Annotated in this window: 95 protein-coding genes (2 of these 95 cut by a window edge); 53 read left to right on the top strand and 42 right to left on the bottom strand. The window is 34.3% G+C overall.

Going from position 1 to position 115,343, the window contains the following annotated elements; genetic code table 11:
• The 10 genes from truA to K5V07_RS05395 all read left to right on the top strand — a co-directional run.
• On the top strand, positions 1-398 hold the 3' portion of the coding sequence (truA, locus tag K5V07_RS05440) for a tRNA pseudouridine(38-40) synthase TruA (protein ID WP_221916692.1). 352 nt of this gene lie to the left of the window's left edge; 398 of the gene's 750 nt are visible here — the last part of the coding sequence; its start codon lies beyond the left edge, outside the window; its stop codon occupies positions 396-398.
• A gap of 82 nt (positions 399-480) precedes the next feature.
• A complete protein-coding gene (locus K5V07_RS05435; RefSeq protein WP_221918145.1) occupies positions 481-2,235 on the top strand; it encodes an ABC transporter ATP-binding protein in 1,755 nt (584 codons plus the stop codon).
• A 58-nt stretch (positions 2,236-2,293) separates the two neighbouring features.
• Positions 2,294-2,836, top strand: a complete 543-nt coding sequence (locus tag K5V07_RS05430; RefSeq protein WP_221916691.1) for a hypothetical protein — start codon at positions 2,294-2,296, stop codon at positions 2,834-2,836.
• A gap of 162 nt (positions 2,837-2,998) precedes the next feature.
• Positions 2,999-4,387: a dihydrolipoyl dehydrogenase gene (lpdA, locus tag K5V07_RS05425; RefSeq protein ID WP_221916690.1), complete on the top strand. Its 1,389-nt coding sequence runs from the start codon at positions 2,999-3,001 to the stop codon at positions 4,385-4,387.
• A gap of 206 nt (positions 4,388-4,593) precedes the next feature.
• On the top strand, positions 4,594-5,430 hold the full coding sequence (locus tag K5V07_RS05420; RefSeq protein WP_221916689.1) for a serine O-acetyltransferase: 837 nt from the start codon (positions 4,594-4,596) through the stop codon (positions 5,428-5,430).
• Positions 5,431-5,433: 3 nt separating this feature from the next.
• Positions 5,434-6,351, top strand: a complete 918-nt coding sequence (cysK, locus tag K5V07_RS05415; RefSeq protein WP_221916688.1) for a cysteine synthase A — start codon at positions 5,434-5,436, stop codon at positions 6,349-6,351.
• Positions 6,352-6,542: 191 nt separating this feature from the next.
• Entirely contained in the window at positions 6,543-7,610 is a 1,068-nt protein-coding gene (locus tag K5V07_RS05410) for a serine hydrolase (RefSeq protein WP_221916687.1), read from the top strand.
• Positions 7,611-7,804: 194 nt separating this feature from the next.
• On the top strand, positions 7,805-8,389 hold the full coding sequence (locus tag K5V07_RS05405; protein WP_182651071.1) for a fasciclin domain-containing protein: 585 nt from the start codon (positions 7,805-7,807) through the stop codon (positions 8,387-8,389).
• Positions 8,390-8,580: 191 nt separating this feature from the next.
• A complete protein-coding gene (locus K5V07_RS05400; RefSeq protein ID WP_221916686.1) occupies positions 8,581-11,616 on the top strand; it encodes a PAS domain S-box protein in 3,036 nt (1,011 codons plus the stop codon).
• The gene (locus tag K5V07_RS05395) at positions 11,609-11,995 is read left to right on the top strand and encodes a response regulator (RefSeq protein ID WP_182651073.1); all 387 of its coding nucleotides are present in this window, start codon (positions 11,609-11,611) and stop codon (positions 11,993-11,995) included. The genes K5V07_RS05400 and K5V07_RS05395 overlap by 8 nt, the downstream gene beginning before the upstream one ends.
• Before the next feature lie 17 nt (positions 11,996-12,012).
• Here the strand turns inward: K5V07_RS05395 and K5V07_RS05390 are convergent, their stop codons facing one another.
• Positions 12,013-13,146 carry a cysteine desulfurase family protein gene (locus tag K5V07_RS05390; RefSeq protein WP_221916685.1) on the bottom strand — a complete coding sequence of 378 codons (1,134 nt, stop codon included), beginning with the start codon at positions 13,144-13,146 and terminating at the stop codon, positions 12,013-12,015.
• 22 nt (positions 13,147-13,168) lie between these two features.
• Entirely contained in the window at positions 13,169-14,086 is a 918-nt protein-coding gene (locus K5V07_RS05385; RefSeq protein ID WP_221916684.1) for an EamA family transporter, read from the bottom strand.
• Positions 14,087-14,277: 191 nt separating this feature from the next.
• On the opposite strand from K5V07_RS05385, the gene K5V07_RS05380 reads away from it, so the two are divergent.
• Complete coding sequence (locus K5V07_RS05380; protein ID WP_221916683.1) at positions 14,278-15,222, top strand: hypothetical protein; 945 nt, start codon at positions 14,278-14,280, stop codon at positions 15,220-15,222.
• A gap of 105 nt (positions 15,223-15,327) precedes the next feature.
• Here the strand turns inward: K5V07_RS05380 and K5V07_RS05375 are convergent, their stop codons facing one another.
• Both K5V07_RS05375 and K5V07_RS05370 read right to left on the bottom strand, forming a co-directional pair.
• A complete protein-coding gene (locus K5V07_RS05375; protein ID WP_144892359.1) occupies positions 15,328-15,879 on the bottom strand; it encodes a Smr/MutS family protein in 552 nt (183 codons plus the stop codon).
• A complete protein-coding gene (locus K5V07_RS05370; protein WP_317133640.1) occupies positions 15,869-16,030 on the bottom strand; it encodes a hypothetical protein in 162 nt (53 codons plus the stop codon). Before K5V07_RS05370 ends, K5V07_RS05375 begins: the two co-directional genes overlap by 11 nt.
• 122 nt (positions 16,031-16,152) lie before the next feature.
• On the opposite strand from K5V07_RS05370, the gene K5V07_RS05365 reads away from it, so the two are divergent.
• The 3 genes from K5V07_RS05365 to K5V07_RS05355 all read left to right on the top strand — a co-directional run bounded on the left by K5V07_RS05365 (position 16,153) and on the right by K5V07_RS05355 (position 18,305).
• A complete protein-coding gene (locus tag K5V07_RS05365; RefSeq protein ID WP_221916682.1) occupies positions 16,153-16,449 on the top strand; it encodes a DUF2752 domain-containing protein in 297 nt (98 codons plus the stop codon).
• Between the two features lie 224 nt (positions 16,450-16,673).
• Positions 16,674-17,561 (top strand): cysteine synthase CysM, encoded by an 888-nt coding sequence (gene cysM / locus K5V07_RS05360; RefSeq protein WP_221916681.1) that lies wholly within the window; start codon positions 16,674-16,676, stop codon positions 17,559-17,561.
• Positions 17,562-17,663: 102 nt separating this feature from the next.
• Entirely contained in the window at positions 17,664-18,305 is a 642-nt protein-coding gene (locus K5V07_RS05355; protein WP_221916680.1) for an SGNH/GDSL hydrolase family protein, read from the top strand.
• A gap of 54 nt (positions 18,306-18,359) precedes the next feature.
• Here the strand turns inward: K5V07_RS05355 and K5V07_RS05350 are convergent, their stop codons facing one another.
• Positions 18,360-18,770, bottom strand: a complete 411-nt coding sequence (locus K5V07_RS05350; RefSeq protein WP_221916679.1) for an OsmC family peroxiredoxin — start codon at positions 18,768-18,770, stop codon at positions 18,360-18,362.
• A gap of 240 nt (positions 18,771-19,010) precedes the next feature.
• Between K5V07_RS05350 and K5V07_RS05345 the strand changes: the two genes are divergently transcribed.
• Positions 19,011-20,324: a CPBP family intramembrane glutamic endopeptidase gene (locus K5V07_RS05345; protein ID WP_221916678.1), complete on the top strand. Its 1,314-nt coding sequence runs from the start codon at positions 19,011-19,013 to the stop codon at positions 20,322-20,324.
• A 55-nt stretch (positions 20,325-20,379) separates the two neighbouring features.
• Here the strand turns inward: K5V07_RS05345 and K5V07_RS05340 are convergent, their stop codons facing one another.
• Positions 20,380-21,432, bottom strand: coding sequence for a sensor histidine kinase KdpD (locus K5V07_RS05340; RefSeq protein ID WP_221916677.1), 1,053 nt, complete (start codon positions 21,430-21,432; stop codon positions 20,380-20,382).
• Positions 21,433-21,662: 230 nt separating this feature from the next.
• Between K5V07_RS05340 and rlmD the strand changes: the two genes are divergently transcribed.
• From rlmD to K5V07_RS05325, 3 genes are read left to right on the top strand one after another with little or no spacing between them, the layout of a single operon-like run.
• Positions 21,663-23,075, top strand: a complete 1,413-nt coding sequence (gene rlmD, locus K5V07_RS05335; protein WP_221916676.1) for a 23S rRNA (uracil(1939)-C(5))-methyltransferase RlmD — start codon at positions 21,663-21,665, stop codon at positions 23,073-23,075.
• A gap of 36 nt (positions 23,076-23,111) precedes the next feature.
• Positions 23,112-23,633, top strand: a complete 522-nt coding sequence (locus tag K5V07_RS05330) for a DUF6452 family protein (RefSeq protein ID WP_221916675.1) — start codon at positions 23,112-23,114, stop codon at positions 23,631-23,633.
• On the top strand, positions 23,605-24,441 hold the full coding sequence (locus K5V07_RS05325; protein ID WP_221916674.1) for a DUF6048 family protein: 837 nt from the start codon (positions 23,605-23,607) through the stop codon (positions 24,439-24,441). The genes K5V07_RS05330 and K5V07_RS05325 overlap by 29 nt, the downstream gene beginning before the upstream one ends.
• A 92-nt stretch (positions 24,442-24,533) precedes the next feature.
• Here the strand turns inward: K5V07_RS05325 and K5V07_RS05320 are convergent, their stop codons facing one another.
• Both K5V07_RS05320 and K5V07_RS05315 read right to left on the bottom strand, forming a co-directional pair.
• The gene (locus tag K5V07_RS05320; RefSeq protein WP_144892381.1) at positions 24,534-24,770 is read right to left on the bottom strand and encodes a hypothetical protein; all 237 of its coding nucleotides are present in this window, start codon (positions 24,768-24,770) and stop codon (positions 24,534-24,536) included.
• Positions 24,771-24,814: 44 nt separating this feature from the next.
• Positions 24,815-26,017 carry a class I SAM-dependent RNA methyltransferase gene (locus tag K5V07_RS05315; protein ID WP_144892383.1) on the bottom strand — a complete coding sequence of 401 codons (1,203 nt, stop codon included), beginning with the start codon at positions 26,015-26,017 and terminating at the stop codon, positions 24,815-24,817.
• Positions 26,018-26,086: 69 nt separating this feature from the next.
• Here K5V07_RS05315 and K5V07_RS05310 point away from each other — a divergent pair, with 69 nt between their 5' ends.
• Both K5V07_RS05310 and K5V07_RS05305 read left to right on the top strand, forming a co-directional pair.
• On the top strand, positions 26,087-26,851 hold the full coding sequence (locus tag K5V07_RS05310; RefSeq protein WP_182651087.1) for a bifunctional 2-polyprenyl-6-hydroxyphenol methylase/3-demethylubiquinol 3-O-methyltransferase UbiG: 765 nt from the start codon (positions 26,087-26,089) through the stop codon (positions 26,849-26,851).
• A gap of 2 nt (positions 26,852-26,853) precedes the next feature.
• Positions 26,854-27,525: a ZIP family metal transporter gene (locus K5V07_RS05305; RefSeq protein ID WP_144892387.1), complete on the top strand. Its 672-nt coding sequence runs from the start codon at positions 26,854-26,856 to the stop codon at positions 27,523-27,525.
• Between the two features lie 56 nt (positions 27,526-27,581).
• On the opposite strand, the gene K5V07_RS05300 is transcribed toward K5V07_RS05305, so the two are convergent.
• Both K5V07_RS05300 and K5V07_RS05295 read right to left on the bottom strand, forming a co-directional pair.
• The gene (locus K5V07_RS05300) at positions 27,582-29,972 is read right to left on the bottom strand and encodes an outer membrane beta-barrel family protein (protein ID WP_221916673.1); all 2,391 of its coding nucleotides are present in this window, start codon (positions 29,970-29,972) and stop codon (positions 27,582-27,584) included.
• Between the two features lie 158 nt (positions 29,973-30,130).
• On the bottom strand, positions 30,131-31,273 hold the full coding sequence (locus K5V07_RS05295; protein WP_221916672.1) for an AraC family transcriptional regulator: 1,143 nt from the start codon (positions 31,271-31,273) through the stop codon (positions 30,131-30,133).
• A gap of 212 nt (positions 31,274-31,485) precedes the next feature.
• Here K5V07_RS05295 and murQ point away from each other — a divergent pair, with 212 nt between their 5' ends.
• From murQ to K5V07_RS05265, 6 genes are all read left to right on the top strand, one after another.
• The gene (murQ, locus tag K5V07_RS05290; protein ID WP_221916671.1) at positions 31,486-32,301 is read left to right on the top strand and encodes an N-acetylmuramic acid 6-phosphate etherase; all 816 of its coding nucleotides are present in this window, start codon (positions 31,486-31,488) and stop codon (positions 32,299-32,301) included.
• Positions 32,302-32,364: 63 nt separating this feature from the next.
• The gene (locus K5V07_RS05285) at positions 32,365-32,586 is read left to right on the top strand and encodes a DUF6095 family protein (protein WP_144892395.1); all 222 of its coding nucleotides are present in this window, start codon (positions 32,365-32,367) and stop codon (positions 32,584-32,586) included.
• Positions 32,586-33,158 (top strand): pentapeptide repeat-containing protein, encoded by a 573-nt coding sequence (locus K5V07_RS05280; protein ID WP_221916670.1) that lies wholly within the window; start codon positions 32,586-32,588, stop codon positions 33,156-33,158. Before K5V07_RS05285 ends, K5V07_RS05280 begins: the two co-directional genes overlap by 1 nt.
• A gap of 11 nt (positions 33,159-33,169) precedes the next feature.
• On the top strand, positions 33,170-33,319 hold the full coding sequence (locus tag K5V07_RS05275; protein WP_221916669.1) for a hypothetical protein: 150 nt from the start codon (positions 33,170-33,172) through the stop codon (positions 33,317-33,319).
• A gap of 10 nt (positions 33,320-33,329) precedes the next feature.
• Positions 33,330-33,704: a DNA topoisomerase IV gene (locus K5V07_RS05270; RefSeq protein ID WP_221916668.1), complete on the top strand. Its 375-nt coding sequence runs from the start codon at positions 33,330-33,332 to the stop codon at positions 33,702-33,704.
• A gap of 25 nt (positions 33,705-33,729) precedes the next feature.
• Complete coding sequence (locus tag K5V07_RS05265) at positions 33,730-34,503, top strand: TerC family protein (RefSeq protein WP_182651092.1); 774 nt, start codon at positions 33,730-33,732, stop codon at positions 34,501-34,503.
• 56 nt (positions 34,504-34,559) lie between these two features.
• Here K5V07_RS05265 and K5V07_RS05260 read toward each other — a convergent pair whose 3' ends face one another.
• From K5V07_RS05260 to K5V07_RS05250, 3 genes are all read right to left on the bottom strand, one after another.
• A complete protein-coding gene (locus K5V07_RS05260; RefSeq protein WP_221916667.1) occupies positions 34,560-37,247 on the bottom strand; it encodes a DNA gyrase/topoisomerase IV subunit A in 2,688 nt (895 codons plus the stop codon).
• Positions 37,248-37,411: 164 nt separating this feature from the next.
• Positions 37,412-39,280, bottom strand: a complete 1,869-nt coding sequence (locus K5V07_RS05255) for a DNA topoisomerase IV subunit B (RefSeq protein WP_221916666.1) — start codon at positions 39,278-39,280, stop codon at positions 37,412-37,414.
• Between the two features lie 147 nt (positions 39,281-39,427).
• Positions 39,428-39,955, bottom strand: a complete 528-nt coding sequence (locus tag K5V07_RS05250) for an NADPH-dependent FMN reductase (protein WP_221916665.1) — start codon at positions 39,953-39,955, stop codon at positions 39,428-39,430.
• Between the two features lie 36 nt (positions 39,956-39,991).
• On the opposite strand from K5V07_RS05250, the gene K5V07_RS14990 reads away from it, so the two are divergent.
• The gene (locus K5V07_RS14990; RefSeq protein WP_255577704.1) at positions 39,992-40,114 is read left to right on the top strand and encodes a hypothetical protein; all 123 of its coding nucleotides are present in this window, start codon (positions 39,992-39,994) and stop codon (positions 40,112-40,114) included.
• Positions 40,115-40,257: 143 nt separating this feature from the next.
• On the opposite strand, the gene ychF is transcribed toward K5V07_RS14990, so the two are convergent.
• Positions 40,258-41,352, bottom strand: a complete 1,095-nt coding sequence (gene ychF / locus K5V07_RS05245; protein WP_221916664.1) for a redox-regulated ATPase YchF — start codon at positions 41,350-41,352, stop codon at positions 40,258-40,260.
• A 294-nt stretch (positions 41,353-41,646) separates the two neighbouring features.
• Here ychF and K5V07_RS05240 point away from each other — a divergent pair, with 294 nt between their 5' ends.
• Together K5V07_RS05240 and K5V07_RS05235 are read left to right on the top strand one after the other, a co-directional pair.
• Entirely contained in the window at positions 41,647-44,352 is a 2,706-nt protein-coding gene (locus tag K5V07_RS05240) for a TonB-dependent receptor (RefSeq protein WP_221916663.1), read from the top strand.
• Positions 44,353-44,634: 282 nt separating this feature from the next.
• The gene (locus K5V07_RS05235; protein ID WP_221916662.1) at positions 44,635-45,171 is read left to right on the top strand and encodes a hypothetical protein; all 537 of its coding nucleotides are present in this window, start codon (positions 44,635-44,637) and stop codon (positions 45,169-45,171) included.
• 63 nt (positions 45,172-45,234) lie between these two features.
• Here the strand turns inward: K5V07_RS05235 and K5V07_RS05230 are convergent, their stop codons facing one another.
• Positions 45,235-45,585, bottom strand: a complete 351-nt coding sequence (locus tag K5V07_RS05230; protein WP_086453198.1) for a 4Fe-4S dicluster domain-containing protein — start codon at positions 45,583-45,585, stop codon at positions 45,235-45,237.
• Between the two features lie 139 nt (positions 45,586-45,724).
• Here K5V07_RS05230 and K5V07_RS05225 point away from each other — a divergent pair, with 139 nt between their 5' ends.
• The 6 genes from K5V07_RS05225 to K5V07_RS05200 all read left to right on the top strand — a co-directional run bounded on the left by K5V07_RS05225 (position 45,725) and on the right by K5V07_RS05200 (position 50,544).
• Positions 45,725-46,786, top strand: coding sequence for an acyl-CoA reductase (locus tag K5V07_RS05225; RefSeq protein WP_221916661.1), 1,062 nt, complete (start codon positions 45,725-45,727; stop codon positions 46,784-46,786).
• A 91-nt stretch (positions 46,787-46,877) separates the two neighbouring features.
• On the top strand, positions 46,878-47,948 hold the full coding sequence (serC, locus tag K5V07_RS05220; protein WP_221916660.1) for a 3-phosphoserine/phosphohydroxythreonine transaminase: 1,071 nt from the start codon (positions 46,878-46,880) through the stop codon (positions 47,946-47,948).
• 122 nt (positions 47,949-48,070) lie between these two features.
• Complete coding sequence (locus K5V07_RS05215; protein ID WP_221916659.1) at positions 48,071-49,021, top strand: D-2-hydroxyacid dehydrogenase; 951 nt, start codon at positions 48,071-48,073, stop codon at positions 49,019-49,021.
• A 93-nt stretch (positions 49,022-49,114) separates the two neighbouring features.
• Positions 49,115-49,678 carry a DUF937 domain-containing protein gene (locus tag K5V07_RS05210; RefSeq protein WP_182650358.1) on the top strand — a complete coding sequence of 188 codons (564 nt, stop codon included), beginning with the start codon at positions 49,115-49,117 and terminating at the stop codon, positions 49,676-49,678.
• A 96-nt stretch (positions 49,679-49,774) separates the two neighbouring features.
• A complete protein-coding gene (locus K5V07_RS05205) occupies positions 49,775-50,209 on the top strand; it encodes a DUF6146 family protein (protein ID WP_221916658.1) in 435 nt (144 codons plus the stop codon).
• Positions 50,210-50,241: 32 nt separating this feature from the next.
• Positions 50,242-50,544 (top strand): DUF6787 family protein, encoded by a 303-nt coding sequence (locus K5V07_RS05200; RefSeq protein ID WP_086453193.1) that lies wholly within the window; start codon positions 50,242-50,244, stop codon positions 50,542-50,544.
• Positions 50,545-50,555: 11 nt separating this feature from the next.
• Here K5V07_RS05200 and K5V07_RS05195 read toward each other — a convergent pair whose 3' ends face one another.
• Together K5V07_RS05195 and msrA are read right to left on the bottom strand one after the other, a co-directional pair.
• The gene (locus tag K5V07_RS05195) at positions 50,556-50,855 is read right to left on the bottom strand and encodes a hypothetical protein (RefSeq protein WP_221916657.1); all 300 of its coding nucleotides are present in this window, start codon (positions 50,853-50,855) and stop codon (positions 50,556-50,558) included.
• Between the two features lie 47 nt (positions 50,856-50,902).
• Entirely contained in the window at positions 50,903-51,550 is a 648-nt protein-coding gene (gene msrA, locus K5V07_RS05190) for a peptide-methionine (S)-S-oxide reductase MsrA (RefSeq protein WP_221916656.1), read from the bottom strand.
• 144 nt (positions 51,551-51,694) lie between these two features.
• Here msrA and K5V07_RS05185 point away from each other — a divergent pair, with 144 nt between their 5' ends.
• From K5V07_RS05185 to K5V07_RS05175, 3 genes are all read left to right on the top strand, one after another.
• Positions 51,695-52,378, top strand: a complete 684-nt coding sequence (locus K5V07_RS05185) for an ABC transporter ATP-binding protein (protein WP_221916655.1) — start codon at positions 51,695-51,697, stop codon at positions 52,376-52,378.
• Between the two features lie 151 nt (positions 52,379-52,529).
• Positions 52,530-53,294 carry a TIGR02757 family protein gene (locus K5V07_RS05180; RefSeq protein ID WP_221916654.1) on the top strand — a complete coding sequence of 255 codons (765 nt, stop codon included), beginning with the start codon at positions 52,530-52,532 and terminating at the stop codon, positions 53,292-53,294.
• Between the two features lie 109 nt (positions 53,295-53,403).
• Positions 53,404-54,753 (top strand): DEAD/DEAH box helicase, encoded by a 1,350-nt coding sequence (locus K5V07_RS05175; protein WP_221916653.1) that lies wholly within the window; start codon positions 53,404-53,406, stop codon positions 54,751-54,753.
• A 47-nt stretch (positions 54,754-54,800) separates the two neighbouring features.
• Here the strand turns inward: K5V07_RS05175 and K5V07_RS05170 are convergent, their stop codons facing one another.
• Positions 54,801-55,916 carry a lactonase family protein gene (locus K5V07_RS05170; protein ID WP_144892439.1) on the bottom strand — a complete coding sequence of 372 codons (1,116 nt, stop codon included), beginning with the start codon at positions 55,914-55,916 and terminating at the stop codon, positions 54,801-54,803.
• 180 nt (positions 55,917-56,096) lie between these two features.
• Between K5V07_RS05170 and K5V07_RS05165 the strand changes: the two genes are divergently transcribed.
• The 4 genes from K5V07_RS05165 to K5V07_RS05150 are packed head-to-tail and all read left to right on the top strand — an operon-like array spanning position 56,097 to position 60,285.
• Complete coding sequence (locus K5V07_RS05165; RefSeq protein ID WP_221918144.1) at positions 56,097-58,028, top strand: BatA and WFA domain-containing protein; 1,932 nt, start codon at positions 56,097-56,099, stop codon at positions 58,026-58,028.
• A 16-nt stretch (positions 58,029-58,044) separates the two neighbouring features.
• Positions 58,045-59,298 carry a dihydroorotase family protein gene (locus tag K5V07_RS05160; RefSeq protein WP_221916652.1) on the top strand — a complete coding sequence of 418 codons (1,254 nt, stop codon included), beginning with the start codon at positions 58,045-58,047 and terminating at the stop codon, positions 59,296-59,298.
• Between the two features lie 4 nt (positions 59,299-59,302).
• Positions 59,303-59,632, top strand: a complete 330-nt coding sequence (locus tag K5V07_RS05155; protein ID WP_144892445.1) for a hypothetical protein — start codon at positions 59,303-59,305, stop codon at positions 59,630-59,632.
• A gap of 5 nt (positions 59,633-59,637) precedes the next feature.
• Positions 59,638-60,285, top strand: a complete 648-nt coding sequence (locus K5V07_RS05150) for an alpha/beta hydrolase (RefSeq protein ID WP_221916651.1) — start codon at positions 59,638-59,640, stop codon at positions 60,283-60,285.
• A gap of 44 nt (positions 60,286-60,329) precedes the next feature.
• Here K5V07_RS05150 and K5V07_RS05145 read toward each other — a convergent pair whose 3' ends face one another.
• Together K5V07_RS05145 and K5V07_RS05140 are read right to left on the bottom strand one after the other, a co-directional pair.
• Positions 60,330-60,830 carry a hypothetical protein gene (locus K5V07_RS05145; protein WP_221916650.1) on the bottom strand — a complete coding sequence of 167 codons (501 nt, stop codon included), beginning with the start codon at positions 60,828-60,830 and terminating at the stop codon, positions 60,330-60,332.
• An 11-nt stretch (positions 60,831-60,841) separates the two neighbouring features.
• The gene (locus K5V07_RS05140) at positions 60,842-61,606 is read right to left on the bottom strand and encodes an MBL fold metallo-hydrolase (RefSeq protein WP_221916649.1); all 765 of its coding nucleotides are present in this window, start codon (positions 61,604-61,606) and stop codon (positions 60,842-60,844) included.
• Positions 61,607-61,696: 90 nt separating this feature from the next.
• On the opposite strand from K5V07_RS05140, the gene K5V07_RS05135 reads away from it, so the two are divergent.
• Complete coding sequence (locus tag K5V07_RS05135) at positions 61,697-63,157, top strand: TonB-dependent receptor (RefSeq protein WP_221916648.1); 1,461 nt, start codon at positions 61,697-61,699, stop codon at positions 63,155-63,157.
• Positions 63,158-63,250: 93 nt separating this feature from the next.
• On the opposite strand, the gene bcp is transcribed toward K5V07_RS05135, so the two are convergent.
• The gene (gene bcp, locus K5V07_RS05130) at positions 63,251-63,703 is read right to left on the bottom strand and encodes a thioredoxin-dependent thiol peroxidase (RefSeq protein WP_221916647.1); all 453 of its coding nucleotides are present in this window, start codon (positions 63,701-63,703) and stop codon (positions 63,251-63,253) included.
• 84 nt (positions 63,704-63,787) lie between these two features.
• Between bcp and nth the strand changes: the two genes are divergently transcribed.
• Positions 63,788-64,450, top strand: coding sequence for an endonuclease III (gene nth, locus K5V07_RS05125; RefSeq protein ID WP_144892452.1), 663 nt, complete (start codon positions 63,788-63,790; stop codon positions 64,448-64,450).
• A 236-nt stretch (positions 64,451-64,686) separates the two neighbouring features.
• Here the strand turns inward: nth and K5V07_RS05120 are convergent, their stop codons facing one another.
• From K5V07_RS05120 to K5V07_RS05085, 8 genes are all read right to left on the bottom strand, one after another.
• On the bottom strand, positions 64,687-65,271 hold the full coding sequence (locus tag K5V07_RS05120; RefSeq protein WP_221916646.1) for an RNA polymerase sigma factor: 585 nt from the start codon (positions 65,269-65,271) through the stop codon (positions 64,687-64,689).
• A gap of 263 nt (positions 65,272-65,534) precedes the next feature.
• The gene (locus K5V07_RS05115; protein WP_221916645.1) at positions 65,535-66,293 is read right to left on the bottom strand and encodes a family 16 glycosylhydrolase; all 759 of its coding nucleotides are present in this window, start codon (positions 66,291-66,293) and stop codon (positions 65,535-65,537) included.
• A gap of 6 nt (positions 66,294-66,299) precedes the next feature.
• Positions 66,300-68,594 carry a beta-glucosidase BglX gene (bglX, locus tag K5V07_RS05110; RefSeq protein WP_221916644.1) on the bottom strand — a complete coding sequence of 765 codons (2,295 nt, stop codon included), beginning with the start codon at positions 68,592-68,594 and terminating at the stop codon, positions 66,300-66,302.
• Between the two features lie 74 nt (positions 68,595-68,668).
• The gene (locus K5V07_RS05105) at positions 68,669-70,309 is read right to left on the bottom strand and encodes a family 16 glycosylhydrolase (RefSeq protein ID WP_221916643.1); all 1,641 of its coding nucleotides are present in this window, start codon (positions 70,307-70,309) and stop codon (positions 68,669-68,671) included.
• Between the two features lie 77 nt (positions 70,310-70,386).
• Positions 70,387-71,982 (bottom strand): PKD domain-containing protein, encoded by a 1,596-nt coding sequence (locus K5V07_RS05100; protein WP_221916642.1) that lies wholly within the window; start codon positions 71,980-71,982, stop codon positions 70,387-70,389.
• A gap of 20 nt (positions 71,983-72,002) precedes the next feature.
• A complete protein-coding gene (locus K5V07_RS05095; protein ID WP_221916641.1) occupies positions 72,003-73,478 on the bottom strand; it encodes a RagB/SusD family nutrient uptake outer membrane protein in 1,476 nt (491 codons plus the stop codon).
• Between the two features lie 11 nt (positions 73,479-73,489).
• Entirely contained in the window at positions 73,490-76,531 is a 3,042-nt protein-coding gene (locus tag K5V07_RS05090) for a TonB-dependent receptor (protein WP_221916640.1), read from the bottom strand.
• A gap of 238 nt (positions 76,532-76,769) precedes the next feature.
• A complete protein-coding gene (locus K5V07_RS05085; protein WP_221916639.1) occupies positions 76,770-79,580 on the bottom strand; it encodes a triple tyrosine motif-containing protein in 2,811 nt (936 codons plus the stop codon).
• A gap of 176 nt (positions 79,581-79,756) precedes the next feature.
• Here K5V07_RS05085 and uvrA point away from each other — a divergent pair, with 176 nt between their 5' ends.
• Complete coding sequence (gene uvrA, locus K5V07_RS05080) at positions 79,757-82,555, top strand: excinuclease ABC subunit UvrA (RefSeq protein ID WP_221916638.1); 2,799 nt, start codon at positions 79,757-79,759, stop codon at positions 82,553-82,555.
• 58 nt (positions 82,556-82,613) lie between these two features.
• Here the strand turns inward: uvrA and K5V07_RS05075 are convergent, their stop codons facing one another.
• The 6 genes from K5V07_RS05075 to K5V07_RS05050 all read right to left on the bottom strand — a co-directional run bounded on the left by K5V07_RS05075 (position 82,614) and on the right by K5V07_RS05050 (position 89,581).
• Positions 82,614-83,411 (bottom strand): DUF3575 domain-containing protein, encoded by a 798-nt coding sequence (locus K5V07_RS05075; protein WP_144892471.1) that lies wholly within the window; start codon positions 83,409-83,411, stop codon positions 82,614-82,616.
• A 48-nt stretch (positions 83,412-83,459) separates the two neighbouring features.
• Positions 83,460-83,768 carry a hypothetical protein gene (locus tag K5V07_RS05070; protein WP_167496939.1) on the bottom strand — a complete coding sequence of 103 codons (309 nt, stop codon included), beginning with the start codon at positions 83,766-83,768 and terminating at the stop codon, positions 83,460-83,462.
• A gap of 201 nt (positions 83,769-83,969) precedes the next feature.
• Positions 83,970-85,436 carry a lipopolysaccharide biosynthesis protein gene (locus K5V07_RS05065; RefSeq protein WP_221916637.1) on the bottom strand — a complete coding sequence of 489 codons (1,467 nt, stop codon included), beginning with the start codon at positions 85,434-85,436 and terminating at the stop codon, positions 83,970-83,972.
• Between the two features lie 38 nt (positions 85,437-85,474).
• Positions 85,475-86,764 carry a glycosyltransferase family 4 protein gene (locus K5V07_RS05060; protein WP_221916636.1) on the bottom strand — a complete coding sequence of 430 codons (1,290 nt, stop codon included), beginning with the start codon at positions 86,762-86,764 and terminating at the stop codon, positions 85,475-85,477.
• Between the two features lie 61 nt (positions 86,765-86,825).
• Positions 86,826-89,243, bottom strand: coding sequence for a YfhO family protein (locus K5V07_RS05055; protein ID WP_221916635.1), 2,418 nt, complete (start codon positions 89,241-89,243; stop codon positions 86,826-86,828).
• A gap of 53 nt (positions 89,244-89,296) precedes the next feature.
• Positions 89,297-89,581, bottom strand: a complete 285-nt coding sequence (locus tag K5V07_RS05050; protein WP_086455067.1) for a DUF4834 family protein — start codon at positions 89,579-89,581, stop codon at positions 89,297-89,299.
• Between the two features lie 131 nt (positions 89,582-89,712).
• Here K5V07_RS05050 and K5V07_RS05045 point away from each other — a divergent pair, with 131 nt between their 5' ends.
• Together K5V07_RS05045 and K5V07_RS05040 are read left to right on the top strand one after the other, a co-directional pair.
• Positions 89,713-90,672 (top strand): transporter, encoded by a 960-nt coding sequence (locus K5V07_RS05045; protein WP_221916634.1) that lies wholly within the window; start codon positions 89,713-89,715, stop codon positions 90,670-90,672.
• A gap of 22 nt (positions 90,673-90,694) precedes the next feature.
• Positions 90,695-91,813 carry a GTP cyclohydrolase gene (locus K5V07_RS05040; RefSeq protein ID WP_221916633.1) on the top strand — a complete coding sequence of 373 codons (1,119 nt, stop codon included), beginning with the start codon at positions 90,695-90,697 and terminating at the stop codon, positions 91,811-91,813.
• Positions 91,814-91,881: 68 nt separating this feature from the next.
• Here K5V07_RS05040 and K5V07_RS05035 read toward each other — a convergent pair whose 3' ends face one another.
• A complete protein-coding gene (locus K5V07_RS05035) occupies positions 91,882-93,144 on the bottom strand; it encodes a pyridoxal phosphate-dependent aminotransferase family protein (protein ID WP_144892541.1) in 1,263 nt (420 codons plus the stop codon).
• Between the two features lie 264 nt (positions 93,145-93,408).
• Here K5V07_RS05035 and K5V07_RS05030 point away from each other — a divergent pair, with 264 nt between their 5' ends.
• Positions 93,409-94,173 carry an NYN domain-containing protein gene (locus K5V07_RS05030; protein ID WP_221916632.1) on the top strand — a complete coding sequence of 255 codons (765 nt, stop codon included), beginning with the start codon at positions 93,409-93,411 and terminating at the stop codon, positions 94,171-94,173.
• Between the two features lie 39 nt (positions 94,174-94,212).
• Here the strand turns inward: K5V07_RS05030 and K5V07_RS15060 are convergent, their stop codons facing one another.
• Complete coding sequence (locus K5V07_RS15060; protein ID WP_370632451.1) at positions 94,213-94,341, bottom strand: hypothetical protein; 129 nt, start codon at positions 94,339-94,341, stop codon at positions 94,213-94,215.
• Here K5V07_RS15060 and K5V07_RS05025 point away from each other — a divergent pair.
• From K5V07_RS05025 to K5V07_RS05010, 4 genes are all read left to right on the top strand, one after another.
• Positions 94,318-95,775 carry an FMN-binding glutamate synthase family protein gene (locus K5V07_RS05025; protein WP_370632450.1) on the top strand — a complete coding sequence of 486 codons (1,458 nt, stop codon included), beginning with the start codon at positions 94,318-94,320 and terminating at the stop codon, positions 95,773-95,775. The two genes, K5V07_RS15060 and K5V07_RS05025, sit on opposite strands and share 24 nt — an antisense overlap.
• Positions 95,776-95,811: 36 nt before the next feature.
• The gene (locus K5V07_RS05020) at positions 95,812-96,390 is read left to right on the top strand and encodes a non-canonical purine NTP diphosphatase (protein ID WP_221916630.1); all 579 of its coding nucleotides are present in this window, start codon (positions 95,812-95,814) and stop codon (positions 96,388-96,390) included.
• 191 nt (positions 96,391-96,581) lie between these two features.
• Complete coding sequence (locus tag K5V07_RS05015) at positions 96,582-98,507, top strand: DEAD/DEAH box helicase (protein WP_221916629.1); 1,926 nt, start codon at positions 96,582-96,584, stop codon at positions 98,505-98,507.
• Between the two features lie 84 nt (positions 98,508-98,591).
• A complete protein-coding gene (locus K5V07_RS05010; RefSeq protein WP_144892491.1) occupies positions 98,592-99,359 on the top strand; it encodes a carboxypeptidase-like regulatory domain-containing protein in 768 nt (255 codons plus the stop codon).
• 313 nt (positions 99,360-99,672) lie between these two features.
• On the opposite strand, the gene K5V07_RS05005 is transcribed toward K5V07_RS05010, so the two are convergent.
• The gene (locus K5V07_RS05005) at positions 99,673-101,136 is read right to left on the bottom strand and encodes an aminoacyl-histidine dipeptidase (protein ID WP_221916628.1); all 1,464 of its coding nucleotides are present in this window, start codon (positions 101,134-101,136) and stop codon (positions 99,673-99,675) included.
• A 209-nt stretch (positions 101,137-101,345) separates the two neighbouring features.
• Between K5V07_RS05005 and K5V07_RS05000 the strand changes: the two genes are divergently transcribed.
• Positions 101,346-102,302, top strand: a complete 957-nt coding sequence (locus tag K5V07_RS05000) for a DUF3810 domain-containing protein (protein ID WP_370632513.1) — start codon at positions 101,346-101,348, stop codon at positions 102,300-102,302.
• A 133-nt stretch (positions 102,303-102,435) separates the two neighbouring features.
• Here K5V07_RS05000 and K5V07_RS04995 read toward each other — a convergent pair whose 3' ends face one another.
• From K5V07_RS04995 to K5V07_RS04980, 4 genes are all read right to left on the bottom strand, one after another.
• On the bottom strand, positions 102,436-104,394 hold the full coding sequence (locus tag K5V07_RS04995) for an OmpA family protein (RefSeq protein ID WP_221916626.1): 1,959 nt from the start codon (positions 104,392-104,394) through the stop codon (positions 102,436-102,438).
• Positions 104,395-104,408: 14 nt separating this feature from the next.
• Positions 104,409-105,338, bottom strand: a complete 930-nt coding sequence (locus K5V07_RS04990) for a type IX secretion system membrane protein PorP/SprF (RefSeq protein ID WP_221916042.1) — start codon at positions 105,336-105,338, stop codon at positions 104,409-104,411.
• 35 nt (positions 105,339-105,373) lie between these two features.
• The gene (locus K5V07_RS04985; RefSeq protein ID WP_221916625.1) at positions 105,374-114,271 is read right to left on the bottom strand and encodes a choice-of-anchor L domain-containing protein; all 8,898 of its coding nucleotides are present in this window, start codon (positions 114,269-114,271) and stop codon (positions 105,374-105,376) included.
• 948 nt (positions 114,272-115,219) lie between these two features.
• Positions 115,220-115,343, bottom strand: partial view of an NAD(P)/FAD-dependent oxidoreductase gene (locus K5V07_RS04980; RefSeq protein WP_221916624.1) — the 3' end only. It continues 1,181 nt past the right edge of the window; the window shows 124 of its 1,305 coding nt (coding positions 1,182-1,305); its start codon lies off the right edge, out of view; its stop codon occupies positions 115,220-115,222.

Genomic DNA, 115,343 nt, shown 5'->3' with positions numbered 1-115,343 from the left:
ATGTATTTTTACAAGATAAGAGTTGGTACTTTCATCAAACGTTGGATATTGAACTCATGAATCAAGCAGCACAAATACTGTTTGAACACACTGATTTTCAATGTTTTTCTAAAGTAAACACTGATGTAAACACATTTGATTGTACGATTTATGAAGCGCAGTGGACACATAGAGACAACAATTCGTTGGTTTTTACCGTTTCGGCAAATAGGTTTTTACGCAATATGGTGCGTGCCATTGTAGGAACGTTGATCAATGTGGGGTTGCATAAAATTACACTCGAGGATTTTACAGCAATTATTGCTAGTAAAAACAGAGATAAGGCCGGAATTTCGGTTCCAGCACATGGTTTGTATTTAACCAAAATAGATTACGATTATATCACGCAATGGCCCTGATAGTAGAGGAAATCCTTTTATGTTTTTCCTTTAAAAACATAAAAGATTGCAACGAATAGCAGGAAAAGCTCCAAAAAATAATATGAAAGCAAAAGCATTTGATACTAGATTATTCAAGCGTATATTAAAATTTACAAAACCTTACAAATGGCGTTTTAATGGAGTAGTTATTTTTGCTATTTCATTGTCAATATTTGCAGCGTTACGCCCGTATTTATTGAAACAAACCGTTGATGGTTACATTGCTACACAAGATCAAAAAGGATTATTGATGTATGTAATCTTAATGGGGATTGTACTTTTATTAGAGGTGTTTTCACAATTTTACTTTGTCTTTTGGGCCAACTGGTTGGGTCAAGACATTGTAAAAGACATTCGTACCAAACTGTTTCAGCACATTTTGAGTTTTAGAATGAAATATTTTGACCACGTTCCTGTGGGGCAATTGGTGACTCGTTCGGTTTCTGATATCGAATCTATTGCTAGAATTTTTAGTCAAGGTTTGTTCATGATAATTAGTGACTTGATGAAAATGGTTGTGGTGCTCGGTTTTATGTTTTACATGAACTGGACCCTAACTTGGATTGTTATTGTCGCCATGCCTATCCTGGTTTTTGTTACGAGGATATTCCAAAAGAAAATGCAAGTTGCTTTTGAGGAAGTGCGTACTCAAATTGCCAATATGAATTCCTTTGTACAAGAGCGTGTCACGGGCATGAAGATTGTTCAACTCTTTAATAGGGAAAATATTGAGTCAGAAAAGTTCAAAGAGATAAATGACAAGCACAAGAAAGCGTGGATAAAAACCATTTTATACAACTCCATCTTCTTCCCTATTGCTGATATTATTTCGTCATTAACTTTAGGTTTTATTGTATTGTATGGAGGAATTAAAATATTAAACGGAGACAATTTCACTACTTTTGGAGATTTATTTTCATACACCATGTTTATTGGAATGTTGTTCAATCCACTAAGACAAATAGCCGATAAATTCAATGAGATGCAACTGGGAATGATTGCGGCTAATCGTGTTTTTGATATTTTAGACACCCAAGATCAAATACAAGATACAGGTATTCTTGAGGCGCCAATTTTTAAAGGAAATATTGAATTTAATAAAGTTCGTTTTGGTTATATTCCTGATGAAGAAGTAATAAAAGGAATTGATTTAGAAGTAAACGCTGGACAAACTATTGCCATTGTAGGTTCTACAGGTGCAGGAAAATCTACTATTATCAATTTACTGAATCGTTTTTACGAAATCAATAGCGGCTCCATATATATTGATAATCAAAATATTGAAAATTATACTTTAGGTTCTTTACGAAAGCAAATTGCGGTAGTATTACAGGATGTTTTCCTTTTTGCTGATACTATTTTTAATAATATAACCTTAAATAATCCTGAAATTGATCGCGACCAAGTATTGGCTGCAGCCAAAAAAATTGGAGTGCATGAATTTATCATGAGTTTGCCTGATAATTATGACTTTGATGTAAAAGAACGCGGAGTAATGCTATCCTCTGGTCAGCGCCAATTAATTGCATTCTTGAGAGCTTATGTGAGTAACCCAAGTATTTTAATTCTTGACGAAGCCACATCTTCTATAGATACCTACTCTGAAGAATTGATTCAGCGTGCTACCGAAACCATTACTAAAGGCCGAACCTCTATTGTTATTGCACATCGTTTAGCAACGATTGTAAACGCTGACAAAATTGTAGTGATGGATAAAGGACTAATTGTTGAACAAGGTACACATCAAGAACTAATTAATCGTGAAAGTGGTTTTTACAAGAATTTGTACGATTCGCAGTTTTCGGTGGCGAATTGATTAAAATAAAATGTTTAAATTCACCTCCTTTAATAGTTACATTTAAACCTGCAAGCAATTGAAGAAAATAGGAATTGGTTTCTTGATACTACTTTTATATTCGTGCATCCCATTGCGAATTGCGCCAAATATTGAGGGTGATAAAATTGTACAAGCCAAAAAATTCAAAAAAGACCTTCCAAATTGCTACGGATTTGTCTTTGAAGACAAAAAAAAGGCTGATGAATTTTACAACTTTATCAATACCAAATACAATTTAAAACACAGCAATGTAGATTCAAACGTTCCCATTATTATTGACAACAAGACTTTTTATATGTCTTTTTTTGAAAGAGAAAGAGTGACAAAAACGCTGAATTTAATTCCAATTGCCGTTGATACCGGTTTACAAAGCAAAAGGAATGATCCGATCTTCGAGGACAATTATACTTCTAGAAATGGTTTTTGGTACATCATTATTTCGGTTAGGGATAAAGAAATCAAGGACTGTCTCGACCCAAATTATCCCGAACTAGCAATTGTTACCAACCATTTAAAAAAGCTTAGAGATGAGTATTTTTCGACCACAAATTATGTTGAAGCCTATTTAAATATGAAATGATTGATCTGGTGCAAACACCATTGCTAATAAACTTATAAAACGGTTAATTTTTTTTAAAATAAATCCTTAATTTTGCTATCCGAAAAGCGATTCAAACAAGTCTTAAATGAAAATAGTAGAAGTACTACTTTCTCATCAATAAAAAAACAAAAAAACTTTACAATGAAATACGATATTATAGTTTTAGGAAGTGGTCCTGGTGGTTATGTTACTGCAATTAGAGCATCTCAATTGGGCTTTAAAGTAGCCGTAATAGAAAAAGAAAACTTAGGTGGTGTATGTTTGAACTGGGGATGTATCCCAACAAAAGCCTTACTTAAATCGGCTCAAGTTTTTGATTATTTAAAACATGCTTCGGATTACGGATTAACAGTATCCTCATTTGATAAAGATTTCCCAGCTGTTGTACAACGCAGCCGATCAGTAGCAGATGGAATGAGCAAAGGTGTTCAATTCTTAATGAAGAAAAATAAAATTGACGTTATTGATGGTTTTGGAAAACTAAAACCAGGCAAAAAAGTTGATGTTACTGACAAAGACAATAAAGTTACAGAATACAGTGCAGATCATATTATTATAGCTACCGGAGCTCGCTCTCGTGAGTTACCAAACTTACCACAAGATGGTGTAAAAGTAATTGGTTACAGACAAGCCATGACATTGCCAACACAACCTAAATCGATGATCATTGTTGGTTCTGGAGCAATTGGGGTTGAGTTTGCGCATTTTTACAACGCAATGGGAACAGAGGTGACTATTGTTGAATTTATGCCAAACATTGTTCCTGTTGAAGACGAAGACATTTCTAAACAAATGGAACGTTCTATGAAAAAAGCAGGTGTAAAAATCATGACAAACTCTTCTGTAGAACGCATTGATACCACTGGTAGTGGTGTAAAAGCATTTGTAAAAACAGCTAAAGGAGAAGAAGCTCTTGAAGCTGATATTTTACTTTCAGCAGTTGGAATCAAAACCAACATTGAAAACATTGGACTAGAAGAAGTAGGAATTGCTACTGATAGAGATAAAATTTTAGTTGACGCTTTCAATGCAACCAATATTCCAGGTTACTACGCAATTGGTGATGTTACTCCTGGGCAAGCATTGGCTCACGTAGCATCTGCGGAAGGTATTAACTGTGTAGAAAAAATTGCTGGTCTTCACGTAGAACCTATTGATTACGGAAACGTTCCAGGTTGTACGTATGCTACTCCTGAAATTGCATCAGTTGGATTAACAGAAAAACAAGCTAAAGAAAAAGGATACGAATTAAAAATTGGTAAATTCCCATTCTCAGCATCAGGTAAAGCAAAAGCTTCTGGAACACCAGATGGTTTTGTAAAAGTAATTTTTGATGCTAAATACGGCGAATGGTTAGGATGTCACATGATTGGTGCTGGTGTTACTGATATGATTGCTGAGGCAGTTGTAGCTCGCAAACTAGAAACTACTGGACATGAAATATTAAAAGCTATTCACCCACACCCAACTATGAGTGAGGCAGTAATGGAAGCTGTTGCTGATGCTTATGGCGAAGTAATTCACTTGTAAGATAAAACTCTTTGAATTCATAAAATCCGATTGGCTCGTTTGCCAATCGGATTTTTTTTGCTTCAATGCTCACAGAAATACGCTAATTTGTATATTTTTTGTACATTAACAATTATTTACAAAACGTACCCTACTTTCTAAACAAATCTCCTATATCTTTGTAAAACGTGGGCAGGACCACATTATTTAGAACTTATTTTATAAAAATGACACCTGAAAACAAACGATTTTCTACACTTTTAAGCGAAAACCAAAATAATAATTGGGTACGAGCAATTGATTCCTCTAAAATTGTCAATTGGATTGATGACTTATTCAAAATTTTATTCCCTGAAAAAGCCTTAGAGACCATTCAAATAGAAGTACTTTTAAATCAAAACAAAGCCGATTTTATTAGTATTTTATCCGAAATTGTAAAGAACAAACCAACAGAGGTGATACTTGATGATGCCGAAGCGTTTTATACTTCTTTACCACATTTATACGCTAACATGCAGCAAGATGCTCAAGCCATTCTTGACACAGATCCAGCTGCTGATTGCATTCAGGAAATCATTAATTCCTACCCAGGTTTTTTTGCAATTGAAGTATATCGTATAGCCAATGCCATTGCAACAAGAACCCCTTGCCTACTGCCCCGAATTTTAACGGAGTATGCACACAGTAAAACAGGAGTAGATATCCATCCCAATGCTACAATTGGAGTTCCGTTTATAATTGATCATGGAACAGGAATTGTAATTGGTGAAACCACAGTGATAGGAAAACATGTGAGTGTTTACCAAGGTGTAACTCTAGGAGCTTTGCAAGTAGAAAAAAGTATGCAAGAAAAAAAACGACACCCTACCGTTGAAGATCATGTTATCATTTATGCTAATGCCACCATCTTAGGTGGTAGTACAATAATTGGTAATCACAGTATTATTGGTGGAAATACGTTTATAACCAAAAGTGTTAATCCGTATTCATTTGTCATGCAGTCTAATAAAAACACAGTTTTAAATCAACTAGAAACAAAAGATATTAATTTTTTCTCCATATAAATTATGACAAAGTTCAACAACATACTCGACACAATAGGCAATACACCACATGTAAAAATCAATCGTTTGTTTCGCAACAACCATAATATTTACATTAAACTAGAACGCGCTAATCCTGGTGCAAGCATCAAGGATAGAATTGCACTTGCCATGATTGAAGATGCCGAAGAAAAAGGGTTACTCAAAGCAGGTGGAACCATTATTGAAGCTACATCTGGTAATACTGGTATTGGTCTTGCCATGGTTGCAGCTGTAAAAGGGTACAAATTAGTATTGGTAATGCCAGAATCGATGTCAATTGAAAGACGCAGACTCATGAGCTTGTACGGTGCTGAGTTTGTACTTACACCCCGAGAAAAAGGAATGAAAGGAGCACTAGAAAAAGCACTAGAATTAGTTGCTGAATCGGCTAATGCTTGGTCTCCACTTCAGTTTGAAAACCCTGCAAATATTGAAATTCATAAAAAAACTACTGCACAAGAAATCATAAAAGCATTCCCTGAAGGCTTGGATTACTTGATTACTGGTGTAGGAACGGGAGGACATATTACAGGTTGTGCCGAAGTACTAAAACAACATTTCCCAAACCTTAAAGTTTATGCAGTTGAGCCAGAAGCTTCTCCAGTAATAAGTGGTGGTGCTCCTGCTCCACACCCTATTCAAGGCATAGGTGCTGGATTTATTCCTAAAAATCTTCATACTGATTTATTGGATGGAACAATTCAAGTTAGTAAAGACGAAGCATTTTTATATGCACAAAGAGCCGCAAAAGAAGAAGGAATGTTCATAGGAATATCATCAGGGGCATCACTTGCAGCTGTGGCTAAAAAACTTCCTGAAATTCCTGAAAATGCAAAAGTGCTAACTTTTTGTTACGACACAGGTGAACATTATTTAAGTATTGAAGGCTTATTTGTTTAAATAAAATTCTAAAAACCGATTTACGTTTGTAAATCGGTTTTTTTATTATAATTTATAAATTTCAATCGTTAAAATTAACATTAAATATACTTATTTCATACTTAAAGACGAATTTTTAAAGATTTATAACCAAGAAAATAATAAATAGTTAAACCTTTTTAAAAATCTGAAGTCATAGAAAAAAAACTATTATGAAAAATTTTATTTTAATACTATGTATTGTACTAGTAAGCAGCTGTAGCAATAATAATGAAGTAGTTGATCCAATTCCTTCAACTGAAATGTATTTTCCGTTAAATACAAGTTCCAACTGGGAAACAACTTCAAGCGCTAGTTTAAATTGGAATCAAAGTGCAATCCAGCCATTAAAAGATTTTTTAATCCAAAAAAACACAAAATCTTTTCTAATTCTTGTAAACGGAAGAATAGTAATGGAGGAATATTTCAACGGACACACAGCAACAGATACATGGGAATGGAATAGCGCAGGTAAAACACTTGTAGCAACTACAACCGGAATAGCAGTGCAAGAAGGAATAGTAAACTTGAACACAAAAGTATCTAATTACCTAGGTACAGAATGGACTAGTATGCCATTACCTAAAGAAGATCTTATCCAAGTTCGTAATTTATTGACCATGACAGCTGGAAATGATGACAGTAAACAATTCATGATAAAATCAAATATAACTTACATTGCTGATGCCAATACTCGATGGGCTTATAGTAATGTTTTTCAGAAATTAACCGATGTGATTGCAAAAGCTAGCAATAAACCATTTGAAACTTATTTTAATGAAAAATTAAAAAATAAAATTGGTATGGATGGCTTTTGGAATTTTGGAACTATTTTCACAATATACCATAGTACAACAAAAAGCATGGCGCGATTTGGACTATTAGCATTAAATAAAGGAAAATGGAATAATGAAACAATTGTAAACGAATCCTTTTTTAACGAGAGTGTAAATACGTCTCAAAATATTAATCCATCTTACGGCTACCTATGGTGGTTGAACGGTAAATCGAGTGCAATGATACCAGGTGAACAAACCGTATTTCAAGGTTCACTTGTGCCTAATGCACCTGCTGATATGTATGCAGCAATGGGAGCCAGCGATCAAAGAATTTATGTTATCCCGAGTAAGAAAATGGTAATTGTTAGAATGGGAAATGCTTCTGACCCATCAAACCCTAACTTTGCAGTTTCTGGTTTTGACAATGCCCTTTGGAGCAAAATAAATGCTGTTATCAAATAAATAGAATTATTATTACAGAAAATAAAAGTGTTTTACAATTTCAAAAAGTATTACTTTAAATTCAAAACTGATTGGCTAAACTCTTGAAAACCATCTGCTTTTAATTTTGTTTAATTTTTTGTTAAATATATTAAACAAATGCATTAAATGCCTATATTTGAATATCTTAATTTAATTAAACTAAAATATTTAAAATGAAATTAGTAAAAGTAATCGGTGCTATGGCACTATTAGGAGTTATTACAACTTCATGTGGAGAAAAGAAAACTGCTGAAACAGCAGAAACCGCTGACACAACAACAGTTGCAGTTGACTCTGCAGCAGTTGTTGAAACACCAAACATTGTAGGTGTAGCAGCTGGAAATGCTGATTTTTCTACATTAGTAACTGCTGTAAAAGCGGCAGGATTAGTAGAAACATTAAGTAGCGAAGGACCATTTACAGTTTTTGCACCAAACAATGCAGCCTTTGATAAATTGCCTGCTGGTACAGTTGATGGGCTATTGAAACCAGAAAGTCTTGACAAACTGAAAGCAGTTTTAACGTATCATGTAGTTTCGGGAAAATTTGACGCAGCAGCAGTAACTGAGGCAATCAACAAAAATAATGGTAAATTTACCGTTACAACTGTTCAAGGTGGTAAAATCGAATTGAGCTTAAAAGATGGAAAAGTAATTTTGACGGATGCTAATGGAGCAACTTCTACTGTTGTTCTTGCTGATGTGGCTGCTTCAAATGGTGTAATTCACGCTATTGACTCAGTGGTTATGCCTAAATAATTATTGATTCAAATCAGATTTAAAACCGTTGCAATGTTAAAATTGCAACGGTTTTTTTAATTTTTAATGAATGATCATAACAATTATAATTTTTATTCGTTATGAATTTGTAATTAAAACAAAATTTTAGCATTTAAACATGTAGTAAATAAAAAAATAAATTATTTTTGGTTCTAAATTTTATGTAACCCATGAGTTATCTGAAAACCGAATTGTACGAATTAATCAAACAAGACAACTCCATATTTGATTTTATTCAAGAAACTGCATTAGATGGCCTTTCGTATTGGGATATAGAAAATCCCGAAAATAGTTATATGAATCCTAAGTTTTGGTCAAAACTAGGTTACAATTACAACGACTTACCAAGCCATTACAATTCGTGGAAAATCATCGTAAACAAAGATGATGCAAAATTACTGCAAGAAGTAATTCGAAAAAATATAAGCACCGTTGATTTTGTTTACGAACAAATTTTCAGATTTACCCATCAAAACGGTACAACAATATGGATGAAATGTTATGGCAAAATCATCCAAAATCCAAATGGTAATGGTTTACGGTTACTGGGAGCTCATATTGACATTACATACCAAAAAGAACAAGAGCTTTTACTTGAAAACTGCAATTCAGCAGCGAGAATTGGGTATTGGGAATTTGACATTTTAGCTCAACAAATCCATTGGAGTAAAATCACAAAGGAAATCCATGAAGTTTGTGAAAACTATATCCCTAATCTAGAAACGGCAATTCATTTTTATAAAGAGGGTGATAACAGAGATATAATTAACATAGCAATATCTAATGCGATAAAAAATAACGAACCATTTGATTATCGCTTACAAATAATTACTGCAAAAGGAAATCACCGCTGGATTAGAACTATTGGCCAAACAGTATTTATAAAAGGTAGATGTACCAAAGTCTATGGAACTTTTCAAGATATAACTATTGAAAAGAATGCCAAAATTGAATTAATAAAAGAGAAAGAAAAGCTACAAAGTGTACTTGAAGGAACCAACTTAGGGACATGGGAATGGAATATTCAAACTGGGGAAGCAATTTTTAATAATCGTTGGGCAGAAATTATAGGTTACACACTTGAGGAATTACAACCCATTAGTATCCAAACTTGGATTGACTTCGCACATCCTGATGATTTACTCCAATCACAAAAAATTCTTGAAGAATGCTATAATAAAGAGCGCGATTTTTATCATTGTGAATGTAGAATGAAACATAAAAATGGGGAATGGGTTTGGGTTTTAGATCACGGAAGAATAATAAACTGGACTGATGAAGGACTTCCATTAATGATGTATGGTACTCATACTGATATTACCGAAACTAAAAAAACATTTGAGAGAAATAAATTATTTATAGAACAAACCCCTACAGCTATTGCAATGTTTGACACACGGGTGAAATACATTGCTTCGTCTGAAAAGTGGATTACTGATTATCGTTTACAAGGTCAAAACATAATTGGCCTATCACATTATGATGTTTTCCCCGAAATAGGTGAGGAATGGAAAAAAATACACCAACAATGTTTAACTGGTGAAACTCACAAAAGGGATGAAGAAAAATTTGTTCGGCTAGATGGTTCATCACAGTGGATAAGATGGGTAGTTAAACCTTGGTACACCGATTCAGAAAAGATAGGTGGATTAATTATGCTCACAGAAGACATCACTGAAAGAAAAAAAATTCAAGAACAACTGTTAGTAAGTGAAGAGGCTTTTCGAGGGAATTTTGAGAGTGCCGCTATAGGTATGGCATTACTCAATGTACACGGGCAATGGCTAAAAGTGAATAAAAACTTATGCGAAATTACAGGATACACTAATGAAGAGTTAATGCAACTCACTTTTCAAGACATTACTCATCCAGATGATTTAGATGAAGATCTTGCTTTACTAAAAGAACTTGTAGAGGGTAAAATAAATTTTTATCACCTTGAAAAAAAATATATTTGTAAAGACGAAACAATTGTTTATGTTATTCTAGCAGCATCTATTGTTAGGGATTCTGATAATAACCCTTTGTACATCATATCCCAAATAATAGATATTACATCCCAAAAAAATGCTGAAAATAAACTTGAACAAGCTGTATCAAAACTTCAAGGAATTCTAGATGCTAGTACACAAGTTGCTATAATAGAAACTAATCTTGATGGCATTATTACAACATTTAATACAGGTGCCGAGAATCTTTTGGGTTTCAAAAAAGAGGAGATTATAAATTTAAAAACTCCTGAAACCATTCATTTACAAGAAGAAATTGAAGCACAAGAAGAAAAAATATTAATTGAAAAAAATATTAAATGCAAAGGTTTTGAAGTCTTTACTCATGTGCTACATAAAGGAAAATTTGAAACCAGCGAATGGACGTATGTAAAAAAAGACGGAACTCAATTTCCGGTACAGCTTACAGTTACAGCAGTAAAAAGGAATAATGAAATTACAGGTTATTTAATGATAGCTGTAGATATTAGTAGCATTAAAAAGGTAGAAAATGAAATTCAATCATTACTGTTTGTCACAAAAGATCAAAACGAACGGTTGAAAAATTTTGCACATATAGTTTCTCATAACCTAAGATCCCACTCCGGCAATATTGCCATGATGTTAGAATTACTTTTATATGAAAATCCTGCATATGCCGATAACGAAATCATACAACTACTAGATTTAGCCTCAAAAAACTTAAAAGATACTATAGGCCACCTCAATGAAGTGGTAATTATGAATACCACCATAACCGAGAATATTGCTCCCGTAAATTTAAATAATGCAATTGAAAACAGTATCCATAATATACAAATCCTAGCTAAAAATGCTCAGGTAAAGATATTAAATGAAGTAAAAAAAGATGTATATATTTTAGGAATACCTGCTTATGTAGAAAGTATTTTATTGAATTTTTTATCGAATTCTATAAAATATAAATCAGACAAAAGGAAGGCCTATATTAAGTTGAATGCTACTGTTGAAAATGATAAAATTGTATTAAGTATTGAAGACAATGGTCTAGGGATAGATTTAAAACAAAACGGAGATAAACTTTTTGGAATGTATAAAACTTTTCACATGAATGATGATGCTCGAGGGATTGGGTTATTTATTACAAAAAACCAAATAGAAGCTATAGGCGGCAAAATTACCGTAACTAGTGAAGTTGATAAAGGAACCACTTTTAAATTATATTTTCAAAATGCCTAAGATAGATATTGCTTGTATTATTGATAACGACCCAATCTTTGTTTTTGGTGCTAAAAGAATTATGGAAATTGCAGATTTTTGCAATAGTTTTATGATTTTTAGAGACGGCAAAGAAGCATTTGATAAACTAAAAACAATAATAAATACGGATGGGAAACTCCCTGATTTAATTTTATTAGATATAAACATGCCTATTTGGAATGGTTGGCAATTTCTGGATGAGTTTATCAAAATTCCAATCAAAAAATCAATAACTATCTATATCATGACTAGTTCAATTGATCCCATTGATGTTGAAAAAGCAAAAAAATATAACGAAATCTCAAATTATATTGTTAAGCCTATATCTCTTGACGAACTAAAACAACTGATTGTGTAAGTTAATTTTTAATGCGATTAACTATTTTGAATGGCTACAAGAGCCGCAATAAAAGTATCAACATCTTGTGTAGTGTTAAAATGACTAAAAGAAACTCTCAAGCTTGGTAATACTAAATCCGATTCACTTAAAAGTTCTGCCAAAACATGTGATGGTTTAATACTTCCTGATTGACAAGCACTTCCTCTTGAAACTGCAATACCTTTCATATCTAAATGAAACAAAATCATTGCTGTTTTTTCTTTATCAAAAGGTAAAAGAATATTTATAACATTATAAAAACCCGAAAGATCACCGTTACATTTTACACCTGGAATATAAACTTGTAATTGATCCCACAAATATTTTTTTAAAGCTTCAATGTCCTTTTGCTCTTTTTCTAAATTTAAATACGAAAGTTCTAAAGCCTTTGCAATACCCGCTATTTGATGTAAGGCTTCGGTTCCTGCGCGCAATCCCTTTTCTTGTTCTCCACCAAAGAATAAAGGTTGTAATCCTGAATTTTTTCGAATAAAAGCAAATCCTACTCCTTTTGGACCGTGAAATTTATGTGCACTAGCCACAATAAAATCAACCGGGATATTTTGTAAATCAAGATTCATTTTTCCAATGGATTGTACGGTATCAGAGTGAAACAACACATTATGCTCTTTACAAATGATACCCACACGGTTCAAATCTAGTACAGTTCCTATTTCATTATTCACATGCATTAAACTAACTAAAGTCTTTTTATCATCTGCTAAAAGAGTAACTAAATGGGTTAAATCTATAGCGCCATCTGGTTTTAAAGCTACATAATCTACTTGAATTCCGTACTGTTGCTGTAGCGCTAATACTGTATATAAAACCGCGTGATGCTCAATTTTACTGGTAATAATTCGTTCTACCTTTAAATCTTTTACTGCTGATTGTAAAATCCAATTGTTAGCCTCGGTACCACAAGATGTAAAGATGATTTCTTGTGCAGTAGCATTCAAATTTTTAGCAATAACTTTTCGAGACAATTCTAAAACATTTTTGGAACTTCTTCCAAAGCTGTGCGTAGAAGACGGATTACCGTATTCTTGTTCTAGAACGTGTGTCATTTCCTGAATCACCTCGGGACGAAGTGCAGTAGTAGAGGCATTGTCAAGATATACTTTTTGCATTGTAGTTGTTATATTTGAAAGGTTACTTGGCGCCTTTGGTAGTTGAAAATAATTTTTTGTTTTTCTTAAATAATACTTCTTTGTTGAATACTACGATAGACAATAAAATTAAGAAATAGGAAAATAATTGAATATTCCGTACTTGTTCCTGGTAGTAAAAAACAGCTAATAAAAAATTAATTATCGGATTAATATAAATCATAATTCCCACCGCTGAAGAATTTATTCCTTTTAAGGCATATAGATTTAAGAAAAGTGGAATGATTGTAAAAAAAACTACAATCATAAACATGCATGTATAAAAAATAGGCTCTGTAGGAACTGGACCGCTGTATGCTGGATAAAAAGGCAGTAAAATAACCGCTGTAAAAATCAACTGAATGGTTAATCCTAAAAACTTATCTATTTCGTTATTTTTTCGCTGGCTTACTAAATACAAGGCATACGTTGCAGCAGTAACTAAACTAAAAAAGATGTCTTGGAAATGATCAAACGATAACAAAATACAACTCAAAAAACTAATTCCAACTGCAACCCATTGCCAATAACTTAGTTTTTCTTTGAGCATAAAAAAGGCTAAAACTGTGGTCACAATAGGACATATTAAATAGGCCAAAGAAGCAGCATTTACGCTTACATGATTCATTACAAAAATATAAACAAACCAGTTTGACGATAAAAAAAAGCCTCCGCCTAGAGTAAGACAAACTACTTTTTTTTGCTCCTTAGGTGCTAATTGCTTAAAACGATTCCAATTTTCAGAGATTATTTTTTTTCGAAAAAAAACATTAATTAACACCATCGTAATTACACTAAAAAAAACACGATAAAACAAGATATCTAGTGATGGATAAAGATGTAACGGTTTAAGTGCGAAACTGAAAAAACCCCACATAAAAAAAGCAAGGAAGGCCGCCGAATAATATTTATTTAATCTCATTGATAAAAAAATGAGGTACAAAGATACTCATTTCTCAAAGTAATACAGCCTTAAAAACCAATCAAGTTGGGTAATCAAAGTGTCACCTTTCAAAAAAAACTCCCTTAATATCATGTTAAAAATGTGTTTTTTAAATTACAATACAACAAGAACCCATTAAAAAATTCTATTTTTGTTTCAAATTCTTGATGATGAAAAAAATTTTAAGCATATTCTTTTTAGCGGTTATTTTAAACAGTTGTGATGATGGTGATTTAACACAAGAGAACATCAACTTTGAGTCGGTAACAGCTCAAAAATGTACTAACACCAACATTATCTATAAAGTAAAAGAAAACGAAGCCTTACTTATTGATGCATCAGGAATTCAATTTCCTACTGAGGAAAGCACTCAAGAAATAGATATTAATACTACAAATCGTGTAATTTATCGTTTTTATAACGGAACGGTAACCTCTGCAACGTTATGTGAAACAATACCGCCTGCAAATCCTATTGTTGTAGATGAATGGATAGCAACAGGTGGAAAAATAGTGATTACAACTAAAGCCGTTAAACCATTAAACCAAACTGATAACAGTACCAGAATAACTGGATACAGCCACAACATTACATTTAAAAATATAACGTTTGATAAAGGAAATGGTACTCAGGTATATGATACCTTTACTTTTGGTGATTATATTTTAAACACTACACCTCTCCCTTTTTCATTTACTAAAGTGTTGAAACAATGTCCAAACACCAAGCAATTACATGATAAAAACAGTAGTGAAGCTTTGATACTTGATATTGATCCAGCTTTGATTAAAAATGAAAGTACAGCGTTAAATGCTCCTCGCGTAGCACTCATTGGCAATACTGTAAACAAACTCACTTACAGACTGTTTGGAGGGTTGTTAACTGACAGTTATTTTTGCAACACCACTTATCCTGCCACTCCTAGTGTAACCGAAGAATGGATAGGAATTCCTGGCGTTGCTAATACAAGCGGTACCATTGAGGTTACTACAACAACTTTCGGAACGGGGTTTAAGCATACAATTGTTCTAAAAAAGGTAAAACTAAAAAAAGGAACAAATGATTTTAGTCTAGGTGACAATTACATTTACGGCGAGTTACAGACTACAAATTAGTTTTCAAAATAAGGCAGATATTATTTGATACAAAAAACCCAATTCTAGCAGTATATAAAATTACTTTTAGAATTGGGTTTTACTTTTTATGACCAACTTATCATTTTACATGGCACTTTGCTTGATATACACTTCGGTGGCGCCCAAACCATATTTTTGATAATTACCATCCTGAAAAGCAATATTATCGTAACGACCAAGTAGAAAATCAAGTTCTGCTTTTAAGATTCCCTCTCCTACTCCATGAATAAAAACTATTTTTGGAATTCTGTTTTTAATGGCAAATTCAATGTGTCTTTTGGCTGTTTCGGTTTGTAAGGTCAAAATATCATAATTAGACATTCCTCTTTTATTAGGCACTAATTTTTCAATATGTAAATCAAACTCTGGTGCAGAAATTTCATGTTTAGATTTTTTTTCTTTTACAAAACTACGTGGCTTAGGAATCTCTTTTTCTTTTTTAATTTCAGCAACATCTATCCTTCTAATAGAATCCAATAAATTACTACTGTCACTTACTTTAATCAATTCATTGGCAAGAAATGCCATTGTAAAACCATCTTCTGTTTCTATTGTAACACGATTCTCTTGTACAGAAAGAACGACACCATTTATGGCGTCATCAAGAACCGAAACTTTATCTCCTTTATTCAACATTATCATCCTTATTTTCCTGATTCTTACTTGGTGTTTTAGCGCTCAACTGCATCATTCCCATCATAAAAATAACTATAGCAACAGCCATAATGTAAATATTTTTATCAGCACTTACTTGCTCGTACAGAGCCACTACAATGGCTACTATCATAATAGGAATTATAAATTTTTTCATTTTCTAATATTAATATTCAAAAGTAATCATTTTTAAATTGCTCTTTTTAATTTGTAAAAAGTTTATTGTTTATTTGTAAAGTTGTAAAAAGAAAAAAATTGAATTTAGAAAAATACATGCTCCCTTGTTTAAGTAAAACAATCTTTGGAATTGAATGCTTGGGCTGTGGCTTTCAGCGGGCTTTACTTTTATTGATTCAAGGTGATCTTACAGAAGCTTTTAAAATGTATCCCGCAGTGTATTCCTCCATACTTTTTATTGCCTGCTGTACCCTAGGTTTTTTGGACAAAAAAAGAAAATATAGTAACCTAATTATAACAACGGGAATTATAAATGGTGTTTTTATGATTGTAGGTTATTATTTCAAACATTTTGAAAGTATCTTTTTGATGTAAAATAGAATTGAAGTAAAATTTAATATTACTAAATTTCTCCGTCAAAAAACATTACTTCTATAACAAAGTTTCCTAATTGCAACAATAGGTTTACTTGAATCCAATGCATAATTTTAATTTAGTTCAATATCTTTGCACCACTTTTTTGAACAAAAGAAATAAATTTTATCGAAGGCTCCTCTTTTGGTGCAGGAACTTTCTTTTTTAATAATCGCAAACAGCTCATGAAATCATACAAAATACTAGATTTAATAGGTAACACGCCATTAGTTGAATCTACAAACTTAATTGCCAACAAAAATGTAAAATTATTATTGAAACTTGAGGGTAACAATCCTGGTGGAAGTGTAAAAGATAGAGCGGCATACAACATGATCAAATCGGCATTAGAACGAGGAGACATAAAAAAAGGAGACAAACTAATAGAAGCAACTAGCGGCAATACTGGAATAGCGCTAGCCATGATTGCACAGTTATTCAATATTGAAATAGAGCTCATATTGCCCGAAGATTCTACAATAGAGCGTACACAAACCATGCGTGCTTATGGAGCAACGGTAATATTGACTCCGGCGGCAACCGGAATTATAGGATCAAGAGATTATGCTGATAAAAAAGTTGCTGAAGGTGGCTATATCATGCTCAATCAGTTTGCAAATGATGACAACTGGAAAGCTCATTACAATACTACAGGTCCCGAAGTATGGAATGATACTGATGGAACGGTGACCCACTTTGTATCAGCAATGGGTACAACGGGCACTATTATTGGCACATCTACCTATTTAAAAGAAAAAAATCCTGCCATTCAAATTGTGGGGGCGCAACCAAGTGACGGTTCTCAAATACCTGGCATTAGAAAATGGCCACAGGAATATTTGCCTAAAATTTTTGATGCCAAAAAAGTAGACACAGTTATTGAAGTTTCAGAGCAAGAAGCCAGAGCAATGACCAAACGTTTAGCGCTTGAAGAAGGAATTTTTGCAGGAATGAGTAGTGGCGGATCAGTGGCCGCTGCGATAAAAATTGCCGAAAAGATAGAATCTGGTGTTATTGTAGCAATCATTTGCGATCGTGGTGACCGTTATTTATCTTCAGATTTATTTGATTAATTCTAAAGATCAATGCAGTACTATGAAAAAAATTTAGTCTTAAAATTATTATTTTAAATCACACATAATTTTTCATTTGGCTTAATAGTAGAAAAATACACCATGGTGCAAAAAACACTAGTTCAAGACTGGGCCAATTTAAAAAAGTACCAAGAACAAAATTTACAACTTAAACCAACTCCTGCTGGAGAAAAAAGAGTTGTATTTATGGGTGACTCCATTACTGAATTTTGGAGCAGAATAAATCCGAGTTTTTTTGAATTAAAACCGTACATCAACCGCGGAATTAGTGGCCAAACAACACCTCAAATGCTCAAAAGGTTTAAAGCTGATGTTTTAGATTTAAACCCTGCTGTTGTTGTCATACTGGGTGGTGTAAATGATATTGCTGGAAATACTGGCCCAACTACGATCCAAAGGATTGCTTCAACTATTTTTGAAATGGAAGCTTTGGCTCAAGCCAATAAAATAAAAGTCATTTTATGTTCTATTTTACCTGCTTATGATTTTTCTTGGAGACCCAATCAATTTCCTGCTGAAAAAATTATAGCCTTGAATCTTTTGATAAAAAAGTACGCATTAGAGAACGGTATATATTATCTTGATTATTTTGACGAAATGAAAGATGAGAAAAATGGACTCAAAAAAGAATATGGCCCAGACGGAGTACATCCCAACTTAGCAGGATATCAAGTAATGGGTCCTTTAGTTGAAGAAGCAATTCAAAAAGTTTTAGAAATTTAATCCATAAAAAAACTCGAGTTGCAAACTCGAGTTTTTTGTGAAACTATTTTCAGTTTACAATAGTGTTGCAGTACTTGATATTCTTGCATTTAGAACCTTAGAAACAGGACAATTTTTTTCAGCTTTTTGAACTAATTCTTGAAAAGCATCTGCTGTTATGTCTGCAATTTTTGCATTAACCGTAAGATGAGATGTGGCAATGACACCATCTACAAAATCAATGTCACATTTTGTTTCAATATTTTCAATAGCAAATCCTTCCTCGCCTATGTAAGCCGATAATTGCATCGTAAAACAACCTGCATGTGCGGCTGCTATCAATTCTTCAGGATTTGTGCCCACACCTTCTTCAAAACGTGATTTAAAAGAATACTGCGTTTTATCAAGCGTAGTTGTTTGAGTAGTTAGTGTACCATTTCCTTCTTTAAGTGAACCTTCCCAGTGTGCTGTTGCGTATCTTTTCATAAAGCTTTTTTTTAGTGTTTTACCAAATTTACAAAACCAAAACAAACGTACCTGCTAATAAAATATTAATTAACGTAACTTTAGGCATGTATCTAAAGTGTAAAAAAACTTCCTGAAAAATGTCTTGGATAAAATTTGTGAAAGACACCCTAAAATAAATATTATTTGAGTATGTTTGTTTACTAAATATCTTACGATTTGTTTAAAATCGATCAGGTATTACCCGTTAACCAAAAAACTATGAGCCACTCTTTCTCCGAGAACATTAATGAAAATTTAAAAAATTTTATTTCTTTTTTAAAAAATCCAACAGATCAAAAAGGAGCCGAACTAACTTTTTTAGAACGACTTAAAAACGTACTTGCTTTTATTATACTTGAGATGCCTGTTCTGCTACTGATGATAGGCATAATTAGCGGACTAGAGAAGCTTGAATGGATTGATACTGAAAATCATTCGATTCAAGAAATGATGAAAACAATACCAATTCCATTGTTTTTTATTTTAGCTGTATTTATAATTCCACTTTTTGAAGAATTAATTTTTAGGTTGTATTTACGATATCAGTTCAATAGTGTTATTCAAATTATCCTAGGATTTGCCTCTTTTGGTGGTACAGCAGCGCGACAAAAAACAAACGACAAACTGCAAACCATTTGGACAAAATACTATGCTACAGTTTTCTTTTTCTCGGCCTTGTTGTTTGGTTTTATTCACATTTTCAATTTCGAAATAACCGTAAATGTATTATTGTTATCACCACTTTTAGTAGCTCCACAAATTATGATGGGACTTATAACCGGTTTCTTGCGAGTAAAACAAGGTTTTTTAGCAGGATACATGATGCATGCCATTCATAATGCTATTTTTATAGGAATTTCAATCCTTGGAATGAATAGTATGATGATTAATGTTGATGAAAACACCCCTAAATACAGCATTAAAATAGAGCAAAACAAGGATGCTTTTTCTGACGCATCTTATAAAAACTATGTAGACAGTTTAGCATACACTAATACAACAATCAAACCTTTGCTAGCATATATGTTACAAACTAGTGAACAATTAATAGATGAGAACGACTCACTAGAAACAAAAAAAAGTTACAATTTTCATTTTAAAAATAAAACAAAAGACACGCTACAAACAAAAAAACTAGCCCTTGAGCAACTTAAAAAACATTTAGGCTTCACTATTATCAAAAAAAATATTGAAAAAGGAAGTTGGAATATGAGCATTGTAAATCCAGCTTTGTTAGCAAAAAGTTTGGCAACTGAATCAAAAATTACAAATGCTACAACAATCTCTTCTAAAGAAATTCGTATCGAAAATGGAACCTTAGCAACTTTAGCATATGCCATTAGCAACCACAAAAACATATTATTTAACGATCAAACTCCTAACACAAAAAACAAGTACAACATTACTCTAAAAACACAGAGTTTAGATAAGATGATCCAGCAGCTAGAATCTCAATACGGTTTAAAAGTCGTAAAAACTAAGGAGAAAAAAGAAGTCTATTTGATTGAATTCAAAGAAAATAAAGAGTCATAAACAATATGTTTTTTTAGAACTTGAACAACTTAAAATTGCCTTTTTCTAAAAAAAATCATTTGAGATCTAACCTCACAGAAAAAGTAGAACCTTGATTCATGCCATTGCTTTCTGCATAAATGTGACCTTTATATTTCTCTATGATTTTTTTACACAAATACAACCCTATTCCTGTTGAGGCTTCATTATTTGTCCCTAAACGGCTTTTTGATGTGAACTTATCAAATAAATGCTCAATATCTTGGCTTTTAAATCCCAAACCAGTATCTGTGACTTGAATAAGAATAGTTTTATCGTCTTGTATCAAATTGATTCTGATAATACTGTCTGGAAACGAAAACTTAATAGCATTATCAGTAAGGTTAATTAAAACACGCACTAATAAATCCTCATCTAAATGAATTAAGGCAGTAGGCAACTGTGTTGCATATTCTAAAGTACAATTTTTAGAAATCAATTTTGCGGCTAACTGGCCTGAAACTTTACTTAAAACGGTATTGAAATCTATTTGGTTTACAAAATATTCTTTTTTTGATATTTCGTCTTCATCACGTATCAGTGTAATTAAAGTTTCAATGAATGCAAGTTGCTGATTAGTCGAATATGTGATTAAATTGGAATACTCTGCTATTAATTCAGAGGGATTTTCATTTAAAATTAATGTAGAAAGCCCTTGAGAATTAGCAGCAAAACCCCGTAAGTCATGTGATAACAAATAGATTAAATCTTGTTTATCATTAATATAAGCTTCATAATCTGCTATAGAGGATTGAATATTGGCCAATAACAATCCTGTTTCATCTTGAAATTGAGTAGGTAAATTAGGTATGATTCTATTATTTCTATAATTTACTAATGCGCTAGAGGCAAGCTCAATTGGCTTTATTAATTTTTTCAGCACCAATAAAGTTATCAATGTTGCAAGTAATGTGAATACTAAAGTAACTACAAGAACCATAGTAGATTGCAATTCTTGGTTTCCAAAAAGAAGAAAAATAGAAACTCCTATTAATGGAATGTGAATTCCTAAAAAAGCAACAAAAAGAAATTTACTCGCATATCTTTTTCTCAAAAAAGGAATCGCATTCAATTTTTCATAAAGCTTCATAGGCGTCTATTTTAAGTAATCGATAGTGCAAAATTCGGTAAATAAATTAAAAACTGAGCTGTTCTTTTCTATAAATATTTATAAAAACTTGTATCATTTTTAAAAAAAATATTAAAAAAAAACCACAACAGTGGCATCTCTTTTCTTATTCATTGGCTTTAATTGACTAAAATTGAAAAATATTTGTAAAATTGAATTTATAAAACCTTTCAATCACTTATTTTTGCGCTATGGCTAAGAAAAATACAGACAAAGTTGTCTTTCATCAAATAAAAGTCCTTGATGCTGGTGCAAAAGGCGTTTCGGTAGCAAAAGCACCGGATGGTAAAGTAGTTTTTATCCCGAATGTAGTTCCGGGAGATGTAGTTGATGTGCAAACTTTCAAGAAACGCAAAGCGTATTATGAGGGTAAAGCAGTTCATTTTCATGAGTTTTCAGAGCATCGTGTAGATCCTATCTGTGAGCACTTTGGTGTTTGTGGAGGGTGTAAATGGCAAAACATGAACTACAATCAACAATTGGTTTTCAAACAAAACGAAGTCAAAAACCACTTGCAACGCATTGGAAAAATAGAACTTCCGGAATTTGAATCAATTTTGGGTTCAGAAAAAAAGTTTTTTTACAGAAATAAAATGGAATTTTCGTTTTCAAATAGCCGTTGGTTAACCGAAGCTGAAATTGAAAGCACCGAAGATTTGGGTAACCGAAATGCTCTAGGTTTTCACATCCCTAAAATGTGGGACAAAATTCTTGACATCAATAAATGTCATTTACAAGAAGATCCTTCAAACGCCATTCGTAATGAAGTTAGAGATTTTGCAAATGCAAATGGATTAACTTTTTTTAACCCCAGAGCACACGAAGGTTTGCTACGTACCTTAATGTTACGAACTGCCTCAACGGGTGAGATTATGGTATTGATTCAATTTTTCGAAAATGATAAAGCCAACAGAGAGTTGATTTTAGATCATCTTTATGAAAAGTTTCCGCAAATTACATCGTTGCAATACGTAGTTAATAATAAAGCAAACGATACGTTGTATGATACGGATATCAAGCTATACAAAGGAAGAGATTACATTCTAGAAGAAATGGAAGGGTTGAAATTTAGCATTAATGCCAAATCTTTTTACCAAACCAACTCAGACCAAGCTTACGAATTGTACAAAATCACAAGAGATTTTGCAGGTTTAACAGGAAATGAAGTAGTGTATGACTTGTATACTGGAACAGGAACTATCGCCCAGTTTGTTTCTAAAAAAGCTAAAAAAGTAATTGGTGTAGAAAGTGTTCCTGATGCTATAAAAGATGCAAAAGCTAATGCCGTTCGAAATGAGATCACGAATTGTGAGTTCTTTGTTGGAGACATGAAAGTGGTGTTTAATGATGCGTTTATAGCACAACATGGTCACCCAGATGTCATTATTACCGATCCACCCCGAGATGGTATGCACAAAGATGTTATTGAACAAATCTTAAAAATTGCTCCAGAAAAAGTGGTTTATGTAAGTTGTAACTCGGCTACCCAAGCACGCGATTTAGCCTTAATGGATGAGAAATACAAGGTAACTCGTGTACGTCCTGTGGATATGTTTCCACAAACGCATCACGTAGAAAATGTGGTTTTATTAGAAAGAAGATAGACACCTTACCCGGTAAGGGGAAACATTACAATGTAAATGAAAAAAATAATTTTATTCGTATTTGCTCTAGCACTCTCTTTCTCAAGCTGTGAAAAAGACGATATCTGCGATCCAAAAACCCCTACAACCCCAAGATTAATAATTGAATTTTTCGATTTTGAAAACCCATCAATTAAGAAAAATGTAACTAATTTGAAAGTGGTAGGTGAAGGCAAGACTGATGGAATTTTATTTAACGGTACCCAAACCACAAACGGTACTAGTATTGCAATTCCACTAAAAACGGTAGGAAATTCAACGAGTTTTAGTTTTACACTAAACTCGGGAAATCCAAATCTAGCATTAGTTGATGAAGATATTATCCGTTTCAATTATAAAACACAGGAACTTTTTGTTTCAAGAGCATGCGGGTACAAAAGCATTTTTACATTAGACTCAACAACACCCTATACCCATACTGATGCATCAGCTGCAAATCAAAAATGGATCAAGTTCATATCAGTTGAAAAAAATAACATCGAAAACGAAAATGAAACACATATTAAGATCTTTTTTTAGTTTTTTTCTCGTTTTATCGTTTGCTGTAATGCAAGCTCAAGAAACAACACCCAAAGGAGCAGTACCAAAACCTATTGCCCCGCAAAAAACTACACTCGAAAAACAGACAAAAAAGGAGCCTTTACAACTAGTCCCGACTGATGTTAAGACCGAAAAAAAAGATTCAGTTGCAGCTAAAACTGATCGATATGGAATTCGTGTAGGTTTAGATTTGTATAAAGTAACTCGTGCACTTTATGACAAAGATTATAAGGGATTAGAACTTGTGGGTGATTACAGACTGACAAAAAGGTACTTTTTAGCTGCAGAGCTTGGAAACGAAAATAAAACCACAGCTGATGACCGAGTAAATTTCACCACAAAAGGAAGTTACATAAAAGCAGGTTTTGATTACAATGCATATGAAAACTGGCTGGATATGGAAAACATCATTTCAATTGGTCTTCGTTATGGTTTTAGCACGTTCAATCAGCAGTTAAACAATTACCGCATATATAATGCCAATCCGTACTTTCAGGAAACACCGATTATAAACTCAGGACAAAAATTTAATGGTTTGTCTGCAAGTTGGATTGAAGTTGTTGCGGGTATAAAAGCAAAAGTATTTAACAATGTTTTTATGGGCTTCAGCCTTCGTTTGAATCGATTGGTAACTAATAAAGAGCCCGAGAATTTCTCTAACTTATACATTCCGGGATTTAATAGAACGTACGATGGGAGTTTTGGAGTAGGATTCAATTATACGGTAACGTACTTTGTTCCTATTTATAAAAAGAAAATAAAGCCAGCTGTAATTCCAAAAAAGTAGTATAAAAAAACGCATATTCACTATTAGAACTTAACAAAGTAATTAGTGAATATGCGTTTTATATTTAAAAATAAAACTTATAGGATTTTATACTACCCTATTTCCTTGAATCCTTTAATGAAAATCCATTTCATATATAATTTTTCACCATCTTTGGTTTGTACGGCTTGAAACTTTGGAGCTACTAAAGTTCCTATTACAAATGCTGTTATTGGAATCCAAAAACCAGTTAAATTAGTGTACATAGCAATAGCATATCTTGCAGCGATAAATAAAACCGCAAAGCTTGCTAGTTGATATACAAATGCTTGTATTTGCTTTTTTGTCATTTTTTATAAGTCTTAAAGTTTTAAAGTAAAAAATTCGATATTACTTATTCAGCACCAGTTGTGTCTTGATCTGAATCCTCTGATCTAACGGACGAAGCAAATTTTGTTCTTTTACTGCCTTCATACATCTCATATTTTACTAATCGCGCCTCAAGACCTGCATTAAAAAGTTTAATTTTTCTTGAAGGCTTTAAACCTACATGTTTTAATGCTTCTAAGTTTGCAGTGATCATCCAAGCGTTTGTACCTGGATAATTTTTCTTTAAAGTATCGCCAACATTCTTATAAAATTCCTCCATGTGAATATCCAAACGCTCGTCATAAGGTGGATTAAATACGATATGCAATTTGCCTTCAGAAGTTTTTTCTGAATCAAAAAAGTTTTGATCTTCTATTGAAATGTATTCGTCAAGATTGGCATTTTTAATATTGTCTTTCGCTTTTTGAACCGCACTTGGAGCTTTGTCATATCCTTTTATGGTATAATGAAACTCGCGAACACGTTTTAATAAACTATCCGTAATAGCATCAAACAAATCATTATCCCAATCATTCCATTTTTCGAAAGCAAATTCTTTTCGGTTGATATTAGCTGGAATATTACACGCAATCATGGCTGCTTCGGCTAAAAAAGTACCTGATCCACACATTGGATCTAAAAAATCTGTTTGACCATCCCAACCTGAAAGTAATAAAATTCCAGCGGCCAAAACCTCGTTTATAGGTGCAATATTTGTTGCAGTTCTATACCCACGCTGGTTCAATGCATTCCCAGATGTATCTAGCGCTACCGAAACTTGGTCTTTATCAATATGAATATTAATTCTTAAATCAGGGTGAACCTTATCAATACTAGGTCGTTGACCTGTTCTTTCTCTAAACTGATCTACAATGGCATCTTTACATTTTTGAGAAACAAATTCAGAGTGATTAAAATATTCTGAATGTACTGTGGTATCTATAACAAAAGTCTGGTTCGCATTCAATAATTTAGACCAGTTTACTCCCGCAATACCTTTGTATAATCCTTGTTCATTATTGGCCTTAAAAAAATAAATGGGTTTTAAAATTTTTAAAGCGGTACGCAACGATAAATTAGCCTTGTACATAAACCCTTTATCACCTTTAAAACTAACCATTCGTACCCCTTGCTCTACATTTTGTGCGCCTAGGTTTTGCAATTCTTTTGCTAGTATTTCTTCAAAACCAAAAAAGGTTTTGGCAATCATTTTATAATTATTTTCCATTGTAAAATCAAGTATTCGTTGCAAAAATACACTAAATTTGCATCAATCGAATTAATTGAAAAAGAATAAATGTCTGCATCTCAAAATACATCCCTTGAAAATCAACCCAAATCAACAGAAAACTGGTACACCTCTTGGTTTGATACTCCTTATTATCACATTTTATATAAGGATAGAAATTACAGGGAAGCTCAAGTTTTTATGGACAATCTTACCCATTATCTGAATTTACCAGAAAATGCTAAAGTCCTTGATTTAGCGTGTGGCAAAGGCCGTCATTCTATATATTTAAATCAATTGGGTTTTACCGTACTTGGTGCCGATTTATCTGAAAATAGTATCGCCGAAGCGAATAAAAATGCTAATGAAAAATTACAATTCAAAGTTCATGACATGCGTGAGCCTTTTGAGGAAAAATTTGATGCCATATTTAATTTATTCACCAGTTTTGGCTATTTTGAAAATGACGAAGACAACTTGACAACACTTATAGCCATCAAAGAAAGCTTGTCAGAATATGGTTTTGCAGTGATTGATTTCATGAATGTAAATCATGTACTCGAAACTTTGGTACCAGAAGAAACTAAAACGGTTGATGAAATTGATTTTCACATCACGAGGTATGAAAAAGAAGGTCATATTTATAAAGATATTAGCTTCGAGGACAAAGGTCAAAAATTTCATTTCACCGAAAAAGTAAAAGCACTAACGCTAAAAGATTTTGAAGTATTAATGGACCAAGCCGGAATTTATCTTTTGGACATCTTTGGAGATTACAAACTGAAAAAATTCCATAAAACAGATAGTGAACGACTGATAATGATTTTTAAATAACAATGAATTACCTTTTACCTTTACTTTCTGTACTTTTAGGGTATATCATTGCCTCAATATTAAAGCCAAAAAACAAGACCAACTTAAAGCTACTCTTAGCTTTTAGTGGTTCGTTTTTATTGTCGTTGACGGTAATGCATCTGCTTCCTGAGGTTTATGAAAGCAATCAAAGCAGTATTGGAATCTTTATCATGTTAGGAATTCTATTCCAAATCATACTAGAGTTTTTCTCCAAAGGCGCAGAGCATGGACACGTACACGGACATGAAAACATGAATCACATTCCTTGGTTATTGTTCATCAGCTTATGCATTCATGCTTTTTTAGAAGGTTTTCCTGTGGGTCATCAACATGATAATTTAGCCATTGGTATTGCAATACATCACTTGCCTATTGCTATTATCTTGACTACGTTTTTCATCAATTCACATCTCAATCCAAAAGCAATTTTTGCCTTCATGATTACCTTTGCCATCATGACGCCACTAGGCACACTCGCATCTGATTATTTGCCATTTATTAGCCAATATACCACCCAAATCACAGCAATAGTGATAGGGATTTTATTCCATATTTCATCTACCATTATTTTTGAAAGCAGCGAAGGCCACAAGTTCAATATCGCTAAGGTTTCAATGATTGTGATAGGAATTGCATTGGCGTATTTTATATAATTTTTTAAGTTAAGAAACAGAAATAGGTTAGATTCTGTTTCTTAACTTTAAACTTTCTAATTACTTCCTGTTCTTTTATTTTCCTCCTTATTTCCAAAATCACGCTGTTGTAGATTCATCTTTTTGTTTCCAAAATTATAAACTAAAGATAATCGCACGAATCTACTACTGCTGTTTTGACTATACACTTGTTTTACACCGTTAACAACCGAAGTAAAATCTTTTAAATATGAGGTGTTAAAAATATCATTAGCTAAAAAAGCAATCTGCATGGTTTTATTAAACAAATCCTGTTTGAAACCAATATCAAAACTCGAGGCATACCCTACTTTATACAAACCCTCTTTGAATGGTGTTGTATACATAAAATCGATTTGCAATTTTGTTGTTTTGCCTAATAAAAAAGTGTTATTTGTCGAAAAATCAATTTGTAAACTGTTTGATGGTTTAGCATTGATGTCTTTAATAAATTCAGTTTTTGCTCCCAAAAAGTATAATGAATTTTCACTAGACCACCAATTTGTAAAACTTGCTGAGTAACTTTCCCCTATTCCATAATTTAAGCTTTTAAAATAATTTTCACGGGTTATAATCTGTGTATTGGTCTCTGGATTTGAGGTAAACAAAACACCATAGCCATCTGTAATTGAATTGACAAAAACACTTGTTCTCAAAATTTCTTTATAAGAATGTGAAAACTCAAAATTATCACTAAATGACGGTATTAAAAACGGATTTCCTTCGGAATAACTATTGCTGTTGATGTAAATCCTGAACGGATTCAATAAGTCAAAACGTGGTCTGTTAATTCTTTTACCATAATTTAAACTAAAAGTATTGCTTTCGTTTTTCTTGTAGGAAGCATAAAAAGTTGGGAATAATTTCAAATAATCATTAACTTTTTCCTGATTCAAAGTTTCAGAAAAACCAGTTGTATGAGTATTTTCTAATCGAACACCCATTTGAAAACTCCAACTTTCTCCCAAATTTTTATTGGCATTAACATACAGCGCATGATTATTTTCGGTGTATCTAAATCGGTTGGATTGGTTCGGATCTAATTCTTGAAATCCTATAATTGTATTGTAGTATAGTACATCACTCTCACTATTTGTAAAACTCATTTTCGCACCGTAAGATAAATTGACTGCCTGAAGTGGATGTTCCATATCGGCCTTAAAACTCCAGTTTTTAATATCCTGATTTGAAACATTTCTTCCTGACTGATTCACATCAACAAATATCATGTCTGGCATATAATTTTTAGCTACAAAATTTCGGTTAAAATTGGAACCGTAATCAAAATAATCAATATCAAAAGATAGTTTTCGTTTTAAGTTATCCAACTTGGTAATTAAATGTGCGTTGTAAGTTTGATTTCGAGATCCTTTATCGGTGAAACTTTTATTCAGTGTAATATTATCCAAATCATTTTGGGTATTGTAATTCTCAATTCTAATATCCGATTTAAAATCTGGATTATTTCTATCACGTAAAAATTGAAATCCTATAGTTGTTCGTTCTGAAAGTTCATAATCTAGGGCTGCCTTACCTGAAAAATTTTCGGTTTTTACCTTTGTTTCACTTTTTAAATGCGAAAGTCCATCAGGAAAATACATTTTAAAATCATCTTTATCATTTAAATAACCTGATTTTACATTCACACTAGCAGCAAATCTGAACTTGTTTTTATAGTAAAAAAAGTTATCTCTTAAAGTTGTAATACCATATTTATTTTGATCATAAGAAAGTGTAGTTGTATTTTTCCAAGAATCACGAACTCCTTTTTTCATAACAATATTAATTAATCCACCAGTTCCTTCCGCCTCATATTTTGATGGGGGATTGCTGATAATTTCAATATTTTTAATGTCACTTGCCGAGATCGATTTTAAATAGTTATTCAGTTCCTCTCCTATCAATTCAATCATGCGTCCATCTATCATAACGCGAGAAGTTCCTTTTCCTAAAATATTGATTGTATTATTTTGTACCACAACTCCAGGTGCTGTATTTATAGCACTTAAAGCGTCTCCGCCAACCGTTGTAACATTATTTTCAAAATTATAAACTAGGCGATCTGTTTTCTGTTCGATCGTTTTCTTGTTAGATTGAATGATAACCTCCTTCAAACCGGTTGCGCTTTCTTTTAAAAGGATTGTTCCTAAATCAATATCTTTTTCTATCAAAATTTCCTTTTCAAATTCATTAAATCCTTTAAGGGTAACCCCAATTTTATAAAACCCATTTTTAAGATTGATTTCAAAACTACCATCTTTCATTGAGGTTGTCCCGTAAATAATTTTTCCTTCTGAATTGGATACCGAAATATCTGCCCATTCTAATGGAGTTGTTTCACTTGAGATTTTTCCTTTCAGTTTAAATGATGCTTGTGCTAAACAAAAGAATGGTACTAATAAAAAGATAAGGTAATTTGCTTTTTTCATGATTTCTATTTTTTAAAAACTTGTTTCGATTACTATGAAGCAAAGTTGCCTTAGAAACTTTAGTTATGCGACCGACAAAAAAAAGTCGAACCAATTTCTCGTGAAGAAATCAGTTCGACTTTATTAGACATAGTGTACGACTTTTTACAAAGTGCTTATTACAAAGCTTTTCGGTATGCAGTAGGAGTTAAATTCGTATATTTTTTGAAAGAAGTATTAAAAGAAGATTTCGAATTAAAACCCACTTCGTACAAAATTTCTAAAACCGTAAGCTGACTTTTAGAGTGATCTTTTAAAATACCCATCGCTTTTTTGATGCGATATTCATTAACAAAATCAAAAAAATGTTGATTCATATGATGATTTATTAAAACAGATAAATCGCGAACTGGAATATTAATTTGATTGGCAAGCTCCTGAATTGTAAGCGATTGATCAAGATAAGGCTCTTTATCATCCATATACTGTTTCAATTTCGAAATTTTACTGGAAATAGCATTGTTATGAACATCTTTACATTCTGTTTTTTCTTCAACTTCAGGCAGAATATCTTTTGCTAATTTCAATTTAGAATTAACACCTCTAAAAAGTTCGGGATGGTTGAGCGCTTTCATGATAAACCAGCATGTTATAAGCAAAGCAACAGCACCTACAAGCACATTTATCCAAAGAAACATCTCTCTAAACCCAGTATAACGTAATATATTTTTTAATGCAACAATTGAATGTGCAATAAGAAAAACACAAGTTATTTGAAATAGCCATTTATAAGTAGCAGTACTCGAATCAGCGTAATTTTCTAGATAGATTTCTCTATACTTTTTTAAAATTATAAAAACACTGACGATATAAAATACATATTGAAATTCAATTAAAATCTGAATGAGGTATATCTCTGGCATTTGATTAAGTATTGTAACAAATGTGTCTCTTTCTATGTAGTTACTAAGGTAAATCCTTGGAATAAAAACCAAATTGACCAATAAAAAAGGAATTGAATGCAATGCGTGCTTCCACTTTAATCTAAAATCAGAATAACAGACTGCCAGTACCGAAAGATAAAATAAAGGCATTCCAAACAAACAGGCTGTAGATCTAAAAATCTCTAAATTCAACTCAATACGAGTAACCGCATCAATAAAAAAACCAGAAAGATCGATCGCTGAAAAAATAAAAAAACACGCAAATAAACGATTTGCTAATTTATTTTTGGTTTTAACCGTTACTAAAAAAAATGCAAGAAATAAAGAAACAAAAACGGAGATCCGACCAATGCCCTGCAGTAAGCTTAATTTATCCATTTAACTTATAATATTTAAACAAATATAGTATTTTAGATCAAGTCCCAACAATTTGAATTCCTTTCGATTCAGAAGAAATTAAATTGTAAAAATTAGTAAATTAGTACAAATAGCAAGCAAATCTGAAACTTTTAAAACTTGAAACAAAAAATAGAAAATTTCGGGAATGTGATAAAAAAGGTTAATTTTGGACTTGTCCAATTATACTAAAAATGACTTTTACAAAAACTACCGAACAATCCTCAAAATACGAACATTTAGAAAAAATGTCGGTTCAGGAATTGTTGTCAAATATCAATCAAGAAGACAAAACAGTTCCTCTTGCTGTTGAAAAAGCATTGCCACAAATTGAAAATTTAGTAACCGCAATTGTCACTAAAATGAAATTAGGCGGTCGTCTATTTTACATAGGAGCGGGCACCTCAGGAAGATTAGGTATTGTTGATGCCTCCGAATGTCCGCCTACTTTTGGCGTTCCATTTGATTTAGTTGTAGGGATTATTGCTGGTGGTGATACAGCCATTCGTAAAGCTGTTGAAAATGCCGAAGACAACCCAACTCAAGCCTGGATTGACTTGCAAGCCTTTGAAGTGAATGAAAATGATGTTGTTATTGGTATTGCAGCTTCGGGAACTACTCCATATGTTATTGGAGGTTTACACGCTTGTAATGAGAACAACATAACCACAGGAAGTATTTCTTGTAATGCTGGAAGTCCTTTGTCACAAACAGCGAAATTCCCAATTGAAGTAATTGTAGGACCTGAATTTGTTACAGGAAGTTCCCGCATGAAAGCAGGAACGGCACAAAAACTAGTACTCAACATGATTTCAACTGCTACCATGATCCAACTTGGGAAAGTGAAAGGAAACAAAATGGTTGATATGCAACTCAGCAATAGTAAACTTGTTGACCGCGGTGTAAAAATGATCATGGACGAAATTCCGGTTACCTACGAAGAAGGTGCTGCATTACTTACAGAATACGGAAGCGTGAGAAAAGCTGTTGATTTTTATCTAGCGCAATAAAGATAGTACTTGTACCTACTTTGCATTTTCAAAAGCTTCAAACCTTAAATTTTAAAAGAAACAATGGCGACTAACAAAGAATTATTATCAAAAGGAATAAGGTATTTAGCAGGGGCCTTACCGCTATTATTTTTAGGACCAACAATAATTCATAATGCTTTTATGAACAAGCAAAACATTTGGCATTATCTGGTATTAAGCGTTGGGGTGATTGTTTGTTTTATTGCCATGTACCTAATGTATGTAGGATTGAAGACAATTATGAAAAGCTTATTTAACGACTAATGAAAAACCCAATTCACCTTCAAAAAACATTTGAAAAAATCAATCCGTTTGATAACTCGATAAGCAATCAAGAATTTGAAGAATGTATTTTTTTAAATTGTGATATATCCAATGCGGTTTTGTCCAATGCTACCTTTATGGATTGTGTATTTAAAGACTGTAATCTTTCTATGACTAGATTAGCTAGTGCTAGTTTAAAAGGAGTACAATTTAAAAACTGTAAACTATTAGGGATTTTGTTTGATGAATGTGATGATTTCTTATTCCAAGTGGAGTTTGAAGAATGTGTTTTGGATTATGCCTCTTTTACCAATAAAAAGATGCCCAAAACCAAGTTTATTTCGTGTTCGTTACGAGAAGTCAATTTTTCTGAAACCAATTTAACGGGTTCCATTTTTGATGGGAGTTCGCTACAAGGAGCGCTATTTAACAACACGCAATTAGCAGGAAGTGACTTTACTAAAGCCACAGATTACATCATAGATCCAGAATACAATCCGATGAAAAAAGCGAAGTTTTCAACGCAAGGAATTGGTGGTTTATTAGACAAATATGACATTAAAATACACTAATTTTACCCCAGATGGAAGTGAAAACCCATGAGACTGGAAAGCTATTTTTTTCTTGGCTTAAAAGAGCGACCAACGGAAGCTCCTTTTATGGCACTAGAAAAAAAGATTTACAGTATTATGAGTTGCAACAAACAGCTGGATTAGGTTCAAAAAAACTATAAAAAACAACAAATGAAAAAAATAGTACTATTCATATTCTTACTACCACTCGTGTCTTGTTATGATGCGGATAGAAATTGTAAGGATTTTAAAATTGGTAAATTCAAGTTTGAATATGAAGTGAATGGAGTTAAAAAAACCACCTTCTTTGAACGCAATGATAGCATAGAAATTGAGACTTTTGAAGGGAAAACAGATACCGCAAGTATTCGTTGGGTAAATGATTGTGAATATATTTTACAAAAATTACATCCCAAAAATATGGCTGAAGAAAAAGCTATTGGCATGAAAATCTTGACGACATCAAAAAATTCGTATACCTTTGAATTTGGAATGGTAGGATCTGATGCCAAACAGCGCGGAACCGTGACGAAGCTTGCCAATTAATAGATATCAACCCTAACTAAATATAATGGAAGTATTTTTAAACCCTGATGCGTGGATTGCCCTTTTGACCTTGACTTTTCTTGAAATTGTTTTAGGAATTGATAATATCATTTTCATCTCTATTGCTACTGGAAAATTACCGATCGAACAACGCAAAAGAGCCACTAAAATAGGAATGTTCCTGGCAATGTTCATGAGAATTGCGCTTTTGTTTGGTATTAATTTATTAATTCAAATGAAAGAACCATGGTTTCACATTGAGTTGAGTTGGTTTTCGGCTGGAATTACGGGTCAAAGCCTAATTTTACTGGGTGGTGGGTTGTTTTTGATTTACAAAAGTACCAATGAAATTCGGGAAAAAGTGGATGAGAAAGGACATGAGGAAAAAGAACTTGGAAAAGCGGCTACAAAATCATTTCAAAACGTTATTTTTCAAATTATCTTGATTGATTTGGTTTTTTCTTTTGATAGTATTTTGACAGCGGTAGGAATGACAAATGGTGTTGAAGGTGCCTTATACATTATGATTACAGCAGTAATAATCTCTGTACTTATTATGATGCAATTTGCGGTTCCTGTTGGGAATTTTGTCAACAAACATCCTTCTATTCAAATACTTGGACTTTCATTTTTGATTTTAATTGGAATGATGTTGCTTACTGAAAGTGCTCATCTATCGAACGCTTTGATCTTTGGAAGTCACGTAACACCAGTACCAAAGGGCTATTTGTACTTTGCTATTTCGTTCTCATTATTAGTAGAAGTACTGAATATGAAAATGAATAAGAGTAAAAAATAAATTATGAATAACTAGTAAATAATAAGAAAGCTTCCAAGAAATTGGAAGCTTTTTTGTTAATCTAAACTCATGGTTATTTGACCATCGTCATCTAATTGCACTGGTCCCGTCTCTTCGTCATTTAAAACAATCGGTACTGGAATTTCCTCTACAGGCTCCTCATACGGGAGTGATTCCAGCAGATTGACCTGCTTTAACTTATCTGCAGTCAATTGATTTCCTTGGGCTTTGAATCCTTTTACGGCTATAAAAGCCTCAACATCTACCACTTGGTTTTCTTTTTGTACTCCTTTTACTTTTGCAAAAACTAATTCGGCCATAGGTCTATAATCTGTTGAAACAATTTCTAGATGCGAATTAGCATGCTCTGAGATAAAGGCTTCCTCTTTGTTTTCGGTTTCTACCAAAAAGCGTTTGATGTAATAGCGCTCTTTTTCTCCATCAAAATAAATGGCCGAAATTGGTTTTTTAGGATTCCATTTCTCTAAAACAACCATGTCTTGGTCGAAATGTGTTGTCAACTCGGGCGTTATCACTTTGAGCTTGCCAGATTGTGCAATGATTAAAATTTTATCACTTGGTCTAAATTCACCTAGCAATTCACCACGTCCATCTACGTTCAATCGTTGTACCGTATCATCAAACCACACTTTACGAGGCAATAATGTAGAAATCCCTTTCTCTTTTAATTCTATTTTCTTAATTGGATATTTCGTTACCAAATTCCCCTTAGAACTTCTTCCTTTTATGGCAAGATTTGAAAAATCAATATCAAATTTCAATTTTTTGATAGTTCCCACTTGGCGCAACAAAATGGTAATTACCTCAGCTTCACCGTTTGGATTACATGAAAAGTATACGATTTGAGATCCCGCAGTTTCATTTGTTAAATCATAAGGTTTATCACGCGTAACTCCCGATACGTTAAAGCGTTTTATATAAGAAGGCCCTGATTTTCCATCGCGATAAATCAAGTTGTAAATGGTGCGCTTGTCGCTTTTGTCAAAAATAGCTACGTGAATAATATCTTTACCCACAAAGGTTTTTGCATCCACTTTTGTAATCATCATTTTTCCATCTCTTAGAAAAACAATGACATCATCAATATCAGAACAGTCTGTGACATACTCATCTTTTTTAAGACTTGTACCTACAAAACCTTCTTCTCTATTTACATACAGTTTGGTGTTGCGCAAGACTACTTTTGTTGCTTCGATATCATCAAAAATACGCAATTCGGTTTGGCGTTCGCGACCTTTTCCGTATTTCTCTTTTAATTTCGTAAAATACGCTATTGCAAAGTCTGTTAAATGAGCTAAATGATGTTCTACTTCCTTCATCTCGTCCTCTAACTTGGCAATCATGTCATCAGCCTTATCCGAGTCAAAACGGGTAATTCGAATCATTTGAATTTGCGTGAGCTTCTGCAAATCGTCATCATTAATGGCTCTAACAAAAGATTTCGTAAAAGGCTCAAATCGGTTGTACAAATAGGTATACAGCGCTTCTCTATCACCATACAATTTAAAATCAATGTACATTTCTTCGCGAATGAAAATTTTCTCTAGCGTTGAAAAGTGCCACTTGTTTTTTAATTCTTCGAGTTGAATTTCGAGTTCTTGTTTTAATAAATCAACTGTTCTTGCAGTTGAAATGCGCAACATTTCAGAAACCCCAATAAACAAAGGTCTGTTATCTTCAATCACACAACCCAAAGGCGCAACTGATGTTTCGCAAGCTGTAAAAGCAAACAAAGCATCAATGGTTTTGTCTGGAGAAACTCCTGGAAATAAGTGAATCAATATCTCTACCTCAGCAGCGGTATTGTCTTCAATTTTTTTGATTTTGATTTTGCCTTTTTCATTGGCTTTCAAAATACTATCAATTAAAGTGGTCGTATTAGTCGAAAACGGAATTTGAGTGATGACTAACGTGTTTTTATCCAATTGGGCAATTTTGGCACGTACGCGTACACGACCACCACGCAATCCGTCATTGTAATTTGATACATCAGCAATACCTTGCGTCATGAAATCAGGATACAACGTAAACGCTTTTCCTTTTAATATTTTGATCGAAGCGTCAATTAGCTCATTAAAATTGTGCGGCAACACTTTCGTGGAAAGTCCTACAGCAATTCCTTCTGCTCCTTGTGCTAAAAGCAATGGAAACTTTACCGGCAGATTGTTTGGCTCAGCACGACGACCATCGTACGAAACACCCCAATCGGTAATTTTTGGAGAATACAAGACTTCCAAAGCAAACTTGGACAAACGCGCCTCAATGTAACGCGAAGCCGCAGCACCATCACCTGTTAGGATATTTCCCCAGTTTCCTTGGCAATCTATCAATAATTCTTTCTGACCAATTTGCACCATAGCATCACCAATACTTTGATCTCCGTGCGGATGGTATTGCATCGTGTGTCCCACGACGTTCGCCACCTTGTTGTAACGACCATCATCCAACTCTTTAAGCGAGTGCATGATACGGCGTTGAACAGGTTTAAATCCGTCCTCAATAGCCGGAACAGCACGTTCCAATATTACATACGAAGCATAATCCAGAAACCAGTCTTTGTACATGCCCGTAACCTTGGTTATGGTATCGCCTTCTTCATTATTGTTTTCGTAAAAATGTTGCATGCCACTCGAGGTTTTTATGTCTTCGAAACCGGCGTCGTTGCTTACATCTTCATTTTCTTCTCCCTCAGGAATTGTATTTTCGTCTTCTTCGTCTTTCATTAAATATATTCTATTGAATAATAGTTTTGTATATTTTTCTTATCGTGTATGTCTAAAAAGAATAGTTTTCCTCAGAAATATGTTCCACAATTTCAAATTTAAAAGTTCTCACAATTAAAATAGTTGTATTAAATAGTAATTCTAAATCTTACTTTAAACCTATATCACTCCTCAACCAAAGCATCCAACTCCACCTTCAAGTTCTTGATAATAAACTCTTGTCTATCGGGAGTATTTTTGCCCATATAAAAAGAAAGTAACTGCTCAATCGACGTGTTTTTATCCATCATAATAGGATCTAAGCGAATGGTTTCTCCAATGAAATTCTTGAATTCATCTGGTGAAATCTCTCCTAATCCTTTAAATCGAGTTATTTCTGGTTTTGGTTTTAGTTTTTCGATTGCCTCTCTTCTTTCTTCTTCAGAGTAACAATAAATGGTTTCTTTCTTGTTTCGAACCCTAAAAAGTGGTGTTTGCAAAATATACAAATGACCTTCTTTGATTAATTCTGGAAAAAATTGTAAAAAGAAGGTAATCAACAACAATCGAATGTGCATTCCATCGACATCGGCATCGGTAGCGATTACAATGTTGTTGTAACGCAACTTTTCGAGACCGTCCTCAATGTCCAAAGCGGCTTGCAGCAAGTTGAATTCTTCGTTTTCGTACACAATTTTTTTACTCATTCCGTATGAGTTCAGCGGCTTTCCACGTAAACTAAATACCGCTTGCGTATTTACATCACGCGACTTGGTAATAGATCCCGAAGCCGAATCTCCCTCGGTAATAAAAAGCGTACTCTCTAAGTTTCTAGGGTTTTTAGTATCCGGTAAGTGAGCACGGCAATCTCTTAATTTTTTATTGTGTAGATTGGCTTTTTTAGCACGATCAGTAGCTAGTTTTCTAATTCCAGATAATTCTTTACGCTCACGCTCTGCCTGCAAAATTTTGCGCAATAACGCTTCTGCTGTTGGTGGGTTTTTATGTAAATAGTTATCTAACTTATTTTTGATAAAATCATTAACAAAAGTACGCACCGAGACTGGTGTACTCCCATCATCAGAACCCATATCTGTCGAACCTAATTTAGTTTTCGTCTGCGACTCAAAAACAGGTTCCATCACCTTGATACTAATAGCACTCACAATAGATTTTCGTACATCTGAAGCTTCGAAGTTTTTATTGTAAAACTCACGAATGGTTTTTACAATAGCTTCTCTGTAAGCTGCTAAGTGCGTCCCTCCTTGTGTGGTATTTTGTCCGTTTACAAAAGAGTGATACTCCTCACTGTATTGGGTTTTGCTGTGAGTAAGCGCAATTTCTATATCATGTTCTTTCAAGTGAATAATTGGATATTCCAAATCATCAGCACTTATTGTTTCTTCTAGTAAATCACGAAGTCCGTTCTCTGAAATGTATTTTTCACCATTAAAAATGATCGTCAAACCATTGTTTAAGTAACAATAATTCTTCACCATTTTAATCACATATTCCATTCGGAATTTGTAATTTTTGAAAATGGTTTCGTCTGGCGTAAACGTTACTTTTGTTCCTTTGCGTTTCGTAGTATCAATAATATCTTCTTCAAGGACCAAATTTCCAGCTGAAAACTCAGCGGCTTTTTGCTTTTCCTCTCTCACCGATTCTACACGGAAATAATTTGAAAGTGCATTCACAGCTTTGGTACCCACACCGTTCAAACCTACTGATTTCTGAAACGCTTTGGAGTCGTATTTACCACCCGTATTCATTTTCGAAACTACATCAACTACTTTACCCAACGGAATACCTCGCCCGTAATCACGTACCGAAACCGTTTTGTCTTTGATGGTCACTTCAATGGTTTTACCGGACCCCATAACAAATTCATCGATACAGTTGTCTAAAACCTCTTTTAACAGGATATAAATACCATCATCTGGCGAAGAACCGTCACCCAGTTTCCCGATGTACATTCCGGGGCGCATGCGAATATGCTCTTTCCAGTCTAAGGACCGAATATTGTCTTCGGTATATTGATTTTGATCGGACATTTTAAAATTTGTGGATTTTAACTTCGTTCAGTTTGGGCTTTACTTTACGCAAAGCTCTCGAATGTGCTAATGTAGTGTAATATGATAAATTTTAAAAATTCAAAGCCTCAAAGTTATCAAGAATAATATTGACAAGCTCTTTTTGCTTTACGATCTAAAACTGCCAATCAATGACTTTAGCTTAATATCATATTCACCGTTAGTTATAATTCCTTTTTGGATATCAAAATTAGCATCAAAACTAGGTAACGAAAAAGTTGCTTTTACGTTGGCGCCATAACGCGGGAAAGCAGTTTTTGCAATTTCTAAAACACTAGCTCCACCTCTAGCTCCCGGCGAAGTAGCCAAAAGTAACATGGGTTTATCCTGAAACACTTTTCCGTTGATTCTAGAACTCCAATCGAAAATATTCTTGAAAGCAGCACTATAATTACCGTTGTGTTCTGTCATAGAAATCACTAACACATCTGCTGTTGCAATTGCAGCTAAAAATGCTTTCGCTAACTCATGCTGACCAATTTCAACCTCCAAATCAACAGAAAACAAAGGCATTTGAAAATCGTTTAAATCTAAAACTTCTACGTTTGCATTTTCAAAAAGATGCGCTGCATAAGTTGCCAGTTTTTTATTAATAGAATTTTTACTGTTGCTTGCGCCAAAGGCTATTATTTTCATAAGATTGTTTTTCTAAATGTACAACAAATAGATTTTATGACAAAGTTAATTATCAATGCGCCTTCTGATAATTATAATCAAACTTTAAACACCTATACAAATACCCCAGATTGTAGCGGAAAGCATTTTTTTATAAAGCCACATTTTTTCTTGACCTAAAAGAGCGACCACAGGAAGCTCCTTTGAGGGCTTAGAAAAAAAGGCTTTATAGAAAAATCTTGAAGCAGAAAGCTGGATTAGGTCCATAAAAAAAGTCGAAAGCTATATCTAACTTTCGACTTTTTACGTTTTACGTTTAAAAATTACACGTTGAATCTAAAGTGCATTACATCACCGTCTTTCACAACGTATTCTTTACCTTCTACTTTAAATTTTCCTGCTTCTTTACATTTAGCTTCAGAACCGTATTGCACGTAATCTTCGTAAGCAATTACTTCAGCACGGATAAACCCTTTTTCAAAATCAGTATGAATTACTCCCGCAGCTTGTGGCGCGGTAGAACCAATATTGATGGTCCAAGCACGAACTTCTTTTACACCTGCCGTGAAATAGGTTTGTTGTTTTAATAATTTATACGCTGCACGAATTAAAACGGATGCTCCTGGCTCTGACAATCCCATATCTTCAAGGAAAACTTGACGCTCTTCATAGCTTTCAAGCTCTGTAATATCAGCTTCGGCTCCTACAGACAAGATAATTACTTCTGCATCTTCATCTTTTACTAACTCGCGAACTTGGTCTACATATTTGTTTCCATTTACGGCAGAGTTTTCGTCTACATTACACACATACAAAACTGGTTTTGCTGTAATCAATTGAAACGATTCCATTAAAACTTCCTCGTCATTTCCTTGTGGAACGATAGTTCTAGCTGATTTAGCTTGCAATAAAGTATCTTTAATTCGATCCAAAAGCGCTTTTTCAGTCTGCGCCTCTTTGTTACCCGTTTTTGCAGCACGATTTACTTTCTCCAAACGTTTTTCAACCGTTTCTAAATCTTTTAACTGCAACTCGATATCAATCGTTTCTTTGTCGCGAATGGGATTTACATTACCATCAACATGAACGATATTATCATTATCAAAACAACGCAATACGTGAATAATAGCGTTACACTCTCTAATGTTTCCAAGAAATTGATTTCCTAAACCTTCTCCTTTACTAGCTCCTTTTACTAAGCCTGCAATATCCACAATATCCACCGTAGCCATTTGTACGCGCTCCGGTTTTACCAATTCCTCTAGTTTATTAATTCTTGGATCTGGTACATTAACAACGCCAATATTTGGCTCTATGGTACAAAAAGGAAAGTTAGCACTTTGCGCTTTTGCGTTTGACAAACAATTGAACAAAGTTGATTTTCCAACATTAGGTAACCCTACAATTCCTGCTTTCATCTGTAAATACTATTTTATTTTTTACCAGAAACCTGTGAGACATTTTATGGCAAACAAGATTCTTTTGAGTTTTAAATTTTGAGCTATCAAGCATTAAATCTTATTAGATAAAGCTATTTAGCTTTAAAAGTTTGCAAATATACCATTTTAATACTGTTTTCAATAATTAAAAGATAGCATTACTGACAACCTATTATTTTTTCAAAAAAAATATAAATAGTACTAATATTTTGTTAAAAAAAAATTATATTGCGGTCTATTTAAAATCAAACCAAAAATAAAACACAACTTATTATGAAAAAAATCGCATTATTATTAATCCTCTTAAACGTCTCGTTTGTATTTGCGCAAAAGCAAATATCAGGTGTAGTTAAAGACAATTCTGGGAATTCGTTACCAGGAGTTAACATCGTAGAAAAAGGAACAAAGAATGGAGTTTCTACTGACAGTGATGGTTCTTACAAAATTAAAGTAAATGAAGGAGCTACATTAGTATTTAGTTATGTTGGATTCAACAAAGTAGAAAGAGCAGCAACAGAAGCTGTAATCAATGTAGTTTTATCAGAAGAAGGTGGACAAAATTTAAATGAAGTTGTAGTAACAGGAACAAGAACTGCACCTAGAAGTAACACTACATCAGCACTTCCTATTGATGTACTTTCTTCAAAAGATCTTACCTCAACAGGACAAGCAACTTTTGACAAAGCATTACAATACAAAATACCGTCTTTTAACACGGTACAAACTCCTGTAAATGACGCTACTTCCCTACTAGATCCTTACGAAATAAGAAATATGGGACCTAGTAGAACGTTAATTTTGATCAATGGAAAGAGAAAAAACATGAGTTCACTAGTGTACACACAAACATCTCCGGGACGTGGTGAAACAGGATCAGATATCTCGGCTATACCGACTGATGCTATCGAAAGAGTTGAAATACTTCGTGATGGAGCTTCAGCACAATACGGTTCTGACGCCATTGCTGGTGTAATGAACATCATCTTAAAAAAGAATTCCTCTTTGGGATCAGTTACATTAAGAACAGGAATAACATCTGAAGGAGATGGTGAAATGTATGGAGTAAGTTTAAACAATGGATCTACTATTGGCGAAAAAGGATTTATCAATTACACTGTAGATTTTTCAAAAGTTGCATTAGCAAATAGACCCGGAAAAGTAAATGCAGATGGAGAAGTTGCTGATTTTGGCGCTAACCTTGCTGACGTAAATGCTTTCCTAGCTCTTAAACCAGATGCTGGAAATGTTAATGGATCACCAGAAACTGCCTCTGCAAAATTTTTAGTGAATGGTGGAGTTGATTACAACGAAAATAATCAAATGTATTACAATGCCGCTTATGTGTATAAAAAAGTGAATTCATTTGCTAATTACAGAACACCGTATTGGAGATCAGTAGCTGACATGCCATATCTAGCAACATTGTTCGGTAATGGAACTGCTGCTTCTTACCAAGGTTATGTACCAACATTTGAAGGTGATCTTAACGATTACAATGCAACAATAGGTTACAAATCAACCAAAAATGGATGGAATACAGATGTAAGTTTAACAACAGGAGGTAATACTCAAATATACACCGTTTCAAATTCACAAAACAGATCATTTATTGACTCTAATGGTAATGACACGAAAGACCCTGGGGAAAACTTTTTATATGGAATTAACACTCCAATCACTTTCAAACCAGGAGGAACATCATTTAATCACTATGTTGGAAATATAGATATCTCTAAAAATTTAAATGATCAATTAAGTTTAGGATTTGGATCTGAATTTAGAACTGAAAATTTTGAAATTTTCGAAGGAGATCTTGCATCATACACTGGAAATAGAAGTGGTGCTGATTCATTTCAAGGTAATACTCCAGAAAATTCAGGTAAATTTAATAGATATAACTTGGGTGTCTATTTAGATTTAGCATACGATGTCACAGAAGATTTTTTAATAAATGGGACAGTTAGATATGAAGACTACAGCGATTTTGGTAGTGCAACTGTCTGGAAAGCAAGTACTAGATATAAGTTTTCTGACGATAAAATAACACTAAGAGCTTCTTTATCAACAGGATTCAGAGCACCATCATTACATCAAATATACACTCAAAAATCACAATCCTCTTTTGTTCCAGGACAAGGAATCGTTGTACAAGGTTTAATTAACAATGTATCATCTGCAGCAAGAGCAAGTGGTGTTCCAAAATTAGATTCTGAAAATTCAACAAACTTTACAGCAGGAATAGGTTTAAAACCAAACAAAAATTTCAACCTTACCATTGATTATTATGATATTAAGGTAGAAGACCGAATTGTACTTGGAAATCCTATCACATTTTCCCCTACTAATACATCAGCGTTTTTTGTTAACGGAATTGATTCAAGAACCTCTGGGATTGACCTTGTAGCGGGCTACAAAAATTTAATAGTGGGATCTGGAAAAATGGGCTTTAACTTATCTGGTAACTATACCATTACAAATAAAATTGACGGCCCAGTTAAAAATCCTGCAAGTGTTGTAGCTGTTAATCAATCTGTAATAGATGCAACCCAAGAAGCACTTTTATTTACTTCTAGACCTGAATTCAAAGTAATAGGTGGTGCAGAATACGAAATTGGAAAATTTGGATTAACAGTAAACAATACCTTGTTTGGGCCTACAAAGTTTAAAAATGCTGGTATGTCAAATGACTTAAGAGTAGAGTTTTTGACAAAAATGGTTACTGATTTAGGAGTTACATTCTCTGCAACAGATAAACTTACATTAGCACTTAATGTAAATAACATATTAAATGTTTTACCAGAATGGCAATTTAAAGCTGAAAACGCAGCTGGAACAGCAATTTTGAATGATCCAGCTCAAACTAGAAAACAATTCAATTTGGTTACTTTCAATGGACGTTATTCTCAAATGACGTATGATGGATACCATTTCAGTCAATTAGGAACTATGTTCAATTTATCTTTGAACTATAAATTCTAATTTTCAAATATAAATTCATAAAGGACTATCGAAAGATGGTCCTTTTTTTTTGGCAAAAACTCTTACCTACGTACCTCATCATAATTAAAACTTATTCGAAATTGTTTCGAAAGAATCATTTTCTTTTTTGATTTTCAAAACATACTATTAACGATCAATAAATTTTCATAAAGGAAAAAAGTAACTAGTGTAAATTATACAATTTATCCTGGAAATTCCATAACAACTTATCTCTGTTGCCATTGTAATTTTACCTCATATTAATATTATAAATAAATAATTATGAAAACGATACTTATTGGTGCTATTGCACTATTATTTTCAATGAATAGTCAAGCGCAAATCAAAAATGTAAAATCCGAGGTAAAAACAACGGTTACAACAATAAAAGATTCAAAAGGAGAAAAACAATTGGTTAAAACTCAAGAGGTAAAAGAAACTCAAAATATTGAATTGAAAGATGCTGAGTCTAATGCTTTGAATAAAGAAATAAAACAAACTCCTGTACAGGTTACAGCCATTACTGCGGTAACAGCAAATGGAGTTACAAATATTGTAGACGTAGACAGATCTGCTTATTACAACTACAACGGACAAAAATACCAAGTTAGTCTAGCAGAAACAGGTTATAACATGTACCTGCCTAATAAGGAAAAGGCGGCTGTATTAAGAAAAACTTCAAATAATAATTATATTTACAGTACTAAAAGCAAAACCTCTTTTGGATACTTTAATGCTGATGGAAACTTAGTTTTAGAATCTTATGATCCAGCAACAGATAAAATTACATCTGAAATTTTTGAAATGATCAAAGAATAACAAAAATAGTATTGCATAAAAAAACCTGAGATATCTCAGGTTTTTTTTATTTAAAATCAATACTTATTCGTTGTGTAAAAATGCTTGCCTGTTTAGCAATGTTTCATCACTTTCTACATGCGCATCATCTGGAATACAACAATCTACTGGGCATACTGCAGCACATTGCGGTTCGTCATGAAATCCTTTACACTCCGTACATTTACCAGGAACGATATAATACACTTCGTCAGATATTGGTGTTTGTGCCTCGTCAGAATCAATTTCAGTACCGTCTGGCAAAATTACTTTACCTTTCAGTTTTGTTCCGTCCTTGTATCTCCAATCATCAGCTCCTTCATATATTGCAGTATTTGGGCACTCAGGTTCACAAGCTCCACAATTGATACATTCGTCTGTTATAATAATTGCCATCTTTTTAATTTAGGAATTAAGCAAATAAGATTTTTGAGTATAAGAATCTATGATCTTTCGTCTTTTAATCTTTTTACTATACTTTTTATAGCTTATTTTTGTGCAAAATTACAATCAAAACTATTCATAAGCAAACATTATGACATTAGAAACAAAAAAAAATGTTTTTGTTGAATTAGGGAAATTTTTAAGCCAATTTTCTGAAAACAATACTATAAAAAGCCCAAATGTTTTGCACAACGAAACATTTTTTGATGCTTTTCAAGAACTTATTATCCTGTCTCGATCACACAATGGCTGGTACACTCCTGAAAATGTATATTTTTCAATACAATCTTGGTCAAACGCATTAACAGCAGAAAACCTTGATCAATGGCTTTCTGCCTACACTCTAGAGAATCAAAATCCAAAAAATATTGCATTAGTACTTGCAGGAAACATTCCTCTAGTTGGGTTTCATGATTTTTTATCGGTTGTAATAACTGGGAACAATGTGATTGTAAAAACATCATCAAACGACCAACATTTACTGCCTTTTTTAGCTAAATATTTGATTGCAGTCGCTCCTCCATTAGCGAATACTATTCGTTTTGTAGAGGGTAAATTAGAAAACTTTGATGCAGTTATCGCCACAGGCAGTAACAATACAGCTAGGTATTTCGAATATTATTTTAAAGACAAACCGTCTATTATTAGAAAGAGTAGAAATTCAGTAGCGGTTTTGACTGGTACTGAAAATAAGGAGGAACTAACTGCTTTGGGAGAAGATATTTTTAGGTATTTTGGTTTAGGATGTCGTAATGTATCTAAACTTTTTGTACCAAAGGGATATAATTTCGACGCCTTTTTTGAAGCCATTTTTGAATATCAAGATGTCATTCATTATGAAAAATACGCTAATAATTACGATTACAACAAAGCGGTTTTCTTGATGAGTAATTTCAAGTTGCTTGACAATGGCTTTTTGACTATAAAAGAAGATCAAAGCCATGCCTCACCTATTTCTAGTGTTTTTTATGAATATTACGAAGACTTACCTGCACTACAAACAAAGTTAGATTCTGAAAATGAACTACTTCAATGTATCGTTTCTGGTGGTTGCATTGAAAATAGTATTTCGTTTGGACAAACTCAAAATCCGCAATTATGGGATTATGCAGATAACATAGATACAATTTCATTTTTACTAAATATAGCCTAAAATAGGGGGCAATTATTCTTGATTAATTAGCTACTTTTAAGCTCCTATTGTCGAAATTTGCATTTTAATTTTTTTGGAAATAACTACACACATGAAAAAACACAACTACAGCGCAGGACCTTGCATTTTACCCCAAGAAGTTTTTGAAAAATCAGCACAAGCGATATTAAATTTCAATGATTCTGGATTATCTCTTCTAGAAATGTCTCACAGAAGCAAAGATTTTGTGGCCGTAATGGAAGAGGCTCGAGCACTTGTTTTAGAATTATTAGGCCTTGAAGGCAAAGGCTACCAAGCATTATTTCTTGCAGGTGGTGCTAGTCTAGAATTTTTGATGGTTCCGTACAACTTGATGAAAGAAAATGGAAAAGCCGCTTACCTGGACACAGGAACATGGGCTGCCGCTGCGATAAAAGAGGCACAACTTTTTGGAGAAACTAGCATCATTGGTTCCTCAAAAGAACAAAATTACAATCATATTCCAAAAGGATACAGTATTCCAGAAGATGCTGATTATTTCCACTGCACGAGTAATAATACAATCTTTGGGACCCAAATGAAAGAGTTTCCAGAAACTAGCATACCACTTGTATGCGACATGAGTTCGGATATTTTTTCAAGAGTATTGGATTTTTCAAAATTTGACTTGATTTATGCTGGAGCTCAAAAAAACATGGGACCTGCAGGAACCACATTGATTGTTGTAAAAGAAGAAATTCTAGGTAAAACTGGTAGAACTATTCCTAGTATGCTGGATTATACCAAACATATTAAAGCAGAAAGTATGTACAACACACCTCCTGTTTTCCCTGTTTATGCTTCTTTATTGACTTTACAATGGTTAAAAAACTTGGGTGGAATTGCAGCCATTGAAAAAATAAACAATGCTAAAGCGGCTTTATTGTATGCCGAAATTGATAGAAATCCATTATTTAAAGGAGCTGCTGCTATGGAGGATCGTTCTAATATGAATGCTACGTTCTTGTTGAATGATGAAGCACATGCCGCAACCTTTGACGCTTTGTGGAAAGCTGCAGGAATTTCAGGATTACCAGGTCATCGTTCAGCAGGTGGTTACAGAGCTTCTATGTACAATGCATTACCATTAGAGAGCGTTCAAGTACTGGTGGATGTAATGCAGGCTTTGGAAAAGGCAATTTAAAAATTAAAATATTGAATGATTTAAAGATTTAAAGATTTAAAAAATCAATTTTTAATCAATCACTACAATAAACAATATAGATTGAATCTTTAAATTTTTCAATCCTTAAAAATAAAATAAAAATGAAAGTATTAGCCAACGATGGAATTTCAAAAAGTGGAATTCAAGCTTTAGAAAAAGGTGGTTTTGAAGTTATAACAACAAAAGTAGCACAGGAACAAGTAGCTAATTTTGTTAATGAAAACAATGTAAGTGTCGTTTTAGTAAGAAGCGCTACTAAGGTTCGTAAAGACATTATTGATGCTTGTCCTGGCTTGAAAATTATAGGCCGAGGCGGTGTGGGAATGGATAATATTGATGTGGATTATGCTAAAAGCAAAGGAATTGCAGTGATTAATACGCCTGCTTCATCATCAGAATCTGTGGCAGAGTTGGTTTTTGCACATTTATTTTCGGGGGTTCGATTTTTGCACGACTCGAATAGAAACATGCCACTTGAAGGCGATACCAACTTTGATGGTTTAAAGAAAGCGTATGGTAACGGAATTGAATTGAGAGGAAAAACGCTTGGAATTGTGGGCATTGGCCGTATTGGTCAGGCTACTGCAAAAATGGCGCTTGGACTAGGAATGAAAGTTATTGCTGCAGATAGTTTTATTCCTCAAGTAGATGTCACGGTATCTTTTTTTGACGGTCAATCTATTACCACAACTATCGTTTCACAATCTTTAGAATCAGTTTTTAAAGAGGCTGATTTTATTACGCTACATGTACCTGCACAAAACGGTTACATTATTAGTGATAAAGAAATTGCTAGCATGAAAGATGGTGTGGGAATTGTAAATTGTGCCCGTGGTGGTGTAATTGACGAGGTTGCTTTACTTAAAGGACTGGATAGCGGAAAAATATTGTTTGCAGGATTGGACGTTTTTGAGAGTGAACCAACTCCAGAAATGGCTGTTTTAATGCACCACAAAATCTCACTGACACCGCATATAGGTGCAGCTACAGGTGAGGCACAAGATAGAATAGGAACTGAACTAGCCCAACAAATTATTAGTATTTTGGGATAAGGTTTAATGTGATGAAATGATTAAAAGGGATTTATTTTCAGCAATAAATCCCTTTTTTTTATTAGATTTGATATCTAAACAAAACAAAAACCTATGTTAGAACAATTAACACAATTAGCACAACAGTTTGGAGTCGAGTCGGTTGTTAAAAACAATGCCATTCCAAACGAACAAAATGAGGCAGTTATTGAAGAAGCTAGTAGCTCCATTTTTTCTGGTTTACAGAAAATTGCTTCAGAAGGCGGTGTAGAACAATTGGCTTCTTTGTTTCAAGGAGATAATGCTCAAAACGCTTCAAATCCTGTAGTTCAAAAGCTTACTGAACAACTTACTGGAAGTCTTGGAGAAAAATTTGGTATCAATGCAGATGCAGCATCAGGTGTTGCAGGAAGTTTGATTCCTCAAATCCTTGGCTCATTGGTAAACAAAGCAAAGGATCCTAATGATAGTAGTTTTCAAATCTCTGATATTATTGCAGCTATATCTGGAGGCGGAGCTCAAGGATCTGGAATTATGGATGCCATTTCAAAATATGGGGGACAATTTGGTTTAGATCAAAATGCTGATGGAAAAGTTGATATTAGCGATGCAATGGCAGCCGTATCTGGAAAAGGTGGTGGACTAGGAGGAATTCTAGGAAAACTATTTGGAAAATAAAAAACATTACAAATCACCTACTTAGGTGATTTTTTTTTTGTTAAATGCTTTTAAAAAAAGAGAATATAGTTGTAAATTTAATGTAAAATTTCAATTATGAAACGTTATCTATTTCTTTTAGGAATTCTTGTTATTATAGTTTACAGTTGCGCTACTGCATCCCCAGTAAATACCGTAAAAGATAAAATTACTACATCAGCAAATGATACCATTCGTATTGCAAATGATGAGCTAGAGTACGAGGTAATCATTATTGAACCCGGCTTTAATTCTTGGCTTAATGCTACCGCTTTACCTAGAAATTATCACTCTCAAGCTTTCCTAGAAACTAAAAATAGGTTTTATGTATCCGAGTGGAACAATCGTGTTTTGCAACCACAGCGTTTTAATCCTAATTTATACGAAATGACAATTAATTATGACCCTAATATAAATTACGGGTATGAAGTAAATTATTTGATATACAACTACATGATTTTTTTCCAAAACACGTACAAACAAAAACTTTTTGGTTTTGTACCCCTGAGATAATCTCACTATATTTGTATTCATTATAAATAAAAATGAACAAACTCAAACAACGTTGGGGAATTGAAACAAATTTCCAATTCATAATAATTTTAATTGTTTTTGCTATCACCGGATCAGCATCAGCTTGGTTATCTAAACCGTTTTGTACTTGGCTTGGTATAACAAAAGATTCTTTGGGATATTGGATTATTCCTGTACGTTTGATTTTAATATTCCCTATTTACCAAGTACTGCTAGTTTGTATTGGTTTTATATTTGGGCAATTCAAATTCTTTTGGGCATTTGAGAAAAAAATGCTCAAAAGATTAGGACTCGGATTTCTTTTTAAATCATAAAAAATGCCTCGTTAAGAGGCATTTTTATTTTTTATTAAATACGTGTATATCCACGTTAAGGTAAATGTGGGAATAAAATCAGTAAAAGGTATAATTTCCTCTAAAAAAGCAACTACTCCTCCTACTTTACCAATTGTACCCTTGTACATCCAAGTCATTAAAAAACCTGCTAAAGGTGCCCAAACTACATCTGAAAATTCTCCAAGAAGAGGAATGGTAAAAGAAAGCATCCCAATAGCATCAAACAATATTCCCAACAAAAGATTTCTTGTTTTGTTATTTGCTTCATCATTAGCAACAGGTTGTATCATAAGTATTCAATTTATATTTATTGAACAATATACAAATCTAATGCCAATTATTTTTTAAGCTTTCCTTGATACATTTTCTTCAACTTATCAATTTTTGGAGTAATTACATAACTACAATACCCTTGCGTTTTGTTTTGGTTGTAGTAATTTTGATGGTAGTCTTCAGCAACATAAAATTTTGTGGCAGCTGATATTTTAGTCACAATAGGTTTACCAAAAGTATTTTCTTGAGTCATCAAGGCAATGTAATCCTGTGACAACTGTTTTTGATTATCATTGTGATAAAAAATTTCGCTACGGTATTGCGTCCCTGCATCAGCACCTTGACGGTTAAGCGTTGTAGGATCATGCGTGGCAAAAAATATCTCTAATAATTCTCCAAAACTTATTTTCTTTGGGTCAAAAGTTATTTCAATAGCCTCTGCATGTCCCGTTTCTCCGGTAGAAATGTCATTATAAGTAGGATTTACAGTGTTCCCACCAATGTAGCCTGAAACTACTTTACTAACTCCGTCAAGCTGCAAAAATACTGCCTCGGTACACCAAAAACAACCTCCTGCAAAAGTTGCAATCTCTAAATCTCCTTGTTTTTCCATATTTTTTGTTTCTAAACTTTTAGGTACAATTACATTTTTTTCTTTGGCACAAAATGAAAAGGGCAAAAGGGCGATCAATAATCCAATTATTTTTTTCATACTTCAAATTTTAATCAAAGTTATTTATTATCAAACACCTTAGACCTATTCTTAACTAAAGTTTATAGTTTGTCAAACTGAAAAATTAGTGACTTCCAATTCATAATCCTTAAAATCTTTGTTTCTTTGTAAAAACAGAATAAAATGATAGAAGTCAAAAATATACATAAATACTACGATAAACTACATGTACTCAAAGGAGTTGATTTGCATATTAAAAAAGGAGAAATTGTATCTATTGTAGGGTCATCGGGAGCAGGAAAAACAACACTCTTACAAATTTTAGGTACCTTAGACAAACCCAGTTCGCTACCCAACACAGATATTCAAAAAACAACTACCTCCTTATTCATCAATGGTCAAGACATTTTGACCATGAATGACAAAGTTTTATCTACTTTCAGAAATTTAAATTTAGGATTCATATTTCAGTTTCACCAACTACTTCCTGAATTTACTGCACTTGAAAATGTTTGTATTCCAGCCTTTATTGCCAACAAACCAAAAGGCGAAACAGAGCAAGAGGCAAAAAAATTATTAGACTATTTGGGCCTTTCGCACCGCATAAATCATAAACCAAATGAACTTTCGGGTGGAGAGCAGCAGCGCGTAGCCGTGGCAAGAGCATTAATCAATAAACCAGCGGTTATTTTTGCAGATGAGCCCTCAGGAAACCTTGACACCACATCAGCAGAGAATTTACATCAGCTTTTCTTTAAACTAAGATATGAATTCGGACAAACATTTGTGATCGTAACTCATAATGAAGAACTCGCTAATATGGCCGATAGAAAACTAGTCATGGTGGATGGTTTGATTAGTAATTAGGAGCTTTTTCCAGCTATCCACTGTATTCCCGATTATAAAAACTACGGCCGAAAAAGCCTTGTTTTTTAAAATCGGGAGATGCCGTTCCTATCTTGGCTATGAACAGCCGTTACAAACACACTCTTTCTTATTATACCTTTCCTCCTTTATAATGACTACAACAGAATTAAAAGATTTTCTAGACGACAAAGTTTTACAATACAACACCTTAGATTTCATAGAAAGTGATCCTGTTCAAATTCCGCATCTTTATTCACAAAAAGAAGATGTTGAAATTGCTGGTTTTCTAAGTGCTACCATTGCGTGGGGGAATCGTAAAATGATCATACAAAATTCGCATCGCATGCTGGACTTGATGGGCAATGCACCTTATGATTTTGTGATGTCACACACTCCCGCTGATTTAGAACGGTTACATACATTTGTTCATCGTACTTTTAATGGTCAAGATTTCATTGGATTCATCCAATCTTTACAAAACATCTATTCCCATCACGGTGGACTAGAAACGGTTTTTGCCAAAAATCAAGAGCCTCATTCGATGCAAAATAGTATTTCCAAATTTAAAAAAATATTTTTTTCTATCCCTCATCTCGCACGAACTCAAAAACACGTTTCAGATCCTTTGAACAATTCGGCAGCAAAAAGAATCAATATGTATTTAAGGTGGATGGTTCGGAATGACAAAACTGGCGTTGATCTGGGCATCTGGAAAAACATCTCAACGGCATCCCTATCTTGCCCGCTTGATGTACACTCTGGTAATGTGGCTAGAAAACTGGGATTGCTTACTCGAAAACAAAATGATGGAAAAGCTCTAGTAGAATTAGACGCTAAACTTCGCGAATTTGATGCACAAGATCCTGTAAAGTATGATTTTGCCTTGTTTGGATTAGGAGTTTTTGAAGGTTTTTGAAACGTTTACCAAAACGCATGTATACCTTCACCGGTAACAAAAAGACTGTAAATTAGCACATTTGCTTGATTACTTTCAAAAAGACTATCTTTGCAAAAAAATTAAGCAAATGACTACTTTTGAGCAATTCAATCTTCCTAAATCCGTACAGAAAGCGATCGATGATTTAGGATTTACAACACCTACCCCTATTCAAGCAAAAACGTTCTCAGTAATCATGTCTGGTAGAGATATGATGGGAATTGCGCAAACGGGAACAGGTAAAACATTTGCTTACCTACTTCCTTTACTCAAATTATACAAATTTACTCCTGGACATACTCCTAAAATAGTGATCCTAGTACCTACGCGCGAACTTGTAGTGCAAGTGGTGGAAGAGGTTGAGAAATTGACAAAATACATGTCGGTTCGAACTATTGGTATTTTTGGTGGTGTAAACATCAATACACAAAAAACAACTGTTTACCAAGGTTGCGACATATTAGTTGGAACACCCGGCCGAATAATGGACTTAACATTGGATAACGTAATCCGATTTGAGGAAATGCAAAAACTCGTAATTGATGAGTTTGATGAAATGCTAAATCTAGGTTTTAGAACGCAACTTACCGCCATTTTGGCAATGATGCCAAAGAAACGTCAGAACATTCTTTTTTCAGCCACCATGACTGATGAAGTAGATGCTATTTTGAATGATTTCTTTGATTATCCAGAAGAAGTTACACTATCTGCGTCAGGAACTCCGTTAGAAAACATTACACAAATCACCTACAACGTTCCTAATTTTAACACGAAAGTTAATTTATTAAAACACTTATTATCTACCACACCAGATATGAGTCGCGTTCTTGTTTTTGTGAACAACAAGAAAATATCCGATTTACTACATGATCGCATAGAAGAAGATTTTGATGGACAGTTTGGTGTCATTCACTCTAATAAATCACAAAACTATCGTTTGAGCACCATGGCCTCTTTTCAAGAAGGAAATTTAAGAGGTTTGATTACCACAGATATTATGGCTAGAGGTTTAGATATCTCTAATATAACACATGTGGTCAATTTCGAAATACCCGAATTGCCGGAATTGTACATGCACCGTATAGGTAGAACTGGTCGTGCAGATGCTACAGGTACTGCAATCAGTTTAATTGCTCCACGCGAAGAGGAGTTTAAAATTGAGATAGAACTCCTGATGGATATGGAACTTACTATTGAAGCATTCCCAGAAACTGTTGAAGTATCCTCAAAATTAATTGAGCCTGAGAAAGAAAGACAACCTATTAAGTTTTTGATGAAAAAACAAAAACTAGCCGGTGATGGTGCTTTTCAGGAAAAAAGCAAGAAAAATAAAAAGGTAAATCTTGGAGGACCTGGAATTACTAAGAAAAAAACACACGGATCTGTTAATAGAAACATGTTGAAGACCAGAGATAAAAAACGAAAAGATAAAAAATAAATTACTTAAAAAGGGCTACTACAACAGCCCTTTTTAGTATAATACATTTACTTATTATCTGTAAAAACAAGACAAACAGGCGCACACAATTCTATTTTTTTGCCCGTATTGGTTAGCGTGCCCGTTTTTTTATTTCTTTTAAAAATAATTACATCATTTGAATATTGATGCGCAATAAGTAAAAAAGCTCCAGTAGGATCTATTGCAAAATTACGCGGTCCTTTTCCTAATGTTGAAACATGCTCCACTAATTTGAGATTACCATTAAGATTGGCTTTAAATATTGAAATGGTATTGGCATCGCCACGATTAGTAGCATATAAAAACTTTCCATCAGGAGAAAAATGAATATCTGCAGCTGTAAAATTTCCTTTGAAACCTCCTGCTAATATAGACGTTTCATCTCTTTTAACTAGTTTACCCTCTTTATAACTGTACACTGTAATCATACCACTAAGCTCTTGCAGAACGTAAACTAATTTGCCATTTTTACTAAAAGTTAAATGCCGTGGTCCACTTCCTGCTGTTACGGAGATGCTATCTTTTATTTGCAGTACATCGGTTTTTGCAAGTGGATCGTAACAATAGGTATAAATCTTGTCATTTCCCATATCATTCGCCAAAACAAATTTTTTATCAGGTGAAAAAGAGACCATGTGCACGTGAGGCGCTTCTTGGCGTTTGGGATTCAATCCTTTTCCGTAATGTTGAATGACTTGTTTGGCTTCTTGGAGCGTACCGTCACTATTTTTTTCCAAAACACTGATTGAACCTCCAGAATAATTTGCTACAATGACGTTTTTGTCATCATTAATAATATAACAAGGATCAGCACCCATAGCACTTTGCTTATTTAATAACTGAATAGCGCCGCTAGAAGTATTGTAATTAAAAGCACTAATTGTACTTTCTTTTCCAAATTCATTAACAGAATACACGAAATTATTTTGACTGGATACGGTTAAAAAACTTGGATTAACTGTCTTATCAGTTGCGTTTTTGTAACTGAAATCTCCATTTGAAGTATCAAAGTCATAAACATAAATACCTTTACTGTCGCAATTTTGAGTATAGGTTCCAATTAATAAATTGAATTTCTTATTCTGCGCTTTGACCGTAACACTAAAAACAAGGAGTATCAAGAAAACTAAAGATTTTTTCATTGTGTAAAAATTTGCAATAAGGCTAAAATAAAGATTAAATGCACGCAAATGTAAAATTATTTATTATTCAAAATTTACCAAACGTGCTGATAAACTGTCAACAAATTTGTATTTTTGATTCCATTATCAACAATGAAATCCATTGGAGTTTTAACACATTCTAGTCAATACCATCACAGTATGCATTTTAAGCACCCTGAAGTTTTATATTTTTTATTCCTTTTGCTCATACCTATTTTGGTTCATCTTTTTCAATTGCGAAAGTTTAAAACTGAATTCTTTACGAATGTTCGTTTTTTAAAGGCACTCACCATTCAAACTAGAAAAAGCTCTAAAATAAAAAAGTGGCTTCTTTTAACCTGCAGATTATTACTATTGACATGTATTATTATTGCTTTTGCTCAACCTTTTTTTTCCTCAAAAGACAGTAAAAATAAAAACAATGAACTGTTCATTATTTTAGATAATTCCTACAGCATGCAGGCTAAAGGAAAGAAAGGCGAACTATTAAAAAGAGCTGTTCAAGAACTGCTTGAAGAAACACCAGAAAATACTACATTTTCATTATTAACAAATTCTGAAAACTTTTGGAACACCGATATAAAATCAGTTCGAAGTAATTTGCAAAATTTAAAATACAGTTCTGAGTCATTCAATTTAGATAACATTCTAGCAAAGGTAAAAGCTCATAAATCCCCGTATAATAAAGATGTTGTAGTCCTTACAGATGGATTATCAATAACCGAAAAACAGGAAAAATCTAGCGATCAAAATATCAATCCTTTATTCATACTTTCAGAAGCGGAACAAAAAAACAACGCATCTGTAGATAGCGTGTTCATAAGTAAAACGGTCGAAAATTTCTATGAAATTACGGTGCAAGTCACTGGCTATGGCGATAAATTTCTTGGTGTTCCCATTTCCATTTTTGACAACAATAAATTAATTGCAAAAACTACTGTTGACCTAGACAGCAAGAAAAAAAATATCACTTTTACCATCCCAAAAAAATCATTTCATGGATATATATCTATTCAAGACAATGGTCTTGCTTATGATAACATCCTTTATTTTAGCATTTCGAAAAATAAAAAAGCAAATGTAATTAGTGTAGGAGATCCATTAAAAAGTAATTTCTTAACCCGAATTTACACTCCTGATGAATTTGTGTATAAAAACTATTCTTTAAGCACACTGGATTACAACAGTATAGAGCAGCAGGATGCTATTGTTTTAAATGAATTGAATGAAATACCTCAAGCCTTAGCAACTACTTTAAAATCGTTTGTGTCAAAGGGCGGACACGTTGTTGTAATTCCGTCATCAGAAAGTTCAATCGAAACGTACAACGCATTTTTCAAAAATTTTGGTACACTTTCATACAGTCCATTAGAACAAACCGAAAAGCAAATTACTAAAATCAACTTTAATCATCCCATTTTCAATAATGTATTCGAATCAAAAATAACCAATTTTCAATATCCAAAGACCAAAATATCCTATCCTTTAAGTAGTTCGAGTCCCGCAGCATTATCTTATGAAGACCAGAGTCCTTTTCTCACCTCCATAACAAACTCGGTAGCCACAGTAGCCGTATTTGCAGCACCTTTAAATCTTGAAAATTCTAATTTTCAGCAGTCGCCATTGATTGTACCTACGTTTTATAAAATGGTGATTAACAATCAAAATAACGGAGTTATTGCATATACCATAGGAAGTAATTCACCTCACATTACAGATGCAGCTTTACAAAAAGACGCTATTGTAACCATTAAAGGAACCGAGGAGCAATTTATTCCCATTCAACAAATCTTGAGTACTAAGGTTAAAATGACTTTTAATGGTTACCCAAAACAAGCCGGAAATTTCAGTGTTTTCTCTAAAAAAGATTGGATCGAAAATCTCAGTTTCAACTACGCAAGATCAGAGAGTGATTTAATTAAAAACAATGATAACGTACTAGCTGATTTGAACCAAGAATCATCTATTACATCATTCTTTAATGCTTTACAAACAAACCGAACCGATAACCAAATTTGGAAATGGTTTGTTATATTTGCACTACTATTTCTACTCTTAGAAATGGCAATTCTCAAATTTGTCAAATCATAAAAAAAGTTCCTTAAATATGAAATTAATTATCCGAGATGCAAAAATTATTGACCCAAAAAGTTCATTTCATAACACCATTTCAGATCTTTTAATTGTAGATGGATACATTCAAGAAATAGGAACTAATCTTGAAAATCCAGATAAAATTCAAGAAATTAAACTAGATAATTTACATCTCTCACAAGGCTGGTTTGACAGCAGTGTCTCTCTTGGAGAACCTGGATTTGAGGATCGAGAAACCATACTTAACGGGCTACAAGTAGCGGCAAAAAGCGGATTTACAAGCATTGCATTACAACCTAACTCCTATCCTGTAATTGACAATCAATCCCAAATACATTTTGTAAAAAGCAAAGCAACGCAGACTGCAACGCAACTCTATCCCATAGGCGCTATGACAAAAGATAGCGCAGGAAAAGATATTGCCGAATTATATGACATGAAAAATGCTGGTGCAGTAGCCTTTGGTGATTATAATAAAAGTACCGAAAATGCCAATTTACTAAAAATTGCATTGCAATACGTTCAAGACTTTGATGGATTGATAATTGCTTTTTCACAGGATGAACATATTAAAGGTAATGGAGTTGCAAATGAAGGAATTGTATCAACTCAACTTGGGTTAAAAGGCATACCAAATCTAGCCGAAGAAATTCACACTGCTAGAAATTTATATTTACTAGAGTACACAGGAGGAAAATTACACCTACCTACTTTATCTACTGAAAAATCTATAGCATTAGTTAAGGCCGCTAAATCAAAAGGCCTTCAGGTCAGTTGTAGTGTTGCTGTACACCACTTAGTACTCACTGACGAAAAACTACAAGAATTTGACACCAGATTTAAAGTTTCACCTCCATTACGAACCGAAAGTGACCGTCAAGCTTTACTCAATGGAGTCCTTGATGGAACAATAGACATGATTACTACCGATCATAATCCGATAGATATTGAACATAAAAAAATGGAATTTGATGGAGCAAAAAATGGTACTATTGGTCTTGAAAGTTGTTTTGGTGCCCTAATGACCGTTTTACCACTTGAAGTAGTTATTGAGAAATTAACTTCTGGTAAAAGAACCTTTGGTATACCCGAAGAAATTATTGCAAAAGGTGCAAAAGCAAATCTCACACTGTTCAACCCTAATTTTAAAAGTGTTTTTAGCAAATCATCCATTTTATCAAAATCAAAAAACTCCGCATTTCTGGGGACTGAACTGAATGGAAAAGTCTACGGAATTATCAATCAAAACCAATTAATTTTAGCTTAAAAAAATGAATTCAAACCAAACCGAATCTGGTAAAACAGCTGCTATAACAAGCTACATTTTAGGAATTGGCGTTTTTATAGCCATGTCCATGAATTCCGAAGATAAAAATGAATTTGCATCATTTCATATCAGGCAAGGATTAGGAATCACACTAACTTTTATTTCACTCGGTTTGATCATAAGTAACTTTGATAGTTTAATGATCTCAGCACCCATGTGGATCTTTACATTTGTATTGTGGTCATACGGAATCACAAGCGCAATAAAAGGAGAAACAAGACCGGTACCGCTGTTAGGTACGTATTATCAAAAATGGCTTTCAAATATATCTTAAAAACAATGGCATTATCACTTGAATACAAAATAAGAGAACCCAAAATAATTTTAGACAAAAACCCACTTTTGTTACTCCTACATGGTTATGGAAGTAATGAAGCTGATTTATTTTCATTTGCCGAAGAACTTCCGGAGCAGTATTATGTAATTTCGGCTAGAGCTCCGTATGACATGCAATACGGAAGCTACGCTTGGTACGCTATCAACTTTGATGCAGATGAGAATAAATTTTCAGATCACAATCAAGCCATAATATCTAGAGATGTTATTGTTCAATTTATAGACGAATTAACCGCAACTTATCCCATTGATGCGCAAAATATTGCCTTAATTGGCTTTAGCCAAGGAGCAATTTTAAGCTATGCTGTTGCTTTATCCTACCCCGAAAAAGTCCAGAAAATCGTTGCCATGAGCGGGTATTTCAATGCAGAGATTATTAAAGACGGTTATCAAAAAAACAATTTTGATACTTTGAAAATATTTGCATCACATGGAACCGTTGATCAAGTAATACCTATTGATTGGGCAAGAAAAACACCATCAGTGATGGAAACTTTAGGCATTAACACTACATACAAAGAATATCCGGTGGGACACGGTGTAGCACCACAAAACTTTTATGATTTCAAGAATTGGTTACTTGAAAATTAAATAAAAAAGTCGCAGTTAAATTTAATTTCAACTGCGACTTTTTTTTATTTCTGATATATGAATGATTGATTTACTTCAAATGAAATACTTTCATCATCATTCACAAAGTATTTCAGCAAAACCTCTCCCCACATTTCTCCATCGCTATAATCAGCAATAATCCATCGGTGATTTAAAATTTTCACTTTGTTAATGATAAACTTATTTGCCCCTATTTGATCTTGACCGGTATAAGGATTCCCTTTTGGGTTAGCATTAAAGTCCAAAAGTTTTTCAGTTACAAATGGAATTAATTTTTCATATTGAATCATTTTATCATTCGACCCAGATTCAAAATAATTTTGTGCATTTTCATTTTTTTCTAACGAAAAGTAATTAGCATTTTGCAACTCATTTGATAATAATGCAATGCTATCTCTCAATTTTTTAGTCGTTTTATCGTAACGTTTTTGTTCAAATGTAACCTCTTTACTTAAGAACATGTACGTAAAAATAGAAAATAAAACTGCGAGAATAGTCAAATACAATAAGAATGATTTTTTCATTTTTAGTTTAATTAAATTATAATTTCCAAATTATCATAAGCAAGACACACGTTATCAGGAAGATGTTTTTCTACCTCTTCATGAAAGCCCAATACATGACTAATGTGTGTGAGATATGCTTTTTCTGGTTGCACCAAATTTATGAAATCTAAAGCTTCTTTCAAATTGAAATGTGTATCATGCGGCTCTTCTCGCAAGGCATTGATCACTAAAACTTTCAAATTTTTCAATTTTAAAACCTCCTCGTTGCTGATTGTTTTTACATCTGTTAAATAGGCAAAATCATCAATTCGATAACCAAAAACCTGCAAACTCCCATGAAGTACATCAACAGGTACGATCATTTTTTCACCCAGTTCAAAAGGCTGATTATTGATGACCTCTATCGTTTTTACAGAAGGTGCTCCTGGGTATTTATTTATGGTTTCAAAAACATAAGCAAAACGCTCCTTAAGATTATTAATTACTCGTGTATGAGCATAAATAGGAATCTCTCCTTGTTTAAAATTAAAAGGTCTAATGTCATCAAGTCCTGATGTATGATCTGCATGCTCGTGAGTAAACAAAATAGCATCTACTTTTTGACAATTAGACACTAGCATTTGCTGCCTAAAGTCAGGACCACAATCAATAACGAAAGAATAGTCATCCCACGATATCCAAACTGATACTCGCAACCTTTTGTCTTTAAAATCAGTACTCTTACACACCGGATGGTTACTACCTATAACGGGAATGCCTTGAGAGGTTCCCGTTCCTAAAAAATATACTTTCAATTCAATAGATTTTATTTGCAAAAATAGGGTTAATTATCTTTCTATAATAAGCTATTTCATTAACTTTGTAACATATTAGGAATTAAAAAAATGGATACAGAGATAAAATTAAAAGGTGATAAAATCATCGAACAAATCCCATCAATAAAAGACAAAGCACTTCGTATCAATTTGAACGAAAATATTTATGGGACATTTGCTGAAATTGGAGCTGGACAGGAAACTGTAAGACATTTTTTTAGATCTGGTGGTTCTTCTGGAACAATTGCAAAAGCCATGTCTGCTTATGATAAAGACTTTAGTGATGCCGTTTACGGTGTAGAATCGGACGGTAGGTATGTAACAGAGAGTAGGTTAAAAAAAATGCTTTCGCATGAAGTAAACCTTATCGAACAAAGGTTGAGTCGTGAAAAACATCCTAATAAAATGTTTTTTAGTTACGCCAACACGGTTGCCACAATAGATTTTGCTAAACAATTTAAAGGCCACGGATGGGTAGGAATTAGCTACCAAATTGAACCTGACGAAGATTACAATGAAATTATACTTCACATTCGTTTTAAAGAAACAGATGTAAGATTACAACAAGAAACCTTAGGGATTTTAGGTGTAAATTTAATTTACGGAGCTTTTTATAAATACAATGACCCTAAAAGATTACTTCGTTATTTATACGATCACCTTGATAAAGACCAACTTGAAATTGATACCATAAATTTCTCTGGACCTCGATTTGCGGATGTAGACAACAGATTGATGAGTTTACAACTTGTTAAAAATGGCATGACCGATGCCGTGATGTTCAACCCAGATGGTAAAAATATTCTTCCAGCAGCTATTTTATATAAGAAAAACATACTTGCTTTTAGAGGAAGTTTTCGTCCTGTGACCAAGGTAAATATGGATATGTATGAAAAGTCTTTAAAAATGTTTTTGAATGAAAACAAAGTAGATAAAGACAATACACTAGTTGTTTTTGAAATTACTTTATCTAATTTACGTTCTGATGGAGAGATTAACGAAAGGGATTTCATGGATCGTGCTGAGCTTTTATGTTCACTAGGGCAAACCGTTATGATCTCTAATTTTCAAGAATATTATAAAGTTGTAGAATACTTTGCTAATTATACTAAGGCTCGAATGGGTCTAGCATTAGGTGTAAATAACTTAATCGATATTTTTGACGAAAAATACTATCGCCATTTAAGCGGAGGAATTCTTGAAGCTTTTGGGAAATTATTCTATCGCGATATGAAAGTTTTCTTGTATCCAATGATAGGAGAAAACGGTGAAATAATTAACTCTGACAATTTGAAGGTACATCCACGAATGAAAGAACTCTACAAATTCTTTAAATTCAATGGAAAAGTAGTTGATATTGATGATTATGATCCTACAATCTTAAATGTGTTTTCTCGTGAAGTACTCAACATGATTAATCACGGTAAACCAGGATGGGAAAGTATGTTGCCATCAGGTATAGCCGAAATCATTAAAGAGCACCAATTATTTGGTTATGAACCTCAAAAAGTCTTAAACGAAAGCAATTAACTTTTAGCTATATATAAAAATCCAGTACACAAGAATACAATCTTGAATACTGGATTTTTTATTTTGTTGAAATTATGTAAATCCTAAATTGTATTATTTTAAGATTTGAGCGGCGTGTACTTTGGTTTTCACATCAGATATAACCTCATCAATAAAACCTTCTTCGTTAATTACAAAAGTAGTTCTGTGAATTCCATCGTATTCTTTACCCATAAACTTTTTTGGTCCCCAAACACCAAAAGCCTGAATAACTGATTTATCTTCATCAGCAAGCAAAGGGAAAGGAAATTCATATTTGTCTTTAAACTTGGCTTGAGCCTTTGCACTATCAGCACTCACTCCTAATAATGCGTAATTATTAGCCTGAAAGCGTTCAAAATTATCTCTCAAATCACAAGCTTCAGCTGTACATCCAGGAGTACTTGCTTTTGGATAGAAAAAAACGACTAGTTTTTTACCTGCATAATCTGCTAATTGATGTTTTTTACCTTCTTGGTCTAAACCTATAAAATCTGGAGCTTTATCTCCTTTCGTTAATGTTGTCATTGTAATAATATTTAATAGTGAAATGGTTTGTTAGTTGCATTTGAAATTAGAAATGATTTTCTTTACAAATCAAATTTAGGAATAATGACCAAACAGGAACGCGTAACTTTTGTTATAAATACGTTAAAAGAATTGTACCCTACAATTCCCATACCCCTAGATCATAAAGATCCTTATACCTTATTGATAGCTGTTTTATTATCTGCTCAATGTACTGATGTGCGGGTCAATCAAATAACCCCAATACTTTTTGCAAAAGCAGATAATCCGTATGATATGGTAAAAATGACTGTTGAAGAAATAAAAGAAATCATTAGACCCTGCGGTTTATCGCCAATGAAATCCAAAGGAATTCACGGATTGTCACAAATTCTAATAGAAAAACACAACGGCGAAGTTCCGCAAAGTTTTGAATTTCTAGAAGAACTTCCTGCAGTAGGTCACAAAACGGCCAGTGTGGTCATGTCTCAAGCTTTTGGAGTACCTGCATTTCCTGTAGATACGCACATTCATAGGTTAATGTACCGCTGGAATTTAACGAATGGTAAAAATGTAGTGCAAACAGAAAAAGATGCGAAACGTATCTTTCCTGAAGAAACATGGAACGACCTGCACCTACAAATTATTTGGTACGGAAGAGAATACTCGCCAGCAAGAGGTTGGGATTTAGAAAAAGATATTATCACCAAAACTATTGGTAGAAAAAAGGTAATCAACGAATATCAAAAAAAAGTAAAACCACTATAAATTAGTGGTTTTACTTTTTAAAACTTACATTAAATCTACAATTAATTAGATACAATTTCATAGCTCCTATTGTCTATCTTAATGACAGTGAGAGCTTTTGAATAACTAAGCAAAAAAGAAATAATTTCTTTTTTAGGTTTCATTAAAGGTAAGGCATTTGCCTTTTTTGAGTATAATTTTGCCATAAATTCCACGCTTTTATTTTAAATAATAACGTAAGAATTAGAGGTATAGTATTACGTAGTTAAAACAATTTGATATTTGTCTATAACTTTTCTCAAATTAAGTAAAGCATAACGCATTCTTCCAAGGGCAGTATTGATGCTAACACCAGTTATCTCGGATATTTCCTTGAAACTCATATCTTGATACATGCGCATAATTAATACCTCTTTTTGATCAGCAGGTAGCTCTTCAATAATTTTTTTTATATCAATTTGTACTTGATCTGCGATTATTTTATTTTCAATAGATAGTGAATCATCAGACATGATTGAAAAAATAGAAAACTCCTCCGTTTCTCTATACAAAGGCATTTTTTTTGATTTTCTAAAATGATCTACAATCAAATTGTGAGCAATTCGCATTACCCATGGCAAAAACTTACCTTCCTCATTATAGGAATTAGACTTTAGAGTATTAATTACTTTAATAAAAGTATCTTGAAAAATATCATTCGTGATATCTCTATCCGGTATTTTAGAGTAAATAAAACCGTAGATTTTAGACTCGTGCCTTTTAATTAGTTTTGCTAATGCATCCTCGTTTCCAGACACATATTCTTTTACTAAAAGTGCATCGTTGAGTTGTATATTAACCATAATAGTACTTTTTTAATTTAATTAATTGGGGTATGATTTCTCAAAAAAGTAATTTTATGTAATAGGCTTTTGGTTTTCGTGGTTAATTTTAATTCAAATTTAACAAAATATTGCATTTAAATGCAAAAAAAAGAATAAAAATTATATTAATAAATTTAGAATCTGGTGAAATTATAAATGAAATTATAAACTTTCAACAAAAAACACTAAAAAGCCCAAAAACCTGGCTTTTTTAGTGTCTAGAGTTTAAAATAATTTGCTCATTATTGATACACTTTTATGTAATCAATATAAAATTTTTGAGGGAAAATAGCATCGTCAACTTCGGGCCCTCCAAAATTACCTCCTATAGCCATGTTTATAATAAAATAAAATGGCTGGTTGTATGGCCAAACAGCTTGGGTTTTTGATTCAGGCTGAAAAGTATACACTAACTTAGCATCTACAAAAAATTCTATTTTGTCAGGTGTCCACTCTATGGTATACAAGTGAAAACCCTCTTCAATAGACTCTATTTTTGTTTTTTTAGTGTTAATTGTATTTCCATGACTGTCCTGAGTATGTAACGATGTAAAAACCATATCTGGCTCCTTGCCCACATATTCAAGGATATCAATTTCTCCACACATGGGCCACCCAACTTGATCAATATTAGAACCTAACATCCAAAAAGCAGGCCAAATCCCCTGCCCTACGGGAAGTTTTGCTCTTGCTTCAAATCTTCCGTATTGAAATTCTTTTTTCCCTTTGGTAGTAATTCTAGTTGATGTGTATTTATTGTCTGCTTCTTTTTTTGCAGTAATTACCAAACAACTTTTTTCAATTTTATGATTATCAGCCGTATATAACTGTCTTTCATTATTACCCCAACCACAATTTGGACAACCGTCACCCAACTCGATGTTCCAAGTTTTTTCATTTAATGATTTTTCATCAAAATGTTCTTCCCAAACTAATTTGCGTGTACCCACTTGTGCGAATGAACAATTGAAAATTAGGAAACAAACCAATATATTTTTCATAAATGCTTAGTTTTTAAATTGAAAATCTTTTTGGAATTGCGTTACAGAACTGCCTCCAACAAAGACTTTAAAGTCTCCTGCTTCGGCTTCCCACTTTTTATTCGCGGTAAAAAACTCAATCGTTTTTTCATCAATATTAAACACGACTTTCTTAGTTTCATTAGGTTGTAACTCTATTAATTCAAAACCTTTAAGTTCTTTTACGGGGCGCGTAACGCTGGCGATCAAATCTCTAATATACAACTGCACTACTTCTTTACCTATTACATTACTTGTATTTTTAACATTGACCGATACTTGAATAGATCCACCTTTGGCGAAACCATTAGAAGACAATTCAAAACCTGAATATTCGAATTTAGAGTAACTTAAACCATGTCCGAATGGGAATTGAGGCGTGTTTTTCTCGTCAATATAATGAGACCAAAAAACACTTTCTGGTTCATTCATTACAGGTCTTCCCGTATTTTTATAATTATAATACAAAGGCAATTGCCCCACATTGCGCGGAAAAGACATTGGAAGTTTTCCACTTGGATTGTAATCTCCATATAGTACTTGTGCTATGGCGTTACCGCTTTGTGTACCTAACTGCCATCCCTCTAAAATTGCAGGAATTTTTTCTGCAGCCCACGGAATAGCAAGAGGCCTACCATTATTTAAAACCAAAACAATATTAGGATTCACTTTATACACTGCCTCTAGTAATTCTTGCTGTACACCTGGTAAATCTATCTCGGTTCTACTTCTACCTTCTCCAGATTGCAAACCGTGTTCCCCTAAAACCATAATCACAACATCTGCCTGTTTTGCATTTGCAATAGCTTCATCAAATCCGGTTTTATCAGTAGTGTTGATTTTAGTTTCCCAAATAAATTGAGTGCGTCCCACTGCAACATCGGCACCTTTTGAAAAAGTCAGTTGATTTCCAGAGTATTTTTGCAATCCTTCTAAAACTGAAACCGCCGTATTGTCTTCAGCTGCAATTCGCCAGCTTCCTAATGGACTTGTTTTATCATTTGCCAAAGCACCAATTAATGCTATTTTTTGCCCCGATTTTTTTAATGGTAAAATATTATTATCATTTTTTAAAAGCACAATAGATTTTTTTGCCATGTCTAAAACACCTTCATGAAACTCGGGTTTACCTACTGTGGCTTGCTCTCTTTTTTCATCACAATATTTATAGGGATCATCAAAAAGGCCCAATTCAAATTTGACTCTTAAGATACGTCTTGCAGCATCATTAATAAAGCTTTCTTTTACTTTACCCTCTTTGACTAATGCTACCAAATGCTCTACATAAGCGCTTGATTCCATATCCATGTCTGATCCTGCATTCATTGCAATCTCAGCGGCATGTTTACTATCTTTTGCATATCCATGAGCTATCATTTCGTTTATAGAACCCCAATCTGAAACTACAAAACCATCAAAATTCCACTCTTTCTTTAAAATATCCCTCTGTAAAAACGCATTACCAGTAGCAGGTATGCCATTCAATTCATTGAAGGAATTCATAAAAGTACGCACACCAGCATCAACCGCTGCCTTAAAAGGAGGGAAAATGGTGTTTTGCAACGTATTTTCGCTTACATCTACGGTATTATAATCTCTTCCTGATTCAGCAAAACCATAACCAGCAAAATGTTTGGCACAAGCCAAAATAGTATTGGTCGCAGCCAAATCATTTCCTTGAAAACCTTGTACGCGAGCCACCGCAATTTTACTTCCAAGGTATGGATCTTCGCCAGCTCCTTCCATAACACGACCCCAGCGTGCATCACGAGCCACATCAACCATGGGAGCAAAAGTCCAATTTAATCCCTCTGCCGAAGCTTCTTCGGCAGCAATAGCCGCAGATTTTTGTATGGCTTGTAAATCCCAACTTGCAGCTTCGGCAAGTGGAATAGGGCTAATTGTTTTATACCCGTGAATTACATCAAAGCCAAAAAGCAAAGGAATTTTGAGACGGGTTTGTTCCACAGCTATTTTTTGCAAAGCGCGAACATCCTTTACCCCTTTTACGTTAAGCATAGATCCAACTAAGCCTTTTTTAAGGTCTTCGTATTTTTTTGCGGCTTGGCCTTCTTTTGGAGTGGGTCCCGTAATATCCCAAAAACCATTGTATTGATTGAGTTGTCCAACTTTTTCCTCTAAAGTCATCAATTGAAGAACCGAATCAACCTTTCTATCTAATGCGTTTTTTTGCACCAAAGGAGTTAATGGTTGTGTGATTTTTTTACTACAAGCAACTACAATAAATAGGCTGCTTATTATAAGTAGAAATGAATACTTCATTTGTGGTATGTTTATTAAAGCAAAAGGCAGGTAAAAAAACCTACCTTTTACTATTATTGCTATTTCAAATATGCTTATTGATAGACTCTTACATAATCAATCTCCATTGAGGACTGACTAAAGGCTGTATCAATAGCACCTCCAAAGGTTCCTCCCATTGCAACATTTAAAATCAAAAAGAAATCTTTGTTAAATGGCAACGCACTTGTATTTGCAACCGTGTGAAACAATACATCATCAACATATATTTTTACTGATTCTGGGCTCCAAATGGTTTTGTAAATATGAAATTCAGAAGCAGCATTAGCTATTGTAGTTGAACTTCCATTACCATTACCTCCTGAATTTCCGGGATAATGTAAGGTGCCATATATAGTAGTAGGTTGACTGCCTTTGAATTCCATGATATCAATTTCTCCGCAGGCAGGCCAAGCATTAGTGGCATAATTCTCGCCTAGCATCCATATTGCTGGCCAAGTACCCGCCCCAGTTGTCAATTTAGCTCTCACCTCAACCCTTCCATAGGTAAATTCAAACTTGTTTTCAGACTTCAATCGAGCAGAAGTATAACCTGAACCTACTTTTTTAGCAGTAATTTTTAGGTTCCCACCGGCTACAACTACATTATCACTAGCGCTTGTATAAGACTGAGATTCATTATTACCCCAACCTCCTGCACCTAAGTCATAACCCCATTTAGTAGGATCTGGTGCTCCGTCAGTATTGAATTCATCGCTAAATTTCAATACATTATAATTCGCAGATGGTGGTGTAACTGCTGCTCCAGGTGCTGTAGTAGTAAAGGTGTGGTACCAAGCTAGAAATGGATTTCCTGCTTGAATTACTCTTACTCTCATTCTGTTATCCGTTAAAGAAAGTATTTCATAAGAACTTGAACCAACAAAATACCCCATAAAACCTCCATCGGCAATATTTAAAACAGTTCCCCTAGTTTGAGTGGCAGCTCCTGGATTTTTAGAAACAAAAGAATCTGATTTACTAAGAGTAACTATTTTTAATCCTGTAGTAACCAAGTCAAAACATGCATCTTCATTAACGCCCTTGAGAGCAGCGTTATAATACGTTTGTCCTTTGTTATCCAATTCAAATTTCATTTGTTGTCCCACTAACGAGAAGGTCATTACACTTTTATACAAACAAGTTGCAGCTTTTTCATTGGCAGCAGCCCTATAAAAAGAGGGGTAATAATTTTGTGTTCCAAAAGTAGGATCAGACCAAGCTACATTAGGACCTACACCCAAATGTTCTGGTTCACTTTGTGCCCAATACCATTTTTTACTAGTTCCACCAGTTAAAAATTGAACTGCAGCTTCATCTTTAAAGTTACTAAACACAGTAACCTCTATTGTTGTGCTAGAAGTAACTCCTCCGGCACCCGATGCTATGATGGTTACAGTATATGTATTGGTACCAGGCGTAGCGAATGGATATTCAAGAATTCCGCTTGGTTGATTTTTGCTTGTGCCATCACTGAAAATATATTTGTATGAAATTGCATTTTCGGCGGTACTTACAAATTTTACTTTTCCTGATCCATCTCCATTTGGAAATGCAGCTGATTTTCCAATAATTTCAGCAGTTACTTTTAGATTTGAGGGAGCTTCTATGGCTCCAAATCCTAGATTATCCTCCTGACAATTCACCATTAAAAGCAGGATAAAAACAGAAACTATTTTGATTAGTATTTTTTTCATTTTATTATTTTTTTAAAATTCAAATTGTAATAATGCACACTAACTATTAATGCTAGTTTTAAAAGTTAAAACCCTAATTAGTTGTGAAAGTAAACATTATCAATATAGACCGTATTATTACCAGATGGCGATCCTACATAAATTAATTGTGCAATATGCGCTCTTGTAGTTAAACCTGTAAATTGACTCAATGGAATGTCAATACTAACCCATGATCCTTGGGCTGGAGAATTTACTGTTATTTCATGTTCTACATCATCGCCTCCACTAAAAGCCCCATCGGCACCAAAATCAACTAGTTTAATCTTGAATTGTGTAAAATCAGAAGACCAAACATCAGTATGAAAGTGAGTCATAGCCGTTGCATTTATAGGAGTTGAAGTAGCCTCAATACCCACAAAATTTAGGGCGCTATATTTTTTAGTTGCATTTCCGCTTATACTCAAATCAGTTAATGTCGCACTAGACCAAGAAGTTCTCCAAGTATCGACAGCTACATTTGTATATGCATCACTAAACATAGAAATCACACTTGATGCAGTACGCGTAGGTGTTGGCGCTGCAGTAACAGAGCCTGCTGTGTTGTAGAAAAACACATTGTCTACATAAACTGTATTACTTCCTGCTGGAGCTCCTACTAAAATTAATTGCGCAATGTGCGAACGTGTAGTTAATCCTGTAAAATCACTTAATGGAATGTCTAAACTTACCCATTCCTCTTTTTTAGGATTGGCAATGGTTATTTCGTGTTCTCTATCATCACCACCGTCAAAAGTTCCGTTTGCACCAAAATCAACTAGTTTTACTTTGAATTCGGTTACATCTGATGACCAAATATCAATATGAAAAAATGTCATAGCCGATGCGTTTATAGGAGAAGAAGTAGCCTCTATTCCCACAAAATTTAATGCGCTGTATTTTTTTGCTTTGTTTCCACTGATATCAATGTCTTCTAAAGTTGCTTGTGACCAAGAAGTTCTCCAGGTATCAACTGCAACATTAGTGTAGCTATCACTAAACATAGAGATAACATTTGCAGCAGGAACAGTTGGAGCTGGAGCAGCAAATAAATTTGTAACCGTTACTGGAGTTATTTTTTGAGTAGTTGCTGCACCACCACTCAATGCTACAACACGTACATTGTAGGTTCCAGGGGTTTTGTAGGTGTGCGTAATTACTTGACCTTGCATGAAATCTACCGGAACTTCGTTAGGGACATCACCAAAATAAACTTGAAAAAAAGTCTCTAATTCTGCTTCTGCAGAAACATTTACGCTTAAATTACTACCAATACCAACAGTCGTTACTAAGTTTTTAGGTGCTAAAAATGAAACTGTTACATCTTGAATGGTTTCGGTTTTTTTGCCATTTAGGGTTATCCCAATGATTTTTGCTTTAAATACTCCCTCTCGGTATTTGTGGGTGTATGTCCCGCCAGGATTAACTATTACAGACTTGGTAGTAGCATCACCAAAAAAGATTTCAAATTGAGTTACTCCTTCACCTTTTGGCAAAAAAGTAACATTACCGGAATTATCTTGTGTAATGGTTGTGAGTGCCGACACGTTTTTTGGCGCACTTATAGTTTCTAAATCTACATCATTATTTTCCTCCGTACACCCAAAAGAAAGGGTCAGAATGAAAATACTTAGAATTAATTGTAACTTTTTCATATCTAAATTATGTTAATTTTTTAATACCCTTGATTTTGTTTCCAATTCCCATTAGAAAACTGAATTTCCTCGATAGGGATAGGAAATAATTCGTGTTTATTAGCTGTAAAACCTGGGATTTCTTGTGCAGCTTTACCAGTACGAACTAAATCAAAGAAACGATGTCCCTCTCCTACTAATTCTACTCTTCTTTCGGCTAAAATAAAATCAGTTAGTGCTGCGCCCGAAGAAGCGATATCATGATTTAAGTCCCCAAAAGCACGTCTGCGAACTAAATTTAGGTATCCTCTTGCTTTTACATCGTCTATTCCACCACGGTTGAAAGCCTCTGCTGCCATTAATAATACATCAGCATATCGAATAGCGCGGTAGTTGTTAGGATTTGTCAAGTTTAAATCACCTTGAGCAGTTGTGCTTCTTTTTCTAGGAATGTACTTTCTGTTAAAAAACCCAGTATGCTCGTATCCTTTTCCAAAAGTTGCTCCTGTGCTAGTAGCCCAAGCCTCAATATCTAGGATGGCTACTGCTTTGCGATTGTCACCAGCCTCAAAAGCGTTTACAATTTTTTGCGTAGGCACATTAAAACTAAAACCTGATGAAAACAAAGTGCCACTATAACTACGAGGACCACTAAAACCAACAGCAACATTCCCTTCACTACATTGGAGACATCCAAAACCGGCACCTTCAACATCAGTATATTGTACCTCAAAAACAGATTCTGCTCCATTTTCGCCTTCATTTTCAAAAATTGAATTATAATTTGGAACTAATGAATACGCCCCTGACGTTATCAACTTATCAAAAGTTGTAGCAGCTGGTGCAAATTTGTTTTGATACAAATAGGCTTTTCCTAACAAAGCAAGTGCTGCTCCACGAGTTGCTCTCCCTTTTTGAGTTGTTGTTACAGGTAAATTTTCGGAGGCAAAAATTAAATCGGCTTCTATAGATGCATAAACTTCTGCTTTTGAAGAACGAGGGATTTTTTTCTCATCACCTGGCACAAACCTTGCGTCTCCTTTCATCGGGATACCACCAAACCATTTTACTAATTCAAAATGATAGTAAGCTCTTAGAAATCGAGTTTCGGCAATAATTTGGTTTTTGCCTTGAAAATCTGTTTTATTTTTAAATTCTAAGATATAGTTGGCTCTTTGAACACCTGCAAACATCCAATCCCAGAGATTTTTTAAATTGCTATTCACAGGAGTGTGAATCATGTCATCTATTTGCTGAAAACCTGGAGTGTCTGATTGACTCTCGCCACCAGCAAGGGTATTATCTGAAGCTATTTCTCCTAAAAGTGAATTAAGATACGTGGTTTGCAACAAATCATAAGCAGCAATCAAGGCATTATCATAGTCCTCTTTTGAGTTGAAATAATTTTCAGAATCAATAGAATATTCCACTGGTCTATCCACAAATTCATCACTGCATGAAATGATAGTTGTGGCTATAGCTGCTATCATTACGGTACTAAAAAGATATTTTTTCATTTTAATTCAGATTAAAAATTAATGTTCAAACCTAACAGGTACGTTCTTGGAATAGGGTAAAAACCATTGTCAATACCTCCACCCAATGGAGCTCCACTTGATGCTCCGGGATCAAAACCTTTGTATTTTGTAAAAGTGTATAAGTTGTTTACACCGGCATACAAACGTACTTTTGAAAGACCTGCTTTTTCAATAAACTTATTTTCAAGTGCGTATCCTAACTGTATGTTTTGAATTCTTGCATACGAAGCATCTTCAACAAAAAAACTTGAAAAGTTTGAATTTCCTGTAGCGCCTGTTGTTACTCTCGGAGTTGAATTTGTACTTCCTTCACCTGTCCAACGGTCTAAAACATAATTCAGTCTGTTAACATCTGTTAGATTTCGTTCATAATTTCGAACCATATCATTGCCTACAGAGGCAAAAGTATACATGGCAAAATCAAAGTTTTTGTAGTTCATTTGAACATTGAAACCCATTGTTGCAGAAGGAATTGGATCACCAATATTAGTTCTATCACTGGCATTTAAAACACCATCACCATTTACATCAACAAATCTTAAATCACCCGGACTTGCCTCTGCTCCTAATGATAATTGAGATGGATGCGCACTTACTTCGGCTTGATTCTGAAAAATACCATCTGTTTTATAGCCGTAGAAATAACCAATTGGTCTACCTACTTCCATTCTTGATGGTGGTTGTTGACCAACTCCAAAGGATCCTCCCTCCAGATAACCAATACCATTGTTTACCTCTAGCACTTCATTTTTCAAGAAAGTAATATTGTAACCCACGCTTAAAGAAAAGGAATCCGAAAACTTATTTTTATAATCTAAAGCTAGCTCTAAACCGGTATTTCTAACCGTACCAGCATTAATTGTAGGTGCATTAGAACCAGGTGCAGCAGCACCATTAATTCCAGAAACAGGAATAAATGGGATTAACAAGTCAGCTCTTGTATCAATAAAATAATCTGCAACAAATGATATTTTGTTTTGAAGGAATCTTAAATCCAATCCTACATCAAACTTGCGGGCTTCTTCCCATTTTAAATTAGAATTTGGAATTTGGCCAACAGCAAAACCATTTACTAACACATCATTAAAAACGTAAGTAGCCTCTCCATTTAATTGAGAAATATATCCATTGTTAGGGATTTGATCGTTTCCTAAAGTTCCGTAACTTCCTCTAAATTTCATGAAATTAACAAACTTATCTTGACCAAAGAAACTCTCATCAGATACTACCCAACCAGCTGTAAATGAAGGGAAGTATCCCACTTTGTTGCCAGGTCCAAATTTTGTAGAAGCATCACGACGAATCATTGCCGAGAAAAGATATTTCCCTTTATAATCATACTGCCCTCTTGCAAAATAAGAAAGTCTACGTTCATCATAATTATACGAACTGTTTGTTACAACCGTTGCTATTCCTCTAGTTAAAGCAATATCAGCAAATTCCCATGAATTATAAGGAACATCAAAACCGGTAGCAAACAAACCATTACCGTACTCTTTAAAAATGGTATTCCCTATAGTTGCTGTGATATTATGAGCATCGGCAATTTTTTTAGTATAGGTACCGTAAATATCAAATGAATAATTATTGTCGTTTATGGCACCTTGAGTTACAGAACTTCTTTGTACATCAAAAACTTTTCCTCCATAACTGATTTGTTTAGAAAATGTTTTCGACTCGCTATTAGACGTATTAAATCCTAGTGAACTAGTAATCACAAAATCTTTAAAGAGTTTATAATCTAACCCAAAATTTCCATTTAACTTCTTGAAGTTATAATCGTTATAGGTATTTGCAATTTGAGCTAAAGGATTTATTATTTCGTTACCAAGACCTGTACCTGCAAGTGTAAAGTCACCATTAGCATCATACGGTTTTAGTGTAGACGGCATATTCAACGCATTAAATAACACTGAACCTAAACCACCTTCATTAAGTGTATTTCTAGTAAAATAAGTGTAAATAACATTCGTTTTTAATTTCAATCTATCAGTAACATCAGCACCAAGTGCAATTCTTGCAGTATTTCTTAAAAAGCCTGATTTTTTTTCTCCAATGATCCCTTCTTGATCAATGTGAGAACCACTCACTGCATACGTAATTTTATCAGATCCTCCAGAGAAAGAAATATCATGATTGATTAATGGAACTGAAGTACTAAAAATTTCATTCTGCCAGTCTGTTCCTTTACCCAAACCTGATACATTTGGAAAAGGAATTGTGTTACCTCCATTGGCATAACTTTCATTTAGTAATAATGCATATTCAGTGGCATTAAGAGTCGGTAATTTTCTTGAAGTTTCTTGAAAACCAGTATAAGCATTGTAACTAATTTTAGATTTGGTATTCTTTTTACCTGATTTGGTTGTAATCAAGATAATACCATTTGCACCAATAGTACCATAAATGGCAGCTTGAGCATCTTTTAAAACCGTAATAGTTTCTATATCATTAGGATTTAGTAAGCCTAACTCCCCTACATAACCATCTATAATAGTAGTCGGTTTATTTTCTCCATTTGTAGCAATACCTCTAATTCTTATATCTAAAGCTGCTCCAGGTGCTCCAGATGTGGAGGTTACATTTACTCCAGACACCGTTCCTTGCAACGCTTGTTCTACTCTAACTGGTTTTAAAACCTCAAGCGTTTTGCTATCTACAACAGAAACCGCTCCTGTTACTTCTCGCTTTTTTTGTGATCCGTAACCAATGACAACAATTTCGTCTAATGTATTTGCATCTTCTTTTAAAACGATTGATAGGTTTTGTGTGGCTTGTGTAACCTTATATTCTACACTTTTAAAACCTACGAAAGAGAATATTAAAACGGAATTAGGCGAAACACCTTTTACATAAAAACGGCCATCAAAATCTGTTGTGGTTCCTGATGAAGAATTTTTTACTTGAATATTTACCCCTGGTATTGGTAAACCAGAACTTGCCTCTTTGACAACACCTCCTACATCATACCCTTGAGAAAAACCCAAAGTGGTTATGAATAGAAAAAAGATTAATAGATAGTTTGACTTCATAATTTATGTTTTTTGTGAATTATAAAATTAACACCTAAAGACTGCTAATTTGTAAATTAGAACCACAACAAAAAACATACAAAGCAAAAAAAAACTAATATCACTGAATATTTCTCAAATTACTTCATAATTTACAGTGAAACTTAACTCTTAATAAAATCTTAAATCTCAAGAAATACACAACAATAACGTTAATGTTGTGGTAATGTATAGTTTTTTAGACCTAAAAAGTGATGACCTATACAGCCAAAATGTACTCTACAAGTCCTTGTTCATGCGATAATTCCATTTTTTTACGCAAACGATATCGTTTTATCTCTACACTTCGTACAGATATGTTCAATAAAGGTGCTACTTCTTTGGAGGATAGATTAAGTCTTAAATAAGCACATAATCTTAAATCATTAGGAGTTAATGTAGGATGCGCCGCCTTCATTTTTTTCAAGAAATCTTTATCGGTACTATCAAATGCCTCTTTAAAAATACTCCAACTGTCTCCTTGATTGATATTTTTATTTATGGTAGAAATTACAGATTTTATACTTTTATTGCCATCCTCAGTTGTTTTTTTCAAATCTTCTTTGATAAAAGCCAACAACTCATTTTTACTATTCAAACTCATTGTAGATGCAGCCAATTCTTTATTTTTTGAATCAACCACTTGAGAAAGTTGTTCGTTTTTAATTCGCATAACCTCTTGCTCGTTCTCCAACTCTTTTATTTCTAATAACAGATTGTTCTCCTCTATTAATTTTTTTTCTAATTGTTCATAATAGCGTTTGTAAGCCTTGTGTATAAATCTTGCTGCACAGACTAGCACAATTAAATAAATCAAAAGCGCGACATGAGTAAAGTACCAAGGTTTGTTTATTCTAAACGAATAGGATATCGTACTATCTAAAGTGGAATTAGCATATTTTGCTCTAACTTTTAAGGTGTAATACCCAGGAGGTAGATTCTTAAAATTAACGGATGACTTTGCACTCCATTCACTCCATTCCTCTTGAAACCCTTCGAGTAAGTACTGAAACTCTACATTTATATACTTATTGAACTCGGGTACAGCATAAAAAACTGAAATGTTATTTTCATCATGATCAAAACTTCCCTCACTTAGAATACTTTGATTTTGAAACGATTCGTTTTGTTTATTTGTAGTTATTCCTGATAATGAAACGTTGTAATTCTTTAAACCTAATTCATTTAAATTTAAAATATAATATCCATCCGTTGTTCCTATTAAATAATTAGAGTGAGAAATTTGAGTTATATTTTCATATCCCAACATAGAGTTTGTCAAAGCTGCTGGTATGGGAATTAAATTTTGAGTAAGTTGCTTGCTAAATTTACTCAGCGAAAAATAATGTATGTAATTCTTTGAAAACAACCAAATCTTATTAGAATTGTCAACAATTAATTTTCCAGATGTGTATTCATCTTTTTCAAAAACAGCACTCAGTATAGTATCTTTTACAAACTGTTTAGATTTTTGATTCAGTTTAAAAATACCTGCTTTATTAGCATAATAAATTTCATTATTAAAGGTAGTTAAGCTTGCATTTTTCCCTTTTTGAGGTGTTTTATAAGCCTGAACTCGTTGTACTTTCAATAGATCTTTATCAAGTTCCAGTCTATAAATCCCTTTATATTCATGACTTACATATATATCTGAATTTTTTGAAATCTCAAAATACTTAGACGAATAATCAAAACCTGTGATTTTATTTCTAAAAATCCATTGATTATTTCTTTTTTCTAAAACTGAAATACCGAAATAATTGCCCTGTAATAGTACTGTTTTATTATTTTTTACCTTTTCAAATTTCCAAGTTCCAGAGGCCGAGAAAATATTCTTAGCCATCCCATTCTCAACAATAAATGTCCCTGAATCATGACCACAAAAAAGAGTTCCATCAATTTCAAATAAAGACCAAACTTGACCTTTAGTACCACTCACAAAACGAAATTCCTCCTGTACAGAATCCTTTTTAAAAAACAATCCTTGATTTGTTCCTACATATAAGTTCCCGTTACATTTTAAAGAGGTGTAAACAGTCCCCAATATTCCTGTATCATCACTATAATTTTGAATGGGCGAACGCAAATTGATACAATTGATACCATTGTCAAGGCCCAACCATACATTTTGATCAACATCTTCATAGAGTGATAAAACAGTATTATTACTCAAACCTTTATTTTGAGTGATATGAAATTTCAATTTACCTGCTGTATCAAGTATAAAAACACCATTTGAAATAGTTCCCAAGGCAAAACTTCCATCACTTAACCTTTGACTGCAATACACATTTCCTGTTGCAAATTCATCGTCTACATCTGTTTTAATTTTTTTCAAACGTTCATCAATAAGTTTAAAAAAACCATTTTGTTGCGTTTGTAAAAGGAGTCCATCATCATCAGCAAAAATATTTACCAACTTATTTTGCAATACAATTTGATCATTGGTTACAAGACGATACGTACCACTTTCTATTTCAAAAAGACCTTCATTTGCTATTTGAAAATAAATTGCATCTTTAGTACGAAAAGATTTAGTAATGTTATTTTTTGGACTAATTATGTTAAAAGTATCGGTCTTAGTATCATAAATATACATTCTATTTAAAGACTGAAAAACAACCCATTGTTCAAAATCTAAAACATTCCAAAACTGTTCATCATCAAGAATTTTGTTTTTTATTTTTTTACTTAAGGAATAGTATTTAAGTTTCCCGTTGGATATTCGTTTCCAAAAACCAAATTCCATGTAGGCACCAGAATAAATTTTATTCCCTATAACCTTTACAGATCGTATAATAGTTTCGTTTGGAGACGGATACAATTCCCAGTTAGCACCATTAAATTCTAGAAGTCCTTCATTATTTGCTAGATAAATAAATTGCTTTTTATCCTGTGAAATCATCCAGTTTTGATTTCCTGCGCCATACGTTGCAGAACTATATTTTACAATAGGCGGCAGCTCTTGTGAAAAGGCACAAAAACAGCATAAAAAAAGAATAAGGTATAACTTTGTTTTCAATGGTTGCATTCGTTTGTTTTGTCAAAAATAAATCTAAAAATAGTACTTATTTATCGGATGGAAAACATAAATACCATACAAGGCCAAAATTGACTTTTAAACCTCAGTTTTAATCATTATTTGTGAGTTGTTCATCCTAAAATCTCTGTTCAAAATTGATTACTTTTGTAAAAATTATCATTTTTATGCAAGTTGACCTTTCTAAACTAGACCCAAAGAAAAATATTATTATAAAAGGAGCGCAAGTACACAATTTAAAAAACGTGGATGTTGCTATACCTAGAAATAAACTAGTGGTTATTACAGGTCTTTCAGGATCTGGAAAATCAAGCTTAGCATTTGATACTTTGTACGCCGAGGGACAGCGTAGGTATGTAGAAAGCTTATCCTCTTATGCCCGTCAATTTCTTGGCAGACTCGATAAACCAAAGGTAGAATATATTAAAGGTATTGCTCCAGCTATTGCTATTGAACAAAAGGTAAATACTACAAATGCACGTTCAACTGTTGGTACTTCTACAGAAATCTATGATTATATAAAATTACTTTTTGCCAGAATAGGACGCACTTATTCCCCAGTTTCTGGTGTTGAAGTCAAAAAAAATACAGTAACTGATGTTGTAAATGCGGTCAAAAAATTAGAGCAAAACAGTAAGTGGCTATTACTAGCTCCTATTCATTTAGAACCCGGACGCAAACTACAAGACAAACTTAATGTTCTTTTGCAACAAGGTTTTGCAAGAATCCTTGTAAACAATGAAATGATTAGGCTGGATACCATTCCAGATGAAATAAATGAAAAGGAAGTTTATTTAATAGTTGACCGTATTGTGGTTAACCAAGATCCCGAAGTTGAAGAAGAATTTTACAACCGCCTAGCAGATGCTGTTCAAACTGCTTTTTTTGAAGGGAAAGGCGTTTGCTATTTACAAGAATTAAACACCCATATTAAACATACTTTTTCAAATAATTTTGAACTAGATGGTATAACTTTTTTAGAACCAAATGTACATTTGTTTAGTTTTAACAATCCTTATGGTGCCTGTCCAGTGTGCGAAGGCTACGGAAACGTTATTGGTATAGATGCTGAACTAGTTGTTCCCAATACTACTTTATCTGTTTTTGAAAATGCCATTTTTCCATGGCGTGGTGATAGTATGAGTTGGTATCGTGACGAGTTAGTTAACAAAGCTTACAAATTTGATTTTCCCATTCACAAACCTTTTTATCAACTTACTGAAGAACAAAAAGAAGTTCTTTGGACAGGAAATGGATATTTTCAAGGTCTAAATGATTTTTTCAAAGAGCTTGAAGAAAAAAACTATAAAATCCAAAACAGAGTAATGCTTTCTCGCTATCGAGGCAAGACAAAGTGTACCTCATGTAAAGGAAAAAGGCTGCGTGTAGAAGCTTCTTATGTTAAGATCAATCAAAAAACAGTTTCTGATTTGGTTGATTTACCAATAAAACACTTGGTTACTTTTTTCAAAAACTTAGAATTAAATTCTTATGAAAAACAAATAGCCAATAGATTGCTAATTGAAATCAACAACAGGTTATCTTTTTTAACCGAGGTAGGTCTTGATTACTTAACACTCAATAGAAATTCAGCAACACTGTCCGGTGGTGAATCACAACGTATTAACTTAGCTACTTCACTTGGCAGTAGCTTGGTAGGATCTATGTATATCTTGGATGAGCCAAGCATCGGGTTACACCCTAAAGATACTGAAAGACTAATAAAAGTACTACTGTCTTTACGAGATTTAGGAAATACTGTTATTGTTGTAGAGCATGACGAGGATATCATGAAAGCAGCAGATATGATCATTGACATTGGCCCCGAAGCTGGTAGTCTTGGTGGAAATTTAGTGGCTCAAGGAACATTTGACGAAATATTAAAATCTACTTCTCTTACAGCAAAATATCTGAATGGTGATTTAGAAATTTCGGTACCAAAAAAACGCCGACAGTTTAAGAACTTCATAGAAATTAAAGGAGCTCGAGAAAATAACTTACAAAATATTGATGTTACATTTCCGCTAGATGTGTTAACGGTCATTACTGGAGTTTCGGGAAGTGGAAAAAGTACATTGGTAAAGAAAATTCTTTTTCCAGCTATGCAAAAAAAGCTAGAAAATATTGGTGAAAAAGCAGGTCAATTCTCAGAAATATCAGGTTCGTTTTCGCAAATAAAACATATCGAATATGTAGATCAAAACCCAATAGGTAGAAGCTCACGTTCAAATCCGGTAACGTATATCAAAGCATATGACGACATTCGTGATTTGTATGCCAAAGAAAAACTTTCAAAAGTTAGAGGATACCAAGCCAAACATTTTTCATTTAATGTTGATGGTGGGCGCTGCGAAACTTGCAAAGGAGAAGGGTCTATCAACGTAGAGATGGTGTTCATGGCTGATGTGCAATTACCATGTGAAACCTGCCACGGAAAACGATTTAAAAAAGAAGTATTAGAGGTAGCTTTTGAAGGGAAAAACATTCATGAAATTCTAACCTTGACTATAGATGATGCAATAGCTTTTTTTACAGCTCAGAAACAAACAAAAATAACTCAAAAACTACAACCTCTTCAAGATGTAGGTTTGGGTTATGTTCAACTAGGACAATCGTCCTCTACTCTTTCTGGCGGAGAAGCACAGCGTATAAAACTGGCTTCATTTTTAGTAAAAGGAGCCACAAAAGACAAAGCCTTATTTGTTTTTGACGAACCCACAACCGGTTTACATTTTCATGATATTAAGAAACTATTGGCGTCTTTTGATGCTTTAATAGAAAAAGGACACTCCATTATTGTAATTGAACACAATCTAGACTTAATAAAATGTGCCGACTGGTTAATTGATCTTGGTCCCGAAGGAGGAGAAAATGGAGGGAAATTATTAGCGGTTGGTACTCCAGAGCAGGTGGTAAAAAATAAAGAATCTATTACTGGAACCTATTTAAAAGCAGTTCTAAAATAACAAAAAAGCCGATATACTTTTTCAAGTATATCGGCTTTTAATATTTGTAATAAGTTATTTAGAATCGGTATCCTAAGCTAATTCCGCTTCTTACACCACCCCAAGGACCACTCACATTAATCTTAGCACCACGAGCATTGACCTCTGTTTTTATATCAGATAATGGAAGTTCAATATTATCCAGTTCTTTTTTCAACTCTTGTTGTTCAAAAGTAGTTAAGTTTCTGTCAGTTATTCCCACAAAATCACCTTTTGAAGTACCATAATGAGGACCTACAATCCACCAATCAAGTATGATATGTTTGCCTAAATTAAATTGAGCACCTAATTGCAACCCAAAAGAATTAGCCGAAAGCTTACCACCCATAGCTAGATTTTGCTCTGTTACACCTGCAACGTCACTGCTAAAAGTAAAATTTACATTGTTAATATCATACTGTACATTTCTATAAAAAGGAGCTACATAAAATCCTTTTCCATACCCTTTTCCTAAGTAAAATCTAATCTCTGGAGTAAAAGCTTTGTAACCCAATTCTGCATTTTCAAATATACCTTGTGTATCTGCATTATCAGCTGTTAAGTCATTTAGTTGTGTTCTAAATGGCACAGCTCCTTTTGGAATAAAACTATACCCTACAACAAGTCCAATGCGCTTAGTAAGACTTCTTTCGTATTGCAACTGATAGTTTCCAAAAATTAAGCTGGTTAAACTGATTTTAAAGTTGTTCTTTTTTGGAGAATCTACATCATCACTGATAGTGATACGTTCTTTACTATCAATTTCTCCAGGAGATTGTGCAACAGCAATACTAATGTTAAACAGCACAGCTGCAAGGATAAGTAATTTACATTTCATAATGAGTCTATTAAAATATTTGAATATTGATTTCAAAAATAAGAAAAATTATCCCATGTAGCATTTTTCCTCAAATGGATTTCCATCCTCATCTATAGCTATTAGAATTTTTTTAGCTTTTGATGAAACTTGCGTAATGTAAATCCATACAAAAGACCATAACCCTAAAGTTGCACAAAAAATTGCAAAATTATAGATGTGGTTTACTTTCTTTTTCTTTTTCAATAATACCGCATAAGGAAGTTTATCATTGCGTTCCACGACTACAAATCCTTCTTTAGTTTTTCCTTTCAAAAGAGTTGAAAATTTAACCAAGTTAGCATTTATGCTTTCTGCTTGTGACGTTGTATGTACCATTTAAATGAGTCCTTTTGTACTTTATATTATTTTATAATGCACCACAAAATTACCATCTTAATCACACACCAACAATACCCACTTTTAGTGATATTTTAATTATTTTTAATGAAAAATTCAAACTAGAAATCCAAGAGAATTTAATAACAAGAAATAGACTAATATACCTTTAAAATTAGGCTTTACAGTTGCGATAATTCTTTATAAAAGCTTTATTTTTTTGAGAACCACATTTATAGCATCATTGATCTCATTTGATACAACAAATTTGTAATTAACATACACATACAATACTGTAATCAAGATTGATTTCAGTAAAATATTTAAAATAGGATTAAAAGGAAAATCCCAAAAATAAAACACAAGAAACAACAAAAATGTAATTGCTAGTGAATGTAAAGTTTGCTTTGTAAAAGGATATAAGTGCAATCTTTTGACAACAAAAAGCAACTTAGCGATACTATACAATGTTATAGAAACCAATGTAGCAAATGCAGAACCCATAATCCCGTAAAGAGGAATAAAAATAGCATTTAAACCAATGGCTACCACTACTAAAAATACACCTAAAAATAAAACGGCACGATAGTATTTTGTATTAAAAATGATAGCATTATTATTCCCAAGAATCAAATCAAAATACTTAGAAATTCCAATCATAAAAACCACTAATATTCCACCACTATATTCCTTCGGAACAATTTCATACAACTGATTAATATTAACAAAAATACCTAGCATTACAAAACCACCAACAACTTGCAGATTTATAGATGTTTTTTTATACAATACATTCAACTCCGTGAGTTTGTTATCGTGCATTAATTTTGCAGTAATCGGATAAACAATTTGATGCATGGCTCGACTAGGAACGGATATCACTAACGCTATAAAGGTTGCAATAGAGTAATACGCAATATTATCAATAACCATGTATTGGTTAAGCATAATTTTATCTCCATCCAAAAGTAAATTGGCAACGCTACCTGATAAAATGATATAAAAAGTATACTCTAAAATATCTTTAACGTTTTTAGGCACCGCAATTTGAAAACTAGGCATCTTGATATAAAAAGCATAAGCCATAGTGACTACAAGTGCCAAAAAGTAAATCCCTGCTGTAATATATATAAAATCAACAATGGTAATCCACTTATAATAGACTCCTACTAATGCTAGTAATGACAACAATCTAAGCCCAACCTCTTTAATAAAATTACCAAAAACGGAGTGCATATGCACTCGTGCCCAAGCATAAAATATTTCGAAATAAGCCATTGACAACCCAATAAACGGTATCAACCAGATAAAATCTTTTACAATTGGATTTTTTTTGGAAACAAAAAATAAAATATCATCAAAAAATAAAAACCCAATAAAGATTAAGGGAATCGATAACAATAGCGGAAATAATACCGTAAAGGATAAAAACTGAGCTTTCTCCTCATCCGTTTTATATTGAGAATAAAACTTGACTAATGTGTTTTGCATCCCTATTGCAAACAAAGGCATAATCACATTGGCAACAGATAAAATATAATTAGCTAGAGCATAATACGTAGCACCTAAAAAAATAGGATATAAATAAAGTGTATTCACTGCTCCTATTCCAAAACCGGCGTAGGTAATTATGGTATTCTTTAATGATTGATTTAATACTATTCCCATTATTTAATGATTGTAAAACACAAACAGGCTTTACTTTACTATATTTTGTTAAGCAATTGAACTAATTCTTTAGTAAGGTTTTTTCTAGAATAGTTTTGTAAACCAACTCCATTGGATTGCAACCTTCCTTCTAAAAATTGATCATAAAAGTCCAAAATTACTCTTTTAAGTTTCATTTTCTCAGAATAGTCAAAAAATACACCTGTGTTGGTATTGGTAATAATTTCAGCAAAATCAGAATCTTGAGGCCCAATTGCAATAATAGGCCTATTGGAAACCATGTATTCAAAAAGTTTTCCCGGGATAATGCTTTTAGTATCTTCAGAGTTGATTTCGATTAGCAACAAAACCTGTGACCGTCTTTGGTGCGCAATAGCTTCTGCATGTGAAACATAACCCAAATTATTCAAATATGAATTTAACCCGAATTGAGAAATAGTTTCTAAAACTTCTTGACTGACCGCGCCTATTAGTTTTATTTCTAAATTCAATTTAAAACTAGGGATTTCCTCTAGCAGTTCCAGCAGCACTTCCCATAACATCTTTGGATTTCTCTCAGAAAGAAAAGAACCAATGTGTGCCATTGAGAATTTAGAATCCAATACTTGTTTTTCAATTTGCTCTGTATCATAACCATTGGTAATTACCGAAATTGGTTTATTTGTAATCGCTTGAAATTCTGTTTTAGTAGTTTTACTAGTGACAATAACCGTATCAGCTGCATTCAAAACTTGATGCTCTAAAGCTTTATGTTTCTTGGCGGCAAAACTTGATAACCGAAAGGATTTATGATAGCCTATTGTAGTCCACGGATCTCTAAAATCAGCAAACCATTTTAGATTTAATTTTTGTTTTAATTCTAATCCAATAAGATGCAAACTGTGTGGCGGACCCGAAGTTATAATGGTATCAATATCATTTTCTAAAATGTATTTTTCTAAAAATGATACTGATGGTTTTACCCAAAAAACGCGAGCATCTGGAATAAAAAGATTGCCTCTAATCCAAAGAAAAGTTTTATCTAAAAAAGATTGCTTTTTTTGATTGGGAATAATCCCCGAATTCATTTTTTGAGTTTTATTCTTGGATAAAAAAGAGGCCAATTGATAAGGCTCAAAAATCCTATGCTTGACAATAATTGCTTGATCTGACACCTCACTTACAAGGTTTTGATCCACAATAGGATAGGTAGGATTCTCCGGAATATAAACAAAAGGCTGAACGCCAAAATCTGGCAAATACTTTACAAACTTAAGCCAACGCTGCACTCCTGGTCCTCCAGCTGGTGGCCAATAATAGGTAATTATTAAAATTTTATTATTTTTCAATTTATTCCTGTTGAATTAAAAAATTCCTGACAACTACTCCGAAAATATAAAACAACATTAATTAATCAACGTTCTTCGGGTTCTTCTTTTTTTCGTAATAAATTCCCCCAATCAGCAGTAACAATATTCCAACTGCACTTATCAGCGTAATCGTACTACCCGTTTTTACAACTTGAGGCTCAAACTTAAATTCGATTTTATGTTTTCCTGCCGGTATTGGCAATCCTCTTAAAAGATAATCAACTCTCAAATGATCCACTTTTTTATCGTCAATGTAAGCATTCCACCCATTGCCATAATAAGCCTCAGAGAACACAGCGAAGCCTTCATTCTTATTGGTAGCAGTATACTTGATGTAATTTGGTTTATACGTAACTAAAGATATTGTAGCCGCGCTATCTTTGGCGAAAGCCGTATTTTTAACTTGAAACTCCTTTGTATTAATGACAACCGTATTTTTAGAATCTAATTTATCCAAAGCTTTCATTTCGGCATCGGGAGTATTTACTTGTTTCACCTGACTCACAAACCAAGCATTTCCATTGGCATCAGGGTTAGCAACCGGAAATTCTTTACCTTCTTTATCTTTCTGTATCAAATACTTCACATTAAGCATGTTCAGCACTTCGATATTGTTTTTTACAATTTGATAATCTAGTAATTGCTGCATCCTTCTTGGTCGCACAGCACTGTAACCACCAATAGATTTATGAAAATAAGACGCTCTCGCCCCCATAATATCCCCAACCTCAAAAACACGATAATTTGAAGTATCTTTTAAAATTTCCGCATCTGATGGAGATTCTTGGAAAGGAGCTTCTACTTGAAACTTGCTCACAAAATCTTTACCTGAAACATAATTTTTAGCAACAAAAAACAAGTCAGAAACCATCAATAAACCTACAATTATGATAGCAGTATTTTGTGCAAATCTCTCCTTTAAAGACAGCCACAAAACTCCAGCTACCAATATTATAAAGAAAGCAGAGCGAAGCAAATCTGCACTAAACAAACTCATTCTATCTTCCTTTAAAGCGCTTACAAAATCAGGTCCGTAACTTTCTCGAAAATACGCATCGTTACCACCCGAAAAACTAAACATGCTTTTACTTAAAAACAAAATAAGAAGTATGCCAAGTGAAAGAATTGTTGTTTCATACAACGATTTCCACTGCGTTTTTTTATCCGATTTGAAATATGATTGTAATCCCATTATTGCAAGTACTGGGAAGCACATTTCTAAAACTACCTGAATAGAGGACACTGCTCTAAACTTATCATACAACGGAATAAATTCAATAAAAAAATCAGTTAATAAAGGGAAATTTTTTCCCCAAGAAAGCAGTAAGGAAACAAATGCACCTGCTAAGAAAACGTATTTAATTTTTCTTTGATCTAAAAACAAAGCCATCACTGCCAAAAAGAAAACTACAATTCCTATGTAAGCCGGTGCTGCCACGATGGGTTGATCTCCCCAATAAGTAGGCATCCCTGAGACAAAATCAGTTGCTTGATCCTCTGGAACTCCTTGTCCTATCATGAATTCAAACATGTGGCTATCCTTGCCTACTTTTTCATTATTTGAACCTCCTAAAAGACGAGGAGCAATAAGGTTAAAGCTTTCCATTACACCATAACTATATTCAGTAATATAATCTTTAGACATGGATGAAGTAGTCTGGTTTTTAGTCCCATCAGGGTTAAATGTAAGCTCACTTTTCCCTCTGATACTGAAATTAGTATATTCAGAAGTAGCCAACAAGTTAGTTGCATTGGCACCAAGCGCAAAAATACAAGCTACTGCTAAAGCTCCAAAAGAATATAGTAATGCCTTATATTCCTTTTCTCTTACGTGCTTATAAATAAAATACCCCGAAAGTATTAAAAGGAAAATCAAGAGGTAATACGTCATTTGAAAGTGATTCGCATTGATCTCTAATGCTGTCGCGAAAAGTGTTATCAAACCACCCAACACGTATTTTTTTTGGAAAACCAAAATAAATCCCGCAACAACAAGTGGCATGTACCCAATTGCATGTGCTTTTGCATTATGCCCTACACCCAAAATAACAATCAAATAAGTGGAAAATCCAAAAGCCAAGGCTCCGAAGAAGGCCTTTAGAGGATCTATTTTCAGCACTAATAATAATGCATAAAAACCTAAAAAGTAAAGAAATAAATAATCAGCAGGACGAGGTAAAAATCGCAATGCATCATCCAGAGCACCAATATAATCATGCGAATACTTGGCACCTAATTGATACGTAGGCATACCTCCAAAGGCTGAATTAGTCCAATACGGTTCTACATCATTTGCGGCTCTAAAATCGTTTTGCTCCTTGGCCATGCCTGTATATTGAACAATATCCGATTGGAAAATTTGTTTGCCTTGCAAAACTGGATAAAAGTAAATCAAGGAAACAAGAACAAAACCAAAAATGGCAAGAGCGTGTGGGTAAAACTTATTAATTATTTTCAATTTATAATGTATTGGATTTAATAAATGTATTGATGTGGTTCAAGCAAAACGGTTTAATCTATTTCTTCATAGTCCACGTAATCCCCTACTTTTTTAGTTTCGCGAGGTTTTTTTACGTTTTCTGTGCTATAAATTATTTCATCTTGTTGCTGCTGTTGCTGTGTATTGTTCCAAGATTTTTGCTGATACTGCTGTTGTTGCATGTTTTGACCTGCTTTTTCTACTACTTTTTTTATAATTAATGGCAAAAATAGTTTTGCTAAAAATTTGAATATGTAGTAAAATGCAATGATAAATAAAATTGTATTTAAAACACTTTTAAAAGAAGCTGTTTGCATAAAGGTAATTTTTTCCAAAAATAATAAATTCAGAACTATATTTGGGGACAAAATTAAGATATCATTCTTAATTAAATGATAAATTATAGTACTTTTGAAAAGCTATGTTAGACAAAAACAAAAAAATAATCATGCGAAAATTCAAATCATTCCTTGTAGCGGCGCTTTTTGCAATTCCAAGTATTCAATATGCACAGTATACCGATGAAATAAACTCTAATAGACCCGGAGAAACCATGTCTGCATTTGCCGTGGGAAAATCAGTGATTCAGGTTGAAACAGGGGTTTACGGAATCAATCAAAAACACAATTTATTGGGGTATGAAGCAAATGGTTTTGGCCTTGACGCCACATTGCGCTGGGGTTTGTTTCTGGAACGTTTAGAGTTGATAGCTGATATTCAATATCAAAATGAAACGTATACTTCTTTGTTCAGCAAAACCGCTATTGCTGATTTTAAACAACTTGTATTAGGAGCTAAATATTTAATTTACGACCCTAATAAAAATTATAAGAAAAAAGTAAACCTATATAGCTGGAAAGCAAACAAGGCGTTTCACTGGCGTCAATTAATCCCTGCTGTTTCAGGTTTTGTAGGTGTAAATTATTCGGCAGAGAATAATCCGTATGCGTTTTCAAACAGAAACCCAACCGAAAGTAGATACCCTGCTCAATTCTCGCCAAAAGCAATGTTGATTACGCAAAACAATCTTGGTGACGGAAGATGGGTTTTAGTTTCAAACATCATTGCTGATTATATAGGTACTGAATTTCCTAGTTATAGCTATGCCGTTACCTTAACACGTGGTTTTAATAATAAATGGTCTGGTTTTGTAGAAAATCAAGGCATAAAAAGTGACTTGTACGCAGATGCCATTGTGAGAGGTGGAGCAGCTTATTTACTAAACAAAAACATGCAAGTAGACGCTTCTGTAGGTACTAGTTTAAAAGAAACTCCATCCGCTTTATTTGGTGGAATCGGTTTTTCATGGCGATATGATGGCAAATACAAAGAAGTTCGCATTGATGTAGAACCTGATAAAAAAGAAGCTAAAGCAAAAAAAGTAGCTAAAAAAATTAAAAAAGGATAATAAAAACATTCTAATACACAACATGATTACAATACACGAAGCCGTATCAAAAAAAGAATTAACAGCGTTCATTAAATTTCCTTTTTCCCTTTACAAAAATAATCCCTACTGGGTTCCGCCGCTTATTGCAGATGAGCTCGAAACATTTGATAAAACAAAAAATCCAGCTTTTGAAAATGCAGAAGCCTATTTTTATGTAGCCAAAAAAAACAATGAAATCGTTGGCCGAATTACAGCAATCATAAATTGGAGCGAAGTAAAAAACCAACAGAAATTAAAAGTCCGTTTTGGCTGGTTTGATGTAATTGATGACATCGAAGTAACAAAAGCTCTATTAGAAAAAGTTTACGAACTTGGCAAAAAAAACAATTTAGATCATATAGAGGGACCTATGGGATTTTCAAATCTTGATAAAGTTGGGGTAATGACCGAAGGTTTTAATGAAATTGGTACCATGATCACGTGGTACAACAATCCTTATTACGCAAACCATTTTAGAGAACTAGGATTTAAAGTTGAGAAAGAATATTTAGAGAGTAAATTTCCTTTTGAAAATGTAAAACTTGAGTTTTTTGAAAAGGCAAATGATTTGGTAAAAAAAAGATATCAATTGAGTCCGTTGAACTTTAAAACCACAAAAGAAGTAATGCCGCACGTGGATAAAATGTTTGATTTATTCAATAAATCCTACGCTTCCCTATCCTCTTTTGTAGCTATTTCTGACACACAAAAAGAGTATTTTAAGAAAAAATACATCAGCTTTATCAATCCTGAATTTATAAAGTTTGTAGAAGATAAAGATCATAACATTGTCGCTTTTAGTATCGTAATGCCTGATTTTGCTGAGGCTTTACAAAAATCCAAAGGGAAGTTGTTTCCGTTTGGTTTTTTACACATGCTCAAGGCTAGAAAACAAAGTAAAAATGTGATTTTTTATCTGATTGGTGTACTACCCGAATACCAAAACAAAGCTGTAACTGCCATTTTATTCAAGGAATGTTATGAAACCTTTAAAGAAAAAGGGATCTTAAACTGCTTTAGAACTCCTGAACTTGCGGATAATGTTGCCATTCAAAATCTGTGGAAACATTTTGACCCTCAAGTACACAAAAAGCGTTGTACTTTTAGAGTTGAATTGTAAAAATCCAGACATAAAAAAACCATCTGTTTAAAAGTAACAGATGGTTTTTATAATTTTAGAATAAGATTTTAAGCGTCTAAATCAACAGTAGTTCTACTTGCAATTTCTTTATAAGTACCATTTTCTAGTTTTTCACGTATAGCTTCAAATGCTGTCAATGTTTCATTAACATCATCAATAGTATGTGAAGTTGTAGGTATCATACGCAATAAAATAATTCCTTTTGGAATTACAGGATAGATTACAATACTTAAAAAGATACCATAATTTTCTCTTAAATCATTTACCATCACCATAGCTTCTGGAACACTTCCTTCAAGATAAACTGGAGTAACACACGTATTAGTATCACCAATATTAAAGTTTCTCTCTTTTAATCCGTTTTGTAATGCGTTTACATTTTCCCAAAGTTTATCTTTCAATCCTGGGTTGTTACGCAACAATTCCAATCTTTTTAAAGAACCAATAGTTTGAATCATTGGCAATGCTTTGGCAAACATTTGAGAACGTAAATTGTATTTTAAATAATCAATAATATCTTTATCAGCGGCTACAAAAGCACCAATATTAGCCATCGATTTTGCAAATGTCGAGAAGTAAACATCGATACCATCTTGACAACCTTGCTCCTCACCTGCTCCAGCTCCTGTTTTACCTAAGGTTCCAAAACCGTGTGCATCATCAACTAGCAAACGGAAATTGTACTTTTCTTTTAAAGCAACAATTTCTTTCAATTTACCTTGTTGTCCTCGCATACCAAAAACACCTTCGGTAATAAACAAAATCCCACCACCTGTTTCAGTAGCCATTTTAGTTGCACGTTGCAGGTTTTTCTCCATACTTTCAAGATCATTGTGCTTGTAAGTATATCTTTTTCCACTGTGTAAACGTACTCCATCTATAATACATGCATGTGCGTCTACGTCATATACAATAATGTCGTTACGTGTCACTAAAGCATCAATAGTGGACATAATTCCTTGGTATCCAAAATTCAACAAGTAAGCTGATTCTTTCATAACAAAAGCGGCTAACTCATTCTCTAATTGCTCATGATATTTAGTGTGACCACTCATCATTCTAGCTCCCATAGGATATGCGGCTCCATACTGTGCAGCGGCATCTGTATCAGCCTGACGAACTTCAGGATGATTGGCTAGACCTAAATAGTCATTCAAACTCCAATTCAAAATATTTTTACCTCCAAACTGCATTCTTGGTCCCAACTCACCTTCTAATTTTGGAAAAACAAAATACCCTTCAGCTTGTGAAGCCCATTTCCCTAAAGGACCTTTATTGTTTTGAATTCTTTCGAATAAATCTTTTACCATAATACGTAAAGTAATAATTTTAATTTTAAGAAGTTGCAAAAATAATTATTTAAATTTTATAAAGGACTTGAAAGTAAATTTATTTTTCAAGCAATCTAATCCTACGAAAATTCAGATATTCAAACCCTAAAATTTAAACAAAGTGACACAAAAACTCCAAGAATCCCTTTTTACAGTGCAGTTTTAAGCAAATCAAATGCTAAACATACTAAGTATAACACAATAAACTTTGTATATTTGACTTACTAAAATAAATTTAAATTTATGTCTAACAATACAAAGGAATTAAAACTAGCAGTACTTATTGATGCTGACAACGTTCCCTACAGTAATGTAAAAGGAATGATGGAAGAGATTGCTAAGTTTGGTACGCCTACTACAAAACGCATCTATGCCGATTGGACTAAACCAAATGCTAGCGGTTGGAAAAGTGTATTATTAGAACATGCCATTACTCCTATACAACAATACAGCTATACGGTAGGCAAAAATTCCTCAGATTCAGCCATGATTATTGATGCCATGGATTTACTCTATTCCGATAAAGTAGATGGTTTTTGTATTGTATCCAGTGACTCTGATTTCACAAGACTTGCCATTCGATTGCGAGAATCTGGAATGAAGGTCATAGGAATTGGCGAACAAAAAACCCCCAATTCATTCATTGTAGCCTGTGACCGATTTGTGTACATTGAAGTCTTGGACGGAGCAATCAAAAAGAAAGAACCAAAAAGAACAGCAGCTGATCCGAAAAAACCATCTCCTAAAAGCTTAAATAAAGTAGACCTTCAAACTATAGAATTAATTGAATCTACCATTGAAGATATTGGTGATGATAGCGGATGGGCTTTTCTAGGTGATGTTGGAAATTTAATTGTAAAAAAGAAACCCGAGTTTGATCCAAGGAATTATGGTTTTTCAAAACTAACTCCGATGTTGAAATCCTTAACAGATATTCTTGAAATAGATGAGCGCGACTCAGATAAAAAAGGAATCAAACACGTTTATGTACGTTTACGATTTAGCTAATATCTTTTCTATCTTTGGTTTCCAAAATTAAAAACATTTTTAACAAGAACTTATCCATTTTGAATATAAAGCCATTTTCAAATTGAAATTTAATATATGAGAACAAAATTTTTCCTTTTTGGTTTCCTTTCTTTGATAGTAAGCGTGATCATAAACATCTATTTTCAAAAAGCGTACTTCCTTAGTTTCATTTTATTCCTAACATTAATTGTTGGAGTTTACAACAGCGTACAAACCAAGCATACCATATTAAGAAACTTCCCCGTTTTAGGATACTTTAGGTATTTATTTGAAAGTATTGCTCCAGAAATACAACAATACTTCATAGAAAGAAATACAGATGGCAAGCCTTTTTCAAGAAATGAAAGGTCATTAGTCTACCAAAGAGCAAAAAACTTAAGCGCTACAACGGCTTTTGGAACACAATTACATCTTAACCAACCCGATTACGAAGGCATCAAGCACTCCATATTTCCTGTAAAAGTCAATGAAGAGCTACCCCGAGTAGTTGTAGGAGGACCAGATTGCAAACAACCATACTCAGCTTCTTTACTCAATATATCCGCGATGAGTTTTGGTTCTTTAAGCGAGAACGCAATCATTGCACTTAATAATGGCGCAAAGAAAGGCGACTTTTATCATAACACAGGCGAAGGAGGTTTAACGGAATTCCATCTTCAAGGCGGAGCAATTGTTTGGCAAATAGGAACTGGATATTTTGGATGTAGAGATAAGCATGGAGCATTTGATGTTCAAAAATTTACAGAAAAAGCAAATCTCTCATCTGTAAAAATGATAGAAATTAAACTATCACAAGGTGCTAAACCTGGTCATGGAGGTGTACTTCCTGCAAGTAAAAACACTCCTTTAATAGCAAAGATACGCGGCGTAGAACCGCATACTACTATTCTATCACCACCGAGCCACTCTGCTTTTCATGATGCTAGTGGTTTGATACAATTCATAAACACACTTAGAACAGCATCAAATGGAAAACCCATTGGATTTAAACTGTGCATTGGAATAACCGAAGAATTTGAAGCCATTTGTCAAGAAATGATAGCGCAAAATTGTTTTCCAGACTTTATAACGGTTGATGGTGCAGAAGGCGGAACGGGTGCTGCACCTCTGGAATTTTCTGACGGAGTAGGCATGCCATTAGAACCAGCACTTATTTTTGTAAATAGAACATTAACCCAGTTCAACATAAAAGATAAAATAAAAATTATCTCTAGCGGTAAAATAATAACTGGTCATGCCATTTTAAGAGCCATTGCCATGGGAGCAGACATTTGCAATACAGCTAGAGGATTTATGTTCTCACTAGGATGTATTCAAGCCTTGAAATGCAACAATAATACTTGCCCAACAGGAGTAGCCACTCAGGATAAAATGCTCATGAAAGGATTAGTGGTAACCGACAAGTCTGAAAGGGTTTATCATTTTCACCACAATACGTTACATGCCGCCAACGAACTTTTGGCAGCGTCAGGAAAATCTAGTTTTCAAGATGTTGACAGTAGCATTTTTATGCGTGGTGATGAGTTTACAAAATTATCTGATTTGTATTTCCCAGATAATTTGAATCGAGTTCTGAACTAAAAAAATATAGTAGATATAAATTCCTCAACTAAAATCATGAAAATAGTTTTTGCATCCAATAACAAAAATAAAATTATAGAACTTCAAAGCATGCTTCCAGTAAGCGTAACTATACTGAGCCTTGAAAGCATAGGTTGCCATGAAGAAATTCCAGAAACAGCATCAACAATTGAAGGGAATGCCATTTTAAAAGCAAATTATGTAACTCAAAAATACGGCTACGACTGTTTTGCAGATGATACAGGTCTTGAGGTATTAGCGCTTGATGGAGCACCAGGAGTTTACAGCGCCAGATATGCCGGTGAGCAACGTAACCCTGAAGACAATATGAACCTCTTATTAAAAAATTTAACAGATAAAGAAACTAGAGCAGCACAATTTAAAACTGTAATCGCTTTAAATTTAAACGGCGAACAACATTTATTTACTGGTATTGCCAAAGGAGAAATTACGTTAGAAAAAATTGGTAATCAGGGATTTGGTTACGATCCCATATTCCAACCAGAAGGATATATCGAAACTTTTGCTCAACTACCATTAGAACTAAAAAATGAAATTAGCCATAGAGGTAAGGCAACAAAACAACTATTAGCGCATCTAAAAAACAAAAGTTAAGCAAAAACAATAAAAATTTACTTGAAAAACATAGTTGCAAAGCTATATTTTTTGTATCAAAAATAGCCCCAAATTGAACAACAAATCATAACTTTCTGATAATCAAATTATAATAAATCATTAATTCTTGAAATAGCATTAGTTTATATGAATAATTTAGAGTAATTTTGCACCCTATTTTAAAAATACATATGAACAAATTTGAACAATTAGGATTGAGTGAATCGTTACTGAAGGCGGTTTTAGATCTAGGATTTGAAAATCCGAGCGAAGTACAGGAGAAAGCGATTCCCCTATTATTGGAAAAAGATACAGATATGGTTGCGTTGGCTCAGACAGGGACAGGGAAAACGGCAGCTTTTGGTTTTCCAGTTATCCAAAAAATTGATGCTAACAACAGAAACACACAAGCATTAATTTTATCTCCAACACGCGAATTGTGTTTGCAGATTACCAACGAACTTAAAAACTACTCTAAATACGAAAAAGGTATTAATGTAGTAGCTGTTTACGGAGGAGCTAGCATCACAGAACAAGCGAGAGACATTAAAAGAGGAGCACAAATTATTGTAGCAACTCCAGGAAGAATGCAAGATATGATAAATAGAGGTCTAGTAAACATTACTGGAATTAACTATTGTATTCTTGACGAAGCTGACGAAATGTTGAATATGGGTTTCTACGAAGATATCGTAAACATCCTTTCAACTACACCAGATGACAAAAACACATGGTTGTTTTCTGCAACAATGCCTGCTGAAGTAGCGCGTATTGGAAAACAATTCATGACTGACCCTATTGAAATTACAGTTGGAGCTAAAAATTCAGGTTCTGCTACTGTTTCTCACGAATTTTACCTGGTAAATGCACGTGACCGTTACGAAGCTTTGAAACGTTTGGCTGATTCAAACCCAGACATTTTCTCTGTGGTTTTTTGTCGTACCAAAAGAGATACACAAGCTGTAGCCGAAAAATTAATTGAAGATGGATATAGTGCTGCTGCATTACACGGTGATTTATCACAAGCACAGCGTGATGGAGTTATGAAATCTTTCCGTGGTCGTCAAATACAAATGCTTGTTGCTACTGATGTAGCTGCTCGTGGAATTGATGTGGATAACATTACTCACGTAGTAAACTACCAATTACCTGACGAAATTGAAACATACAACCACCGTTCTGGCCGTACTGGTCGTGCAGGTCGTTTAGGAACATCGATTGTAATTGTTACCAAAAGTGAATTGCGTAAAATTTCATCTATTGAAAGAATCATCAAGCAAAAATTTGAAGAAAAATCAATTCCATCTGGAATAGAAATTTGCGAGATTCAATTACTACACCTAGCTAACAAAATTAAAGATACTGAGGTTGATCACGAAATTGATACATACCTTCCAGCAATTAATAGCGTACTTGAAGGCTTAACAAAAGAAGAGTTGATCAAGAAAATGGTATCGGTAGAATTCAACCGTTTTATCAATTACTACAAGAAAAACAGAGATATTTCAACTCAATCAGGTGAAAGACGCGAAAGAAGTGACGATCGAGATGGTGCTCCAAGAGAAAACAATAATGGCGGAGCAACTCGTTATTTTGTAAACATTGGTTCTAGAGACAACTTTGATTGGATGTCACTTAAAGATTACTTGAAAGAGACATTAGACTTAGGTCGTGATGACGTTTTCAAAGTAGATGTAAAAGAAGGTTTTTCTTTCTTTAATACTGATCCTGAGCATACTGATAAAGTAATGGAAATATTGAATAACGTTCAATTAGAAGGACGTAGAATCAATGTTGAGATTTCTAAAAATGACGGTGGCGGAAGACGTGACCACAACGGAAGAAGTTCGGGTGGAGGTTTTGGCGGCGGAAGAAGTTCAGCTCCTAGAAGAGAAGGAAGTTTTGCTCCAAGAAGAGAAGGTTCTGGCGGATTTAGAAGCGATAGAAGTTCAGCACCAAGAGAAGGTGGATTTAGAAGCGACAGAGGAGCAGCTCCAAGAAGAGAAGGTGGTTTTTCATCTGATCGACCTAGAACTGAAGGATCATCTGATAGAGCACCTAGACGTTCTGAAAGCTTTGGTGATGCACCAAGACCAAGAAGACCAAGAAGAGACTAAAGTTTAGTTAATATTCTTATAATTATACTGGAACTACAAAATATTTAATCCTGATTTATTACTTTTAAAGTCTTAAATTAGAGTATGAAATATTTTGTAGTTTTTTTATTTACTGTATTCTCAATTACAGCACAATCTCAAGTCAAAGAACCTTCTCAAAAAGTAGATGGAATTATTCTTAGTAATACAACTAAACAACCTTTATCAAGTGTAAATATCATCAACATCAACAAAGTGCGTGGTGCCACAACTGATGAAAGCGGACATTTTGAGATTGATGTTCAAGTTAATGATACATTGCACATAACGAGTTTAGGTTTCCAATCCTTGCGTGTGCGCGTCACAAATGACTGGATCAAAAACCGAAGTACAAAAATTCAACTTACAGAGAAAGCCATTGCGCTTGAAGAGGTTATCATAAGACCCTTTAACCTAACAGGATATCTTGAAGTAGATACAAAAATTATCCCCGTAAGAGAGAATTACCGCTATAGTATTTCTGGATTAACACAAGGATATGAAGCAGGACAGTACTCTCCAAATGCTTTTGGAAAAGTTTTGGGTTCCATATTCAATCCAGCTGATATGCTCTATAATTTTTTTGGTAAAAATCCAAAAGAGCTGAAGAAGTTAAAAGAAATGAAAAAGGATGACACGGTACGAAAATTATTAGAATCAAAATATGATAGAGAAACTATCGCTGTACTTTTAGGCATTGACAAAGATGAAATTCCTGAAATTTTACAACGTTGTAATTACTCTGAATCATTTATTAAAACGGCTAACGATCTACAAATAATGGATGCTATTAGTGGCTGTTATGAAGAATATAAGATCTTGAAGAAAAAATAAATTTCAACATTTCTTAAATAATACAAATCAATCCTCAATTCAAAAAAATTGGGGATTTTTTAATTAAATAGGTAATAAATCAAAATATTACATACATTTACTAAATTGAACATTAACCACTAAATATATTATCATGGCAAAAAGTCAGGATGCGAAAAAGACTGCGAAAAAAGAGCCTTTAAAAACCGCTAAAGAAAAGAAAGAAGAAAAAAGAGAAAAGAAAAATGCTCCTAAAAGAGATTAATACTCAGTTTACAGTCTCAGTTTGCAGTTCTTTGAAACTGAATACTGAGACTGTTCCTGAATACTAAGATTATTTAACTGGAATATTTGCTAAAATTTCTACAAAAAAATTCCAGAATTTTTGTGATGATGAAACACTAGCTCTCTCATCAGGTGAATGAGCACCATGAATAGTTGGGCCAAAAGATATCATATCCATCTCAGGATAATTAGTCCCTAAAATTCCACACTCAAGTCCCGCATGACAAGCAACCACTCTAGGTTTTTCACCGTTTTGCTTTTCATAAAGAGGAACTAAAACATCTAAAATTTCCGATTTAGAATTTGGAGTCCATCCAGGGTAAGAACCTGAAAATTCAACTTCGCAACCCATCAATTCAAATGCAGAACGCAACCCATTTGCCAAATCAAATTTTGACGTCTCTACAGAAGATCGCGTTAAACATTGTACCGAAAGTTGCCCATCTCCTAAAACTACTTTTGCAATATTATTTGAAGTTTCAACTAGATTTTCAAAATCAGCGCTCATGCTGTACACTCCGTTATGAGCAGTATACATGGCTCTCACAAAATAAAACTGAGCAATTGACGGCATAACCTTAACAGGTGTTGTTTCTAATTTTTCAAAAACAACTTCTAGATTTGGCTCCGTAGTTTTTAGTTCGGTTTTTATTTCGTTTACAATTTGCTGCATGTCAAACACAAATGCTTCGTCATACACCTCGGCAATGATTACTTTCGCTACACTTTCTCTTGGAATTGCATTGCGCAAACTTCCTCCTTTAATTTCAGATATTTGCAACCCAAAATTATCAAAACCATCAAACAATAAACGGTTCATTATTTTATTGGCATTGCCCAAACCTTTATGAATATCCATACCAGAATGTCCTCCTTGCAAGCCTTTCACGGTAATGGTGTACCCCACAGAACCTTCAGGAGTTTCCTCTTCATCATATTCTGCAGTAGCTGTAACATCTATTCCACCAGCACAACCGATATCAATTTCATCGTCTTCTTCCGTATCTAAATTCAGTAAGATTTGCCCTTGCAAAACTCCACCTTTTAAATTAAGAGCTCCAGTCATTCCTGTTTCTTCATCTATAGTAAACAAGGCCTCAATAGCTGGATGAGGAATGTCTTTACTTTCTAGAACAGCCATGATAGCAGCAACTCCCAAACCGTTGTCAGCACCTAAAGTAGTACCTTGAGCACGAACCCAGTCACCATCAACATACATATCAATTCCTTGTGTATCAAAATCAAAAACAGTTTCTCCATTTTTTTGATGCACCATATCTAAATGTCCTTGAAGCACAATTGCTTTACGGTTTTCCATACCTGGAGTAGCCGGTTTTCTTATGATTACATTTCGAATTTCATCTTCAAAAGTTTCAAGTCCTAGGCTTTCGCCAAAATTTTTCATGAAAGCAATCACGCGATCCTCTTTCTTAGAAGGCCTTGGCACCGCATTTAAATCCGCAAACTTATTCCAAAGTGCTTTTGGCTCTAGATTTCTTATTTCTTGACTCATATTAGTAATTGATGTTTTAATTTTACAATACAAAGTTACAAAGTTTAAATTCCAATAGGCACTAATTAATATTGTAATTATATTTACAACTCAAATTTTTTATCTTGAAAACAAAATATTTTCTCCCGATTTTTTTCTTCATCCAAATTATATTGCTCCAAATTGCTCCTTTTTATCCAGAACAAATAGAGCGCTGGTACAGTAATGGCATGTTTCCTGTATTATCTCAGTTCTTGCGTACAATTTTAGGAAGGATTCCTTTTTCAATTGGTGATTGTCTTTATTTTGTTTTGATTCTTTGCGTTTTGAGATGGTTTTGGAACAACCGAAAAACTTGGAGATCTCAGTGGAAAAACACACTTTTAAGGATCCTAAGTTTTACATCTGTGCTTTACTTTTTGTTTCATGCGCTCTGGGCTCTCAACTACTACCGTGAACCGCTTTTTGAAAAAATGAAAATTAAAAACGAATACACTGATGACGATTTACTCGTTTTTACAAAAATGATTATTTCAAAAACAAATGCCCTTCAATATAACATTACCACTGGCAAAGCTTTAAAAGTTTCCATTCCGTACACACAAGAACAAATTTTTAAAAAGAGCTTGAACGGTTATCATGCCATTGCAAAAAAGCATTCTTTTTTTAAATTCAACACTCTTAGCACCAAAAAATCATTATTTAGTCTACCCTTGACCTACATGGGATTTGGAGGTTATTTAAATCCTTTTACAAATGAGGCTCAGGTAAATGATCTCGTACCGCTGTATGGTTTTCCTATGACTGTAAATCACGAGATGGCTCACCAAATGGGTTATGCCAGCGAAAGTGAATGTAATTTCATTGGATTCCTAGCTTCTGTTGAAAATGAAGATACGTATATCCAATATTCCGGCTACAGTATGGCTTTACGCTATTGTCTAGGAAATTGGCAAATACGCGATGAAGGCATTTACAAACAATTAATAAAAACCATACATCCCGGTGTTTTAAAAAACTACAAAGAAAGTGAGCAATTCTGGAAGCAATACGACACCTTTATTGACAAAGGTTTTCATGCTTTCTATGACCAATTCTTGAAGATCAATCAACAAAAAGACGGCATGGAAAGCTATAGTAAGTTTGTGAATTTAATGGTGAATTACAGTAAAACACATACGCTATAAAATTCGAGAGAAACTACTAATATTATATTGAATAGACTCCTACTCTATCATTCATTTATCTAATTCTTCAACCAACAAAAAAGGCTATCCCGTTAAGGATAGCCTTTTTAGATTTTTATTGTTTTGAGAAGATTTATTGCATAGATACAATAATAAACTCACTTCTTCTATTGGCTTGGTGTTGTGCCTCTGTACAGTTTGATTTGTTCGTTGGTTCACATCCACAATCGTTTACAAGTTGTGATTCACCGTATCCTTTAGCGGTTAATCTACTAGCAGCTATACCGTTTTTTACCAACCATGCCTTAGTTGATTTAGCTCTTCTATCAGATAGTGCTTGGTTGTATGCTGCGGTTTGTCTGCAATCTGTATGGGATCTAATATCGATGGTCATCTTTGGGTATTGTTGCATCACTGCTAATACTTTTTCTAGCTCAAATGCCGCATCTTTTCTAATAAATGACTTGTCTAAATCAAAATAAAGTATTGGAATATCCAAGGTCTTAGCTAAGTCTGTACCCACTTCAATAACTTTTTTTCTTGGCTCTAAGGCCAATGGACCTTTTGTTGCTCCAGATACTTTTGCTATTACAATCTTATTCTCTTTGGTTTCATACTCTGGCTTTTCGCCACGTAAATAATATGTGGTTCCGCATGTTACCTCAAAGCTGTAGGCTCCTGATAATGGAGTGGTGATTTCTTTAATCAAATTAAAATTCGCGTCAAACAAACTTACCTTGGCATTGGCCAAGACTAAATCTGTATCTTGATCCTTTATTATTCCTTGAAGTACTTGATTACAAACAGGAACAGGAAATTTATTGAATCTATAGATGTCATCAGATCCTAATCCACCCTCTCTATTAGAGGTTACAAATCCTTTTTTATTCTCTGCATCAATCACAAATGAAAAATCGTCTTGAGTACTGTTTATAGGTGTCCCTAAGTTTTCAATGGTACTACCAGGAGTTTTTGAGGATAAATCCATCACAAACACATCTAACCCACCTAGTCCTGGGTGGCCATCACTGGCAAAGTACATTTTGTTATCTGCTGAGATATACGGAAAGGTTTCTCTTGCCTCTGTGTTGATAGGCAATCCTAAATTCTCTGGTGTCCCGTAGGTGCCATTAGCATTGACGCTTACTTTAAAAAGATCTGACAATCCCTTGGTACCTGGCATGTCTGATGCAAAATACAAAGTTTTCTCGTCTACACTCAGCGCTGGATGCGCTACACTGTACTCATTACTGTTAAAAGGTAGCTCTTGTACATTGACCCATTTTCCATTTTCGTTCGTGGCCTTGTAGAGTTTTAATAATATAATACGTCTGCTGTCTTTTTGCTTTTTCCCGTTTAGGTAATTATTACGCGTGAAATACATGGTTTGACCATCTTTGGTAAAAACAGGTGTTGACTCATGAAATCTACTGTTGATGTTTTTATTAAACACCTCTGGTTTACCCATACTACCATCTGTACTTATCTGGGAGCTGTACAAGTTGGTGAAAGATTCATTGTTCCACTTGAACACTTTCTTTGTTACTCCACCTGTATCTCGCGCCGAGGCAAAAAGTAAGGTGTTGTTGTAGTAAGCACTACCGTAATCTGAGTACGAAGAGTTGATTCCTGCATCAAAAATTTCATATTTTCCTGAATTTTCCTTGATGTCTTTTAAGTAATCGCGCTGACTTGCAAATAGTTTCCCTCGCTGGTCTGTGGCTGATTTTGCTATGAATTGCTCTAACATTTTATCGGCCTTAGCATAATTCCCTACGGCTTTTAATGATTGAGAATATCTGTAATAGTACTCTGGCTCTTGAGTGGGATTCATCTCAAAAAGTGCAGTGTACCACTTCTCTGCCTTGATCAAATCGGCTATAAAGAAATAGGAGTCTCCTAGCTTTTGAAACATTTTCTCGTCCTTGTAGCCTTTATCTGCTACTTTCTCATAAGTAGCTATAGCATCAACGTAAGAATAATTTTCGAAGTTTTTATCTGCGGTTGCCACTCCTTTTTTTTGTGTATACCCCATTACTGTTGATACTAAAAAAACTACACAGCATCCGAAATGTTTGGCGCTTAATTTCATAACGTTATATTAAATTAAAAGAATCTAGGTGATGTAATTTTATTATAAGTTTTGAATATTTCGTAACGAAGAAATATTTCATGTGATCCAGAATTGTAATTAGCCAATCGTGTGGTTTCCATATCGTATGCATACCCAATAAACCAAGAATCTGATACCTGAAAGCCTACCATGGCACTCAATGCAGCACTCCAGCGGTAGGCAGCTCCTACTGTAAACTTGTCATTAAACAAGAAGTTAGCCGATAAATCTACCTGTAAGGGTGCGCCTTGAACCATCTTAGTCATCATGGCGGGTTTGAACTTTAAATTGTAATCTAAATCAAATACGTGACCTGCTGTTAAGTAGAAGTTTACGCGTTCTCGGGCTATGTAAGAACTAGCTCCTACCCCTGCGTACTTATCAAAATGCTTTGTCTCAAGTAAATTAGGCACAGAAAGCCCGATATAGCTTTTATCAGAATACAAATAAAGACCTATTCCAATATTAGGTGAAAACTTATTGTCTATATTGTTCTCAAAACTATAATCATTAGGATCATACTGATTCAACTTATCAAAATTGACATTCAATAGATTTGCTGAGGCTTTTAATCCAAAGGAGAGTTTGAAGTCTTCTGAGGTATTGATGTAGTATGAAAAATCAACTGCTAGATTGCTCTCATCAGATGGCCCTATCCTATCATTTATGATCGACACTCCTAAACCTACTTTAGTATCATTGATAGGAGTATTAATAGAGGCAGTATTCGTTACTGGTGCCCCATCTAGCCCTACCCACTGGGTGCGGTGTAGGGCAAAGATGTTCATGGACTGACGCGAACCTGCATAGGCTGGATTTATATTGATCGAATTGTACATGTACTGTGTAAACTGAGCATCTTGCTGGGCATTTACTATACCCGAGAGTAAGAGTACCATTACTACTACTAATTTTGTCTTCATATTGCTTCCATTTTTAAACTTATGAGCTTTATTTATTATCTGTTGATGTATAAGTATCCTGCTTTTTCAAAACTAGTGGCTGCACTGTCCTTATATCTCAAGATGTAATAATACGTTCCCTCTGGTAACTCTTCGGATTGTTTGATGGTTACTCTTCCTTCTGAAACGCCTCTAAAGGCTCTATCATCATTGTTGTATCCTGTTCTTTCAAATACTAAAACTCCCCAACGGTTGTATATCTCTACCGTATTGTCGCTGTAACATTCAAGTCCTCTAATGCGGAACACTTTGTTGTCTCCATTTCCATTTGGTGCTACTGCATTAAACACTTCGATCACGCATCCTTGAATAGCAAGTACAGTTGGTCTATCACTTAAAGCACTAGAATCATCTGATAAATCACTTACTACTAATCCTAGAGGCGTAACTCCTGTTGCGGTTGCTTGGTTGGTTACGCTTCCTAAATTGATGTCGGATTGTTTCAAGCGATACACTCCTTGATAGGCTGTATTGTTTGTCGCTCCTACTGGCAATAAAGATATGCTATTACCCGATAGTATCAAACCTGGTAAAACATCGGTAACCGTTACATTGTTTAATGGCGTGTTTCCTGTATTGCTTACCGCAAAACTGTAGGTAATGGTCTCTCCTGCTTGTGCAAAACCATCTCCATTTTCGTCATTGAATACGGCTGTTTTAACAATGGCAATCATTGGCGTTTCTGCAATAACAACTGTAACTGTGGCTGTGGTACAATTCAACGGATTAGAGCCCGTTTCACATACTTGATACGTAATGGTATACGTTCCTGCTATTGTATTTGGCGCTACGGTTAAGTTTCCATTAGCATCTATACTCAATGGACCACTTGTTACTGGCGTCACATCGGTATTGGCAGCTGTAACCGGCACTCCGTTAATGGTATCATTTGCTAGAACATTTCCTCCCGTGGCTGGTAGTGTATCATTATTGGCTACAATAACATTGTTTACCACCACCGTTGCGGTAGCTGTGGTGCAATTTGCTGGTGTTGCACCTACTTCACAGATTTGATACGTTATCGTATATGTGCCACTTGGGGTATTTGGTGCTACTGTTAAATTACCATTTGTATCTATACTCAATGGTCCATTTGTTACTGGAGTTACATCAGTATTAGCTGTAGTTACCGGTACTCCGTTTAACGTATCGTTACCTGTTACATTTCCTCCAGTAGATGGGAATGTATTGTTATTGGCTAAAATTGGGTTTGCTACAACTACTGTTGCAGTAGCTCGTGAACAATTTGATGGTGTTGCTCCTACTTCACAGATTTCATATACTACTGTGTATGTTCCTGATGGTGTGTTAGGAGCTACTGTCAAGTTTCCATTAGCATCTATACTCAATGGACCACTTGTTACTGGTGTTACATCGGTATTAGATGGTGTGGATGGTACGCCATTAACAGTATCATTTAATGTTACATTACCGCCTGTTGGTGGAAATGTAATGTTATTGGCAACAATGATATTGTTTACTACAACCGTTACTGTAGCTGTGGTACAGTTTGCAGGTGTCATTCCTGTTTGACAAATTTCATAAACGATAGTGTAGGTACCACTTGGTGTATTTGGCGCCAATGTTACATTTCCAGCAGTATCTATACTTAATGGACCATTATTTACTGGTGTCACAACAATATTTGTCATGGTTGCCGGTGCTCCATTTACACTATCATTTCCTAACACATTCCCTCCTGCTGCTGTAAAAGTATCATTACTAGCAACTAATGGATTTACATAATTAACAGTAACCGTAGCTGTGGTACAATTTACTGGTACCGCTCCTGCTTCACAAATTTCATACGTGATGGTGTACGTACCATTTGGTGTATTTGGCGCTACTGTTAAATTTCCATCTGCATCAATACTCAATGGTCCATTTGTTACTGGAGTTACATCAGTATTAACTATAGTTACCGGTACTCCATTTAAAGTATCGTTTGCTGTAACATTTCCTCCTGCAGATGGAATTGTATCTTCGTTAGCTATGATTGGGTTGTATATTACAACCGTTATAGTAGCTGTAGTACAATTCGATGGGCTTACATTAACTCCTGTGGTCGTATCTGACTCACAGATGGTATAGGTAACCGTGTAAGCTCCCGTTGGGGTATTCGCTGCAATGGTTACATTTCCGTTTGCATCTACTAAAATTGGTCCCGTAGTGATTGGCGTAACATTCGTGTTTGTCGTGGTTACGGCAACTCCGCTTAAGGTATCGTTTCCTAATACACTTCCTGCTGCTACTGGTGTAGTACCCGAAGCTAATGGTGCTGCTGGTGTTCCTAAAGTATCGTTTCCTGCAATGATTTGACCCACTACGTTTACGGTTAGCGTAGCTGTAGTACAATTCGATGGGCTTACATTAACTCCTGTGGTCGTATCTGACTCACAGATGGTATAGGTAACCGTGTAAGCTCCCGTTGGGGTATTCGCTGCAATGGTTACATTTCCGTTTGCATCTACTAAAATTGGTCCTGTAGTGATTGGCGTAACATTCGTGTTTGTCGTGGTTACGGCAACTCCATTTAAGGTGTCGTTTCCTAATACACTTCCTGCTGCTACTGGTGTAGTACCCGAAGCTAATGGTGCTGCTGGTGTTCCTAAAGTATCGTTTCCTGCAATGATTTGACCCACTACGTTTACGGTTAGCGTAGCTGTAGTACAATTCGATGGGCTTACATTAACTCCTGTGGTCGTATCGGACTCACAGATGGTATAGGTAACCGTGTAAGCTCCCGTTGGGGTATTCGCTGCAATGGTTACATTTCCGTTTGCATCTACTAAAATTGGTCCTGTAGTGATTGGCGTAACATTCGTGTTTGTCGTGGTTACGGCAACTCCATTTAAGGTGTCGTTTCCTAATACACTTCCTGCTGCTACTGGTGTAGTACCCGAAGCTAATGGTGCTGCTGGTGTTCCTAAAGTATCGTTTCCTGCTATGATTTGACCCACTACGTTTACGGTTAGCGTAGCTGTAGTACAATTCGATGGACTTACATTCACTCCTGTGGTCGTATCTGATTCACAGATGGTATAGGTAACCGTGTAAGGTCCCGTTGGGGTGTTCGCTGCAATGGTTACATTTCCGTTTGCATCTACTAAAATTGGTCCTGTAGTGATTGGCGTAACATTCGTGTTTGTCGTGGTTACGGCAACTCCATTTAAGGTGTCGTTTCCTAATACACTTCCTGCTGCTACTGGTGTAGTACCCGAAGCTAATGGTGCTGCTGGTGTTCCTAAAGTATCGTTTCCTGCTATGATTTGACCCACTACGTTTACGGTTAGCGTAGCTGTAGTACAATTCGATGGACTTACATTCACTCCTGTGGTCGTATCTGATTCACAGATGGTATAGGTAACCGTGTAAGGTCCCGTTGGGGTGTTCGCTGCAATGGTTACATTTCCGTTTGCATCTACTAAAATTGCTCCCGTAGTGATTGGCGTAACATTCGTGTTTGTCGTGGTTACGGCAACTCCATTTAAGGTATCGTTTCCTAAAACACTTCCTGCGGCTACTGCTGTAGTACCTGAAGCTAATGGTGCTGCTGGTGTGCCTAAAGTATCGTTTGCTGCAATGATTTGACCCACTACGTTTACGGTTACCGTAGCTGTAGTACAATTCGATGGGCTTACATTAACTCCTGTGGTCGTATCTGACTCACAGATGGTATAGGTAACCGTGTAAGGTCCCGTTGGGGTGTTCGCTGCAATGGTTACATTTCCGTCTGCATCTACTAATATTGGTCCCGTAGTGATTGGCGTAACATTCGTGTTTGTCGTGGTTACGGCAACTCCATTTAAGGTATCGTTTCCTAAAACACTTCCTGCGGCTACTGCTGTAGTACCTGAAGCTAATGGTGCTGCTGGTGTGCCTAAAGTATCGTTTGCGGCAATGATTTGACCCACTACGTTTACGGTTAGCGTAGCTGTAGTACAATTCGATGGGCTTACATTAACTCCTGTGGTCGTATCTGACTCACAGATGGTATAGGTAACCGTGTAAGGTCCCGTTGGGGTGTTCGCTGCAATGGTTACATTTCCGTCTGCATCTACTAATATTGGTCCCGTAGTGATTGGTGTAACATTCGTGTTTGTCGTGGTTACGGCAACTCCATTTAAGGTATCGTTTCCTAATACACTTCCTGCTGCTACTGGTGTAGTACCCGAAGCTAATGGTGCTGCTGGTGTTCCTAAAGTATCGTTTCCTGCAATGATTTGACCCACTACGTTTACGGTTAGCGTAGCTGTAGTACAATTCGATGGGCTTACATTCACTCCTGTGGTCGTATCGGACTCACAGATGGTATAGGTAACCGTGTAAGGTCCCGTTGGGGTGTTCGCTGCAATGGTTACATTTCCGTCTGCATCTACTAATATTGGTCCCGTAGTGATTGGCGTAACATTCGTGTTTGTTGTAGTTACGGCAACTCCATTTAAGGTATCGTTTCCTAATACACTTCCTGCTGCTACTGGTGTAGTACCCGAAGCTAATGGTGCTGCTGGTGTTCCTAAAGTATCGTTTCCTGCAATGATTTGACCCACTACGTTTACGGTTAGCGTAGCTGTAGTACAATTCGATGGGCTTACATTAACTCCTGTGGTCGTATCTGACTCACAGATGGTATAGGTAACCGTGTAAGGTCCCGTTGGGGTGTTCGCTGCAATGGTTACATTTCCGTCTGCATCTACTAAAATTGGTCCTGTAGTGATTGGCGTAACATTCGTGTTTGTTGTAGTTACGGCAACTCCATTTAAGGTATCGTTTCCTAAAACACTTCCTGCGGCTACTGCTGTAGTACCTGAAGCTAATGGTGCTGCTGGTGTGCCTAAAGTATCGTTTGCTGCAATGATTTGACCCACTACGTTTACGGTTACCGTAGCTGTAGTACAATTCGATGGGCTTACATTAACTCCTGTGGTCGTATCTGACTCACAGATGGTATAGGTAACCGTGTAAGCTCCCGTTGGGGTGTTCGCTGCAATGGTTACATTTCCGTTTGCATCTACTAAAATTGCTCCCGTAGTGATTGGCGTAACATTCGTGTTTGTTGTAGTTACGGCAACTCCATTTAAGGTATCGTTTCCTAATACACTTCCTGCTGCTACTGCTGTAGTACCCGAAGCTAATGGTGCTGCTGGTGTTCCTAAAGTATCGTTTCCTGCTATGATTTGACCCACTACGTTTACGGTTAGCGTAGCTGTAGTACAATTCGATGGGCTTACATTCACTCCTGTGGTCGTATCTGATTCACAGATGGTATAGGTAACCGTGTAAGCTCCCGTTGGGGTGTTCGCTGCAATGGTTACATTTCCGTCTGCATCTACTAATATTGGTCCCGTAGTGATTGGCGTAACATTCGTGTTTGTTGTAGTTACGGCAACTCCATTTAAGGTATCGTTTCCTAATACACTTCCTGCTGCTACTGGTGTAGTACCCGAAGCTAATGGTGCTGCTGGTGTTCCTAAAGTATCGTTTCCTGCAATGATTTGACCCACTACGTTTACGGTTAGCGTAGCTGTAGTACAATTCGATGGGCTTACATTCACTCCTGTGGTCGTATCTGACTCACAGATGGTATAGGTAACCGTGTAAGGTCCCGTTGGGGTGTTCGCTGCAATGGTTACATTTCCGTCTGCATCTACTAAAATTGGTCCTGTAGTGATTGGCGTAACATTCGTGTTTGTTGTAGTTACGGCAACTCCATTTAAGGTATCGTTTCCTAAAACACTTCCTGCGGCTACTGCTGTAGTACCTGAAGCTAATGGTGCTGCTGGTGTGCCTAAAGTATCGTTTGCTGCAATGATTTGACCCACTACGTTTACGGTTACCGTAGCTGTAGTACAATTCGATGGGCTTACATTAACTCCTGTGGTCGTATCTGACTCACAGATGGTATAGGTAACCGTGTAAGCTCCCGTTGGGGTGTTCGCTGCAATGGTTACATTTCCGTTTGCATCTACTAAAATTGCTCCCGTAGTGATTGGCGTAACATTCGTGTTTGTTGTAGTTACGGCAACTCCATTTAAGGTATCGTTTCCTAATACACTTCCTGCTGCTACTGCTGTAGTACCCGAAGCTAATGGTGCTGCTGGTGTTCCTAAAGTATCGTTTCCTGCTATGATTTGACCCACTACGTTTACGGTTAGCGTAGCTGTAGTACAATTCGATGGGCTTACATTCACTCCTGTGGTCGTATCTGATTCACAGATGGTATAGGTAACCGTGTAAGCTCCCGTTGGGGTATTCGCTGCAATGGTTACATTTCCGTCTGCATCTACTAATATTGGTCCCGTAGTGATTGGCGTAACATTCGTGTTTGTTGTAGTTACGGCAACTCCATTTAAGGTATCGTTTCCTAATACACTTCCTGCTGCTACTGGTGTAGTACCTGAAGCTAATGGTGCTGCTGGTGTTCCTAAAGTATCGTTTCCTGCAATGATTTGACCCACTACGTTTACGGTTAGCGTAGCTGTAGTACAATTCGATGGGCTTACATTCACTCCTGTTGTCGTATTTGATTCACAGATCGTATAGGTAACCGTGTAAGGTCCCGTTGGGGTATTCGCTGCAATGGTTACGTTTCCGTCTGCATCTACTAAAATTGGTCCTGTAGTGATTGGCGTAACATTCGTGTTTGTTGTAGTTACGGCAACTCCGCTTAAGGTGTCGTTTCCTAAAACACTTCCTGCTGCTACTGGTGTAGTACCTGAAGCTAATGGTGCTGCTGGTGTACCTAAAGTATCGTTTCCTGCAATGATTTGACAAGCAGTAAACACTGTACTGTTAATTACATTAGCATAAGATCCTGTATAAGTAGCTGCTGGTAAATTAACTGTACCATTAGCATTTACAGGCGCTACTGAACCTCCGGTTTGACCAAATTGCTGTCCCGTAGCTGCACTTGTAGTATTGTTATAGTACTCATTAGAATCTGAACAACCGTCATTATCTGAATCTAGATCTAAATTATTAGGAATAGTATCTAAATCCGTATCACATTCTACTCTTGCGAAGAAAGAATAAGCTACAAGATCTCCTGATCCAATATTAGAACCCGTTACATTTATAGAACTGATTAAATTGGTCCCTACACCAGCAAGCATTATCCTTTGATCATCAATAGCTCCAACAGAAGTAATTGCACCAGATAAAGCATTATAATTTAGATCAGGATTAACACTAGCTAGAGTTACTAATCTAAAGTTATTATTTGCAGCACCTCCATTTACACTGAAAGTATAGGAAGCAGCATTACTTGAGGCCGTTAAACCATCAACATCACCAATATTAAAAGCAATTTGATTGGCAGGTACTGGAGTACTAAAATTAACTGTGAAATTAGCGCTTCCGCTTTTAGCGTAGCGTTGCTCTCCACCTGAAATATTTACGTAAAAATTTGTTTGATTATCTGTAAGAGTAGCAACATTAGTTTGAATGACAGCACTTGGAAACGTGTAAGTAACATTTGAAGCAGTGCTCCCTTTCCAAACACCATTAGAGTTTTGAGCCAAATATCCTTGGCAATCTTCAACAATATCACGAATTCCATCATTATCATCATCTAAATCTACAAAATTCCCAACTCCATCATTGTCGCTATCTGGTTGAATAGCAATACTAACTGTAGATGTATTATTCCCTAATACAGGGTCTGTTTCATTTCCAGCAATAGTTGCTGTGTTAATATAACTTCCTGAAGCATTTACTCTAGCCACTATAGATAGAGTTGCATTTCCACCGTTGGCTAAATCACCTATTGACCAAAGGCCTGTAGTGTTGTCGTAAGTGCCTACTGAAGGTAAAGCGCTATCAAAAGTATAACCTGCTGGTAAAATATCTGTAACATTAACACCTGTTGCTGCTCCTGATCCCAAATTACTTGCCGTTAAAGTAAAGGTAACATTGCTGCCCACAATTGGCGTAGGGTTATTAACCGTTTTACTAATTTGCAAATTAGCATTTGTCAACCCCTCAATTAAATTCAAAAATACACCTGAATCTAAGAAAGCATCACCTGCATCAGCAATAACAACCTTAAAGGTATAAGTCCCACCAGGAGTTAAATTATTAACAGTTCTTGTTATAAACCTTGTAATACCATTAAACTCACTGAAAATAGGAAAAGGTCCTGGTTGAGGATCAGTGTTAGCTACAAACGCCCCTCCTGAAACAGCAGTGGTATGTCCGTTATTTATGTATAAGGCAGATTGTGTACCATCATAAGCCGCCACAGGAGTCGCTCCTGCTATAACACCAGGAAGACCAGCGTTTATTTTGTTGATAGATGTAGGACTGCCGGCTGGAGTAGTGGCTAAATTTCGAGTACCTGTAATACCAGGCCCCGAAATAAAAAAACCAAACGCATCATCAAAATTTGTACCTACATAATCCGGATATTCTTCGGACCCAAAATGATACCCAATTCTTAAACCAGTTATGGTAGGCCCTAAGGTAATCGTAAAAGTATAAGCCACTAGATCTCGAGTAGCCGTTGGATCAATTGTAGATAAATTGGCATCTGAAAGAGTAGCGCCTGCAGCTGGAAAAGCAGATTGCTGGGTAACAGTATTCCTGTTTGTCAACTCTAATGTTGTATTTCCTGTACTGAAATAGGCACCACTAGGAAAACCAAGACCTGCACCTGTAATACCATTTGTAAAAGTAGCCACTTGGTTTGATCTTAAAGTAGCTCCATTTGTTTGAGCACCAACCAAGGTACCCCCAGTAATGACAATACCTGGACCCTGTAGGGCGAGGTTAATTTGCGCATTGGTAGGGTTAGTATTTGCAGTAACCTGAGCACTACTATTTACCGTATACAAGAAACATAATAAGAATAAAAATATGGGTACTTTAAAAATAAATGAAGGTAATTGTATATTCATAATAATTCACTTTGTTAATTTATACTAACTATATGAAATCCTAGCTTAAAATTATTAAAAAAATCTTTTAAAAATTTATGATTTAAATCAAAATTGTATTCAATTACAAAAATTAAACTTAATACCAATTGCCTCTAAAAAAATTAAAAGTAACCTTGTGATACAAATACGTTAAAATCTTGTTAACAATTTTCTTTAAAACTGTAAAACTAAAATATATTTTAAAAATTAACTAATCAGATGATAAAAAGTAGATTAAAAGCATTTTTAATAGATAATCAACACTGATCAATAAAAAAATGGATCTCTAAATACATGAATTAATATAAAAAACACCCAAAATATGGAGCCATAACTATTCCACTTAAAAAAATCCTACGCTCATGAAAAGCCTAAAAAAACTCTTTATAAATTTAAAATTTAATTCAAAAAAAAAATATTCTAAAACGATGAATGACGCAAAAGTGTAGATGAAAAGAAATCTATACCAAAACTAAATACTTAAAATAATCTTGTATTTAATAACCAATAAAAACTAAATTCATTCAAACAAAACAAATTCCTATTTTGTAGAATTAAATTTTATCAATACTTACTACTAACAGCAATTAAAATGGATCAAAAAAAAAGACCGTCATTAAAGACAGTCTAAGAAATATTGGTAATAAATAATTTTAAACATTGCCTTCAACCCAAAAACTAGTACCATTACTGGTATTCAGACTAGTAAATTTTCTAAATTTTTCCGCTAAATTATCATCAGTTGAAGCCACCTAATTTGGGTTTAATGGATAGCTTTTCTATTCGAATTCAAAAAAAATTTACACACAAAATCTCTCAAAAACAAGGTCTAGACTTGTTTACCAATATAGCCAAACTAGTACAGGATTTAAAAACCAATTTTTGAATTTTTAAATTATTATAATTATTTTAAAGTCAAAAATGAGCCTACACCTCGTCACTAGTAAAAGTAGTAAAGCTTTTCTTTTTAAAAGGTCTAATGATGAGCCTGCCCTCACGATCAAAACGAATGTAATTGTAGACCCAGTTTAGAAATACAACGGCTTTGTTC

Source organism: Flavobacterium sp. CHNK8 (assembly GCF_019774515.1).
GTDB lineage: Bacteria > Bacteroidota > Bacteroidia > Flavobacteriales > Flavobacteriaceae > Flavobacterium > Flavobacterium tiangeerense.
This window is presented reverse-complemented; position numbering and strand designations above follow the sequence as displayed.

Bases quoted from the DNA above. Each gene is read 5' to 3' on its own strand.
- K5V07_RS05435 (WP_221918145.1), top strand. From the start codon at position 481: ATGAAAGCAAAAGCATTTGATACTAGATTATTCAAGCGTATATTAAAA.
- lpdA (WP_221916690.1), top strand. From the start codon at position 2,999: ATGAAATACGATATTATAGTTTTAGGAAGTGGTCCTGGTGGTTATGTT.
- K5V07_RS05420 (WP_221916689.1), top strand. From the start codon at position 4,594: ATGACACCTGAAAACAAACGATTTTCTACACTTTTAAGCGAAAACCAA.
- cysK (WP_221916688.1), top strand. From the start codon at position 5,434: ATGACAAAGTTCAACAACATACTCGACACAATAGGCAATACACCACAT.
- K5V07_RS05410 (WP_221916687.1), top strand. From the start codon at position 6,543: ATGAAAAATTTTATTTTAATACTATGTATTGTACTAGTAAGCAGCTGT.
- K5V07_RS05405 (WP_182651071.1), top strand. From the start codon at position 7,805: ATGAAATTAGTAAAAGTAATCGGTGCTATGGCACTATTAGGAGTTATT.
- K5V07_RS05400 (WP_221916686.1), top strand. From the start codon at position 8,581: ATGAGTTATCTGAAAACCGAATTGTACGAATTAATCAAACAAGACAAC.
- K5V07_RS05395 (WP_182651073.1), top strand. From the start codon at position 11,609: ATGCCTAAGATAGATATTGCTTGTATTATTGATAACGACCCAATCTTT.
- K5V07_RS05390 (WP_221916685.1), bottom strand. From the start codon at position 13,146: ATGCAAAAAGTATATCTTGACAATGCCTCTACTACTGCACTTCGTCCC.
- K5V07_RS05385 (WP_221916684.1), bottom strand. From the start codon at position 14,086: ATGAGATTAAATAAATATTATTCGGCGGCCTTCCTTGCTTTTTTTATG.
- K5V07_RS05380 (WP_221916683.1), top strand. From the start codon at position 14,278: ATGAAAAAAATTTTAAGCATATTCTTTTTAGCGGTTATTTTAAACAGT.
- K5V07_RS05375 (WP_144892359.1), bottom strand. From the start codon at position 15,879: ATGTTGAATAAAGGAGATAAAGTTTCGGTTCTTGATGACGCCATAAAT.
- K5V07_RS05370 (WP_317133640.1), bottom strand. From the start codon at position 16,030: ATGATAGTAGCCATTGTAGTGGCTCTGTACGAGCAAGTAAGTGCTGAT.
- cysM (WP_221916681.1), top strand. From the start codon at position 16,674: ATGAAATCATACAAAATACTAGATTTAATAGGTAACACGCCATTAGTT.
- K5V07_RS05355 (WP_221916680.1), top strand. From the start codon at position 17,664: ATGGTGCAAAAAACACTAGTTCAAGACTGGGCCAATTTAAAAAAGTAC.
- K5V07_RS05350 (WP_221916679.1), bottom strand. From the start codon at position 18,770: ATGAAAAGATACGCAACAGCACACTGGGAAGGTTCACTTAAAGAAGGA.
- K5V07_RS05345 (WP_221916678.1), top strand. From the start codon at position 19,011: ATGAGCCACTCTTTCTCCGAGAACATTAATGAAAATTTAAAAAATTTT.
- K5V07_RS05340 (WP_221916677.1), bottom strand. From the start codon at position 21,432: ATGAAGCTTTATGAAAAATTGAATGCGATTCCTTTTTTGAGAAAAAGA.
- rlmD (WP_221916676.1), top strand. From the start codon at position 21,663: ATGGCTAAGAAAAATACAGACAAAGTTGTCTTTCATCAAATAAAAGTC.
- K5V07_RS05330 (WP_221916675.1), top strand. From the start codon at position 23,112: ATGAAAAAAATAATTTTATTCGTATTTGCTCTAGCACTCTCTTTCTCA.
- K5V07_RS05325 (WP_221916674.1), top strand. From the start codon at position 23,605: ATGAAACACATATTAAGATCTTTTTTTAGTTTTTTTCTCGTTTTATCG.
- K5V07_RS05320 (WP_144892381.1), bottom strand. From the start codon at position 24,770: ATGACAAAAAAGCAAATACAAGCATTTGTATATCAACTAGCAAGCTTT.
- K5V07_RS05315 (WP_144892383.1), bottom strand. From the start codon at position 26,017: ATGGAAAATAATTATAAAATGATTGCCAAAACCTTTTTTGGTTTTGAA.
- K5V07_RS05310 (WP_182651087.1), top strand. From the start codon at position 26,087: ATGTCTGCATCTCAAAATACATCCCTTGAAAATCAACCCAAATCAACA.
- K5V07_RS05305 (WP_144892387.1), top strand. From the start codon at position 26,854: ATGAATTACCTTTTACCTTTACTTTCTGTACTTTTAGGGTATATCATT.
- K5V07_RS05300 (WP_221916673.1), bottom strand. From the start codon at position 29,972: ATGAAAAAAGCAAATTACCTTATCTTTTTATTAGTACCATTCTTTTGT.
- K5V07_RS05295 (WP_221916672.1), bottom strand. From the start codon at position 31,273: ATGGATAAATTAAGCTTACTGCAGGGCATTGGTCGGATCTCCGTTTTT.
- murQ (WP_221916671.1), top strand. From the start codon at position 31,486: ATGACTTTTACAAAAACTACCGAACAATCCTCAAAATACGAACATTTA.
- K5V07_RS05285 (WP_144892395.1), top strand. From the start codon at position 32,365: ATGGCGACTAACAAAGAATTATTATCAAAAGGAATAAGGTATTTAGCA.
- K5V07_RS05280 (WP_221916670.1), top strand. From the start codon at position 32,586: ATGAAAAACCCAATTCACCTTCAAAAAACATTTGAAAAAATCAATCCG.
- K5V07_RS05275 (WP_221916669.1), top strand. From the start codon at position 33,170: ATGGAAGTGAAAACCCATGAGACTGGAAAGCTATTTTTTTCTTGGCTT.
- K5V07_RS05270 (WP_221916668.1), top strand. From the start codon at position 33,330: ATGAAAAAAATAGTACTATTCATATTCTTACTACCACTCGTGTCTTGT.
- K5V07_RS05265 (WP_182651092.1), top strand. From the start codon at position 33,730: ATGGAAGTATTTTTAAACCCTGATGCGTGGATTGCCCTTTTGACCTTG.
- K5V07_RS05260 (WP_221916667.1), bottom strand. From the start codon at position 37,247: ATGAAAGACGAAGAAGACGAAAATACAATTCCTGAGGGAGAAGAAAAT.
- K5V07_RS05255 (WP_221916666.1), bottom strand. From the start codon at position 39,280: ATGTCCGATCAAAATCAATATACCGAAGACAATATTCGGTCCTTAGAC.
- K5V07_RS05250 (WP_221916665.1), bottom strand. From the start codon at position 39,955: ATGAAAATAATAGCCTTTGGCGCAAGCAACAGTAAAAATTCTATTAAT.
- K5V07_RS14990 (WP_255577704.1), top strand. From the start codon at position 39,992: ATGACAAAGTTAATTATCAATGCGCCTTCTGATAATTATAATCAAACT.
- ychF (WP_221916664.1), bottom strand. From the start codon at position 41,352: ATGAAAGCAGGAATTGTAGGGTTACCTAATGTTGGAAAATCAACTTTG.
- K5V07_RS05240 (WP_221916663.1), top strand. From the start codon at position 41,647: ATGAAAAAAATCGCATTATTATTAATCCTCTTAAACGTCTCGTTTGTA.
- K5V07_RS05235 (WP_221916662.1), top strand. From the start codon at position 44,635: ATGAAAACGATACTTATTGGTGCTATTGCACTATTATTTTCAATGAAT.
- K5V07_RS05230 (WP_086453198.1), bottom strand. From the start codon at position 45,585: ATGGCAATTATTATAACAGACGAATGTATCAATTGTGGAGCTTGTGAA.
- K5V07_RS05225 (WP_221916661.1), top strand. From the start codon at position 45,725: ATGACATTAGAAACAAAAAAAAATGTTTTTGTTGAATTAGGGAAATTT.
- serC (WP_221916660.1), top strand. From the start codon at position 46,878: ATGAAAAAACACAACTACAGCGCAGGACCTTGCATTTTACCCCAAGAA.
- K5V07_RS05215 (WP_221916659.1), top strand. From the start codon at position 48,071: ATGAAAGTATTAGCCAACGATGGAATTTCAAAAAGTGGAATTCAAGCT.
- K5V07_RS05210 (WP_182650358.1), top strand. From the start codon at position 49,115: ATGTTAGAACAATTAACACAATTAGCACAACAGTTTGGAGTCGAGTCG.
- K5V07_RS05205 (WP_221916658.1), top strand. From the start codon at position 49,775: ATGAAACGTTATCTATTTCTTTTAGGAATTCTTGTTATTATAGTTTAC.
- K5V07_RS05200 (WP_086453193.1), top strand. From the start codon at position 50,242: ATGAACAAACTCAAACAACGTTGGGGAATTGAAACAAATTTCCAATTC.
- K5V07_RS05195 (WP_221916657.1), bottom strand. From the start codon at position 50,855: ATGATACAACCTGTTGCTAATGATGAAGCAAATAACAAAACAAGAAAT.
- msrA (WP_221916656.1), bottom strand. From the start codon at position 51,550: ATGAAAAAAATAATTGGATTATTGATCGCCCTTTTGCCCTTTTCATTT.
- K5V07_RS05185 (WP_221916655.1), top strand. From the start codon at position 51,695: ATGATAGAAGTCAAAAATATACATAAATACTACGATAAACTACATGTA.
- K5V07_RS05180 (WP_221916654.1), top strand. From the start codon at position 52,530: ATGACTACAACAGAATTAAAAGATTTTCTAGACGACAAAGTTTTACAA.
- K5V07_RS05175 (WP_221916653.1), top strand. From the start codon at position 53,404: ATGACTACTTTTGAGCAATTCAATCTTCCTAAATCCGTACAGAAAGCG.
- K5V07_RS05170 (WP_144892439.1), bottom strand. From the start codon at position 55,916: ATGAAAAAATCTTTAGTTTTCTTGATACTCCTTGTTTTTAGTGTTACG.
- K5V07_RS05165 (WP_221918144.1), top strand. From the start codon at position 56,097: ATGCATTTTAAGCACCCTGAAGTTTTATATTTTTTATTCCTTTTGCTC.
- K5V07_RS05160 (WP_221916652.1), top strand. From the start codon at position 58,045: ATGAAATTAATTATCCGAGATGCAAAAATTATTGACCCAAAAAGTTCA.
- K5V07_RS05155 (WP_144892445.1), top strand. From the start codon at position 59,303: ATGAATTCAAACCAAACCGAATCTGGTAAAACAGCTGCTATAACAAGC.
- K5V07_RS05150 (WP_221916651.1), top strand. From the start codon at position 59,638: ATGGCATTATCACTTGAATACAAAATAAGAGAACCCAAAATAATTTTA.
- K5V07_RS05145 (WP_221916650.1), bottom strand. From the start codon at position 60,830: ATGAAAAAATCATTCTTATTGTATTTGACTATTCTCGCAGTTTTATTT.
- K5V07_RS05135 (WP_221916648.1), top strand. From the start codon at position 61,697: ATGGATACAGAGATAAAATTAAAAGGTGATAAAATCATCGAACAAATC.
- bcp (WP_221916647.1), bottom strand. From the start codon at position 63,703: ATGACAACATTAACGAAAGGAGATAAAGCTCCAGATTTTATAGGTTTA.
- nth (WP_144892452.1), top strand. From the start codon at position 63,788: ATGACCAAACAGGAACGCGTAACTTTTGTTATAAATACGTTAAAAGAA.
- K5V07_RS05120 (WP_221916646.1), bottom strand. From the start codon at position 65,271: ATGGTTAATATACAACTCAACGATGCACTTTTAGTAAAAGAATATGTG.
- K5V07_RS05115 (WP_221916645.1), bottom strand. From the start codon at position 66,293: ATGAAAAATATATTGGTTTGTTTCCTAATTTTCAATTGTTCATTCGCA.
- bglX (WP_221916644.1), bottom strand. From the start codon at position 68,594: ATGAAGTATTCATTTCTACTTATAATAAGCAGCCTATTTATTGTAGTT.
- K5V07_RS05105 (WP_221916643.1), bottom strand. From the start codon at position 70,309: ATGAAAAAAATACTAATCAAAATAGTTTCTGTTTTTATCCTGCTTTTA.
- K5V07_RS05100 (WP_221916642.1), bottom strand. From the start codon at position 71,982: ATGAAAAAGTTACAATTAATTCTAAGTATTTTCATTCTGACCCTTTCT.
- K5V07_RS05095 (WP_221916641.1), bottom strand. From the start codon at position 73,478: ATGAAAAAATATCTTTTTAGTACCGTAATGATAGCAGCTATAGCCACA.
- K5V07_RS05090 (WP_221916640.1), bottom strand. From the start codon at position 76,531: ATGAAGTCAAACTATCTATTAATCTTTTTTCTATTCATAACCACTTTG.
- K5V07_RS05085 (WP_221916639.1), bottom strand. From the start codon at position 79,580: ATGCAACCATTGAAAACAAAGTTATACCTTATTCTTTTTTTATGCTGT.
- uvrA (WP_221916638.1), top strand. From the start codon at position 79,757: ATGCAAGTTGACCTTTCTAAACTAGACCCAAAGAAAAATATTATTATA.
- K5V07_RS05075 (WP_144892471.1), bottom strand. From the start codon at position 83,411: ATGAAATGTAAATTACTTATCCTTGCAGCTGTGCTGTTTAACATTAGT.
- K5V07_RS05070 (WP_167496939.1), bottom strand. From the start codon at position 83,768: ATGGTACATACAACGTCACAAGCAGAAAGCATAAATGCTAACTTGGTT.
- K5V07_RS05065 (WP_221916637.1), bottom strand. From the start codon at position 85,436: ATGGGAATAGTATTAAATCAATCATTAAAGAATACCATAATTACCTAC.
- K5V07_RS05050 (WP_086455067.1), bottom strand. From the start codon at position 89,581: ATGCAAACAGCTTCTTTTAAAAGTGTTTTAAATACAATTTTATTTATC.
- K5V07_RS05045 (WP_221916634.1), top strand. From the start codon at position 89,713: ATGCGAAAATTCAAATCATTCCTTGTAGCGGCGCTTTTTGCAATTCCA.
- K5V07_RS05040 (WP_221916633.1), top strand. From the start codon at position 90,695: ATGATTACAATACACGAAGCCGTATCAAAAAAAGAATTAACAGCGTTC.
- K5V07_RS05035 (WP_144892541.1), bottom strand. From the start codon at position 93,144: ATGGTAAAAGATTTATTCGAAAGAATTCAAAACAATAAAGGTCCTTTA.
- K5V07_RS05030 (WP_221916632.1), top strand. From the start codon at position 93,409: ATGTCTAACAATACAAAGGAATTAAAACTAGCAGTACTTATTGATGCT.
- K5V07_RS05020 (WP_221916630.1), top strand. From the start codon at position 95,812: ATGAAAATAGTTTTTGCATCCAATAACAAAAATAAAATTATAGAACTT.
- K5V07_RS05015 (WP_221916629.1), top strand. From the start codon at position 96,582: ATGAACAAATTTGAACAATTAGGATTGAGTGAATCGTTACTGAAGGCG.
- K5V07_RS05010 (WP_144892491.1), top strand. From the start codon at position 98,592: ATGAAATATTTTGTAGTTTTTTTATTTACTGTATTCTCAATTACAGCA.
- K5V07_RS05005 (WP_221916628.1), bottom strand. From the start codon at position 101,136: ATGAGTCAAGAAATAAGAAATCTAGAGCCAAAAGCACTTTGGAATAAG.
- K5V07_RS05000 (WP_370632513.1), top strand. From the start codon at position 101,346: ATGTTTCCTGTATTATCTCAGTTCTTGCGTACAATTTTAGGAAGGATT.
- K5V07_RS04995 (WP_221916626.1), bottom strand. From the start codon at position 104,394: ATGAAATTAAGCGCCAAACATTTCGGATGCTGTGTAGTTTTTTTAGTA.
- K5V07_RS04990 (WP_221916042.1), bottom strand. From the start codon at position 105,338: ATGAAGACAAAATTAGTAGTAGTAATGGTACTCTTACTCTCGGGTATA.
- K5V07_RS04985 (WP_221916625.1), bottom strand. From the start codon at position 114,271: ATGAATATACAATTACCTTCATTTATTTTTAAAGTACCCATATTTTTA.